Source organism: Bradyrhizobium tropiciagri (assembly GCF_018130545.1).
GTDB lineage: Bacteria > Pseudomonadota > Alphaproteobacteria > Rhizobiales > Xanthobacteraceae > Bradyrhizobium > Bradyrhizobium tropiciagri_A.
Map to the genome: position 1 here is coordinate 55,215 of NZ_JAFCKF010000001.1, position 115,343 is coordinate 170,557.

100 protein-coding genes and 1 pseudogene (2 of these 101 cut by a window edge) are annotated in these 115,343 nt (G+C 65.2%); 40 read left to right on the forward strand and 61 right to left on the reverse strand.

Going from position 1 to position 115,343, the window contains the following annotated elements; all coding sequences use genetic code 11:
- Together putA and JQ616_RS00290 are read left to right on the forward strand one after the other, a co-directional pair.
- On the forward strand, positions 1–2,556 hold the 3' portion of the coding sequence (putA, locus tag JQ616_RS00285) for a bifunctional proline dehydrogenase/L-glutamate gamma-semialdehyde dehydrogenase PutA (protein WP_212011364.1). It extends 456 nt beyond the left edge of the window; 2,556 of the gene's 3,012 nt are visible here — the last part of the coding sequence; its start codon lies off the left edge, out of view; the stop codon is at positions 2,554–2,556.
- Positions 2,557–2,799: 243 nt separating this feature from the next.
- Positions 2,800–4,005 carry a CaiB/BaiF CoA transferase family protein gene (locus JQ616_RS00290; protein ID WP_212011366.1) on the forward strand — a complete coding sequence of 402 codons (1,206 nt, stop codon included), beginning with the start codon at positions 2,800–2,802 and terminating at the stop codon, positions 4,003–4,005.
- A gap of 52 nt (positions 4,006–4,057) precedes the next feature.
- Here the strand turns inward: JQ616_RS00290 and JQ616_RS00295 are convergent, their stop codons facing one another.
- The 3 genes from JQ616_RS00295 to JQ616_RS00305 form a co-directional block, all read right to left on the reverse strand.
- Positions 4,058–4,222 (reverse strand): hypothetical protein, encoded by a 165-nt coding sequence (locus JQ616_RS00295; protein ID WP_212011367.1) that lies wholly within the window; start codon positions 4,220–4,222, stop codon positions 4,058–4,060.
- A 95-nt stretch (positions 4,223–4,317) separates the two neighbouring features.
- Complete coding sequence (locus JQ616_RS00300; RefSeq protein WP_212011368.1) at positions 4,318–5,865, reverse strand: hypothetical protein; 1,548 nt, start codon at positions 5,863–5,865, stop codon at positions 4,318–4,320.
- Positions 5,866–5,956: 91 nt separating this feature from the next.
- Complete coding sequence (locus JQ616_RS00305; protein WP_212011369.1) at positions 5,957–7,039, reverse strand: hypothetical protein; 1,083 nt, start codon at positions 7,037–7,039, stop codon at positions 5,957–5,959.
- A 204-nt stretch (positions 7,040–7,243) separates the two neighbouring features.
- On the opposite strand from JQ616_RS00305, the gene JQ616_RS00310 reads away from it, so the two are divergent.
- From JQ616_RS00310 to JQ616_RS00325, 4 genes are all read left to right on the forward strand, one after another.
- Positions 7,244–7,618 (forward strand): Crp/Fnr family transcriptional regulator, encoded by a 375-nt coding sequence (locus tag JQ616_RS00310; protein ID WP_212011370.1) that lies wholly within the window; start codon positions 7,244–7,246, stop codon positions 7,616–7,618.
- On the forward strand, positions 7,615–8,424 hold the full coding sequence (locus tag JQ616_RS00315; protein WP_212011371.1) for an MBL fold metallo-hydrolase: 810 nt from the start codon (positions 7,615–7,617) through the stop codon (positions 8,422–8,424). The genes JQ616_RS00310 and JQ616_RS00315 overlap by 4 nt, the downstream gene beginning before the upstream one ends.
- Before the next feature lie 125 nt (positions 8,425–8,549).
- Entirely contained in the window at positions 8,550–9,863 is a 1,314-nt protein-coding gene (locus tag JQ616_RS00320) for an MFS transporter (protein WP_249136301.1), read from the forward strand.
- A gap of 156 nt (positions 9,864–10,019) precedes the next feature.
- Positions 10,020–10,634 (forward strand): glutathione S-transferase family protein, encoded by a 615-nt coding sequence (locus tag JQ616_RS00325; protein ID WP_212011372.1) that lies wholly within the window; start codon positions 10,020–10,022, stop codon positions 10,632–10,634.
- 228 nt (positions 10,635–10,862) lie between these two features.
- Here JQ616_RS00325 and JQ616_RS00330 read toward each other — a convergent pair whose 3' ends face one another.
- From JQ616_RS00330 to JQ616_RS00340, 3 genes are read right to left on the reverse strand one after another with little or no spacing between them, the layout of a single operon-like run.
- Positions 10,863–11,360: a TPM domain-containing protein gene (locus JQ616_RS00330; protein ID WP_212011374.1), complete on the reverse strand. Its 498-nt coding sequence runs from the start codon at positions 11,358–11,360 to the stop codon at positions 10,863–10,865.
- A gap of 4 nt (positions 11,361–11,364) precedes the next feature.
- Positions 11,365–12,261: a TPM domain-containing protein gene (locus JQ616_RS00335; protein WP_212011376.1), complete on the reverse strand. Its 897-nt coding sequence runs from the start codon at positions 12,259–12,261 to the stop codon at positions 11,365–11,367.
- 20 nt (positions 12,262–12,281) lie between these two features.
- Positions 12,282–12,902: a LemA family protein gene (locus tag JQ616_RS00340; RefSeq protein ID WP_212011378.1), complete on the reverse strand. Its 621-nt coding sequence runs from the start codon at positions 12,900–12,902 to the stop codon at positions 12,282–12,284.
- A 157-nt stretch (positions 12,903–13,059) separates the two neighbouring features.
- Between JQ616_RS00340 and JQ616_RS00345 the strand changes: the two genes are divergently transcribed.
- The 3 genes from JQ616_RS00345 to JQ616_RS00355 are packed head-to-tail and all read left to right on the forward strand — an operon-like array spanning position 13,060 to position 16,277.
- Positions 13,060–13,914 carry an enoyl-CoA hydratase gene (locus tag JQ616_RS00345; RefSeq protein ID WP_212011380.1) on the forward strand — a complete coding sequence of 285 codons (855 nt, stop codon included), beginning with the start codon at positions 13,060–13,062 and terminating at the stop codon, positions 13,912–13,914.
- Positions 13,915–13,922: 8 nt separating this feature from the next.
- Positions 13,923–15,068, forward strand: a complete 1,146-nt coding sequence (locus JQ616_RS00350; RefSeq protein WP_212011382.1) for an acyl-CoA dehydrogenase family protein — start codon at positions 13,923–13,925, stop codon at positions 15,066–15,068.
- Positions 15,069–15,080: 12 nt separating this feature from the next.
- The gene (locus JQ616_RS00355) at positions 15,081–16,277 is read left to right on the forward strand and encodes an acyl-CoA dehydrogenase family protein (protein WP_212011383.1); all 1,197 of its coding nucleotides are present in this window, start codon (positions 15,081–15,083) and stop codon (positions 16,275–16,277) included.
- Between the two features lie 100 nt (positions 16,278–16,377).
- On the opposite strand, the gene JQ616_RS00360 is transcribed toward JQ616_RS00355, so the two are convergent.
- The 6 genes from JQ616_RS00360 to JQ616_RS00385 all read right to left on the reverse strand — a co-directional run bounded on the left by JQ616_RS00360 (position 16,378) and on the right by JQ616_RS00385 (position 26,850).
- Positions 16,378–18,705 (reverse strand): xanthine dehydrogenase family protein molybdopterin-binding subunit, encoded by a 2,328-nt coding sequence (locus JQ616_RS00360; protein WP_212011384.1) that lies wholly within the window; start codon positions 18,703–18,705, stop codon positions 16,378–16,380.
- A gap of 131 nt (positions 18,706–18,836) precedes the next feature.
- Positions 18,837–19,712, reverse strand: a complete 876-nt coding sequence (locus JQ616_RS00365; RefSeq protein ID WP_212011385.1) for a dihydrodipicolinate synthase family protein — start codon at positions 19,710–19,712, stop codon at positions 18,837–18,839.
- On the reverse strand, positions 19,705–20,661 hold the full coding sequence (locus tag JQ616_RS00370; RefSeq protein WP_212011386.1) for an NAD-dependent epimerase/dehydratase family protein: 957 nt from the start codon (positions 20,659–20,661) through the stop codon (positions 19,705–19,707). Before JQ616_RS00370 ends, JQ616_RS00365 begins: the two co-directional genes overlap by 8 nt.
- Positions 20,662–20,684: 23 nt before the next feature.
- Positions 20,685–22,325, reverse strand: coding sequence for a phosphoglucomutase (alpha-D-glucose-1,6-bisphosphate-dependent) (gene pgm / locus JQ616_RS00375; RefSeq protein ID WP_212011387.1), 1,641 nt, complete (start codon positions 22,323–22,325; stop codon positions 20,685–20,687).
- Between the two features lie 127 nt (positions 22,326–22,452).
- The gene (locus JQ616_RS00380; protein WP_212011388.1) at positions 22,453–24,105 is read right to left on the reverse strand and encodes an acetolactate synthase large subunit; all 1,653 of its coding nucleotides are present in this window, start codon (positions 24,103–24,105) and stop codon (positions 22,453–22,455) included.
- Positions 24,106–24,183: 78 nt separating this feature from the next.
- Complete coding sequence (locus JQ616_RS00385) at positions 24,184–26,850, reverse strand: M1 family metallopeptidase (RefSeq protein ID WP_212011389.1); 2,667 nt, start codon at positions 26,848–26,850, stop codon at positions 24,184–24,186.
- A gap of 248 nt (positions 26,851–27,098) precedes the next feature.
- On the opposite strand from JQ616_RS00385, the gene JQ616_RS00390 reads away from it, so the two are divergent.
- Positions 27,099–28,553, forward strand: a complete 1,455-nt coding sequence (locus tag JQ616_RS00390; protein ID WP_212011390.1) for a GH1 family beta-glucosidase — start codon at positions 27,099–27,101, stop codon at positions 28,551–28,553.
- 1 nt (position 28,554) lies between these two features.
- Here JQ616_RS00390 and JQ616_RS00395 read toward each other — a convergent pair whose 3' ends face one another.
- On the reverse strand, positions 28,555–29,622 hold the full coding sequence (locus tag JQ616_RS00395) for a maleylacetate reductase (RefSeq protein WP_212011391.1): 1,068 nt from the start codon (positions 29,620–29,622) through the stop codon (positions 28,555–28,557).
- Between the two features lie 20 nt (positions 29,623–29,642).
- Complete coding sequence (locus JQ616_RS00400) at positions 29,643–30,623, reverse strand: helix-turn-helix domain-containing protein (protein WP_212011392.1); 981 nt, start codon at positions 30,621–30,623, stop codon at positions 29,643–29,645.
- A gap of 154 nt (positions 30,624–30,777) precedes the next feature.
- Between JQ616_RS00400 and JQ616_RS00405 the strand changes: the two genes are divergently transcribed.
- Positions 30,778–31,503: an alpha/beta hydrolase gene (locus tag JQ616_RS00405; RefSeq protein ID WP_212011393.1), complete on the forward strand. Its 726-nt coding sequence runs from the start codon at positions 30,778–30,780 to the stop codon at positions 31,501–31,503.
- Here JQ616_RS00405 and JQ616_RS00410 read toward each other — a convergent pair.
- Together JQ616_RS00410 and JQ616_RS00415 are read right to left on the reverse strand one after the other, a co-directional pair.
- Positions 31,500–32,993, reverse strand: a complete 1,494-nt coding sequence (locus JQ616_RS00410; protein WP_212011394.1) for a flavin-containing monooxygenase — start codon at positions 32,991–32,993, stop codon at positions 31,500–31,502. The two genes, JQ616_RS00405 and JQ616_RS00410, sit on opposite strands and share 4 nt — an antisense overlap.
- Positions 32,994–33,113: 120 nt before the next feature.
- Entirely contained in the window at positions 33,114–33,563 is a 450-nt protein-coding gene (locus JQ616_RS00415) for a cupin domain-containing protein (RefSeq protein WP_212011396.1), read from the reverse strand.
- A 250-nt stretch (positions 33,564–33,813) separates the two neighbouring features.
- On the opposite strand from JQ616_RS00415, the gene JQ616_RS00420 reads away from it, so the two are divergent.
- From JQ616_RS00420 to JQ616_RS00435, 4 genes are all read left to right on the forward strand, one after another.
- Positions 33,814–34,857, forward strand: a complete 1,044-nt coding sequence (locus JQ616_RS00420) for an AraC family transcriptional regulator (protein ID WP_212011398.1) — start codon at positions 33,814–33,816, stop codon at positions 34,855–34,857.
- 96 nt (positions 34,858–34,953) lie between these two features.
- Positions 34,954–35,820: a S1C family serine protease gene (locus tag JQ616_RS00425; protein WP_212011400.1), complete on the forward strand. Its 867-nt coding sequence runs from the start codon at positions 34,954–34,956 to the stop codon at positions 35,818–35,820.
- Positions 35,817–36,191, forward strand: coding sequence for a response regulator transcription factor (locus JQ616_RS00430; protein ID WP_212011401.1), 375 nt, complete (start codon positions 35,817–35,819; stop codon positions 36,189–36,191). The genes JQ616_RS00425 and JQ616_RS00430 overlap by 4 nt, the downstream gene beginning before the upstream one ends.
- A gap of 339 nt (positions 36,192–36,530) precedes the next feature.
- Positions 36,531–36,743: a hypothetical protein gene (locus tag JQ616_RS00435; RefSeq protein ID WP_212011402.1), complete on the forward strand. Its 213-nt coding sequence runs from the start codon at positions 36,531–36,533 to the stop codon at positions 36,741–36,743.
- A 53-nt stretch (positions 36,744–36,796) separates the two neighbouring features.
- On the opposite strand, the gene JQ616_RS00440 is transcribed toward JQ616_RS00435, so the two are convergent.
- A complete protein-coding gene (locus JQ616_RS00440) occupies positions 36,797–38,158 on the reverse strand; it encodes a metallophosphoesterase family protein (protein WP_212011403.1) in 1,362 nt (453 codons plus the stop codon).
- 175 nt (positions 38,159–38,333) lie between these two features.
- On the opposite strand from JQ616_RS00440, the gene JQ616_RS00445 reads away from it, so the two are divergent.
- From JQ616_RS00445 to JQ616_RS00470, 6 genes are all read left to right on the forward strand, one after another.
- Positions 38,334–39,752: a M20 family metallopeptidase gene (locus JQ616_RS00445; protein ID WP_212011404.1), complete on the forward strand. Its 1,419-nt coding sequence runs from the start codon at positions 38,334–38,336 to the stop codon at positions 39,750–39,752.
- Between the two features lie 357 nt (positions 39,753–40,109).
- Complete coding sequence (locus tag JQ616_RS00450) at positions 40,110–41,900, forward strand: peptide ABC transporter substrate-binding protein (RefSeq protein WP_212011405.1); 1,791 nt, start codon at positions 40,110–40,112, stop codon at positions 41,898–41,900.
- 148 nt (positions 41,901–42,048) lie between these two features.
- Positions 42,049–43,005: an ABC transporter permease gene (locus tag JQ616_RS00455; protein WP_212011406.1), complete on the forward strand. Its 957-nt coding sequence runs from the start codon at positions 42,049–42,051 to the stop codon at positions 43,003–43,005.
- Positions 42,971–43,888, forward strand: a complete 918-nt coding sequence (locus JQ616_RS00460) for an ABC transporter permease (protein ID WP_212011407.1) — start codon at positions 42,971–42,973, stop codon at positions 43,886–43,888. The genes JQ616_RS00455 and JQ616_RS00460 overlap by 35 nt, the downstream gene beginning before the upstream one ends.
- Positions 43,885–44,865 (forward strand): ABC transporter ATP-binding protein, encoded by a 981-nt coding sequence (locus JQ616_RS00465; protein WP_212013060.1) that lies wholly within the window; start codon positions 43,885–43,887, stop codon positions 44,863–44,865. The genes JQ616_RS00460 and JQ616_RS00465 overlap by 4 nt, the downstream gene beginning before the upstream one ends.
- A complete protein-coding gene (locus tag JQ616_RS00470; RefSeq protein WP_212011409.1) occupies positions 44,862–45,830 on the forward strand; it encodes an ABC transporter ATP-binding protein in 969 nt (322 codons plus the stop codon). The genes JQ616_RS00465 and JQ616_RS00470 overlap by 4 nt, the downstream gene beginning before the upstream one ends.
- 173 nt (positions 45,831–46,003) lie before the next feature.
- On the opposite strand, the gene JQ616_RS00475 is transcribed toward JQ616_RS00470, so the two are convergent.
- Entirely contained in the window at positions 46,004–46,987 is a 984-nt protein-coding gene (locus tag JQ616_RS00475; protein ID WP_212011411.1) for a LysR family transcriptional regulator, read from the reverse strand.
- Positions 46,988–47,086: 99 nt separating this feature from the next.
- Between JQ616_RS00475 and bla the strand changes: the two genes are divergently transcribed.
- Complete coding sequence (bla, locus tag JQ616_RS00480; protein WP_249136302.1) at positions 47,087–48,004, forward strand: class A beta-lactamase; 918 nt, start codon at positions 47,087–47,089, stop codon at positions 48,002–48,004.
- 79 nt (positions 48,005–48,083) lie between these two features.
- Entirely contained in the window at positions 48,084–49,055 is a 972-nt protein-coding gene (locus JQ616_RS00485) for an ankyrin repeat domain-containing protein (RefSeq protein ID WP_212011414.1), read from the forward strand.
- A gap of 13 nt (positions 49,056–49,068) precedes the next feature.
- Here the strand turns inward: JQ616_RS00485 and JQ616_RS00490 are convergent, their stop codons facing one another.
- The 8 genes from JQ616_RS00490 to JQ616_RS00525 form a co-directional block, all read right to left on the reverse strand.
- Positions 49,069–49,635 carry a c-type cytochrome gene (locus JQ616_RS00490; RefSeq protein WP_249136303.1) on the reverse strand — a complete coding sequence of 189 codons (567 nt, stop codon included), beginning with the start codon at positions 49,633–49,635 and terminating at the stop codon, positions 49,069–49,071.
- Between the two features lie 87 nt (positions 49,636–49,722).
- The gene (locus JQ616_RS00495; RefSeq protein WP_212011415.1) at positions 49,723–51,432 is read right to left on the reverse strand and encodes a pyrroloquinoline quinone-dependent dehydrogenase; all 1,710 of its coding nucleotides are present in this window, start codon (positions 51,430–51,432) and stop codon (positions 49,723–49,725) included.
- Between the two features lie 417 nt (positions 51,433–51,849).
- Positions 51,850–53,340 carry an ABC transporter substrate-binding protein gene (locus JQ616_RS00500; protein WP_212011416.1) on the reverse strand — a complete coding sequence of 497 codons (1,491 nt, stop codon included), beginning with the start codon at positions 53,338–53,340 and terminating at the stop codon, positions 51,850–51,852.
- A gap of 56 nt (positions 53,341–53,396) precedes the next feature.
- The gene (locus tag JQ616_RS00505) at positions 53,397–54,419 is read right to left on the reverse strand and encodes an ABC transporter ATP-binding protein (protein ID WP_212011417.1); all 1,023 of its coding nucleotides are present in this window, start codon (positions 54,417–54,419) and stop codon (positions 53,397–53,399) included.
- Positions 54,416–55,414, reverse strand: a complete 999-nt coding sequence (locus JQ616_RS00510; protein WP_212011418.1) for an ABC transporter ATP-binding protein — start codon at positions 55,412–55,414, stop codon at positions 54,416–54,418. The genes JQ616_RS00505 and JQ616_RS00510 overlap by 4 nt, the downstream gene beginning before the upstream one ends.
- 2 nt (positions 55,415–55,416) lie before the next feature.
- Complete coding sequence (locus JQ616_RS00515) at positions 55,417–56,313, reverse strand: ABC transporter permease (protein ID WP_212011419.1); 897 nt, start codon at positions 56,311–56,313, stop codon at positions 55,417–55,419.
- Positions 56,310–57,260 carry an ABC transporter permease gene (locus tag JQ616_RS00520; protein ID WP_212011420.1) on the reverse strand — a complete coding sequence of 317 codons (951 nt, stop codon included), beginning with the start codon at positions 57,258–57,260 and terminating at the stop codon, positions 56,310–56,312. The genes JQ616_RS00515 and JQ616_RS00520 overlap by 4 nt, the downstream gene beginning before the upstream one ends.
- A 76-nt stretch (positions 57,261–57,336) precedes the next feature.
- Positions 57,337–58,767 carry an amidase gene (locus JQ616_RS00525; protein ID WP_212011421.1) on the reverse strand — a complete coding sequence of 477 codons (1,431 nt, stop codon included), beginning with the start codon at positions 58,765–58,767 and terminating at the stop codon, positions 57,337–57,339.
- Positions 58,768–58,886: 119 nt separating this feature from the next.
- Between JQ616_RS00525 and JQ616_RS00530 the strand changes: the two genes are divergently transcribed.
- Complete coding sequence (locus JQ616_RS00530; protein WP_212011423.1) at positions 58,887–59,774, forward strand: LysR family transcriptional regulator; 888 nt, start codon at positions 58,887–58,889, stop codon at positions 59,772–59,774.
- A 3-nt stretch (positions 59,775–59,777) separates the two neighbouring features.
- On the opposite strand, the gene JQ616_RS00535 is transcribed toward JQ616_RS00530, so the two are convergent.
- From JQ616_RS00535 to JQ616_RS00575, 9 genes are all read right to left on the reverse strand, one after another.
- On the reverse strand, positions 59,778–60,716 hold the full coding sequence (locus JQ616_RS00535) for a carbohydrate kinase family protein (protein WP_212011424.1): 939 nt from the start codon (positions 60,714–60,716) through the stop codon (positions 59,778–59,780).
- A 9-nt stretch (positions 60,717–60,725) separates the two neighbouring features.
- Positions 60,726–62,378 carry an FGGY-family carbohydrate kinase gene (locus JQ616_RS00540; protein ID WP_212011425.1) on the reverse strand — a complete coding sequence of 551 codons (1,653 nt, stop codon included), beginning with the start codon at positions 62,376–62,378 and terminating at the stop codon, positions 60,726–60,728.
- 117 nt (positions 62,379–62,495) lie between these two features.
- Positions 62,496–63,269, reverse strand: coding sequence for an SDR family NAD(P)-dependent oxidoreductase (locus JQ616_RS00545; RefSeq protein WP_076866630.1), 774 nt, complete (start codon positions 63,267–63,269; stop codon positions 62,496–62,498).
- 100 nt (positions 63,270–63,369) lie between these two features.
- Positions 63,370–64,377, reverse strand: coding sequence for an ABC transporter ATP-binding protein (locus JQ616_RS00550; protein WP_212011426.1), 1,008 nt, complete (start codon positions 64,375–64,377; stop codon positions 63,370–63,372).
- Between the two features lie 15 nt (positions 64,378–64,392).
- The gene (locus JQ616_RS00555; protein WP_212011427.1) at positions 64,393–65,223 is read right to left on the reverse strand and encodes a carbohydrate ABC transporter permease; all 831 of its coding nucleotides are present in this window, start codon (positions 65,221–65,223) and stop codon (positions 64,393–64,395) included.
- Positions 65,224–65,227: 4 nt separating this feature from the next.
- Positions 65,228–66,100 (reverse strand): carbohydrate ABC transporter permease, encoded by an 873-nt coding sequence (locus JQ616_RS00560; protein ID WP_024583852.1) that lies wholly within the window; start codon positions 66,098–66,100, stop codon positions 65,228–65,230.
- 136 nt (positions 66,101–66,236) lie between these two features.
- A complete protein-coding gene (locus tag JQ616_RS00565) occupies positions 66,237–67,550 on the reverse strand; it encodes an ABC transporter substrate-binding protein (protein WP_212011428.1) in 1,314 nt (437 codons plus the stop codon).
- A 443-nt stretch (positions 67,551–67,993) separates the two neighbouring features.
- A complete protein-coding gene (locus JQ616_RS00570) occupies positions 67,994–68,947 on the reverse strand; it encodes a sugar-binding transcriptional regulator (protein WP_212011429.1) in 954 nt (317 codons plus the stop codon).
- A gap of 8 nt (positions 68,948–68,955) precedes the next feature.
- Positions 68,956–69,621, reverse strand: coding sequence for an HAD family hydrolase (locus JQ616_RS00575; protein ID WP_212011430.1), 666 nt, complete (start codon positions 69,619–69,621; stop codon positions 68,956–68,958).
- A 114-nt stretch (positions 69,622–69,735) separates the two neighbouring features.
- Between JQ616_RS00575 and ybaL the strand changes: the two genes are divergently transcribed.
- Together ybaL and JQ616_RS00585 are read left to right on the forward strand one after the other, a co-directional pair.
- Complete coding sequence (gene ybaL / locus JQ616_RS00580) at positions 69,736–71,454, forward strand: YbaL family putative K(+) efflux transporter (RefSeq protein WP_212011432.1); 1,719 nt, start codon at positions 69,736–69,738, stop codon at positions 71,452–71,454.
- A 64-nt stretch (positions 71,455–71,518) separates the two neighbouring features.
- Positions 71,519–71,752 carry a hypothetical protein gene (locus JQ616_RS00585; RefSeq protein ID WP_212011434.1) on the forward strand — a complete coding sequence of 78 codons (234 nt, stop codon included), beginning with the start codon at positions 71,519–71,521 and terminating at the stop codon, positions 71,750–71,752.
- 87 nt (positions 71,753–71,839) lie between these two features.
- Here JQ616_RS00585 and JQ616_RS00590 read toward each other — a convergent pair whose 3' ends face one another.
- The 5 genes from JQ616_RS00590 to JQ616_RS00610 form a co-directional block, all read right to left on the reverse strand.
- Positions 71,840–72,064, reverse strand: coding sequence for a hypothetical protein (locus JQ616_RS00590; RefSeq protein ID WP_016843345.1), 225 nt, complete (start codon positions 72,062–72,064; stop codon positions 71,840–71,842).
- A 72-nt stretch (positions 72,065–72,136) separates the two neighbouring features.
- On the reverse strand, positions 72,137–72,412 hold the full coding sequence (locus JQ616_RS00595; RefSeq protein WP_212011436.1) for a chaperone modulator CbpM: 276 nt from the start codon (positions 72,410–72,412) through the stop codon (positions 72,137–72,139).
- Positions 72,409–73,311 (reverse strand): DnaJ C-terminal domain-containing protein, encoded by a 903-nt coding sequence (locus JQ616_RS00600; protein ID WP_212011438.1) that lies wholly within the window; start codon positions 73,309–73,311, stop codon positions 72,409–72,411. Before JQ616_RS00600 ends, JQ616_RS00595 begins: the two co-directional genes overlap by 4 nt.
- A 124-nt stretch (positions 73,312–73,435) precedes the next feature.
- Positions 73,436–73,618, reverse strand: a complete 183-nt coding sequence (locus JQ616_RS00605; RefSeq protein WP_212011440.1) for a hypothetical protein — start codon at positions 73,616–73,618, stop codon at positions 73,436–73,438.
- An 80-nt stretch (positions 73,619–73,698) separates the two neighbouring features.
- Positions 73,699–75,057: a YXWGXW repeat-containing protein gene (locus tag JQ616_RS00610; RefSeq protein WP_212011442.1), complete on the reverse strand. Its 1,359-nt coding sequence runs from the start codon at positions 75,055–75,057 to the stop codon at positions 73,699–73,701.
- Between the two features lie 566 nt (positions 75,058–75,623).
- On the opposite strand from JQ616_RS00610, the gene clpB reads away from it, so the two are divergent.
- The 5 genes from clpB (at position 75,624) to JQ616_RS00635 (ending at position 80,953) form a co-directional block, all read left to right on the forward strand.
- Entirely contained in the window at positions 75,624–78,236 is a 2,613-nt protein-coding gene (gene clpB / locus JQ616_RS00615; RefSeq protein ID WP_212011445.1) for an ATP-dependent chaperone ClpB, read from the forward strand.
- Between the two features lie 88 nt (positions 78,237–78,324).
- Positions 78,325–78,591, forward strand: a complete 267-nt coding sequence (locus JQ616_RS00620) for a DUF2171 domain-containing protein (protein ID WP_212011447.1) — start codon at positions 78,325–78,327, stop codon at positions 78,589–78,591.
- Positions 78,592–78,711: 120 nt separating this feature from the next.
- Complete coding sequence (locus JQ616_RS00625) at positions 78,712–79,761, forward strand: Dyp-type peroxidase (protein WP_212011449.1); 1,050 nt, start codon at positions 78,712–78,714, stop codon at positions 79,759–79,761.
- A gap of 1 nt (position 79,762) precedes the next feature.
- Positions 79,763–80,578: a family 1 encapsulin nanocompartment shell protein gene (locus tag JQ616_RS00630; protein WP_212011451.1), complete on the forward strand. Its 816-nt coding sequence runs from the start codon at positions 79,763–79,765 to the stop codon at positions 80,576–80,578.
- A 183-nt stretch (positions 80,579–80,761) separates the two neighbouring features.
- Complete coding sequence (locus tag JQ616_RS00635; RefSeq protein ID WP_212011453.1) at positions 80,762–80,953, forward strand: hypothetical protein; 192 nt, start codon at positions 80,762–80,764, stop codon at positions 80,951–80,953.
- Positions 80,954–81,019: 66 nt separating this feature from the next.
- On the opposite strand, the gene JQ616_RS00640 is transcribed toward JQ616_RS00635, so the two are convergent.
- Positions 81,020–82,306: an MFS transporter gene (locus JQ616_RS00640; RefSeq protein ID WP_212011455.1), complete on the reverse strand. Its 1,287-nt coding sequence runs from the start codon at positions 82,304–82,306 to the stop codon at positions 81,020–81,022.
- A 119-nt stretch (positions 82,307–82,425) separates the two neighbouring features.
- Between JQ616_RS00640 and JQ616_RS00645 the strand changes: the two genes are divergently transcribed.
- Positions 82,426–83,634: an amidohydrolase family protein gene (locus tag JQ616_RS00645; RefSeq protein WP_212011457.1), complete on the forward strand. Its 1,209-nt coding sequence runs from the start codon at positions 82,426–82,428 to the stop codon at positions 83,632–83,634.
- Between the two features lie 20 nt (positions 83,635–83,654).
- Here JQ616_RS00645 and JQ616_RS00650 read toward each other — a convergent pair whose 3' ends face one another.
- Positions 83,655–84,467 carry a WecB/TagA/CpsF family glycosyltransferase gene (locus JQ616_RS00650; protein ID WP_212011458.1) on the reverse strand — a complete coding sequence of 271 codons (813 nt, stop codon included), beginning with the start codon at positions 84,465–84,467 and terminating at the stop codon, positions 83,655–83,657.
- 491 nt (positions 84,468–84,958) lie between these two features.
- Between JQ616_RS00650 and JQ616_RS00655 the strand changes: the two genes are divergently transcribed.
- Positions 84,959–86,089 carry a GNAT family N-acetyltransferase gene (locus JQ616_RS00655; protein ID WP_212011459.1) on the forward strand — a complete coding sequence of 377 codons (1,131 nt, stop codon included), beginning with the start codon at positions 84,959–84,961 and terminating at the stop codon, positions 86,087–86,089.
- Between the two features lie 140 nt (positions 86,090–86,229).
- Here the strand turns inward: JQ616_RS00655 and JQ616_RS00660 are convergent, their stop codons facing one another.
- Positions 86,230–87,450 carry an FAD-dependent oxidoreductase gene (locus JQ616_RS00660; protein WP_212011460.1) on the reverse strand — a complete coding sequence of 407 codons (1,221 nt, stop codon included), beginning with the start codon at positions 87,448–87,450 and terminating at the stop codon, positions 86,230–86,232.
- Positions 87,451–87,970: 520 nt separating this feature from the next.
- On the opposite strand from JQ616_RS00660, the gene JQ616_RS00665 reads away from it, so the two are divergent.
- Entirely contained in the window at positions 87,971–89,296 is a 1,326-nt protein-coding gene (locus JQ616_RS00665) for a lipopolysaccharide biosynthesis protein (RefSeq protein WP_249136305.1), read from the forward strand.
- A 16-nt stretch (positions 89,297–89,312) separates the two neighbouring features.
- Here JQ616_RS00665 and JQ616_RS00670 read toward each other — a convergent pair whose 3' ends face one another.
- Positions 89,313–91,418 (reverse strand): GumC family protein, encoded by a 2,106-nt coding sequence (locus JQ616_RS00670; RefSeq protein WP_212011462.1) that lies wholly within the window; start codon positions 91,416–91,418, stop codon positions 89,313–89,315.
- Positions 91,419–91,705: 287 nt separating this feature from the next.
- On the opposite strand from JQ616_RS00670, the gene JQ616_RS00675 reads away from it, so the two are divergent.
- The gene (locus JQ616_RS00675; protein ID WP_433995948.1) at positions 91,706–92,908 is read left to right on the forward strand and encodes a glycosyltransferase family 4 protein; all 1,203 of its coding nucleotides are present in this window, start codon (positions 91,706–91,708) and stop codon (positions 92,906–92,908) included.
- Positions 92,909–92,923: 15 nt separating this feature from the next.
- Positions 92,924–94,480: a glucosamine inositolphosphorylceramide transferase family protein gene (locus JQ616_RS00680; RefSeq protein ID WP_212011465.1), complete on the forward strand. Its 1,557-nt coding sequence runs from the start codon at positions 92,924–92,926 to the stop codon at positions 94,478–94,480.
- Between the two features lie 22 nt (positions 94,481–94,502).
- On the opposite strand, the gene JQ616_RS00685 is transcribed toward JQ616_RS00680, so the two are convergent.
- The 12 genes from JQ616_RS00685 to JQ616_RS00740 form a co-directional block, all read right to left on the reverse strand.
- Positions 94,503–95,705 carry an ABC transporter substrate-binding protein gene (locus JQ616_RS00685; RefSeq protein ID WP_212011467.1) on the reverse strand — a complete coding sequence of 401 codons (1,203 nt, stop codon included), beginning with the start codon at positions 95,703–95,705 and terminating at the stop codon, positions 94,503–94,505.
- Positions 95,706–95,760: 55 nt separating this feature from the next.
- Positions 95,761–96,462, reverse strand: a complete 702-nt coding sequence (locus JQ616_RS00690; RefSeq protein ID WP_212011469.1) for an SDR family NAD(P)-dependent oxidoreductase — start codon at positions 96,460–96,462, stop codon at positions 95,761–95,763.
- A 33-nt stretch (positions 96,463–96,495) separates the two neighbouring features.
- Complete coding sequence (locus tag JQ616_RS00695; protein ID WP_212011471.1) at positions 96,496–97,302, reverse strand: glutathione S-transferase; 807 nt, start codon at positions 97,300–97,302, stop codon at positions 96,496–96,498.
- 25 nt (positions 97,303–97,327) lie between these two features.
- The gene (locus JQ616_RS00700) at positions 97,328–98,488 is read right to left on the reverse strand and encodes an iron-containing alcohol dehydrogenase (protein ID WP_212011472.1); all 1,161 of its coding nucleotides are present in this window, start codon (positions 98,486–98,488) and stop codon (positions 97,328–97,330) included.
- A gap of 40 nt (positions 98,489–98,528) precedes the next feature.
- Positions 98,529–99,302 (reverse strand): enoyl-CoA hydratase-related protein, encoded by a 774-nt coding sequence (locus JQ616_RS00705; protein ID WP_212011473.1) that lies wholly within the window; start codon positions 99,300–99,302, stop codon positions 98,529–98,531.
- 12 nt (positions 99,303–99,314) lie between these two features.
- Positions 99,315–100,325: an NAD(P)H-dependent flavin oxidoreductase gene (locus tag JQ616_RS00710; RefSeq protein WP_212011474.1), complete on the reverse strand. Its 1,011-nt coding sequence runs from the start codon at positions 100,323–100,325 to the stop codon at positions 99,315–99,317.
- A gap of 21 nt (positions 100,326–100,346) precedes the next feature.
- Positions 100,347–101,534, reverse strand: a complete 1,188-nt coding sequence (locus JQ616_RS00715) for an acetyl-CoA C-acyltransferase (RefSeq protein ID WP_212011475.1) — start codon at positions 101,532–101,534, stop codon at positions 100,347–100,349.
- A 16-nt stretch (positions 101,535–101,550) separates the two neighbouring features.
- Complete coding sequence (locus JQ616_RS00720) at positions 101,551–102,681, reverse strand: acyl-CoA dehydrogenase family protein (protein ID WP_212011476.1); 1,131 nt, start codon at positions 102,679–102,681, stop codon at positions 101,551–101,553.
- Positions 102,682–102,757: 76 nt separating this feature from the next.
- Positions 102,758–103,939, reverse strand: coding sequence for an acyl-CoA dehydrogenase family protein (locus JQ616_RS00725; protein ID WP_212011477.1), 1,182 nt, complete (start codon positions 103,937–103,939; stop codon positions 102,758–102,760).
- 12 nt (positions 103,940–103,951) lie between these two features.
- Positions 103,952–104,689: an SDR family oxidoreductase gene (locus JQ616_RS00730; RefSeq protein WP_074124840.1), complete on the reverse strand. Its 738-nt coding sequence runs from the start codon at positions 104,687–104,689 to the stop codon at positions 103,952–103,954.
- A 51-nt stretch (positions 104,690–104,740) separates the two neighbouring features.
- The gene (locus JQ616_RS00735; RefSeq protein ID WP_349629933.1) at positions 104,741–106,246 is read right to left on the reverse strand and encodes a class I adenylate-forming enzyme family protein; all 1,506 of its coding nucleotides are present in this window, start codon (positions 106,244–106,246) and stop codon (positions 104,741–104,743) included.
- A 95-nt stretch (positions 106,247–106,341) separates the two neighbouring features.
- On the reverse strand, positions 106,342–106,980 hold the full coding sequence (locus tag JQ616_RS00740; RefSeq protein ID WP_212011478.1) for a 2-hydroxychromene-2-carboxylate isomerase: 639 nt from the start codon (positions 106,978–106,980) through the stop codon (positions 106,342–106,344).
- A 208-nt stretch (positions 106,981–107,188) separates the two neighbouring features.
- On the opposite strand from JQ616_RS00740, the gene JQ616_RS00745 reads away from it, so the two are divergent.
- Positions 107,189–107,701 carry a winged helix-turn-helix transcriptional regulator gene (locus tag JQ616_RS00745; RefSeq protein ID WP_212011479.1) on the forward strand — a complete coding sequence of 171 codons (513 nt, stop codon included), beginning with the start codon at positions 107,189–107,191 and terminating at the stop codon, positions 107,699–107,701.
- Positions 107,702–107,744: 43 nt separating this feature from the next.
- Here the strand turns inward: JQ616_RS00745 and JQ616_RS00750 are convergent, their stop codons facing one another.
- The gene (locus JQ616_RS00750) at positions 107,745–108,785 is read right to left on the reverse strand and encodes an alpha/beta fold hydrolase (protein ID WP_212011481.1); all 1,041 of its coding nucleotides are present in this window, start codon (positions 108,783–108,785) and stop codon (positions 107,745–107,747) included.
- Between the two features lie 123 nt (positions 108,786–108,908).
- A complete protein-coding gene (locus tag JQ616_RS00755) occupies positions 108,909–111,230 on the reverse strand; it encodes a molybdopterin guanine dinucleotide-containing S/N-oxide reductase (RefSeq protein WP_212011482.1) in 2,322 nt (773 codons plus the stop codon).
- A 376-nt stretch (positions 111,231–111,606) separates the two neighbouring features.
- Between JQ616_RS00755 and JQ616_RS00760 the strand changes: the two genes are divergently transcribed.
- The gene (locus tag JQ616_RS00760; protein WP_349629934.1) at positions 111,607–112,311 is read left to right on the forward strand and encodes a hypothetical protein; all 705 of its coding nucleotides are present in this window, start codon (positions 111,607–111,609) and stop codon (positions 112,309–112,311) included.
- Positions 112,312–112,411: 100 nt separating this feature from the next.
- Positions 112,412–112,870, forward strand: coding sequence for a helix-turn-helix domain-containing protein (locus JQ616_RS39860; protein WP_433995949.1), 459 nt, complete (start codon positions 112,412–112,414; stop codon positions 112,868–112,870).
- On the opposite strand, the pseudogene JQ616_RS00765 reads toward JQ616_RS39860, so the two are convergent.
- From JQ616_RS00765 to JQ616_RS00775, 3 genes and pseudogenes are all read right to left on the reverse strand, one after another.
- Positions 112,822–113,490 (reverse strand): annotated as a pseudogene (locus JQ616_RS00765) (helix-turn-helix transcriptional regulator); the annotation flags it as partial. The gene JQ616_RS39860 and the pseudogene JQ616_RS00765 overlap by 49 nt on opposite strands.
- 44 nt (positions 113,491–113,534) lie before the next feature.
- Positions 113,535–114,467, reverse strand: a complete 933-nt coding sequence (locus JQ616_RS00770; RefSeq protein ID WP_212011486.1) for an NAD(P)-dependent alcohol dehydrogenase — start codon at positions 114,465–114,467, stop codon at positions 113,535–113,537.
- Between the two features lie 20 nt (positions 114,468–114,487).
- The gene (locus tag JQ616_RS00775) at positions 114,488–114,865 is read right to left on the reverse strand and encodes a nuclear transport factor 2 family protein (RefSeq protein WP_212011488.1); all 378 of its coding nucleotides are present in this window, start codon (positions 114,863–114,865) and stop codon (positions 114,488–114,490) included.
- A gap of 172 nt (positions 114,866–115,037) precedes the next feature.
- Here JQ616_RS00775 and fabF point away from each other — a divergent pair, with 172 nt between their 5' ends.
- On the forward strand, positions 115,038–115,343 hold the start of the coding sequence (fabF, locus tag JQ616_RS00780; RefSeq protein ID WP_212011490.1) for a beta-ketoacyl-ACP synthase II. It continues 957 nt past the right edge of the window; 306 of the gene's 1,263 nt are visible here — the first part of the coding sequence; its start codon is at positions 115,038–115,040; the stop codon falls past the right edge of the window.

Here is a 115,343-nt window from a genome sequence, read left to right on the forward strand (position 1 = left end):
CCGGCGGTGCGCGCCGCGACCCGGCAGGCGATGCGGCTGATGGGCAGCCATTTCGTGCTCGGCGAGACCATCGAGGCGGCGCTGTCGCGGGCGCAATCGCACACCGCGCGCGGCTCACGCTATTCATTCGACATGCTCGGCGAAGGCGCGCGCACGGCCGACGACGCCCGCCGCTATTTCGAATCCTACGCCCGCGCGATCGATGCGATCGGCAAGGCGGCCGGCGATCAGGCCCTGCCCGACCGGCCCGGCATCTCGGTGAAACTCTCCGCGCTGCATCCGCGCTTCGAGGCGGTCAGCCACGCGCGGGTGATGAGCGAGCTGGTGCCGCAGCTGATCGATCTGGCACGCCGCGCCAAGGCGTTCGATCTCAATTTCACTGTCGATGCCGAGGAAGCCGACCGGCTGGAGCTGTCGCTTGACGTGATCGCAGCTGCCTTCGCCGACCCGTCGCTTGCCGGCTGGAGCGGCTTTGGCCTTGCGATCCAGGCCTATCAGAAGCGCGCCACTGAGGTGATCGACTACATCGATGCACTGACGCGCGCGCTCGACCGAAGGATGATGGTGCGCCTCGTCAAGGGCGCCTATTGGGACACCGAGATCAAGCGCGCGCAGGAGCGCGGGCTCGATGGCTATCCAGTGTTCACCCGCAAGGCGATGACCGACCTGAACTACATTGCCTGCGCGCGCAAGCTCTTGGAATTGCGGCCGCGGCTGTTTCCGCAATTCGCCACCCACAACGCGCTGACGGTGGCGACCATCCTCGAACTGTCGGATGATCCCGCAAGTTTCGAATTCCAGCGGCTGCACGGCATGGGCGAGGCGCTCTACGCCCAGCTCGGCGAGGACAGGCCTGACATCGCCCACCGCACCTATGCGCCGGTCGGGAGCCACCGCGACCTGCTCGCCTATCTGGTGCGGCGCCTGCTCGAGAACGGCGCCAACTCGTCCTTCGTGGCGCTGGCCGCGGACAATCGCGTGTCAATTGTGGACCTGTTGCGCCGCCCGGCCGAGATCATCGGTAGTGACAACAATGGGGCGCATTCCGGAATTCCGCTGCCGGCCGATCTCTATCGGCCGCAGCGCGAGAATTCGCACGGCATCGAGTTCGGCGAACGGAAGGCGCTGGGCGCGCTGACCTCGGCGATCGCGGCCGAGCGCAAGGCTGCACCCAACACGGTCACCGCGTCGACAACCGAGCAGGCGAATGGGGTGGTCGCGGCGGCACGCGGTGGCTTCAAGGCCTGGAACGCCACGCCGGCCACGCAACGTGCGGCGATCCTGGACAAGGCCGCCGATCTGCTCGAGCAGCGCCGCGCCCATTTCCTGGCCCTGCTGCAGAGCGAGGGCGGCAAGACGCTCGACGATGCGTTGTCGGAGGTACGCGAGGCAATCGACTTCTGCCGCTACTATGCCGCGCTCGGCCAACAGCTGTTCGGCAAGGGCGAGACGATGCCGGGGCCAACCGGCGAGAGCAACGTGCTGGAGCTGCACGGACGCGGCGCCTTCGTGGCGATCTCGCCGTGGAATTTCCCGCTCGCGATCTTCCTCGGCCAGGTGACAGCGGCGCTGATGGCCGGCAATGCGGTGATCGCCAAGCCGGCCGAGCAGACCCCACGCATCGCAGCCGAGGCCATCAACCTGCTGCATCAGGCCGGCGTGCCGCCATCGGCGTTGCATCTGGTCCAGGGCGACGGCGCTGCCGGCGCCGCGCTGGTTGGCCATTCCGCCATCGCAGGCGTTGTCTTCACCGGCTCGACGGAGGTGGCGCGCTCGATCAACCGGACGCTCGCCGCCAAGGATGGCCCGATCGTGCCGCTGATCGCCGAGACCGGCGGCATCAACGCGATGATCGTCGACGCCACCGCGCTGCCCGAACAGGTCGCCGACGATGTCGTGACCTCGGCATTCCGCTCCGCCGGCCAGCGCTGCTCGGCGCTGCGGCTGTTGTTCGTGCAGGACGACGTCGCCGACCGCATGATCGAGATGATCGCCGGCGCCGCACGCGAGCTGAAGATCGGCGATCCCTCCGAGACGTCAACGCATATCGGACCGGTGATCGATACCGAGGCCAAGCAGCGGCTGGATGCACATATCGCGCGGATGAAACAGCAAGCGCGGGTGCATCTCGCCGGCGACGCGCCGGCAGGCAATTTCGTCGCGCCGCACATCTTCGAACTGTCGGCGGCGAGCCAGTTGCGTGAGGAGGTGTTCGGCCCGATCCTGCATGTCGTGCGCTACCGCGCGGAGCGGCTCGGCGACGTGCTGACCGCGATCGAGGCCACCGGCTTTGGATTGACGCTCGGCATCCATTCGCGCATCGACGACACCATCGAGCACGTGATCGACCGCCTCCAGGTCGGCAACATCTATGTCAACCGCAACATGATTGGCGCTGTTGTCGGGGTGCAGCCGTTCGGCGGCAGCGGCCTCTCCGGCACCGGCCCCAAGGCCGGCGGTCCGCATTACCTCACGCGCTTCGCAACCGAGCAGACGATCACGATCAACACCGCGGCTGCGGGCGGCAACGCAGCATTGATGGCGGGGGTGGAGTAAGCCAGGTTTCGTAGGGTGGGCAAAGGCGCGTTCGCGCCGTGCCCACCATCCCATGCAGCGCTCGTGATGGTGGGCACGCTTGCGCTTTGCCCACCCTACGAATTTGCGCCGCATCGCCCCGCAACGGCTTGGGTTGCATCGTGCCCCCGAGATGGGTCAAATGGCGGTCCGATCGGGATCATCGCACACGATAATTCCAGCTACCGGAAAAACACCAACAAGCGCCACGGGAGCGACGGCACGATGGAAAAAGGCATTTTTGACGGGCTCAAGGTCCTGGACTGCGCGAGCTTCATCGCGGCGCCCGCGGCCGCCACCGTGCTGTCCGACTTCGGCGCCGACGTCATCAAGATCGAGCCGCCGGGAGCCGGCGATCCCTATCGCAACCTGCCCAATCTGCCCGGCTATCCCGCCAGCGAGCACAATTTCGCGTGGATGCTCGAGGCCCGCAACAAGAAGAGCCTCGCGCTCGATCTCACCAAGCCCGAGGCACGCGAGGTGCTCTACAAGCTGGTCGCCGAGGCCGACGTGTTCATCACCAACATGCCGCCGCAGGTCCGCGAAAAGCTCGGCATCACCCATGACCATCTCGGCCATCTCAACGACCGGCTGATCTACGCCTCCTTCACCGGCTATGGCGAGAAGGGCGAAGAGGCCAACAAGCCCGGCTTCGACTCCAACGCCTATTGGGCCCGCTCCGGCCTGATGGATCTGGTGCGCGCCGACGAGGACACCACGCCTGCCCGCTCGGTCGCCGGCATGGGTGACCACCCCTGCGCAATGGCGTTCTACGGCGCAATCGTCACCGCGCTGTTCCAGCGCGAGAGGACCGGCAAGGGCTCGCACGTCTCGACCAATCTGATGGCCAACGGCGTCTGGGCCAATGGCGTGCTGGCGCAGGCCAAGCTCGCCGGCGCCAAGTTCAAGAAGCGCAAGCCGCGCGAAGAAGCGCTCAACGCCGTCACCAACCACTACAAGTGCAAAGACGGGCGCTGGCTGATCCTGTCGCTGCTCAATGAAGACCGGCAATGGCCGACCCTGGCGCGCTGCATGGGCCGCGAGGATCTCGTCGCCGACGCCCGCTTCGCCACCAAGGCGGACCGCCATGCGCGCTCGGTCGAACTGATCAAGATCTTCGACGAGGTGTTCGCCAGCAAGGATCTCGCCGAATGGCGCAAGATCCTCGACGGCAATGGCCTGGTGTTCGGCGTCGTCGGCATCCTCGACGACATCCCGAACGACAAGCAAATGATCGAGAACGAGGTGCTGGTGCGTTTCGAGAACGACACCATGCTGACCGTCAACAGCCCGATCTTCATCGACGGCACGAAGAAGGTGCAGCCGCGCAAGCCGCCCGAGGTCGGCGAGCATTCCGACGAGATTCTGCGCCAGGCCGGCTACGACGAAGCCACGATCCAGAAGCTGCGCGCGTCCGGCGCGGTGGCGTAGCTGATCGACCGCCGTCGTGAGTAGCCCGGATGGAGCGAAGCGAAATCCGGGATCAACGTTTCATCCAGGCCCAGACGATGGCCACAAAGATGATGCCGATGATGACTGCGAGCCCGATCGCCCAGCTGCTGACGCGGACGGCACTGCTCGCCTGACGCTCGGCCTCGTTGGCCGCAATCTCGCGGTCGCGCTGCTTGTTGTCCTCGGAAGCACTCATCGGGCCGGTCTCCGGTCAAGAGCTGTCAGGTCCTGGGCAAGCTCGACTGTAGCATCAATTAATGACGCGGGAACGCTTCGGTTCCGGTCGGGAGACTACCGCCCCTTCACGAAGCACATGCCCATGCGCGAGGTTTTCCCGGCAACCTGACAGGCGAGGCCCTCGGCGCAGGTCCAGCCGCGGAAACTGCGATCGGTCTCAGCTGGCTTACTGCCCGGCAGATAGCAATGCGCGCCCCAGCCGTCGCTGTATTCGGTGCCGGCAAGCTCGGCGCCGGCGCGCAGTTGCGGCCGGTTGGAGAAGCCGCGCGAAAAATCCGGCGTCTTGCCGTCGCGGAAACTTGAGAGGATATCGCGACGACGAGGCTGATCGCCGAAGAAATGCGGCGAGGCCGGCACCACGGTGGAGTTCGACGGCTTTGCCGCCATCCAGTCGACGCCGGGAAAATGGAAGCCGCCGATGCCGCGGGTCTGGTGGCAGCCGGCGCAGGTGACGTCGTTGAGACGCCGCTCGAAGCCGGCCAACGACTGGATGTTCTGCAGCTTCGTCCCGTCAGCGGCGGCCTTCTTCAAGGCGCCGACGACGTCATCTCCCGCGAACACCGCAGTGCCGGCGGCCCCCTCGCCCTGCACCATCCCGAACTCAGGCTCCAGCTCGCTGACATCAAAGCCGGTCGGCGTCGGCGCGACCGCAGAGGTCGCGAGGAAGCGATCGGGGATCAGCAAAGTGCCGCGATCGAGCTCGGCAAAATGCCCGGGATCGAGCAGCCACGCCTTGAAGTCGCGCTTCAGCGCCGCGTCGGCCAGAATGCGGTCGCGGTCGATCTGGTTTTCCAGCGGCGCCTCGGTAAAGCGTTTCGCCGCGCCGTCATAGTCGAACACTTTCAGCAGATAGTCGGTGCGGAAGTCGCGCGCCGCGGATTTCGGCGCGTGGGCGATCTGCAGATTGGTCTCGATGCGATCGATATTGCGGGCATCGATCAGTTCGAGCGGACCGTCCCTGCCGAACAGCTTCTCCATCGCAGGCTGAGTGCTCCCGGTTGCCAGCCAGCGCCGTGCGATCTCGCGGCAGGAGAGCGATGCGTCGTTGCCGTCGCCCTTCGCCTTCAGCACCAGGTTCAGCGTCATCGGCAGCCGCTGCGAGACCGCGTTCTCGCCGATCAGCGCCACGTCGGTGCGGGTCAGCCGATAGATCAGCCGGATCTCGCCGCAATCCTTCGGCGCCACATAGGCGCGGTCCATGCGGTTGACGATGCCGGCCAGCACGAAGCGAACATCGGGCGATTCAAGCAGCGCGCGGTCGAACAGCTGAAACGCAAAGCCCTCGCCGACGCCGATGCTCTCGTTCGGCAGGCTTGCCTTGTGCTTTGCGACATAGCGATCGAATTCACGGTCGAGCGCCTCGCGCACCGGCACCAACGCAGACAAGGCGAACAGCTCGCGATTGGACAGCGGCGTATCGGCGGAGCGCTCCGGCGCGAGCATCCGGCCGAGACTGAATTTGCTGTGATCGAGTTCGCGCAGGATCGCGGGATCGATCACCGCCGCGCCGCGCTCGAGCGCGCGATCCTCGGCGGCACGTACCGGCACGGCACCGCAGAGCAGGATGAACATCAGCAGGAGGCATTTCAGCGCGGGGCTCATGCCCCCACTAACACCGCGCGGCAAATCCTATTCAAGAAAAAAGGCGCTTCACATCGCGGTGAAGCGCCTTGTTGTCGTCGTGTTTCGGCGATCAACGCGAAACGATCAGGCCCTTGCTGGTGACGACCACCCAACGGCCGTCCTGCTTGCGGATGGCATCGACGCGGCCGAGACCCGGGACGGGATCGCCGGCATAGACCTCATATATGCCGCCGCGGCCCTCGATCAGCGCGCCGCCATTGCCGACGTCGCGCAGCGCCCAGCCGTCAACCACCGGCAGGCGGCCAATTTCAGGCTTGGGGGCGGCCGGCGCAGCCGCGGCAGTCGCCGGCGGAATCGAACCCGTGACCTCGCGGGCGGGCGTGACAGCGGCCACGGTCGTCTGCGGGGCGCGCAGCTTCTCCACGGTTTCGCTGAGCTTGTTGAGCTTGGCGATCGGCTCGGCCTGGGCCTTCTCGACCTTCTCGATCCGGTCGCTGGCTTTGCTGAACTGGGCCTGGCCGGCCTTGGCGGTCTGCTCGACGTTGGCCTTCAGGGCGGCGAGCTCGGATTCGATCCGGGCGAGCGCGGCGTCGGCCGCTTCCTTGGCAGCAGCGTCCCTGGCAGCCACATCCCTGACGGAGGCAGCGGCGGGGGCGGCGAGATGGCCGAGGCCCGCAGTCGCCAGCGCGCCACCGATGGCGCCGGCCACCGTCGCCAGCGCAATCACCGCGGCCATCGCCCCGAAGCGGCGGGTGCCGGCCGGCTTGCCTGCGGTCTTGGCGGCCTGCTCGGCGCCCGGCCTGGAGGCGCTCGCCTCATCATCCCAGGTCCGGTCACCGGGCGCCATGATCATCAGCTTGCCGGGGAAACGCGGCTCTTCGCGCTTGCCGGTCTCGACCTCAGGCACTTCCATCTTGGTCGGCTCGATCTTGCCGCCAATCCTGGCGTCGATCTTCGCCTCGATCGCGGGATCAAGCCGGGACGGCTCGACCTTCGGGGCTTCAACCTTCGACGCGTCGATCCTGGGCGCATCGATCCTGGGCGCGTCGGCCTTCGGTGAGGTCTCTTCCTGCTCGGGCGCGAGCCGCGGAGCCTCGACACCGGCCACGGCCATCACGGGCTCGCTCTTCGCCGCCGTTTCGGCGCCGGTTTGACCGCTGACCGGCTCGCTCTGCTGCTCACTCACGTTCAAAGTCTCCAGACTGGGTTGAGAATTCGGTAACTTTTATTGCTTGCGAAATGGTTACCCCGCTCCGCCATTACCTAAATTTTAGGGAGTTTTCCGGGCCGGATTTGGGCGATGCGGCGCTGCGGCAATCTGCGTCAGCTCCGTTTGCGCGCGGCGCTTTCCCGATTAACATACCGCCATCTTCCAGCCAGAAGGCAGGGGAGCGCCATGACGATCGAGAAATGCATCAATGAATTTGGTGTCGATGACGTCATTTTTGAGGAAGGCTCGACCGGCCGCGAGCTGTTCGTCGTGCTCGACGGCCAGGTCGACATCGCCAAGATCGATGGCGGAAACAAGACGGTTATCGTCAGCCTCGGCAAGGGCGAGTTCTTCGGCGAGATGGCCGTGATCGACGGCTCGGCGCGCTCGGCGACCGCGATCGCCTCCGCGCCTGCGACGCGGGTGATGCGGATCAACCACGCCCGCTTCGTCTATCTGGTCAGCCAGCAGCCGGCCTTCGCGCTGATGGTGATGGATGCGCTCTCGAAACGCCTGCGTGCCTCCAACGCCGTCACTTACCGAACCGCAGGCGCACCATGAGCGACCGCAAGCCGAGCCCGTTCAAGACGCTGTTCGACGCCGACGTCGCGACACTGATCCAGGCCGCCGACGACGTCTACCAGATCCGCTTCAAGAACCGTGCTGCGAACGCCTATCTGGTGCGCGGCAGCAAGCGAACCATCATGATCGACGTCGGACTGTCGAGCAATTATGCGTCGCTGGTCGCCTGTCTCAACCATCTCGGGGTGACGCCCGAGATGATCGACATGGTGGTGCTGAGCCACGAGCATCTCGATCACATCGGCGCGGCCTATCATTTCCACGGCTCGGCCTATATCGCCGCGCACCGGCTCGCCGCCAACAAGATCATGCTCCGCGACGACTTCTCGATGCTGCGCAAGATGTTCAACGAACCGAACGTGCCGATCGACGTCGACATCTGGCTCGAGGAAGGCAATCTGATCGACCTCGGCAATTTCCGCCTCAACGTGATGTACACGCCGGGACATACCTCGGCCTGCATCTCGCTGTTCGACCAGGACAAGGGCCTGTTGTTCGCCGCCGACACGCTGATGCCCGGCGGCGTGATGGGCGGCGTGTTCGGCTCCGGCTCGATCGCCGACTACATCCAGTCGCTGGAGCGGATCAAGGGGCTCGATTCGAAGATCCTGCTGTCGGGCCATGGCCGGCTCTCCGACACGCCGCAGGACGACGTGAGGATCGCGCTGCAACGCTCGCATGCTTTGCTCGAGGACACCGCGCAGCTGTTCGATGCACTCGATGCGCGCTCCAATTTCGAGCCGATCATGCAATCGGTGCGCGACCTCAACAAGCTCGACGATTGAGCCTCGGCCCCAATCGAAGCCGCCCGTTGTGACTTGCCATGGCTTTGCACTAGGATCGGCTCGCAACGATAAGAATTATGGACGCGGCGATGCAAGCCGTTGCCGACAGCGGGGAGACGAAGCGAATGCAGGCTGACACGATGGCGCAGATGCGCCGCCGGGTGGTGATCTCCTCCACGATCGGCAATGCGCTGGAATGGTTCGACTTCACGGTTTTCGGCCTGTTCGCCGGCATCCTGAGCAAGCTGTTCTTTCCCGCGGACAATCCGCATTCCTCGCTGCTGCTGACCTTCGCGACATTCGGGATCGCCTTTGCAGCCCGGCCGCTGGGCGGCCTGGTGTTCGGGCTCTATTCCGACAAGCACGGCCGCAAGAAGGCGCTGGTCGTGATGATATCGCTGATGGCTGCCGGCACCGGCCTGCTCGGCCTCCTGCCGACCTATGGCGCGATCGGAATCGCGGCGCCGCTGTTGCTGCTGCTGGCACGGCTGATCCAGGGCTTTTCCGCCGGTGGCGAGTTCGGCAGCGCCAGCGCGATGCTGATCGAGTTCGCGCCGCCTGGCCGGCGCGGCTTCTACGGTTCGTTCCAGATGGTGTCGCAATCGCTGGCGTTCGGCCTCGGTGCCGCGATGGCGATCGGCCTCAATCTCGGCCTGTCGGCGGACGCCTTCGCGAGCTGGGGTTGGCGCGTGCCGTTCATCCTCGGCATTTTGATCGGGCCGACCGGATGGTACCTGCGCCAAAGGTGCGACGAGTCGCCCGAATTCAAGGCGTATCTCGCCGAGAAGGCCGCGACGGCGCAGCCGGGCAGGCAAACCACGCTCGGCCAGTTGTTCTCCGAACATCCGCGCGAGTTGATTGCCTCGTTCTGCCTGATCGCGGCCGGTACGGCGATCAACTATGTCAATGCGATCTTTCTGCCGACCTATGCTGTCGCCGAGCTGAAGCTGCCGATCCTGAATGCGCAGCTCGGCCTGCTCGTCGTCAGTCTCGTCAATGCGGCGGTTGCGGTGGCCTGCGGCGCCCTCTCCGACCGGATCGGTCGCCGCGCGGTCCTGGTTCCGGCGCTGATCATCTACAGCTTGCTGTTCTATGTGATCTTGCAGCGGCTCGTCGCCGCGCCGACCACGGCGAACCTCTGGCAATTGCAGATCGTCGCGGTTCTGCTCGGTGTCCTGGCCGGACCGATGCCGGCCTTCATGACCGAGATATTTCCCGTCGGCGTGCGCTCGACCGGAGCATCGCTGATGTACAATCTCGCCGTGATGCTGTTCGGCGGGCTGGCACCGTTCATCAACACCTGGCTGGTCCAGGTCACGGGCGACAAGGCTGCTCCGGTCTACTATATCCTCTTCGCCGCAGCGGTGGGCCTCGTGGGTCTGTCGGTCTATCGCGGGCGACCGTCCGTGCCGGGAATAGCAACTCAACCGGCGCAATGATCTCCGTCGGCAGGAGACCCATGCGGTCGGCGCGCAATCGGTACGACGACTGAAGCCCAGGCTTGCGCGACCGTGCATGCAACCCTGCATTTGACAAATCCGTGTGCGGCCTGTTCAACAACGGCAACAACACTGAAACAACAGGGAGCGAGGACCATGAAGCTTTACGACTCGATCGGACCCAATCCGCGTATCGTGCGCATGTTCATGGCCGAGAAGGGCATCGAGATCCCCAAGCAAACCGTCGACCTGCGCAAAGGCGAAAACCGCGAGACGGAACATCTGAAGCGCAACCCGCACGGCCAGATGCCGGCGCTCGAGCTCGACTGCGGCAACTACCTCTCCGAGATCACCGCGATCTGCGAATATCTCGAGGAGAAGCACCCCTCGCCCGCGATGATCGGCGCCACGCCGGAGGAACGCGCGGAATGCCGGATGTGGACGCGCCGCGTCGACCTCAACATCGCCGAACCGCTCGCCAATGGCTACCGCTTCGGCGAGGCACTGAAGTTCTTCGAGAAGCGCATTCCGGTGGCGCCGGAGGCCTCGCCGGGATTGAAGATGATCGCCGCCAACCGCATCAAATGGCTCAACGACCAGATGGCCGACGGCCGCGACTACATCTGCGGCCAGCGTTTCACCCTCGCCGACATGCTGCTGTATTGCTGGATCGATTTCGGCAACCAGGTCGGCCAGCCGCTGGACCAGTCGAACGCCAACATCGTCGCCTGGTTCAACCGTGTGGCCGAGCGGCCGTCGGTGAAGGCGTAGGTCAAGCCTCACCCCTCCCTGGGGGCAGGCCTATCGCATATAGCCTGCCTCCGCAGGGGCGCCCTGCCAAAACATCGAAAACAACCCCATGCAAAGTAGCCGGCGGCGTGTCGGCATTCGTCACGGGCTGCTTGACATGTCGGGCAACTCAGCCGCATAATTCTATTATTCGGAAATTATGCAGGCGTGGTCGGCTCAAGAGACCTTCAGCCCATCCGCTATCGCGCCCTAAATCACGACCGGCTTGTCGGGCAGCTCGTTCGGGTCACCCTCTGCGTGCGGGAAATACTCCGCCAGCTCCCGCGACACCGCAGCGATGCCGTTGATCACGCCCTGCTCGAACCGACCGGCCCGGAAATCCGTTTCCATCGCGCGGCAGATCGCTTCCCAGCCGGCTCGGCCAACCCTGGCGTCGATGCCTCGGTCGGCGACAATCTCGACGTCACGGTCGGCGAGCAACAGATAGATCAGCACGCCATTGTTGTGATGGGTGTCCCAGATCCGCAAATGCGAGAACACGTCGAGCGCCCGCTCGCGCGCCGGCTGGTTGCGGAACAGCGGCACGCCGTCGAGCGCGCCCTCGACGACGAAACGGATCTGACCGGAATGCGTTGCCTCGCCGGCCTTGATCGCCTGCTCGATGGCATCGAGCACGCGTGGCGGAAACTCGCGCCGCACGCGCCAGCGATGTTCGAGCAGATGCTTGCCGATGCGCTTGATGCTCATGTGCCTACCAGCTCCCCGAGGCGCCGCCGCCGCCGAAGCTGCCGCCCCCGCCGCTGAAGCCGCCGCCATCGCTCGAGCTCGAGCCGCTGCTCCAGCCCCCGCCGCCGGACCAGCCCCCGGAATAACCGCCGCCGCGCCGGTACGGCCCCGAGCCGGCCGCGGGACCGCCGAAATTCAATCCGCCGAAGATCAGCGCCGCAACACCGGCGAACAGCCCGACCACCAGCGCGGTGGCGAGCGAGCCCGCCAACATCCAGGTGAAGGCGCCGACAATGCCGCCGGTCGCCGCCGAGCCCAACAGCCGTCCCAGCAGGCCGCGCAAGAAGCCCGCCACGATGATGACGCCAAAGATCACGACCGGATTGGCGAAATCGACCAGGTTCGGCGCCTGCCAATGCTCGGGCTCCGGCGCCGGCAATTGCTCGCCATTGATCAGCCGGATCATCCGGTCGACGCCCGCTGAAATGCCGCCGGCGAAATCGCCGGCCTTGAACTTCGGCGTGATGTCCTCGTCGATGATGCGGTGGGTGATAACGTCGCTCAGCACGCCTTCGAGGCCGTAGCCGACCTCGATGCGCAAATGCCGGTCGTTCTTGGCGACCACCAGCAGCGCGCCGTCGTCGACCTTCTTGCGTCCGATCTTCCAGGCCTCGGCGACGCGGATCGAGAACTGCTCGATCGTCTCCTCGCCCGTGGTCGGCACGATCAGGACCGCGATCTGGCTGCCCTTGCGGGTCTCCAGATCCTTCAGCCTGTCGGTCAGCGATGCAACGTCACCCGACGACAGCGTCCCGGTCTGATCGACGACGCGGCCGGTGAGCTGAGGCACCGCGACCTCGGCCCACGCCGGGCAGATGAAGCCCAGCAGGAAGGCGAGCAGGATGACGCGTGCGGCGGTCATCGCGATCGGCGCAGCCGTCGTTACTTCGACGGCGCGGGGGATGGCGACGGGGCCGGATTGAAATCGACCTTCGGCGCGGTCGAGATCTCCTTCTCATTGTCGACCGTGAAGTTGGGCTTCTCCTTGTAGCCGAACACCATCGCCGTCAGATTGTTCGGGAAGGTGCGGATGCCGACGTTATAGTCCTGCACCGACTTGATGTAGCGGTTGCGCGCCACCGTGATGCGGTTCTCGGTGCCTTCGAGCTGGGCCATCAGGTCGCGGAACAGCGCATCCGATTTCAGCTGCGGATAATTTTCGGTGACGACCAGGAGCCGCGACAGCGCGCTGGTCAATTCACCCTGCGCCTGCGTGAACTTCTGGAATGCTGCGGGATCGTTGAGCACCTCGGGCGTCGCCTGGATGCTGCCGACCTTGGCACGCGCATTGGTGACGCCGAGCAGCACGTCCTTCTCCTGCTGCGCAAAACCCTTCACCGAGTTGACCAGATTCGGCACCAGATCGGCGCGCCGCTGGTACTGGTTCACCACCTCCGACCAGCTCGACTTGACCGTCTCGTCATTGGTCTGGATCGCGTTGTAGCCGCAGTTGGTCAGGCTCAAGGTCGCCAGCGCTGCCAGCACGGTCCAAAGCTTACGCATGAAGATGGTCCTCCCAGTGGAATCTGTATCAGGTTAACAGATTTTCGCCCGATAATCCCGCACGGCGGATTTCGCGCGCGCTTTTGCAGGCGTTGGCCCTTGCCACTCCCTCCCCGCGCCGTTCATCATGGCGAAAAAATCGATCCTGGGAGGATCCATGGTGTCTGAACAATTCGAGACGATTGTTGTCGAGCGGCCCGAACCGGCGATCGCGCGGATCGTGATGAACCGCCCCGAGGCCCGCAACGCTCAGAACCTGCAAATGACCTACGACCTCAACACCGCCTTCGACCAGGCGGTGCAGGACGACGCGATCAAGGTCATCATCCTCGCCGGCAACGGCCCGCATTTCTCGGCCGGCCACGATCTCAGGCCAGGGGCCAAGAACCAGGCCGGCGTCGATTTCCCGCCAGTCGGAAATTGGGGTGGCTTCAACGAGCCCAATGCCCATGGCCGCTTCGCGCGCGAGCAGGAGATCTATCTGCAGATCACGCGGCGCTGGCGCAATCTCGCCAAGCCGACGATCGCCGAGGTGCACGGCAAGTGCATCGCGGGCGGGCTGATGCTGGCCTGGGCCTGCGACCTGATCGTCGCGAGCAGTGATGCCGAGTTCTGCGATCCCGTGGTGACGATGGGTGTCTGCGGCGTCGAATGGTTCGTGCATCCCTGGGAGCTCGGCGCACGCAAGGCCAAGGAGATGCTGTTCACCGCCGACGTCTGGAGCGCCGACGAGGCGCATCGCCTCGGCATGGTCAATCATGTGGTGCCGCGCGGTGATCTCTCCTCGTTCACCCTGGCGCTGGCACGACGGATCGCGGCAAAACCCGCCTTCGCGCTGAAGCTGTCCAAGGAAGCAGTGAACCGCTCGGTCGATATCATGGGCCAGCCGGCCGCGATCGATCAGGCCTTCGCGCTGCATCAGCTCTGCCATGCCCACAATCTTCAGGAATTCGGAATGGTGGTGGACCCGGCCGGTCTGCATCCCTCCGTCAAGAAAACCGCCAACGTGTAGAAAGCCAGATGGACCTCACCCTCAGCGACGAGCAGCGCCTGCTGCGCGAAAGTGCCGACCGCTTCGTGGCGGAGACGTTCACATCGGATCATCGCAAGAAGACGGCGAACGATCCGCTGGGCTATTCGTCCGCGATCTGGAAACAATTCGCCGAGCTCGGTTGGCTGGCGTTGCCGATCAGCGAAGCCCATGGCGGGCTCGGCGGTGGCGCGATCGAGGTCGGGCTGTTGATGGAGGCGTTCGGCCGCGGCCTGGTGTCGGAGCCGTTCCTCTCCACGGTCGTGATCGGCGCCGCGCTGGTCGCCGAATGCGGCACCGAAGCGCAGCAGCAGGCGATCCTGCCGAAGGTGGCCGAAGGCGCGCTCACGCTCGCTTTCGCGCATTCGGAGCGCGCCGCCCGCTTCGACTTGGCACATGTCGACACGACCGCCACGAAGACCGCCGACGGCTGGCGGCTGAGCGGCAGCAAGATCGCGGTGCTCGACGGCGCAGCCGCCAACCAGATCATCGTCTCCGCCCGCATCGCCAACGCCAATGGCGCCTCAGGCAAGCTTGCCCTGTTCCTGGTGCCGGCGGGAACGTCTGGCCTCACGCTGCGCGACTACGCGCGACTCGGTGGTGGACGCGGCTGCAATCTCGATCTCAGGAATGTGCAATTGCCCGCTGACGCTTTGCTCGGCGACGGCCAGGATGCGCTGCCGGCGATCGAAACCGTGGTCGACCGCGCGATGGCCGCGCTCGGCGCCGAGGCGGTCGGCATCATGCAGACGCTGCTCGACACCACGCTCGAATACACCAAGATTCGAAAACAGTTCGGCAGGCCGCTGTCGGCCAACCAGGTGATCCGCCATCGCCTCGCCGACGTCGCGATGCAGGTCGACGAGGCGCGCTCGATGGCGCTGCGCGCCGCGCTGATGGCCAATGCCGAGCCTGTCGCCCGCGGACGTGCCGCCTCCGGCGCCAAGGCGAAGATCGGCAAGTGCGCGCGCTTTGTCGCCGAGCAGGCGGTGCAGCTGCATGGCGCCATGGGCGTCACCGAGGAGCTCGATATCGGCGCCTATTTCAAGCGGCTGCTCACCTTCGACACGCTGTTCGGCGGCAGCGCCCATCATTATCGCCGCCACGCCGCGCTAAGCGGCCGCGTCCACGCCTAACGGAGAGCGCACATGGATCTCACCTTCAGTGCCGCGGAGCGCGCTTTCGAACAGGAAGTCCGCGACTACATCGCCTCCAGCCTGACGCCGGAGATGAAGCGCGCCACCGCGCTGACGCCGTCGGTGTTCTCCGACCCCGATATCGGCATGGCCTGGCAGCGCGCGCTCCACAAGAAGGGTTGGGGCGCGCCGGGCTGGCCGGTGGAGCATGGCGGGCCGGACTGGACGCCGGCACAGCGCTGGATCTTCGAGGCCGAATGCGCCCGCGCCGGCGTGCCCAACGTCAACGTGATGGGCGTGAAGATGGTCGGTCCCGTCATCATCGGCTTCGGCTCGCCGGAGCAGCAGAACTTTTATCTACCGCGAATCCTCTCGGGTGAAGACTATTGGTGCCAGGGCTATTCCGAGCCGGGTTCGGGCTCCGATCTGTCGTCGCTGAAAACCCGCGCGGTGCGCGACGGTGACGACTACATCATCAACGGCACCAAGATCTGGACCACGCATGCGCATCACGCCAACCGCATGTTCGCGCTGGTGCGCACCAGCGACGGCGCGCGGCAGCAGGACGGCATCAGTTTTATTCTCATCGACATGAAGACGCCCGGCATCACGACGAGGCCAATTCTGACGATCGGCGGCGACCACGAGGTCAATCAGGTGTTCTTCGACGATGTCCGCGTGCCCGTCGCCAACCGCGTCGGCGAGGAAGGCAAGGGCTGGACCTACGGCAAATATCTGCTCGAATTCGAGCGCGGCTCCGGCATCGCATCGGCCAAGCTGCGCGAGGCGCTGAAGACGATCGCCGATCTCGCGGAGTCCGATGTCACCGGCCGCGCCATCGACGACCCCGATATCGCGATCCGGATGTCGGAAGCCGAGGTCGACATCGATGCGCTCGAGATGACCGAACTGCGGGTGCTGTCGGCGCTACAGACCGGGCAGAATCCCGGCGCGGTGTCGTCGTTGATCAAGCTCCGCGTCAGCGAGATCCGCCAGGCGGTGACGCGGCTCGGCGTCGACGTGATCGGGCAGGACGGCCTTGCCGTCGAGGCGGCGCGGCCGTTCTACCGGCTCAACCACGAGCCGGCGATCCCGGAAGAACTGTTGCCGGTGGTGCCGGAGTATCTCAACGGGCGGGCGTACACGATCTTCGGCGGATCGTCGGAGATCCAGCGCGACATCATCGCGAAGATGGTGTTGGGGTTGTAGAAACCGTCGTTCCGGGGCGATGCGTAAGCATCGAACCCGGAACCTCGAGGTTGCGGCGCGAGGTTCCGGGTTCGCGCTCACGCGCGCCCCGGAATGACGGCTATGCAGCCGTCACCTTCGCGTCCTGGATCGCCTGCCAGATCTTAACCGGCGTCAGCGGCGTGTTGAGCCGGGTGATGCCGACCTCGCTCAGCGCGTCCATCACGCCGTTGGTGATGCAGGGCGGGCCGCCGATTGCACCGGACTCGCCGCAGCCCTTGGCGCCGAGCGGATTGGTCTTGCAGGGCGCGGAAGGATCGAGCGTCACTGACATCGGCGGAACGTCCGAGGCGCGCGGAATGCAATAGTCCTGATAGCTCGCGGTCAGCAGCTGGCCTTCCTCGCTGTAGGCCACGCCCTCATACAGGGCCTGGCCGATGCCCTGGACGACGCCGCCATGCACCTGTCCCGTCACCAGCATCGGATTGACCGCGACGCCGACGTCGTCGACCGTGGTGTAACGCACCACGCGCGTCACGCCGGTCTCGGGATCGATCTCGACCTCGCAGATATGGGTGCCGTTAGGCCAGCTCGGCCCGTCAACATTGCCCTCGCTCTCGACCGAGAGCTTGGCGCCGGTTTCCTTGGCCGCGATCTCGAACAGACTGATGCGCTTGTCGGTGCCGACCACGGTGAGGAAGCCGTCGCGATATTCGATATCCTCTGCTGAGGCTTCCAGCAGATTGGAGGCCTTGTCGCGCGCCTTGTTGATCATGTCGTTGCTGGAGACCGCAACCGCGGTGCCGCCGACGAACAGCGAGCGCGAGCCGACGCTGCCGAAGCCGGTGGCAAGATCGGTATCGCCCTGGATGACGTCGATCTTGTCCATCGCGATGCCGAGCGTATCTGAAATCATCTGAGTGTAGGTGGTGGCGAGGCCCTGCCCCATCGCCATGGTGCCGGAATGCAGGATGACGCGGCCTTCGGCGGTCGCATGCAGCGAGACGTTCTCAGTGTGGGCACGGCCGCCGGTCCACTCGATGTAGCTGGTCAGGCCGCGGCCGTAGAGCAGGCCCTTCTTCTTCGCCGCCTTCTTGCGCGCGGCAAAGCCGTTCCAGTCGGCGAGGTCAGACGCGCGCTCCAGCATGTGCGCGAAGGCGCCGGAATCGTACACCTGCCCGACCGCGTTGGTGTAGGGCAGTTGCGCCGGCTTGATGTAGTTGACCTTGCGGATGGTGCGCGGGTCCATGCCGATCTGGCGCGCCGCGGCATCGAACAGCCGCTCGACGATGAACACCGCCTCCGGCCTGCCGGCGCCGCGATAGGCACCGACCGGCGCGGTGTGGGTCATCACCGACTTCACCTCGAAATGCACCAGCGGCAGGTCGTAGACGCCGGTCTGCACGAACGGGCCGAGCACCAGCGGAATGATGTTGGCGGTGCCGGACGAATAAGCACCGGTGCCGCCGATCGAGCGCACGCGATAGGCCAGCACGCGGCCCTTGGCGTCGAGCGCGAATTCGCCGGTCGAAGTCAGGTCGCGGCCATGCGTGCCGCCGACGAACTCGTCGGTGCGGTCGCCACGCCAGCGGATCTTCTCGTTCAGCTTGGTCGCGGCATAGGCGACGATGCCGTCTTCCGGATAGAGGCTGGTCTTCTGGCCGAAGCCGCCGCCGATATCGCCGACCAGCACGCGCACGCTGTCCTTCGGCCGCTTCAGGATCGATTCCGCGAGCAGATCGCGGGTCGAGCCCGGGGTCTGCGACTGCACGTGGAGGATCAGCCGGCCGGTCTTCTTCTCGATCTCAGCAATCGTCGAGCGCGGCTCCATCGCCGACGGCACCAGGCGCTGGCTGATGAGATCGAGCGACACCTTGTGCGCGGCACTGGCGAAGGCTTCCTCGACCTTGACGGCGTCGCCATAGCTCATCGCGGCCACGATGTTGTCGGGCGCCTCCGGCCAGACCGCCGGCGCGCCGGGCTTGATGGCCTCGACCGGATCGACCACCGAGGGCAGCACCTCGTAATCGATCTCGATCGCCTCGGCCGCGGTCTGCGCCAGCACGCGCGAGGTCGCGACCACGGCCGCGACACCCTCGCCGGCGTAACGCACCACCTCATGCGCGAGCAGGCGCCGCGGCGGCACCGTCATCGGCGAACCGTCCGGCCGCTTGAAGATCGCCAGCGTCGGCAGCGTGCCGATATCGTCCTTGACGAGGTCCGCGCCGGTATAGACCGCCTTGACACCCGGCATCGCAAGCGCCGCCCTGGCGTCGATCGACTTGATATTGGCGTGGGCATGCGGCGAGCGCAGCACGTGCAGCCAGAGCGCGCCGTCCTGCGGCTTGTCGTCGATGAAATGCCCCTTCCCGGTGACCAGCCGCTGGTCTTCCAGACGCTTGACTGGCTGGCCCGCACCGAAACGCATATTGCCGGGAAGAATGTTCATCAGAAGAGTCCTTGAGTTCAGAAATTTCGGCGGGTTTTAACGGATTTTCGGCGCGAGACAACACGCGCGGGAAAGACGACGTAATGCGCTTTATGCATCACGCAAGCTGCGGGGCAAGGCGCAGGCCGGTTTCAGGCAAGATCGCGCAACGCGGCTTCGACCACCTTGCGCTGCTCGGCGGTCAGCGGCGCCTGCGGCGGCACGGGGTCGCCGACATCGTAGCCCTGGCTCGCGAGCCCGGCCTTGATGCAGGCCGCGAGGTTGAAGCGGGCGAACGCCTCGTTGATACGCCAGAGCTTGCGCTGCAGGACCATCGCCTCGTCCCAGCGGGCACGGCGGCAGAGATTGTAGAGCTCGACGCTCTGGCGCGGGATGATGCAGGCCGGGCCGGCCATCCAGCCATGGCCGCCGATCAGCATGACCGCGGCCGGGATATGGGCGGACGCCGAGAACACTTTCAGGCTGTCGCCGCAGCGGTTCATGATCGACAGCAACCGGCCGGTGTTGGTCGAGGCGTCCTTGATGTAGCCGATGCGCGGATGCTGGGCGAGCCGCGCGATGACGTCGAGCGTCAGATCGGAGCGCTGGAAATTCGGGTTGGTGTAGATCACCACGGGAATGTCGACCGCATCGGCAATGGCCCGGAAATAGGATTCCACCTGGGCATCACTGAGCGGAAAATACGCCTCCAGGATCGCGAGAATGCCGGCGGCACCCCGCTTCTGATAGGCCTTGGCCTGCGCCACCGCGTCGGCCGTCGAGGTCGAGGCGACGCCGGCCACCACGGGGACGCGACCCTGCGCGGCCTCGATCGTGGTCGCCACCACCTGCATGCGCTGCGCATTGTTGAGATAGGCGAATTCGCCGGTCGAGCCGAGTGGCGTCAGGCCGTGGACGCCGGCCTTGATCAGATCATCGCAGAGCCGGCCCAGCACCTCGGTGCGGACATGGCCGGCGGGATCGACCGGGGACACCAGATACGGAAAGACGCCGTGAAAATCAGCCATTTGCAAGCCTCGCTGACGGCGAGACATAATCGGGATCGTGCGCAAAGGGAAGCGGTTCGCCGCGGCGGAGCGCGCCGAGCACCGCGGCAAAGTCGGTTACCGCGCGGAAACCGAGCAGGCGTTCGGCCTTGCCGGCATCGTAGACCCGGCCGATCGAGCCCGGCAGCTGCCAGCCGCGCCGCGCGAACAGCGCCGGCGCATCGGGGAAATTGCGTCCGATGAGGCCTGCCGCATCCGCCTTCAGCTCAGCGACATCGTTGCGCGCAAACGGCGTCGGCGCGCTGATCACAAAGACCTCGAAACCGCGGATATTCTCCAGCGCCACGATATGGGCCTCGGCGGCATCCTCCACCGTGAGCCGGCGATACAGCAACTCGGTCGCCTTCAGGTTCTCGCCGTGAATGTCGACGATCGTGTCGTCGTCCTCGGGGAAGAAGCGGCTGGTGCGCAGCACTGCGCAGTTCAGGCCATGCTCGCGGCTGTAGAGCCGGCACAGCCCCTCGGCCGCGAGTTTCGTAACGCCATAGATGTTGCGCGGCTCGAGCGGCCCTGTCGTCTCGTCGAGCCAAACCGCCGCATGGCCTTCCTCGTCGCGGATCGCCTGCGAGATCATCAGCGAGGTGGTCGACGTGAAGACGAACTGCTTGTGGCCGGCGGCAGCGGCGGCCTGCAGCAGGTTGAGCGTGCCTGATACGTTGACGTCGACAAAGGCCTGGGGCGCGAACCGCGCGATGTCGGGCTTGTGCAGCGCGCCGCCGTGGATCACGGCCTCGATGCCGTGATCGCCGAACACGCGATCGACCACCGATCGATCGGCCACCGAGCCGACCACATCGGTCGCCTCGCCCGGGACGACGTCGAGGCCGGTCACGTGATGGCCGGCCCGTCGGAGCCGCGGCGCAAGGAAACGGCCGAGCCAGCCGGACGAGCCGGTCAACAATACGCGCATGATTTCCGCCCGGCCCCGCGCCTTCAGAACACCTTGGCGATCGCGGCCTGCGCGTCGCCCTGGATCTGCTTCAGATGATCCGGCCCGCGGAAGCTTTCGGCGTAGATCTTGTAGACATCCTCGGTGCCTGAGGGACGCGCGGCAAACCAGCCGGCCTCGCTCTCGACCTTGATGCCGCCGAACGGCTGATCGTTGCCCGGCGCTTTGGTCCTGACCGCGCGCACGGCATCGCCGGCGAGTTGGGTCATGTTGAGCTGCTCGGGACCAAGCGCTTTCAAAGCGTTCTTCTGCTTCGGCGTCGCCGCGACGTCGATGCGCTCGTAATAGGGCACGCCGAGCTCGGCGGTCAGCTCCTTGAACAGCTCGCTGGGATCGCGGCCGGTCTTGGCGATGATCTCCGCCGCCAGCAGGCCGAGGATGATGCCGTCCTTGTCCGTGGTCCAGGCTGAACCATCGCGCTTGAGGAACGAGGCGCCGGCGCTTTCCTCGCCGGCAAAGCCGAAGCCGCCGCCGCCGAGCCCGTCGACGAACCATTTGAAGCCGACCGGCGTCTCGACCAGTCTGCGGTTAAGCTTCTTCGCCACGCGATCGATGATCGAGCTCGACACGATGGTCTTGCCGATCGCGGCATCCCCGCTCCATTGCGGCCGATGCGCGAACAGATAGGCGATCGCGGTGGCGAGGAAGTGGTTCGGGTTCATCAGCCCGTTCGAACGGGTGACAATGCCGTGGCGGTCGGCGTCGGTATCGTTGGCGAAGGCGACGTCGAAGCGGTCGCGCATCCCGATCAGGCTCGCCATCGCGTAGGGCGACGAGCAGTCCATCCGGATCTTGCCGTCCCAATCCGCGGTCATGAAGCGGAAGGTGGGATCGACCGCAGTGTTGACGACTGACGCGTTGATGCCGTAGCGCGCGATGATCGGCTGCCAGTAATGCACCGCCGCGCCGCCGAGCGGATCGATCCCGATCCTGACGCCGGCGGATTTGATCAGCGCGAGATCGACGGTGTTGCCGAGATCGGCGACGTAAGGCGTGATGTAGTCGTGCAGATGCGTGGTCGCGGCCTTGCGCGCGCGGTCATATGGTATCCGCGCCACGCCCTTGAGGCCGGCCTCGATGTAGCGGTTGGCGTTCTTCTCGACCACGGCGGTGACGTCGGTGTCGGCCGGGCCGCCATGCGGCGGATTGTATTTATAGCCGCCGTCCTCCGGCGGATTGTGTGACGGCGTGATGACGACACCATCGGCAAGGCCGGTGCTGCGGCCCTTGTTGTAGCTCAGAATCGCATGCGAGATCACGGGCGTCGGGGTGTAGCCGGCCTGCGCGTCGATCATGATCTCGACGCCGTTCGCCGCGAACACCTCGACTGCGCTGGCCAGCGCCGGCTCGGCCAGCGCATGGGTATCGATGCCGATGAACAGCGGGCCGGTGAGACCCTTCTCGCGCCGGTGATCGCAGATCGCCTGCGTGGTGGCGAGGATGTGGTCCTCGTTGAATGAATTCTTCAGCGACGAGCCGCGATGACCCGAGGTGCCGAACGCAACCCGCTGGGTGGGATCACTCGGGTCGGGCTTACCGGCAAAATAGGCCGTGACAAGCCGCGGCACATTGGCGAGTGCTGAGGGATCGATGGGTTTGCCGGCGGCGGGATTTGGTGCAGTCACGTGACCTCTCAGATCTGGTATCACCGACCATCAGCACAACGAGTGATGTCATGGCGTGCTACCATGGCGGCTTACGTTCAATCAAGCCGAGCGCTTTTCGTTCCGTACCGTCAGCGGCAATCCGCCACTATTCGACGTCGATCTGCTGCACCTTCTCGCGCAGCTCGTCGACCAGCACCCGCTTGTTCTCGGTATAATCGATCGGCACCACGACGAGATGCACGCCGCCGCCGGAGAACGCCCGCTCGAGCGTCGGAACGATCGCTTCCGTGCTCTCGATCCGCGAACCCTTGGCGCCGTAGCTTTCGGCGTATTTGACGAAATCCGGATTGCCGAAAGTCAGGCCGAAATCCGGGAAGTTGTCGACCGCCTGCTTCCAGCGGATCATGCCGTAGGCGGAATCCTCCAGGATCAGGATCACCAGATTGAGCTTGAGGCGGACCGCGGTCTCGAGCTCCTGCGAATTCATCATGAAGCCGCCATCGCCGCAGACCGCGAGCACGCGGGTCTTCGGATACAGCATCGCCGCCATCATCGCCGACGGCAGACCGGCGCCCATGGTCGCGAGCGCATTGTCGAGCAGCAGCGAGTTCGCGAGCAGCGTGCGGTAGTTGCGCGCGAACCAGATCTTGTACATGCCGTTGTCGAGCGCGACGATGCCGTCCTCGGGGATGACTTGCCGCACATCATGCACGATGCGCTGCGGCGTCGGCGGCCAGCGGCCCTCGGTGGCGCGATCGGTGATCTTGGCCAGGATGCTCTCGCGCAGGCTGAGCAGTGCGCTGGCACGTGGCAGCTTGCCCTCGACCCGATCAGCGAGCAGTTCGAGGCTCGGCCCGACATCGCCGATTACCTCAACTTGCGGGAAATAGACCTGCTCGACATTCGCCGGCATGTAGCTGACATGGATCACCTGCGGACCCTTCGGACCCATGATGAAGGGCGGCTTCTCGATCGTGTCGTGGCCAATCGCGATGATCAGGTCGGCGCGGTCGATCGCCTCATGCACATAGTCGCGCTCGCTCAGCGCGGCGGTCCCCATGTACTGATTGGTGCCGCCCGACACCGTGCCCTTGCCCATCTGCGTGGTGAAGAACGGGATCTTGGTCCGGCGCACGAAATCGCCGATCCCGGCGGTCGAGCGCGGGCGCGAGGCTGCCGCGCCGAGCATGATCAGCGGACGCTGCGCCTTCAGGATCAGGTCGGCGGCACGGTCGAGCGCCGCCGCATGCGCGATCGGAATCTCGATCGGATGCGGATGCACCAGCTCGACCGGTGCGGTCTCGTCGCCGGCGATGTCCTCCGGCAGTTCGAGCAGCACCGGTCCCGGCCGTTCCTGGGTTGCAATCCGGAAGGCGTCGCGGACCAGCGTCGGGATGGTGGCGCCGCTGACGATTTGCAGCGACAACTTGGTCAGCGGACGGAAAGTGTTGACGATGTCGACGATCTGGAACTTGGCCTGCCGACTGCTCAGGATGCCCTTCTGGCCGGTGAGCATCACCATGGGCATCGCGCCGAGCAGCGCATAGGCGGCGCCAGTGGTCAAATTGAGTGCGCCGGGACCGAGCGTCGTGATGCACACGCCGGGCTTTCCGGTCAGCCGGCCATAGGTTGCCGCCATGAAGGCCGCGGCCTGCTCGTGGCGGGTCACGATCAGCTTGATCGAGGATTTGCGCAGGCTCTCGACGACGTCGAGATTCTCCTCGCCGGGGACGCCGAACACCCGCTCCACGCCCTCATTCTCGAGCGCCGCGACCAGCAAATCGGAACCTTTGACCATGTCAGCCTCACTTCGTTGATTGCATGCCGCGCACGGAGCATAGCCGCATCGCGCGCCGCCGGAAACTCCCTCGCGAGCTCACGGCTTATGCGCCCTGATCCAGGCGTCAGCGGCGGGCAGCACGCGCGTGGAGAGATCGGCCGAGATGGCGATCGCCTGCACGGCGCGCGCCACCATCACGCGCCCGCCGCTGGTCGATTGCGACGGGGCAAACGCGGCCAGTTCCGCCGCGTGGGCCTCATCGGTAAAATTGGTCATGAAGTTCGGCACGAACTGATCGCGGAAGTTCGGCCCCTGCCTTGCCAGCAATGTATCGAAATTGGCGCGGACGAAGTCCCAGGCGAGCTGCGGCTGTTCGCCCGAAGATGCGACCGCGTTGATCATCCCGGTCACGATCGTGTCGGGCAATTCGCTGGTTAGCGTCAAGGCCAGCGTCGCACGCGCCAGTTCGGGATCGCGAGCACTGGCCGCAGCGAAATAGTAGCGCAGCCGCTCATTGGTCGCCGCGCTCTTGCGCGCGAGCGCCAGCAGCTGATCATAGGTTTTGCGATCGGCGGTAACGCCAACGACATGGGTGACGGCGTCGCGCAGCGTGGTCGGCAGCGAATTGGGATCATCGACGAATGTCGCAAAGCGCCGCTTCGCCTCCGCCACAATGTCTGCGTCACCGAGATCGCCAAGCGTCGAAATCAGGCTTGCACGCAGCAGCGCAGTGTCGTCGTCAGCGGGACCGGGCCCTTCCCATCCGATCCGATCGAACACCGGGCGCAGCTTGGCGCGGGCATAGGCCTGGATCACCGGCCGCTCGGCGCGGTCGCGCGACAGGCGGTTGAGCGTGGCAAATGTCGAGATCACCTGGTCCCACACCGCGCGATGGTCACCGGCATCGAGCGCGTCGAGCAGCGCCAGATAGGATGGCGGCTCGGCGCGGCCGGCCTGCACCAGCGCCCAGCTGTCGGTGACGACATTGAGCCGGTCAATAACCTCCATTTGCGGGAAGGCATTCAGCAGTGCCGCACGGTTCTTCAGGCCGTATTCGACCCTGTAATAGCCGACGTCGCCGAGATTGACCTTGATCGCGTCGCCGCATGCGCCCGCCGGGATATCGGCGCTGCCCTTCAGCAACATCTCGTCGAACGGCTTGCCATGCGCCGGCCCGACCGCGACCGGAATCTGCCAGCTGTGCGCCGGCAGCGACGGATCGTTGGCGGGCGCGATCACGAAGCGGTCCTGCCGCAATGTCAGGCGCTGTGCTGTGCCATCGCAAGCCGTCTCGGCCAGGATCAGCGGCACACCATCCTGCTCGGTGAAGGAGGCGGCGATGCCGGTGATCGGCTTGCCGCCCGCGCTCTCGAGCGCCTGCCAGAGATCGGCCGTGGTGGAATTGCTGTAGGCATGTGCGGCCATGTATTTGCGGATGCCGTCGCGGAACGGCTGTTCGCCGAGATAGGTCTCGAGCATCCGGATCAGCGCCTGACCCTTGTTGTAGGTGATGGCGTCGAACGCCGTGACAGCCTCGCTGTGATCGGCAATCGGCTGCTGGACCGGATGCGAGGTGCGGCGTGCATCGAGCGCCATGGCAAACTGCTTGGCGCCGTAGCCGTTCAGCCAGTTCTGCCATTGCGGATAGAACTGCTCCGAGGCCTTGGTTGCCATCCAGCTGGCAAAGCCCTCGTTGAGCCAGAGATTGTCCCACCACGCCATGGTGACGAGATCGCCGAACCACATATGCGCCATCTCGTGCGCGATGATGGCAAAGATTCCGCGCTTGGCGGTCTCGGCGTTGGTCGCGGGATCGAACAGCAGCCGGCTCTCGAAGAAGGTGATGCCGCCCCAGTTCTCCATCGCACCGCCGAACCCGCCGGGAACGGCGATCAGGTCGAGCTTCGGCAGCGGATATTTCACGCCGAAATAGTCGTTGTAATAGCCGAGCAGCTTCACCGCGCTGTCGAGCGCGAAGCGGCCCTGCCCGCTCTTGCCCTCCGTCGTCACCACGCCGACGGTGACGCCGCCGGCATCGGCCGTGATCCGTTCGAGTTCGCCGACCGTGAGCACAAACAGATAGCTCGACATCTTCGGCGTCGGCGCGAACGCAACCTTCTTGAGATCGCCACCGACCGGCTGCTCGCTCGTGACGGGCATATTGCCGACCGCGAGCAGATTGCGCGGGATCACGACGGTCAGCGCAAAACTCGCCTTGAATGACGGCTCGTCCCAGCACGGAAAGATCCGCCTTGCATCGGCCGGCTCCAGCTTGCTGGAGATCAGCCGCTTGATTCCGCCCGCGGTCGGATAATCGACCGAGAACAGGCCAGTGCCGAATTTGTTGATCTGCGCCGTGAAGGCGATGCGGAGCTTGTGCCGGCCGACCGCAAGCGGCTTGCCGAAGGTCAGCGTCGCGGTCTGCGCGGCGGCGTCGGTCACGACCTCCGCGCGCTGGGCGCCGTCGTCGATCGTGGCTTCGGTGAAGGTCGTATTGATCGCATTCAGCGTCACCTGCGCGGTGGCTTCGCGCACCTCGATGTCGATGGTCTCGACACCTGGCAAAGCGAGGCTGGTGAGATCGGGCGTCAGCTCGATCGCGTAACTCAGCGGGATGACCGTCTTCGGCAGCTTCCCGGGCGTGCTGTCGAACGAAAATGTCTGCTCGGCCTGCGCCGCGGCGGCCGTCATCAGCAGCAATGCGATTGCCGTGGCAAGACGACGCAGCAGCGTGGGTTGGACACGGGTTGCAGGCTTGTTCATCGCGCGCGGCTCACGGGGATCGCAGGGATTTTCGGATGTCATTGCGGAAGGGCCTAGCAGACAATCTAGTAGAGAAAATGTCGCCACAAAACTGCCAACTCCGCCGACATCTGACATCGCAGCTGCTTGCATCGATGGACACGCACGCACCACACTGCTGCCGCCGGCCCTTGTTGCTCGACGGCGCGGTGCAAGGCTAACCTGTGGGCTGGCATTCCAGCCGCAACGACCGGCGACGGGAGATAGCAATGTTCGGAAAATTCTCGCGCCGGCAATTTGCGGGCCTTGCAGGGCTCTCGGCGCTCGGCCTGTCGGCCCCTGCCGAGGCAGCGAACCGGGCCCCGCGGCCGGATGGCGCGAACTTTCCCGCGGGATTCGTCTGGGGCACCGCGACCTCGTCCTACCAGGTCGAGGGCGCGGTCAATGAGGACGGCCGGGGGCCATCGATCTGGGACACCTTCACCCATACATCGGGCAAGATCGAGGACGGCTCGACCGGCGACCGCGCCAACGACCATTATCACCGCTACAAGGAGGATGTCCGGCTCATCAAGGAGCTCGGCACCAAGGCGTATCGGTTTTCCATTGCCTGGTCGCGGGTGTTTCCCGACGGCACCGGCACGCCGAATCCAAAGGGCCTCGACTTCTACAACCGCCTGGTCGACGAGCTGCTGGCGAACGGCATCGAGCCCTACGCCACGCTCTATCACTGGGACCTGCCTCAGGCATTGCAGGACCGGGTCGGCGGCTGGCGCTCGCGCGACACGTCGAAGGCGTTCGGCGACTATGCGGGTTATGTGGCACAGCGATTGACCGACCGGGTCAAGAACATCTTCACCCTCAACGAGGTCGGGCGTTTCCTGCCCTTCGGCTATGCGCTCGGCGTTGACGCGCCGGGGCTGAAACTGCCGCCCGCCGAGGTGAACCAGGCGCGCCACCACGTCGCGCTGGCGCATGGGCTTGCGGTGCAGGCGATCCGCGCCAAGGGCCGCGCCGGCACGCGGGTCGGCCCGGCGGAGAACATCACTGCCTGCGTTCCTGCCGTCAACACGCCGGAGAACATCCGCGCCACCGAGATCGCAACGCGCGAGCTTAATGCCGGCTTCCTCGGTGTCCTCCTCGAAGGCAAGTACACCGAAGCTTTCCTGCAATATGCCGGCGCCGACGCGCCCAAATTCACCGCCGAGGAGCTGAAGATCATCGCGCAGCCCAACGATTTCGTCGGGCTGAACATCTACGCGCCGCACTGCTATGTCCTTGCCACCGACAGCGCCCCCGGCTGGAAGCCGCTGCCGATGCCGGCCTCGTTCCCGCACATGAATTCGGATTGGCTGCGGATCGCGCCGGAGACGATCTACTGGGCGCCGCGGATCGCGGCCAAGCTCTGGAACATCAAGAGCATCTATATCAGCGAGAACGGCACCTCCGGCGAGGACAAGGTGCAGCCGGACGGGCAGATCTACGATCTCGACCGCATCATGTTCCTGCGCAATTACCTCGCGCAGGTGCAGCGGGCGACCGCCGACGGTGTCCCGATCCACGGCTATTTCCTGTGGAGCCTGATGGACAATTTCGAATGGATCTTCGGTTACGAGAAGCGTTTTGGTCTCTACCGCGTCGACTTCGAGACCCAGACCCGCGTGCCGAAATTGAGCGCCGCATTCTACCGCGACGTGATCGCACGTAACGCGGTTGGGGTATGATCTATCCGGCCTGCGGCCGCGCTCCGGACCACGCTCGCCGCAGCAGGTCGCTGACGCCGCGCTCTTCGATCGGCCGCGGATTCCAGTAGGGATTTTTAGTGGCGAGCGCAGCCGCCTTTGCGATGCCGTCCTCGGGCATGCCGATCTCGGCGAGCGAGCGCGGCGCACCGAGCTTGGCCGACAGATCGAACAGGCCATCGGCCGCGTCAGATGCGCCGAGCGCCCGTGCGGCGCGGCCGATGGCCTCGCGCGCGGCCGGCGTGTTGTAGGCGATGGTGTGCGGCAGCAGCACCGCATGGGTTTCGGCATGCGGCAGGTCGAACAGCGCGCCGACGGTGTGGCAGAGCTTGTGATGCAGCGCCATGCCGACGGTGCCGAGGCAGACCGCGCACAGCCATGCGCCGTAGAGCGCGCCGGAGCGCGCGTCGAGATCGCCCGGCCGCGCGATGACGTCCGGCAACGATGAGGCGAGCTTCGCGATCGCCTCCTCCGCCATCAGCGAGGTGATCGGATTGCCGTCGCGCGCATACAGCGCCTCGGCCGCGTGCGCGATCGCGTTGAGGCCGGATATCGCAGAGAACTTTGCCGGCATCGAGAGCGTCAGGTTGGCGTCGTAGATCACAGCCTCCGGCAAGATCTTCGGCGACGACTGCGTGGTCTTGACGCCGTCGACGGTCTCGCCGAGCACCGGCGTCATCTCGGAGCCGGCATAGCTGGTCGGCACGATCAGCTGCGGCAGATCGGTACGCAGCGCGATCGCCTTGCTCAATCCAGTCGCGGCGCCCGCGCCGATCGCGACCACGCCGTCGGGCTTCAGCTCGCCGACCACCTGCATCGCGCGTTCAGTCACCGCAACCGGCGTGTGCACGACAGCGCCATCGAACACGCCGGCCATGCGGCCGGCGGTCAAGGCTGCGAGATCGCCGAGCTCGGCCTGCTGTCGCCGGCTCGCCAGCACCAGCGCGCGGGTGATGCCGAGCCGACCGAGCTCATCCGCCAATTGCGCGACGGTGCCAGTCCCGAACACGACCCGCATCGGGCTGACTTGATAGGTGAAGGACTGCGCCATGGGCATTTCCGAAACGTTGATCAGCCGCGGCGCCAATCGCGCGGCGTGCAGCCGAAGCGATGCCGGAAGCGTCGGGTGAAGTGCGACAGATCGGAGAAGCCCCAGTCGAACGCGACGTCGCCGATCGCACGTCCGGTGCTCGCGGGATCCTTCAGATCGCGCGCGGCACCATCAAGCCGACGGTCCATCAGATAGCTGGCGAACGTCGCGCCGGCGCGCTCGAATAATTTGTGGACGTAGCGCTCGCTGATGCCGATCGCGGCGGCGATGGCGGCAACACTGAGCCCGGGCTCGCGCAGCCTGCGGTCCACGGCGCGGCGCAGCGCCAGCCAGGTCGCGTCCGCAAGACCAGCGCTTTCGGCTGCGCCTTCGCGACCGCTCCGCGACAGGCTGAGCGCGACCAGATCGAGCAGCACGCCGAACAGCCGGGCATTGTCCGCATCAGACGCCCGGGGCGCCGAGGTGTTCAGCACCTGCGCCGTCTCGGCGATCAGATGGCCGACGAGGGGATCATCGGACACCCGTGCCGGAGCGACGTCGGGCGCCGTGGGCAGCCGCGCATCCAGCGCCTCCGCCGGCACCCAGAACGAAGCGACCTGGAGCGCGGGGCCGCGGTCGTGCAGCAGCGAGAAGCGCTGTCCGCTGTCGAAGATTCCAACCTGCCCCGGCGACAGGCTGATCTCGCGCCCGGCCTGCTGGATGCGGCAGCGGCCGGCAAGCTTGAGATTGAGGTAGTAGCAGCGCCGGCTGGACGCGGCGATGTCTGCGGTCGAGCGCCGCACGACGTGCTCCGGGAAGCTGACCCTGTTGACCGCACCGTCGCCGAGGCCAACGGTCTCGACCCGGGCGAGGAAGCCCGACGTCGCCGGCGGCTCCGGCGTCAGGTTCATGAAGGCCTGGCAGATCGCCTCACGATAATAGGCGAACTGCTCGCCCGGCCTGGTGTCCGCGGTATTCCAGCTCAGCTTGCGCGAGCGATCCGCGGCGGCGATTTGCTGCATCAGTTCACTCCGAGTCCAGTCCGGTTCGGTTACAGCCAAGCGCGTTCCCGGGGTCCGGGTCAATATCCATCAGGAAGCGCTTGAAACTTGAGCGTATCCCGGGCCGTCCGAACCCGGGCGATCGATCCGACCAAAGCAGACAGGGAGGTACAACATGTCGACCTATGTTCTCGTCCATGGCGCCTGGCATACCGGCGCCGAATTCGAACCGGTTGCGGCTGCGATCCGCAAGGCCGGCCATGTCGTCCACACCCCGACCATCCGGGGTAACCGGCCCGGCGACAGGAAGGACTCCGGCCTTGCCGAGGCGATCCAGTCGATCGTGGATTATCTTAGCGAGCACGATCTGAAGGACGTCGTGCTGGTCGGCCACAGCTATGGCGGCATGGTCATCACAGGCGTTGCGGACGCCGCGGCCAACCGCATCCGCCGCCTCGTTTACTGGAACGCGTTCGTGCCGAACAATGGCGAGTGCCTCAACGACATGGTGCCGCCGCACTATCGCGGCCTGTTCGACGCGATCCATGCCGAGCGCGGCGACGGCTCGGTGGTCCTGCCGTTCCCGATCTGGCGCGAGGCCTTCATCAATGATGCCGACCTCGAGACGGCGCAGCGCGCCTATGACGTACTCAATCCGCACCCGCTGAAGACATTCGAGGACAAGATCGTGCTGCGGACCAATCCAGCCGAGATGCAGATTGCGAAGTCCTACGTCAACTGCACGGAGGACACCGCGATGCCGCACAGCCTGCCCTGGCATCCGCGGCTGTCGGAGAAGCTCGGGCTGTTCCGCCTGGTCCAGGTGCCGGGCAGCCACGAGCTGTGCTTCTCAAACCCGGAACGCTTAGCAAAGGCTTTTCTCGACGCCGGCCGCGATTAGGCGACCGCCCTGTACACGGGCGCGGTCGCCAGGAAGCGCGCATAGGCGTCCGCGTCCGGCGGCGTGAACTTTTCGACGAGCGGGTTGCGGCGCGACGCCTTGGTGCCGATGTCCGCCAGCAGCTCGTCGAAATGCTTGAAGTGGTAGGGCGCGACGCACAGCCCGCCATAGACGCCCGCCGCCGGTCGCTCGACCCGCCTGAAGTTCAGCATCATCGCGATGTTGTCGTTCATCTCGGCCGCGCTCGGCTGCCGCGCAAGCTGGCCGTCGGCATAGCGCACCAGCCAGTTCGCAGCGAGATCCGCGCACAGCACGGTGCAGAAGCTCGAATTGAAGCCGACAAAGCCCATGTCCGGCAGATCGGGATTGGCGATCAGCCGGTAGAGCCGGTACTGCCCGTCGGGCTCGACCAGCTTCTTCTGATACTCCGCGGGCAGGAACGGCACCCCGAGCTTGTAGCCGATCGCGAGCACCGCGACGTCGGCCGCAACGCGCTGGCCGCCTCGCATCACGATGGTCTTGCCGTCATAGTGATCGAAAGTGCCGAGCACGGCCTTGATCCGGCCGTCGGCGACCATCGGATAGAAGCCGGGGGTCGCGATCGGCACCGAGCAATTGACGCCGTCCTCGATCCGCTCCTTCGGCACCATGCCGCATTGCTTCAGCTTGAGCTGCATCTTCAGCATGCTCTCGAGCCCGCGCCAGTTCGCCCACACGAACGGCTTTGCGACGGCGTGCGCAAGGCGCGCCATCGGCCCGATGCCCCAACTCGCGAACATCTGCTCCTGGGCGCGGATGTAGAGGATGCGCTTGAAGTTGACGAGGCCGCCGATGAAATAGGGAATCCGCCACACCGGCTCGCGAAACACGATGGTGACTTCGCTGGCCCCGGAATTGACCGCGTTCACCGCGATATCGGTCGCCGATTTGGAGCCGCCGAGCACCACGACCTTGCGGCCCTTGGCAAGACCAGGATCGCCATATTGCGACGAGTGCAGGATCTGGCCACCCTGCGCCTTGAAGCCGTCCTCGCCGGCCAGCGGCAGCGACTGCGGTTCGTTGAATTGCCCGGTGCAGACCGCGACGAAGTCGAAATCCTCATGACCGGTGGCGCCATCGGTCGAGCGCAGCGCGAGCGTCCAGCCCGGTCTGCCATCGGCACGACGCTGCATGCCTTCCACTTGGGTGTTGAACCGCATTACGCCCTCGAGCCCATGGCTGCGGGCATAGTCGCGCAAGTAAGCATGAACCTGCGGACCCTTCGGCCATTCCGGATAGGATTCCGGCATCGCCTTGTCGGTGTAGCGATAGAGCTCCTTCGGGCTCTGGGTCTGGACATCAGGATAGGACCGCGCCGGCTCCCAGACCCCGCCGAGATCGCCGCTGCGCTCGATGATCGTCACCCGGTGACCGCGACCGGTAAAGGCCTTGCCCGCGGCGAGCCCTGAAATGCCGGCGCCGATGACGCACACATGCTTCTGCTTGACCATGAAACGTCTCCGCGATGAATGAACCGATCCGATTTCCCTGAGGCGCACGCGTCCCCGTCATCGCCGGAGCCAGCTCCGGCGATTGCCGTCTCGCATGCGCTGTGTCTGTTAGTCGCCGGCCTAGTCGTTGGCGTCCGGCGGCAGAAAATCCACCTCGTGCTCGGCGGAGATCCGCACCACCTCGGCAGGGTCCGTCAAATTGTGCAGCTTCTCGAACAGCGCCTCGAGCTTCGCCATCGGCGACACCCAGAACAGCGCCCGTGCCGGCTTGTCCGACTTGTTGAAATAGCCATGCGGAATGCCACGCGGCATGCGCACCAGGTCACCGGCCTTGGCCTGCACCCAGACGCCGTCGAGCTTGAGGTCGAGCACGCCTTCCTGGACCAGGATGAACTCGTCCTGGGTCGGATGGATGTGCACCGGCACGAACTGGCCGGGATCGCTGTTGGTCTCGAACGCGAAGGTCGAGTCGGTGACCGCCTTCGGGTAATAGACTTGGCCGAGGATATTCCAAGTCTTGCCGCCGTAGCCGGTGCCGGTGCGGGTAATGCCTTTCTCGAGCGTGCCCATGTCAGCCTCTCCAGTGTTGATGCGTATTGCGGACACGGAGCCTGTCGCCAGCCGCTGGGGCTGTCTAGCCGCTAAACGAATCCGCAGTCGGCACGTTCATGCTGCAATGCGGGAGCGTTTTCTGCCCAAGGCGGCCGCATCCGTCTGCGCGCCGATCAGGCAGTTTGCGCGACAAAACAGCGTTCCCCTTTGCCGGCGAATGGATTAGGCTGGCCGATATTTTAGACCTCAAACAACTCGGACGGCCGGCGTGACTGCTGTTGGCAACGAGGTTTCGGCAAGGACAAATCCTGCAAGGACAAATCCTGCGCGGGCGAGGCTGAAGGATTTCGCGCGCGTCGCAACCGCACGCGTCGACGACGCGGCTGAAGCGATCGGCCGCATCTTCTGTCCGCACGACCTGACGCCGGTCGATCATTCGGATCGCGATTTCTCCGCGCACCACAATTGCGCTGACTTCGACGGCTTCTCCGTCAACTATGTCGCCTATGGCGGATCGGTCGCGATCAATCCCGGTTGTCTCGACCGCTTCTTCCTGTTGCAGATGCCGCTGTCCGGCTCGGCCTCGGTGCGGACCGCCGCGCGCGAGCTCACCACCGGGCCGCAACACTGCGCGTCGTTGTTATCGCCGACGATTCCAACCGAGATGACCTGGCGCGATGACTGCGCCCAGCTCATCATTCTGCTCGACCGCAAGCTGGTCGAGCATCGCGCCGCGGCGCTTGGCGGCGTGGCGGTGCGGCCGGTCGAGTTCGATCCGGCCGTCGCGCTGAACGGGCCGCTCGGGCAAACGTTCTCGGCCAGGATCGAACATCTCGTGACGACGGCCGAGCAGCTCGGGCCGCACCGCACGCTGTCCGCGGTGGCAGCGGCGGACTGGCGCGAGACGCTTCTCAACACCTTGCTCAACGAGCAGCGGCACAGCCTGAGCGCAACGATCGATGTGTTCAACGGCCGCACCGAGGCCCAGCCGGCGGCGCTGAAGCGCGTACGCGCCTATCTGGAGAGCCGCGCGACCGAACCGCTGGATCTCGCCGAGCTTGCCGAGATCGCAGGCACCGGCGTCCGCGCGCTGCAACTCGGTTTCCGCCGCCACTTCGGCACCACCGTCTCCGAGATGTTGCTCGACATCCGCCTCGCCCATCTCAACGCCCGCCTCAAGACGGCGCGACCGGGCGAACGCATCGTCGATATCGCCTTCGACCTCGGCTTCACCCATCTGAGCCGGATGGCAAGCGCCTACCGTGCCAAGTTCGGCGAGAGCCCGAAGGCGACCCTGCACCGGCTGAGCTGAGCGGCAGTTCCGATCGGCACGTCCGGCCCTGCCCATCCGGCCAGTTTCGCGACCGGCCGCCAGATCCCAGATTGAGGGAAGCCAACGGAGTTTCCCATGACCGAACCGAATATCCTTTCCTCGCTGTCATCAGCCCTTGCGGAGACCATCGCGCGCACTGCGCCTGCGATCGTCGCCGTGCATTCGCATCGCGCCCGCGCCTCCGGCTTTGTCTGGAAGTCAGGCCTGATCGTAACCGCCGACGAAGCGCTCGCCGACGAGGGCGAGATCGAAATCCAGTTCGCCGACGGAAGCCGCAAGGCAGCGACCGTCGCCGGACGCGACCACACCACCGACGTCGCCTTGTTGCGCGCCGATGGCGATGTCGCGCCGGTCAAGCTGTCAACCGACATCCCGCCGCTGGGATCGCTCGCGGTGATCGTCGCGGCCGACCGCGGCGCGGCGAGCGCGCGGCTCGGCATGGTCGCGTTGTCGGGGCCTGGCTGGCGCAGCCTGCGCGGTGGCGAGATCGACGCGCGGATCGAGCTCGACGTCGGGCTGCGGCACAGCCAGCAGGGCGGGCTGGCGCTGAATGCAGCGGGTGAGCCGTTCGGCATGGCCGTGCTCGGCCCGCGCCGCGTACTGACGATTCCATCCGCCACCATCGAGCGGGTCGCGGCCCAGCTCGAAAAGAGCGGCCGTATCGCGCGCGGATATCTCGGCGTCGGGCTGCAGCCGGTCCGTCTCGACGACGGTCTCGGCGCGATGGTGATGAATGTCGACAAGGCCGGCCCGTCGGCTGCCGCCGGCATCCGCCAGGGCGACGTGATCGTTGCCGTCAACGGCGAGAAACTGTCGGGCGTGCGGGCGCTGTCGCGCGGCCTCGGGCCGCAGAGTGTCGGCAGTGTCGTCGAGCTGACGGTGCATCGCGGCGGCGAACCGTTGAACGTCAAGGTCACGGTCGGTGAGAGGCCTGAAACGTGAGTGATGAGCCTGCCTCCGATATCGTGATTGCGCTCGAGATCGACGATCCCGTGCTGGCCGACCGGCTGGCGACCCTGCTCGGCAGCGTCGCCGGCCTGCGGCTTGCCGCGCCGGGCGAGCGGGCGACCGCTGCGATCGTCGCGCGCAACCGCGAGGCAGCCAGTAACAGCGACTTCGAGCTGACGCCGCGCGAGCTCGACGTGCTGGCGCTGCTGGCCGAAGGCGCATCCAACAAGATGATCGCGCAGCGGCTCGGGATTTCCGTCCACACCGCCAAGTTTCACGTCGGCTCTCTGCTCGACAAGCTCGACGCCACCGGCCGCACCGACGCTGTCGCGCATGCGGCGCGGCGCGGGGTGATCAATTTGTGAGAGGTGGACGCCGTTGACGGTGCACGGAGGTCTCTCCACCCGTCGTCCCTGCGAAAGCAGGGACCCATAACCACCGCCTTGTGTAGCGGAATTCGCTGGGGCCACAGCGTCGCACAACAACTGCACCCCGTGGTTATGGCTCCCGGGTCAAGCCCGGGACGACAGTGAGTGTGTGGCACCATGTGTGAGCACAGCTCGCATTCCCGCGACATGATCTGCGCGAGCTTTGCGATAATTCCGCCATGCGAACCAGGCTTAGACCAAATGCGTAAGTAGTCGACCGGATATTGACGCGTTGCCGATCTGGTTATGCAAGCTCAGCTCACAAAAAGAAACGGCATGAAGAAGCTGATCTATCGTCACCGGGACATTGACTACACGCTCACCAACACCGAACCCGAGCTCTGGAGTTGGTCGTTCGAGATCGACGGCAAGGCCAGGCAAGGGGTCACGCGCGCGCGGCTCGACCTGCTGGCGCAGCGCCGGGTCTGCACGCTGATCGATCGCGAATTGAAGCGCGCGGGACGGACCAAGCCGAAAGCGCCTGATTGAAGCGCACACTGAGGCGCAGCGCAGTTCGCCGACGGAGCAGGTGCTGCCTTCGTTCAAGACAACGCGATGACCGCCGTCGCGACATCCAGCCGTGGTCCGGCATATCGCTTGTGATCAGGCCCGCCCTCGCCGTAGCCGACGCGCCAGTCGCGCGGCCATGAGAATCGCTCGAGCCCGGTCGCCGAGATCGCCATGCACGACGTCCAGCGCACCTCGCCCCTGTGCCGCCACAGCACGCCGCCCGGACCCATGTCCGGATAGAGGGCGACATCGAGGTCGAAATCGCCGTCGGCGCCGAGATCGGGACCGACCCAATAATGCGGACTGCGCCCCTGCTCGCGCCCGAGGATCAACGTGAGCGTCTGGTTTGGTCCGCGCAAGCCGAGCCACAGCGGCGCAATCATGTCCGGCACGGGCGTGCAGAGCAACGTTTGCGGGGCGGCGACGGCGGCGGCGGTGCGGCCCGACAATTTCAGGGCAACGACCGTCCCGCGCGCCGGCATCCCCGATAGCGGTGCAACGCTGGTGCCGCGCGGCAGCGGCGACCACGCGGCGTTGTCGAGGGATGGCTGCGGCCACACGAGCTGCTCGCGCACGACACAATCGGTATCGAGCACCTGATAGCGCAGGCCGTGCTGATCGAGCGCCGCCTGCACGCAATGTAGATACTCGACGCCTTCGGGCATCCGGTGCGCGGTGCCCGCGCCTGCGGTGCAGATCTGCAGCACGCCGCGATGGACCTGAACGTCGAAGGCGAGGATGTGGCTGCACAGATAGGCGGTGACGTCGGCACGCACCAGGATATCCCAGAACCGTGCGCCGTATTCGTGGCCGATCTCGCGCTGATAGCTGCCGCTGAAGCCGTTGATCGGGTAGACGGGATGATGGCCGAGCACGAGCTTGTGCCTCGCGTCCTTGTGCTGTTCGAGCACCGCTTGCAGCCAGTCGGTCTCGACATGCCCCTCGCCGCCGAGGCCGCTCCACAGTGTGTGCACGAACACCATCACGAGATCGTCGCGGCGCACCCAGTAGGACAGCCCCTCCTGTCCGGGCGGGCCGTTGCGCGGCAGCTTCAGCACGTCGCGAAACACCGCCTCGCTCGTCTCGTCATAGGTGGTGTGGTTGCCGGTCGTGTGCCACAGCGGCGTCGCACGCCGATCGAGCCAGCTCATCTCGACCTCGAACCAATGCCGCCATTGCGCGCGCAACGCGTCGACGTCAGTGGTGAGGCCGATGATCTCGTCGCCGGGGAACAGAATGAATTCGGGCGCCGGATGCAGCCGGCGCACCACATCGTTCACCGACGCGAAGGTGCGCTCATGCGGCGCGCCGGGAACGCCCGAACAGGCGTCGGCATAGATCACGAACCGGTGGCCCGGATTCGCCGGCAGCAGGGACGGGATTCGATCACGCATGGCCGGATCGTATGGTGAAGGGGCGCTTCATGCGATGACCATGCCACAATCGCGAGCAAACCACACCAAGACGTGACGCTGCGGAAAAGCTGGTCTGCCAGGAGGTGCTAGGCGAGGTCGCACCAAACTGCTAGCGTTTCGCGCTTCAGATTGCCTTACTCGAGGATCGGAGCAAATGGACAACCGTAGTGATGTTTGGCGCGGCGTCGACACCATCAAGCCGCGTTTCATCGAATTGAGCGACCGGGTCTGGGCGATGCCCGAGGTCTGCTACACCGAGGCACGCTCCTCCGCCGAACATCTGGCCGAACTGCGCCATCAGGGATTCCGCATCACCGAGAACGTCGCCGACATTCCGACGGCCGTGATGGGGGAATGGGGCGAAGGCGGACCGGTGATCGCGTTCCTCGGCGAATATGACGCCCTGCCCGGGCTCAGCCAGGAGGCCGGCATCGCCGAACATCGTCCGGTCGAGAGCGGCGGCCACGGTCATGGCTGCGGCCATAATCTGCTCGGCTCCTCCGCGCTGCTGGCCGCAACCGCGGTGAAGGACTGGCTCGCCGCCAACAAGGTGCCGGGCCGGGTGCGCTATTACGGCTGTCCCGCCGAGGAAGGCGGCGCGGCCAAGGCCTTCATGGTGCGCTGTGGCGCGTTCGAGGATGCCGACATCGCGATCACCTGGCATCCGCACAGCTTCTGGGAGGTGGCGGTGACGCCGTCGCTCGCCAACACCCGCGCCGATTTCATCTTCACCGGGCGGACCTCGCATGCCGCGGCCTCGCCGCATCTCGGCCGCAGCGCGCTCGATGCGGTGGAATTGATGAATGTCGGCGTCAACTACATGCGCGAGCACATGCCGAGCGATGCGCGGGTGCATTACGCGCTGCTCGACACCGGCGGGATTGCGCCGAACGTGGTGCAGGCCCATGCCCGCGTCCGCTATTCGATCCGCGCCCGCGACCTGCCCGGCATGAACGAGCTGGTCGAGCGCGTGCACAAGATCGCACAGGGCGCGGCGCTGATGACCGAGACCAAGGTCGAGATGAAGATCATCTCGGCGGTCTCCAACATCCTGCCCAACACGCCGCTGGAACAGACGCTGCACCGGATCATGGAAGACCTCGGCCCACCGCATTTCGACGATGCCGACAAGGATTTCGCCGGCAAGATCCGCGCGACCCTGACCGACAAGGACATCGCCTCGGTGTATTATGCGATCGGCATGGAGCCGACCGAGCGGCCGCTGGCCGATTTCCTGGTGCCGATGGATGCGAAGCGCAACCCGCTGATCGGCTCGACCGATGTCGGCGACGTCAGCTGGGTGGTGCCGACCGTGCAGGTCCACGCACCGACGGTTGCGATCGGCACGCCGTTCCACACCTGGCAGGTTGTGGCGCAGGGCAAGACCCCGGCCGCGCACAAGGCGATGGTGCAGGCCGCCAAGGCAATGGCCGGATTAGGCGTCAAGGCGCTGCTCGAGCCCGAGCTGATCGCGGCCGCCAAGGCTGACCTCAAGAAGCGGACCACAAGAACGCCCTATGTCAGCCCGCTGCCGGCGAATGTTGCACCGCCGTTGGATATGTCGGTCGCCTGAGGGCTGCGTCTCAAGGGCCGGGCCAGCGCATCGGAGCGAGGCCCGGCTGGAGCCTCATTTTCCGATTGGATCGGAACGAGACGCTCTTTTTTGTTTGCGTGGCAAAAAAGCATCTCAGAACAAAGGATAACGAACAAATTTTCCGCAGTGCGAGGCGCGCATAGGCGCGCTTTGGCGCCGATCTGCTGAACCGGTGTGCGGCTCGGCGCGGTTCTGCACAAGCGATAGCCAAAAGACCTAGGCGCTGTGACGCTGGAGCCGTTGACCTTCGCGGTCATTCGGTGTGCGATCTGCCGCCAGAACGGCGGCCGGTTCCAAGGCCCGCCGCAATCACACGTGAGCCGGACCGAGGGGACTATGTTCGACAACAATCTGCGAGGCATGATCGACGACGTGAAGGACGGGCGGATGGATCGCCGCGCCTTCGTCAAGCGAATGATTGCGGTCGGCCTCACCGCGCCGATGGCAAACCAGATTTTGGCGATCGGCGGCGTCGCGATGGCGCAGAGCCCCAATCCCTACAAGCCGACCAAGCGCGGCGGCGGCGGCCCGCTGAAGCTGCTGTGGTGGCAGGGCCCGACCCTGCTCAATCCGCATTTCGCCACCGGAACCAAGGACCAGGACGGTTCGCGGCTGTTCTACGAGCCGCTCGCAAGCTGGGACGTCGACGGCCATCTCAATCCGATCCTCGCTGCGGAGATCCCCTCGATCCAGAACGGCGGGCTCTCCGCCGATGCCAAGTCGGTGGTCTGGAAACTCAAGCCCGGCGTCAAATGGCATGACGGCAAGCCCTTCACCGCCGACGACGTGGTGTTCAACTGGGAATACGCCACCGACCCAGCGACGGCAGCCGTATCGAGCGGCACCTATTCCGGCATGACCGTCGAGAAGGTCGACGACCTCACGGTCCGCATCAAGTTCAAGGATCCGACGCCGTTCTGGGCCAACGCGTTCGTCGGCGCCTATGGCTGTATCATCCCGAAACATCTGTTCGCCGAGTACAAGGGCAGCAAGTCGCGTGAGGCGCCCAACAACCTCAAGCCGGTCGGCACCAGCCCCTACAAGTTCGTCGAGTTCAAGCCGGGCGACCTGATCCGCGGTGAGATCAATCAAGACTACCACATGCCGAACCGGCCCTATTTCGACACGATCGAGATGAAGGGCGGCGGCGATGCCGTGTCGGCGGCACGCGCCGTGATCCAGACCGGAGAATATGATTTCGCCTGGAACATCCAGGTCGAGGACGAGGTGTTGCTGCGGCTGGAAAAGGGCGGCAAGGGCAAGACGCTCTATGCCGTCGGCGGCGACATCGAATTCATCGCCATCAATTTCACCGATCCGAATACCGAGGTCGACGGCGAACGTTCGTCGATCAAGACCAAGCACCCGATCCTGTCGGATCCGAAAGTACGTCAGGCGCTGGCGCTGCTGGTCGACCGCGAGTCCGTCAAGAAGGCGATCTACGGCCGCGCCGGCCGCACCACCGCCAACTATCTCAACGGCCCCGAGGAATTCGTCTCCAAGAACACCAAATGGGAGTTCTCGGTCGAGAAGGCGAGCGCGCTGCTCGATCAGGCCGGCTGGAAGCCGGGCTCCGACGGCATCCGCGAGAAGGACGGCAAGAAGCTGAAGCTCTTGTACCAGACCTCGATCAACGGCCCGCGCCAGAAGACCCAGGCGATCGTCAAGCAGGCCTTCCAGAAGGCCGGCATCGACGTCGAGCTGAAATCGGTGGTGGCCTCGGTGTTCTTCTCGTCAGACGTCGCCAACCCCGACACCTATTCCAAGTTCTACGCCGACATCGAGATGTTCCAGATCCCGATGACGCAACCCGATCCGGCCCTGCACATGCGCCGCTATCATTCGCGCAACGTCGCCACCAAGGAGAACAAGTGGCAGGGCAGCAACTTCCCGCGCTGGGTCAACAAGGATTTCGACGCCGCGGTCGATGCCGCCGACACCGAGACCGATCCGATCAAGCGGGCCGATCTCTACATCAAGTGCAACGATCTGATGTGGCAGGACACGGTCGTGATCCCCGTGATGCATCGCCTCGCGGTGGAAGCCTGCTCCAATACGGTGCGGCCCGCGCTCTCCGGCTGGGCCAACCAAACCGACAATCTGCAAGACTGGTATCGTGAAACCTGAGACGTGGGAGCACGCGACGCGGCCGGTTTGCCGGAGCGTCGCGCATTCCCTTCTTGTTTGCGCATGATCGTGCCGGACCACGGGCTTCGCCATTTCACTGACGCAGCCCATCCCGTGCACCATTGTGCTCCAGGCGGATTGTTCATCCATGAGTCAATACATCCTGCGTCGCCTGATGATCGCGATTCCGAGCCTGCTCGGAATCTCGCTCGTCCTGTTCGTCGTGCTGGCGCTCGCGCCGGGCGATCCGTTCAGCGAGCTCGCGACCAATCCCAACGTGCCGCCCGAAGTGCAGGCGGCGCTGCGCGCCAAGTTCGGCCTCGATGACCCGATCTATCTCCGCTATTTGCACTGGCTCGTAGCGATGGCGCAGGGCGATTGGGGCTTCTCCTTTGTCAGCCGGGTCGATGTCGACACGCTGATCCTGCAGCGGCTGCCGACCACGCTTTACGTCGTCGGCTCGTCGCAGCTGCTGGCGCTGCTGATCGCGATCCCGGTCGGCGTCTTTGCCGCCACCCGGCCCTATTCGATCTTCGACCAGCTCGCCAATACCTTCGCCTTCATCGGCTTCTCGCTGCCGACCTTCTTCACCGGCATCCTGTTCATCCTGGTGTTCTCGGTGAAGCTGGACTGGCTGCCCTTCGTCTACACCGAGGTGCCCGGCAGCGGCATCAAATGGGCGCTCGAGATGATCCGGCAGGCCATCATGCCGGTGATGGTGCTCGGCCTGTTCCAGGCGGCATCGATGACCCGCTTCGTGCGCTCGGCGATGCTCGACGTGATCCGGCTCGACTATGTCACCACCGCCCGCGCCAAGGGACTGGGGCAGGCCAAGGTGATCGTCAAGCATGTGATGCGCAATGCGATGATCCCGGTGGTCACGCTGATCGCACTGCAAATACCCGCCGTATTCGGCGGCGCCATCGTCACCGAGCAGATCTTCCGGATTCCCGGCATCGGCTCACTGCTGATTTCCTCCATCCTCGCCAACGATACGCCGGTCGTGATGGCCGTGACCTTCGTCTTCGCGTGTCTCGTGGTGCTGTTCAACCTGATCGCAGATGTCCTCTATGGCTGGCTTGACCCTCGCATCTCCTTCCGCTGAGCGGCGCGGCTATTCGCCCCTGCGCGAAACCTGGCGGCGATACCGCCGGCACAAGCCGGCCGTGGTCAGCGCCGTGCTGCTGCTGCTGCTGATCGCGGCGGTCGTGATCGGCCCGTTCGTCTGGCGCGTCTCGATCAGCGATATCGACGTGCTGGCGGGCATGCAGGGGCCGTCGCTGGCGCATCCGTTCGGCACCGACGATCTCGGCCAGGACCTGCTCGCCCGTATGATCTATGGCGGCCGCATCTCACTTGCGGTCGGCCTCGCCGCGATGCTGGTCTCGGTGTTCGTCGGCACGTTGATCGGTGCGCTCGCCGGCATGTCGCGCGGCGCGCTCGGCTATGCGCTGATGTGGCTGACCGACCTGTTCCTGTCGTTGCCGCAGCTGCCGCTGCTCTTGATGCTGATCTATCTGTTCCGCGACGGGCTGAAGGCCGTGTTCGGCCCCGAAGGCGGCATCTTCATCCTGATCGTGCTGGTGATCGGCGGTCTGCGCTGGATGCCGGTGGCGCGGCTGGTGCGCGCCCAGTTCCTGTCGCTGCGCGAGAAGGAATTCGTCGAGGCGGCGCGCGCGCTCGGCGCGAGCCCGGTGCGCCAGGTGATCCGCCACATCCTGCCCAATGCACTGGGCCCGGTGATCATCGCCGGCACGATCGACGTTGCCGCCGCGATCATCGCCGAATCGACACTCTCGTTCCTCGGCCTCGGCTTCCCGCCGGATACGCCGACCTGGGGCCGCATCCTCTATGACGCCAAGGACTTCCTCGACATCGGCCCGCATTGGGCGCTGTTTCCGGGCGGCGCGATCTTCATCGCGGTGGTCGCCATCAACTTCATCGGCGACGGGCTGCGTGACGCGCTCGACGCCCGCAAGGTGATCTGATGGCGCTGCTCGACATCAAGGGCCTGAAGACCCATTTCTCCACCGACGACGGCATCCTGCAGGCGGTCGACGGCGTCGATATCAGCATCGACCGCGGCGAGACGCTGTGCGTGGTCGGCGAATCCGGCTGCGGCAAGACCGTCACCGCGATGTCGATCCTGAAGCTGATCGCAATGCCGCCAGGCAAGATCGTCGCAGGCGAGATCATGTTCGAGGGCCGCGACCTGGTGCCGCTGACCAGCCATCAGCTCGACGACATCAGGGCCAAGGAGATCGGCTTCATCTTCCAGGAGCCGATGACCTCGCTCAACCCGGTGCTGACCATCGGCGAGCAGATCTCCGAGAGCCTGCGCCGCCACGAGGCGATGACCAAGAAGCAGGCGCTCGAACGCACCATCGAGATGCTGAAGCTGGTGCAGATCCCCAATGCCGCGGGCCGCGTGCATCATTATCCGCACCAGTTCTCCGGCGGCATGCGCCAGCGCGTGATGATCGCGATGGCGCTGGCCTGCCGGCCCAAGCTCGTGATCGCGGACGAGCCGACCACCGCACTCGACGTCACCATCCAGGCGCAGATCCTCGACCTCTTGCAGGACATGAAGGAACGCTTCGGCATGGCGGTGATGCTGATCACGCACGCGATGGGCGTGGTCGCCGAGACCGCGCAGCGCGTCGTCGTGATGTATGCCGGCAAGGTGGTGGAAGAGGCGCCGGTCGACGAATTGTTCGGCAACCCGGGCCATCCCTACACCCAGGGCCTGATCCGCTCGATCCCGCGCATCGATCTCGACGCCGCGCACAAGACGAGGCTGGAGGCGATCGGCGGCTCGGTGCCGATCCTGATCAACCCGCCGCCCGGCTGCCGGTTTGCGCCCCGCTGCAAGCACGCCATGAGCGTCTGCACCGAACGGGAGCCGCGGCTGCGCGAGATCGCGCCCGGCCATCGCATCGCCTGCCACCTCGGAGACGCGTCATGAGCGAACCGCTGCTGCGCGTGTCCAATCTGAAGAAGCACTTTCCGGTGCTGGGCGGCCTGCTGTCGCGCGAGGTCGGCCAGGTCTATGCGGTCGACGGCGTGTCGTTCTCGGTCAATCGCGGCGAGACGCTGGGACTGGTCGGCGAATCCGGCTGCGGCAAGTCGACCACCGGCCGCTGCGTGCTGCGGCTGATCGAGCCGACCTCGGGCGACGTCGTGTTCGACGGCCGGAGCGTAACGGGTCTCGGCGGCGGCGATCTGCGCGCCATGCGGCGCAACATGCAGCTGGTGTTCCAGGACCCGTTCGCCTCGCTCAACCCGCGCATGACGGTCGGCGCGATCCTCGGCGAGCCCTTCATCATCCATAATCTCGTGAGCTCGGCCAGCGAACGCGAGGACCGCGTCGCAAGCCTGCTGGTCAAGGTCGGGCTCAAGGCCGAGCACATGCGGCGCTACCCGCATGAATTCTCCGGCGGCCAGCGCCAGCGGATCGCGATCGCCCGCGCGCTGACGCTGGAGCCGAAGCTGATCGTGTGCGACGAGCCGGTCTCGGCGCTCGACGTCTCGATCCAGGCCCAGGTGATCAACCTGCTGGAGGACCTGCAGGCGGAATTGAACCTCACCTATCTGTTCGTCGCCCACGATCTCTCTGTCGTCGAGCACATCTCCGACCGCGTCGCGGTGATGTATCTCGGCCGCATCGTCGAACTCGCCAAGGCCAGCGATCTCTACCGCAACCCGCAGCATCCCTACACCAAGGCGCTGCTCTCGGCAGTGCCGGTGGCCGATCCCAAGGCGAAGCGCGACCGCATCCGCCTGAAAGGCGACGTGCCGAGCCCGATGAACCCGCCGCAAGGCTGCCACTTCCACACCAGATGCCCGATCGCCGAAGAGCGCTGCCGCCAATCCGCGCCGGAGCTGCGGGAAGGCAGCAACGGGCATTCGGTGGCATGCCATCTGGCGTAGGTGTGCCCCTGCGACGATCGAGTTGTCGGCGTGCCGCACCACTCCCTCACCGTCACCCTGAGGAGCGCGTAGCGCGTCTCGAAGGGTCGACGGTCACCAGCCGGGCCGTGCATCCTTCGAGACGCCGCTTCGCGGCTCTTCAGGATGACGGTGTGGAGAGCGTTGCCCGAAGACTAGCGCTTCCGCTTCTTCACAGATTTCGTCTTGGCTTTCGTCTTGGCCTTCGGTTTGGCCTTGGTCTTTGCCTTCGGCCGTGAAGCGGGTGCATCACCCTCCTCCGCCTCGCTCGCCTCCGCCCGCAATGTATCCAGCAGCCAATCACGAAACGCGCGCATGCCGGGCGTCACCTCCCGCGACTTCAGCCAGGTCAGCCAGTACGAACCCGCCGGGACCTCGGCCGCGAACGGCCGCTTGAGCCGGCCGGACACGAGCTCATTGTTGAACATCGCGATCGGCACCAGCCCGACGCCGACGCCGCGTGCGGCGGCCTCGGCCATCGCCACCGAACTGTCGAAGATCGGCCCCTGGATCTTCGGACACGGCGCGCCGGCCACCGCGAACCACAGCGGCCATTCTTCGGCGCGATAGGAACGCAGCAGGAATTCCTGCGCGAGGTCGGACGGCTTGCGCAGCCGGCCCGCTACATCGGGGCAACACACCGGCGACAGCGGCGCGGACAGCAGATGGATCGCCTCGGTGCCGTGCCAGGAGCCGTCGCCGAAGCGCAGCGCGAGGTCGAGCCCGTCGCCGGCGATGTCGACGCGGTTGTTGTTGGTGAGCAGGCGCAAGTCGATATAGGGATGCGCGCGCTTGAAGCGATCGACCCGTTGCAGCAGCCATCCGGTCGCGAACGTCGTGACGCAGCCGACGGTGACGACCTCGCGCGTGCCCTTGGCTTCGATGCGGTCGATCGCGGCCCCGATCCGGTCGAGCGCGTCCGACAGCACCGGCAGCAGCGCCAGCCCCTCGTCGGTCAGCACCAGTCCGCGCGGCAGCCGGCGGAACAGGCTCGCGCCGAGTGTGTCCTCGAGCTGCTTGACCTGATGGCTGATCGCGGTCTGGGTCACGCGCAGCTCCATCCCCGCTCGGGTGAAGCTGAGCAGCCGCGCGGAGGCCTCAAAGGCGCGCAACGCGTTCAGCGGGAGATGTCGGCGCATGGCATCATGACCAAGTTTTTCTCATGCCTCGCTGTATAAATGATAGTTTGTGCGCCGTCACGCCGCCCGGCAGGTTCGCGCCGCCAACGGAGACGGGACATGCTGACGAGACGGACATTTGGATTGCGTGCACTGGGCCTTGCAGCATCGTGCACCCTGCCACGGCCGAGCGCCGCGGCGGGACAGAGCGCTGCGGCAGGTGCAAGCGAGGCGGCGCGACGGCTGCAGCAGGAATTTGCGCGCATCGAGCTGGCGACCACCGGCCGGCTCGGCGTCGCCGCGCTCGACATGGAGACGGGATTGCGCGCGAGCCACCGTGGCGACGAGCGGTTCCCGATGTGCAGCACCTTCAAGGCGATGCTGTCAGCTGCCGTGCTGCACCGGGTCGACCACGGTGAATCCAGCCTCGACCAACGCGTGCAGATCGAGGCCAAGGATATCTTGGCCTACGCGCCCGTGGCCAAGCAACACGTCGGATCGAGCATGACGCTGTCCGAGCTCTGCGAGGCCGCCATCACCCTCAGCGACAATACCGCCGCCAATTTGCTGCTGCGCGAGATCGGCGGACCGGCCGGCTTCACCAGCTTCTTCCGCAGCATCGGCGACAATGTCAGTCGGCTGGATCGCTGGGAGGTGGAGTTGAACGAAGCCGTGCCCGGCGATCCGCGCGACACGACGAGCCCGGTCGCGATGCTGAAGGATCTGCAGCGCGTGGTGCTCGGCGATGCCCTGCAGCCCACGTCGCGCCAGAAGCTGATCGACTGGATGCTCGCCAACAAGACCGGCGACACGCGGCTGCGCGCCGGCGTGCCGCGCGATTGGCGGGTCGGCGACAAGACCGGCACCGGCGAGCGCGGCACCTATAACGATATCGGCGTGTTCTGGCCGCCCGGCCGCAAGCCGATCGTGGTGACGGTCTATCTGACCGGCGCGAGCGCACCGGTGGCCAAATGCGACGAGGTGATCGCCAATGTCGCGCGCGCCGTCGCCAATGCGAGCACCGGGCAGAGCGGCTAGAGCGGCATGACTACGCCGCGCAGCGCAAATTCGCTGCGCGGCTTGATATCGCTGCGCGGCTTGGCAGCAACGCAGGATCATGCGACGCTCGATCCGAATGGCGATGCGCTCGGCAGGCCATCCGGAGGAGCACGTCTTGGTTCGCCGCATCGCCCTCGCCGCGCTGCTTGTCGCAGGCCACGTCCACAGCAGCCTTGCCGCGGCCGACCCGGCACGGTGCCGCGAACTGATCCGCAAATACGAGACCGACAAGGCCCAGCTCAGCGCAATCGAGATATCGCTGACCTTGTTCGCGGCCGCCAACGCCGACTGCATCAACCTGGCCACCGATCTGCTCGACCACGGCGCCTCGGTCGATGCGCGGGATCGGCTCGGCGCAAGGCCGTTGAGCCACGCCGCCCGTTCCGGCCATCTGGATATGGTCGACCTGCTGCTGGCGCGCGGCGCGCCGGTCGACGCCCGCAACCTCGCGGGATCGACCGCGCTGTATCTTGCCGCCGAGCGCGGCCAAGTCACGATCGTGCAGCGGCTGATCGATCGCGGCGCCGACGTCAATCTCACCGGACGGAGCGGCGCCTCCCCGGTCGCGGCCGCCGCCTATGCCGGCCGGGACATGGTGGTGCGCATGTTGCTGGCGCACGGTGCCGACGGCCGCAAGGCCGACGACACCGGCAAGCCGCCGATCGTGTATGCCGCCGCCGGCGGTCAGCTCGGCATCGTCAAGCAGCTGCTCGCGCGCGATATCGACATCAACGCGCGCTACTCCAACGATCTGACGCTGCTGATGTGGGCCGCCGGACCGGACGAGGCCGTGCCGGAAGCGCAGGCGCTCGAGGTCGTCGCATATCTGCTGGACACCGGCGCCAAGGTCGACGATCGCGACGCGCGCGGCCGCACGGCGCTGATGATCGCCGCCGAGGGCAACCATCCCGCGATCGCGAAAGCGCTACTGGCCCACGGCGCCGATGCGGCGCTGGCCGACAAGGCCGGCAAGCACGCCGCCGACCTCACCATCCTGTCGGCGCTGCGTGAAGAGCTGACGCCGCGCTGAGACGGCGCGCCGCTCATAGCCCCGCCAGATACTCCACCAGCGCGGCGAGATCGTCGGGCGACGTCGCCAGCATCAGATCGGACATGCCGGGATTGTTGCCGCGCGCGCGGTTGCGGAAATCGGCGATGGTCTTGGCGAGGTAATCCCGTCCCATCCCGGCTAGCCGCGGCACCGTGCCGTCGCCCTGGAAGCGATCGAGATGGCAGGCCGGGCAGCCGACCGAGGCGCTGGCACTCACCGCCTTCGCCGCGACGTCCTTTGGCGCGCGCGGCTGGCCGAGGTCAGGCCACGGCTTCTGCGAGAAATACTCTGCGATCGCCAGCATGTCGTCGCGCTCGAACTGCGTCGCGATCGGCTGCATGATGTCGCTCTTGCGATCGCCGCGCTTGAAGTCGCGGAGCTGGATATAGAGATAGCCGGCCTGCTGGCCCCAGATCGTCGGAATGGTCTTGTCGACCGGCTTGCCGTCGGCACCATGACAGCCGGCGCAAACCGCAACCTTGTCCTCGATCGTCTCGGCGCGCGTCGCGGTCACCATCAGCAGCAGCGCGGCGCCGCAAATCATCCATTTACGGAACATTGGCTCATCCAAACAAAGCAGAGGCGGGACCGAACCGGCCCCGCCTCGTCGTCAGTGGTTACACGCGATTATGCATCCCGCCTTGGCTCAGTCGAGCGTGAAGGCGATGATGTTGTTGCCACGCTTGTAGTCGAGCTGGGTGTTACCGCCCGCGCCGACCACGACATATTGCTTGCCGCCGATCATGTAGCTCGACGGCGGCGCGTTGACGCCGGCGCCGGCGCGGAAGCTCCACAACTCCTTGCCGTTCGACGAATTATACGCCGCGAACTTGCCGTTGCCTTCGCCGGTGAACACCAGACCGCCGGCCGTGGCGAGGATGCCGCCGATCATCGGCTCGGGCGTCTTGACCTGCCACTTGATCTTGCCGGTGTTGTAGTTCACCGCCGTGATGTTGCCCGATTGCTTCTCGCTCGGGATCACCTTGAAGGCGCCGCCCAGCCACAGCTTGCCGTTCGGATAGGCCGAGCTTTCGACGTGGTAGGTCATCGGCTGGTGCAGGTTGATGGCGTAGGCCAGCTCCTGTCCCGGATCGGTCGCGATCGGCGACCACTCGACGCCGCCATTGGCGCCCGGCAGCATGCGCGCGCCTTCCTTGGTCGGCAGCACCCACATGTTCTCCTGCGGCACCATCGCCTCGGAGAAGCGGATCAGGCTGCAGTCCTTGCGATCGTGCACATAAATGTGCCCGGTCTTGCCGGCATGGATGACGCCGGGAATGGTCTTGCCATCCTTGTCCTTGACGTTGACCAGCACCGTCGGGCTGACCGCGTCGAGGTCCCACACGTCGTGGGCGATGTACTGGAAGTGGCAGACATACTTGCCGGTGTCGAGATCGAGCGAGACCAGCGAGTTGGTGTAGAGGTTGTCGCCGGGCCGGTTCGAGCCGTCGAGGTCGGGCGACGGATTGCCGACCACGAAGTAGATCCGGTTGGTCGCGAGATCGACCGACGGGTTCTGCCAGACGCCGCCGCCGAGCTTGGCATAGGGATCGCCGATCTTGGCGAGCACGTCCTTCTCGGCCTGGATATTGCGATGCATGTCGCGGCCGGTGGCGTCCTTGGTGGCCCAGACGCCGACCGAGTTCTCCGGAATGGTGTTGAAATTCCAGAGCTGCTTGCCGGTCTTGGCGTCATAGGCGCGCACGAAGCCGCGGATGCCGTATTCGCCGCCATTGGTGCCGATCAGCACCTTGTCCTTGACCACGGTCGGCGCCATCGTCTCGCTGTAGCCGAGTTCGGGATCGGCGATGTTGGTGGTCCACACCACTTCGCCGGTCTTGGCATTCAGCGCCATCAGCTTGGAATCCAGCGTCGCCAGATAGACGCGGTCGCCGAGCACCTGAACGCCGCGATTGTTCGGACCGCAGCAATAGACGGTGATCGGGCCCATCTTGTGGGCGTAGTGCCAGAGCTGCTGGCCGGTCTTGGCGTCGAGCGCATAGACATGGCTGAACGACGTCGTGACATACATCACACCGTCGACGACGATCGGGGATGTCTCGAGCGACTCCTTGACGTCGGTCTGGAAGATCCAGGCGACGTGCAAATTCTTCACGTTGTCGCGGCCGATCTGCTTGCCCGGATAGAACCGGGTCTGCGCGTAATTGCCGTTGGTGAGCAGGAAGTCCTTGGCGTTCTTGTCGGCGGCGTTAAGCTGCTCCTGGGTCACCGGAGAAACAGTGGCGTTCCCGAGGACCGACTGCTTCTCCTGCTTGACTTCCTGAGCGACGGCAGCGCCCGACAACAGGCCAACGCCGAGCGCGGCGGCAAATGCCGCAAGCCCTTTCACATACATGTCTTCCCCCGTTATTTCTTGGTTGCGATGTCAGGGATGGGTTTTGCTACTTCCCCTTCGAGGCCTGGCCGCCGGAGCGAGCGCGCAACCGTCGCGTGGCCTGGTTGCGCTGCAATAGATGATCAAAAAAAAGACGACGACAGGTATCGATGGATGGGTTCCATGTTAGCGCCGTCTTTCACAAAGACAACCGATGCGCTGAATGCGAAGCCGGAACTGCCTGCGCTCGCGCGCCCAAATGCAGCAAACGCGGGCTGACATCAATCCAAGCGATATCGGGAGCTTCCGCCGCTTTCACGCATCGCGGAAGACATTCGCCTTCGCAGGCGCAGCAAGCAAAATGAGACTAAGCGTCAAGCGACGGCATCGCGCGTGGAGCAGCGCCGGCAGAGGCCATCAACCTCCGCCGGCGACCGCCTATTCCCAGGACCAGGTCGAGAAGTCGTTCTCGAATTGCGGGACTTCCTTCCACACGCCCTTCAGCTTCTTGCTGGCGATCGTGATCCATTGCGGCTGAAACAGGAAGCCGGCAACCGCGTCGGTCGCCAGCATCCGCTGCGCATCGCCGAGCAGTTTCGCTCGCCCAGACTCGTCGGGCGTCGCCATGATCTGCTGGTACAGCGCGTTGAATGCCTCGGACTTGTAGCCGAGATAGTAGTCGGGCTCGGTCAGCTTGACGAGATCGAACGGCTCGACATGAGAGACGATGGTGAGGTCGTAATTGTGCGGGCCGGTGAACACCTGCGACAGCCACTGCGCCCATTCCACGTTCTCGATCTTGGCAATGATGCCGACCTTGGCGAGTTGCGCTGCGAGGATCTCGCCGCCCTGCCGCGCGTAAGCCGGCGGCGGCAGCTTCAGGCTGAGCTCGAGCGGCGTCTTGACGCCGGCCTCCGCCAGCAGCTTCTTGGCGAGCTCCGGATCATAGGGATTGATGCCGGTGGTATCGACATAACCGAGCGAGCCCGGCGTGTAGAAGCTGCCGATCGGCGTGCCGAAGCCGTCGACCGCACCGTCGATCATCGCCTTGCGGTCGATCGCAGCCAGGATAGCGCGGCGAACGCGGACGTCGTCGAGCGGCTTCTTGCGCTCGTTGATGCCGACGATGGTCTTGGCCTTGGAACCGCCGATCAGGACGCTGAAGCGCGGATCGGCCTTGAACTGCGCGAGGCTGCGCGCCGCACCGACCCGCGGAAAGGCATCGACATCACCCGACAGCAGCGCCGCGACTTGCGCCGCGGGATCGCCGATGAAGCGGATCGTCACCTTGGCAAGCTTGATCGCAGCGGCGTTGCGATACTCCGGCCATTTCACCAGCGTCATCGACGATCCCTTGGCCCAGCTGCCGAGCGTGTAGGGCCCGGTGCCGACCGGCTGCGTCACATCGGTCGGCGCGCTCTTCGGCTCGACGATCGAGCCCGACGCCTGACCCAGCAGGAACGGCAGGTTCGGCTCGGAATATTTGAGTGCAATGACGATGGTGTCCGCATCGGGCGTCGTCACCGACGTGAAGGCCTGGTACAGGCTCCGGTCCTTGTTGGTCGAGGCCGGCGCCGCGGCGCGCTCGTAGCTGAACTTCACGGCGGCGGAATCGAACGGCTCGCCATTGTGGAATTTGACGCCCTTGCGCAGCTTGAAAGTATATGTCTTGAGATCAGGCGAGGCCTGCCAGCTCTCGGCGAGCAGCGGCGACACCGAGCCGTCCTCGTTGATCTTGGTCAGCGTCTCATAGATGTTGTAGAGCGTGACTTCGGCGATCGCCGCGGCTGCTGCGTTGGTCGGATCGAGCCCCGGCGGCTCCAGCGTCATGCCCATTACGACGCTGTCTTTCTTGCCCTGCGCGAGGCTCGGCAGCGGCGCTGCGGTGAGCATGGCGACCGCCGCGATGACGCACAATTTCCTCAACATTGCTCTGCTCCCCGGACGTGTTCTTTGCTCAATCTAGGCCGACCCCGCACAAAAGACTAACCGGCCTCCGCGACCACCGGCGGCAGCGCCATCACGGCTTCGGCGTGGTGGCAGGCCGCCAGATGGGCATCTCCCATGGTGCGTAGCGCAGGCGCGGTCTCGCGACAATGCTGGTCGGCCAGCGGACAACGCAGTGCGTAAGGGCATCCGGCCGCGGCCGACGCCTGCGAACCGATCGCCTGCGCCCCGCGGCGGCGCCTGATGCCACCGGGGCGCGCCCGCGGAACCGCATCGAGCAGCGCGCGCGTATAGGGATGAGCAGCGTGCGCGAACAGATCGGCCGGCCGCCCCTGCTCGACGATCCTCCCGAGATACATCACCGCGATCTCGTCGCAGAGCAGATCGACCACCGCAAGGTCATGGCTGATCAGGATGTAGCTCAGGCCGAATTCGTCCTGCAGGTCCTGCATCAAGTTGAGCACCTGCGCCTGCACCGAGACGTCAAGCGCGGAAACCGGCTCGTCGGCGACGATCAGCTTCGGCTGGGTGATCAGCGCCCGCGCGATCGCGATACGCTGACGCTGGCCGCCGGAGAACTCGTGCGGGAACTTGTCCATGTCGGCGTCGCGCAGCCCGACCTGCCGCAATACCTTGGCGACGCGCTCGCGCAGGCTGTTGCGATCGATCCCTCCAACCGCAGTCAATGGTTCGGCGACGATGCGCGCGATGGTCTGCCGCGGATCGAGCGAGCCGTAGGGATCCTGGAACACCATCTGGAAATCGCGGCGGGCACGGCGCAGTTCATCGGGCGGCATCTGGTTGAGGTCGCGGCCCATCAATTTGACCTGCCCCGATGACGGCCGCTCCAACGCCATCACCAGCCGCGCAAAGGTCGATTTGCCCGAGCCGGACTCGCCGACCACGCCGAGGCTCTTGCCCGGCATCACCCGCGCCGTGACGCCGTTGAGCGCATGCACCTGCGCCGCCGGCTTGAACAGGCTTTCACGCGGCAGCGTGTAGCGTTGCTCGAGGTCCGTCACCTCGAGCAGCGGCACGGCGGATGCGGTTGATGCCGTCATGCGCCGACGTCCCCGGCGGCCATCGAGACGTCGGTCCGGATGCAGCGCACGCCATGGCTGGCGCCGACATCGACCACGGCCGGCAGCGCCACCCGGCAACGTTGCTCCACGATCGCGCAGCGATCGGCGAAGCTGCAGCCTGCGGGAAGATCGGCCAGCTCCGGCACAGTGCCCGCAATGGTCTTGAGCCGCGTCCCCTTGCGCGCACCGAGCCGCGGGCGGGCGCGGAACAGGCCCTGCGTATAGGGATGGCCCATCCGCGTGAACACGGCATTGGTTTCGCCGCTTTCGACGACGGTGCCGCCATACATCACCATCATGCGCGCGACATTCTCGGCGATCACGCCGAGATCGTGCGAGATCAGGATCATCGCCATGCCGCGCTCCTCGACCAGGCCGGCGATCAGATCGAGGATCTGGCCCTGGATCGTGACGTCAAGCGCCGTGGTCGGCTCGTCGGCGATCAGGACGTCGGGTTGGCAGGCCAGCGCCATCGCGATGGTGATGCGCTGGCGTTGGCCGCCGGAAAACTGGTGCGGATAGGCATCGATGCGCTTGGCCGCATCGGGCAGTCCGACGCGATCGAGCAAGGCGATGGCCTCTTGCCGCGCCTCAGCCGCCGAGACGCCTGTATGGCGCAGCAAGGGCTCGGCGACCTGATGCCCGATCGTGTGCATCGGATTGAGCGCGGTCATCGGCTCCTGGAAGATCATGCTGATGCGGTTGCCGCGCAGCTTGCAATAGGCCTTATCCGGCAATTCGACGAGCTCCGTGTCATCGAGCCGGATGCTGCCGCTGATCACGGCGCTCTCCGGCAACAGCCCCATCAGGGCCAGCGCCGTGACCGACTTGCCGCAACCGGATTCGCCGACCAGCCCGAGCGTCTCGCCGCGGCGAAGCGCAAAGCTGACGCCGCGCACCGCTTGCGCCGGGCCGCGGCTGGTGTTGAGCCGGACGCCCAGGTCTTTCACCTCGATCAGCGGCGCGCCACTCATGCTCAACGCTCCCGCGCCAGACGGGGATCGAGCAGATCGCGCAAGCCGTCGCCGAGCAGATTGAGCCCGAGCACCGCGATCGCGATCGCAGCGCCGGGATAGACCGCGAGCATCGGCGACTGGAACAGCAGGGTTTGCGCGTCGTTGAGCATGCGGCCCCAGGACGGCTGCGGCGGCTGGGTGCCGAGCCCAAGATAGGACAGCGCGGCTTCGGCGAGGATCGCGAGCGCAAACTGGATCGTCGCCTGCACGATCAGGATCGACAGGATGTTCGGCAGCACATGCTCGATGGTGATGCGGAATGAACCCTTGCCGGCCGCACGCGCGGCCAACACGAATTCGCGGGCCCAGATCGCATTGGCCGAGCCGCGGGTAACGCGAACGAAGGTCGGGATCTGGAAGATGCCGATCGCGGTGGTCGAGGTCAGCATGCCCGGCCCTGCGACGGCGGCCAGCATGATCGCCGACAGCACCGCGGGGAACGCGAAGGTGAAGTCGCTCAGCCGCATGATGAGCTCCTCGATCCAGCCCTTGCGGGCTGCTGCGATCAGGCCGAGGCAGACACCGAAGGTGAGGCCGATGCCGACTGCGATGACCCCGACCATGATGGTGGAGCGCGCGCCGACCAGGAGCAGCGAGACGATGTCACGGCCGAGCACGTCGGTGCCGAGCCAGTGCGCCGCCGACGGCGGATGCAGTTTTGACGCGACATCGATGTCGTAAGCCGACCACGGCGTCCAGACCAGCGACAGCAGCGCGGCGCCGAGCACCAGCAGGCTGAGCCCGGCACCGAGCACGAAGCTGCGGTGGCGCAGCGCACGGCGCCAGAAGCCGGTCGCAGGCCTCGCGCCGGGCGCGATGGCTGCCGCTGCGGCGGACGCGGTCAGCGGCGCGCTCACAGGTTCGCCACCTTGATGCGCGGATCGATGAAGGCATAGAGCACATCGACCACGAAATTGACGATCACGACCATGGCCGCCAGCAGCATCACGCAGTTGCGCACCACAATCAGGTCGCGGTTAGCGATCGACTGGAAGATCAACCGGCCGAGGCCCGGAAGATAGAACACGTTCTCGATCACGATGGTGCCGGCCAGCAGATTGGCGAATTGCAGGCCCATGACTGTCATCACCGGGATAATGGCATTGCGCAGCACGTGGCGCCACAGCACCTCGCGCTTGCCGAGCCCTTTTGCGCGCGCGGTGCGCACAAAGTCCTCGCGCAGCACCTCCAGCACCGCCGAGCGGGTGACGCGGGCAAGGATCGCGGCCTGCACCACGGCGAGCGAAATCGCCGGCAGCAGCAGCGAGCGGATCCCGGGCCAGATGCCGTCATCCCAGCCGGCGAAGCCGCCGGCCGACAACAATTGCAGCTTCACCGAGAACAGCAGGATCAAAAGAATCGCGAACCAGAAATTCGGCAGCGCGATGCCGATCTGGGTCAGCGACATCACGCCGACATCGCCGAGCTTGTTGTGGTTGGCGGCGGTGTAAATACCGGCGGCCAGCGCCAGCGTCACCGTGATCAGCATCGACATGATCGCAAGCGGTATGGTCAGCACCAGCCGCTCCGCGATCAGGCCGGACACCGGCGTGCCGTAGACATAGCTGTTGCCGAGATCGCCGACCGCCATGCCCTTGATCCAGAGCAAATAGCGAACCGCAAGCGGCTGATCGAGCCCGAGCTTGACGGTGAGCGCGTGCACCGCATCGGGAGAGGCGTCGGCGCCCATCAGCATCTGGGCCGCATTGCCGGGCAGCGCGTCGAGCACCAGGAAAATGATCAGCGACGCCGCGAACAGCGTCGCCACCAGGGTCAGGATCCGCCGCAGGAAGAATACGCTCATGCCCGCCCGAGGTGTGAGGACCAGGCCGCAGGTTTCAACATGTTCGCGCGCGAATGCAAGCCCTTCGCCGCGCCGTTCATGACGCGACGACCGGCCAGCGCCCGAGCAGACCGCTCGCCTGTTCGAACAGCGCCGCGACGCGCAGGAGTTCCGCGTCGGCCCGGAAGCGGCCGACCAAATGCAGGCCGATCGGCAGGCCATCGCGGCCGAAGCCCGCTGGCATGCTGACCGCGGGATGCCCGGTCATGTTGAACAGCATGGTCCATGGAAACCAGTGCGGCCGCACGCTGTCAAAGCTCTGCCCATCGATGTCGATGCTGCCGAACAGATCCTGGTCGATCGGCAGCGCCGTGCGGGTGAGGGTCGGCATCGCAAGCCAGTCGCCTCGCGCGAGCAGTGACTGCACGCGGCGGAACAGAGCGGTGCGGTCGAACATTGCCTGCTGGTAGTCGATGCCGCTCACCTTCGCGGCAAGCGCGAGCTGCTTCAGGAAGGTCGGGCTGAGATCGTCGGGATGCTCGGCCGCGAGCTTCTCGAACCGGGTGCGCCAGACCGTGTGATTGATGGCGCGCCAGATCGGCTCGATGTCGAAGCCGTCACCGGAAAACTCCTCGAGTTCGGCGCCGAGGCCGGCCAACCGATCGAGGCTCGCCTTGAATGCAGCGGCGACATCCGCGGTGACCGGCCGGCCCGGAGGCGACAAGCAGAACAGCACCCGCCTGCCCTTGAGGTCGCCGCGCGGCGCCGCAAGGTCGAGATAGTCAGGCACCGGCACACCGATCGACCAGGGATCGGACGGATCCTCGCCGGCCATCGCCTGCATCATCAGCGCGGTGTCGGCGACTGTGCGCGTGGTCGGCGTGACATAGGTCTGGTTGCCGAAGGCGTCCTGCACCTGACTGTGCGGGATCACGCCGTTGCTCTGCTTGATGCCGACCACGCCGTTGCAGGCAGCGGGAATCCGGGTCGAGCCGCCGCCATCGGTCGCAACTGCCAGCGGCGCGATGCCGCTCGCGACCGCGACTGCCGCACCGCCGCTCGAGCCGCCGCTGGAGCGCTCCGCGCTCCACGCATTGCGGGTGCGGCCGAACAGCGGCGAGTCGGTCAGGCACTTGCTGCCGAACTCCGGCGTCGTGGTCTTGCCGATCAGGATGCCGCCCTGCGCATGGAGCCGAGCCACGGCCACGGCATCATGGTCCGGCACATTGTGCTGATACGGCACCGCGCCGAACGTCGTGCGCACGCCCCTGGTGCTGACGATGTCCTTCACAGTGAAGGGGATTCCGTGCAGCAGACCGAGCGGCTCGCCGGCCATCACCTTTCGCTCCGCGGCCCTCGCCTGCGCCATCGCTTCGTCGCCGCACAGCGTAATGAAGCAGTTCAATTCGGGCTGCAACCGCTCGGCACGGCCAAGCACCGCAGCCGTGACCTCAACGGGAGATATTTCCTTGGCACCGATGCGCGCGCGCAACTCGGTCGCCGGCAGAAGACAGGGATCTCCACTCATTCCGAGGCAACTCTCCTGAAGCCGCTCCGCACGACCGCGTTGACAGCCAGAATGCCTCCCATGTTAACTCGGCGTCCAATACGAATTTGAAGACCAACCCATACGTTTTCGGTATGCCTATGGATTTGCGTCGGCTTCGCTACTTCGTCGCCGTGGCTGAGGAGCGCAGCGTCGGCAAGGCCGCCGAGCGGCTGCGGATGGCGCAGCCGCCGCTGTCGGTGCAGATCCGCAAGCTCGAGGCGGAGCTCGGCACGGCGCTGTTCCGCCGCGGCACGCGCGGCATGGATCTGACGGAGGCCGGCCTCGCGCTGCTGTCGCGGGCGAGCGAAGCGCTAGCGCTGGCCGAGGAAGGCATCGAGGCCGCCCGCGCGATCGCCTCGGGGCAGCGCGGCCGGCTCGCGGTCGGCTACATGTTCGTGCTGGCGAGCGCGCTGTTGCCGCGCCTGGTACCGGAACTGCGGCGGTCGCTGCCCGGTGTCGATCTCGATTTCGTCGAGCTTTCCGCTTCGACCCGCGAAACGCTGCTGCTCGACCGCGCCGTCAGCGTCGCGCTGTGCATGCCGGCGATCCATCACCCGGAGATCCAGGTGGCCCAGATCGGCACGCAGCCGCTGATGCTGGCGATGCCGGCGCGCTCGCCGCTCGCGCGCCTCGCTGCGGTGCCGGTCGGCAGATTGCAAGGACGCCCGCTCATCGCCCTGCCGCGGCCGGAGGAAGAGCCCACCTCATCGGCGGTGTCGGCGATGCTGCGGCGGCATCAGGTCGTGATGCCGATCGTCAGCCGGGTGGAGACGGTGCACTCGGCGCTCAGCCTCGTGCTCGCCGGCGAAGGGCTTTCGATCCTGCCGGCCTGTGCGAAGCTCGGCGCGCCGCCCGGCATCGCGTTCCGGCCCTTCGTCGACATCACTGATGCGATCGAGATCGCGGCCTGCTGGCGGCGCGATTCCTCCAGCCCCTTGATCCGAAACTTCCTCAAGAGCGCCGAAAAGGTCGTTGCGCGGCTGTGACGACTACCACGTGCCTGCAGGCAACTCCCGGCTGCGCGGCGGATCGGCGCCGGCGCGCGTGCAGGTGAATGCCGCGCATTTGCATGCGAATGACAGTGCGCGGGTGAGCTCGGCCGCGGGGATGTCGGCGAGCCGCTGCCGCGCGATCCGGTCCAGCCGATGCAATGCCGCAAGCAGTGCGGCCTGAAAACTGTCGCCGGCGCCGATCGTATCCACGACGGTGACCACTGGTGCCTTGACCTCGCTCGGTCCGGCCTTCCGATGCCAGGCCAAGGCGCCCTCGTTGCCGCGCGTGATGACGACGAGCGACACGCCGCGCGACAGTAGCTCCTCGGCCTGTGGGGCATAGGCTTCGTCGCCGAAGAGATACGCGAAGTCGACGTCGGACATCTTCACAATGTCCGCCTTGCCGCCGAACGCCAGCATGCGCGCGCGATAGGCGTCCTTGTCTTTAACCAAATTCGGCCGGCAGTTCGGATCGAGCGCAATCGTCACATTGGAACGCGCGTCGTCGATGAAGGCCAGGGTCTCGGCCGCGCCCTTGTCATGGACCAGCGTGGTCGAGCCGGTGTGAAGGCAGCTGACGCCATCGAGCGCGACCGCTTCGCGCCGGTAGGTCCAGTTCCGCGAGGCGGTGTCGGCGTCATAGAAGGCGTATTGTGTCTCGGTTCCTGTCACGCGCGCAAAGGCGAGCGTGGCCTGGCGGTTGCTGCGCGTCGCACGACTGAGATCGACGCCTGACGCCGTGGCATGATCGGCGATCATCTTGCCGAACGTGTCGGTGGAGATGCCGCCGACAAAACCGGTGGGAACATCGAGCCGCGCGCTGCCGATCGCAATGTTGAGGCAGGAGCCGCCAACCGCCGGCGTCATGGCCTCGCGTCCGTCCGCGGTCCGCGACGGCAGGAAATCGATCAGCGCATCTCCGCAGCTCAGCAGCATGCAAACACCTTAACCCAGCGCCTCGCCGGGCGACTGCTTCATCGCCTCGCGGCTGTCGCGATCAAGCTGCCGCAGCATCTTGTGCACACCGCGCTTCCGGCGGTGGAAATCGGCAAGCTCGGGCTTGGTCGGTTCGCTCAACCGCCCGAGCGCCGACATGCCGGCCATCGCGGCATTGATCGAGTTGTGCGCGCCGCTGGCGACTGCACCCAGCATCGCGGCGCCCAGCAACACGGGTTCCTGGGTTTGCGGCAACGCCACCGTGTAGCCTGTCGTGTCGGCCATGATCTGGCGCACCAGGGGGCTGCGGCTGGCGCCGCCGCCGATCACGATGGTCTTGCCGTCGACACCATGGGCCTGCAGCGCCTCAATGACGTCGGCGAGGCCATAGGCCAGCCCGCACAGGCCGGCGATGAACAGTCGCTCCAGCGCCGACACGTCGGTGTCGAGATCGAGCCCCGCGATCACGGCGCGCGAGCCGGGATCGGCATAGGGCGACCGGTTGCCGAGGAATTCCGGCAGGACGTGAACGTTGCGCGCGAGCAGCGCGGCCGCGCCGGCATTGCCGCTGCGCGCCAGGATGCGCTTCTCGAGGTATTCGATGACGTCGACGCCGTCGTTCTTCGCGGCGAGCGAAACCTCGGCATGCGCCGGATGCGATCTGAGCAGGTGATCGATCGCAGCGCCCGCGGCGGACTGCCCGCCCTCGTTCAGCCAGAAGCCCGGCACCATGCCTTCGAAATACGGGCCCCAGACGCCGGGCACGAAGCAGGGCTCGACGGTGGTCGCCATGATGCAGGCCGACGTTCCCATGATGTAGGCAAGCCGCTGGCAGACATCGACCTCGGCACCCGAGCCATCGCGCCCGCCGATCGCGCCGACGCCGCCGGCATGGGCATCGATCAAGGAGGCACCGACCGCGGTTCCCGGCATCAGACCGAGATCGCGCGCGGCATCCTCCGACAGCCCGCGGCCGAGCGGCGAGCCGGGCGGCACGATCTCGTTGCCGATGCGGGCAAAGCGATCGGCGGCGAGCGCCTCGAGCCCGACCCGCTTGAGAAAGGACTCGCTCCAGCCACCCTCGCCCGCGACATAGGTCCATTTGCATGTGACGGTGCAGGTCGAACGCGCCAGCGAGCCGGAAGCGCGAAACGAAAGATAGTCGGCGAGATCGAAGAAGTGCCCGGCGGCCTCGAAGGTCGCCGGCAGATGCCGCTTCAGCCAGAGGATCTTCGGGATCTCCATCTCCGGCGAAATGGCGCCGCCGACATAGCGCAGCACCCGATCGCCGGTCGCATTGACGAATTCGGTCTCGTCCATCGCGCGGTGATCCATCCAGACCACGACATTGCGCGCGGGGTCGCCGGAAGGGCTAACCGTCAGCGGCCGGCCTGCCCGGTCGAGCACGACCAGCGAGCAGGTCGCGTCAAAGCCGATGCCCTTGACGTGTTCGGCGGCAACGGCCGCCTCCCGCATCGCATTGCGCACGGATGCGACGCAAGCCGCCCAGATGTCATCGGAGGATTGCTCGACGATATCGCCGGGCTCGTGCCAGACCCGGATCGGATGCCGGGCCGCCCCCAGCAGCTTTCCGGCTTCGTCGAACACGCCCGCGCGGGCGCTGGTGCTCCCGACGTCCACCCCGATATAGGCTTGCCGCATTTTCGCTCCGTCAGAACGCGACGACGTGTCTTCGAAACGTCATCGCGCCCTTACTTTCTCTGTCAGCATCATCCGGAAAACCGGTCCCACTTTTCCGGATCATGCTTCGGCGCGAGCCTACCAGCAAGTGTAACCGCCATCGACCAGAACGATGCTTCCGGTCATCAGGCTCGCCGCCTCGGAGGCCAGGAACAGGACCACGGAGGCGATCTCGTCGACCTGCCCCATTCGGGCCATCGGAGTTCCACCGATCCAGGCGTCGTACATTCTGGGGCTGTTCTTCACGAAGGCGTTCAGCGGCGTCTCGATATAGGTCGGCGCCACGGCGTTGACGCGGACCCCGCGCGCGCCCCATTCGGCGGCGAGCGATTTGGTGAGATGGTGCACCGCGGCCTTGGAGGCGTTGTAGAAACACTGTTCCTGCGGCTTGTTGACGATGAAGCCGGACATCGAGCCGACATTGACGATGGTGCCGGATTTGGCCTTCAGCATGTGATTGCCGAAGGCGCGGCAGCACCAGAAGGTGCCGTTCAGGTTCACGTCGATGACGTTGAGCCAGTGCTCGTCGGTCACGGTCTCGGCCGGCGTCTCGCTACGCGCGATGCCGGCATTGTTGACCAGGATGTCGACCTTGCCGTATTTGCGGACCAACTCGTCGGCGACCGCAGAGACGCGGCCGGAATCCGTCACGTCCATCAGCGCGATATCGGCGTCAAAACCCTTGGCCTTCAGCGCGGCCTGCGCGTCGTTGGCAACCTTGGCGTCGCGGTCACCGATGATGACCTTGGCGCCGGCTTCGGCCAGCGCCTCGGCACAGGCGAGCCCGATGCCCTGCCCGGCGCCGGTGATGATGGCGGTCTTGCCGCCGAGCCTGAATTTCTCGAGATACATTTTCTTCTTCCTTTGCCTAGAGCCCGCATGTCGCGGGCGTGCCGCCCCGGCCAGAGCGAGATCGACTACGGAGATCGTCCGTGCTTCTTTTGAGCATGCTCTAAGCGCGGATCGATTTTCCGCTGTCGTCGAAACGATGGATGCGCGCCGGATCCGGGATCAGCGACACCTTGTCGCCCGGATGCAGGTCGAGTTCGCCGATGTAGCGCGCGGTCAGCATGCCCTGCGGCCCGGCATCGACGTAGAGGAAGGTGTCGCTGCCGAGATGCTCGGCAACCGAGACCGTGCCGTGCCAGCCCCCCTGCCCGTCGCGCTCGACCTTCAGATGCTCCGGCCGCACGCCAATGGTGGTCGCGCCCTGCTGTTTAGCCAGGTCACCGGTAACGAAGTTCATCTTCGGCGAGCCGATGAAGCCGGCGACGAACAGATTTGCGGGCTTCTCGTAGAGTTCGAGCGGCGAGCCATATTGCTCGATCTTGCCGCCGTTCAGCACCACGATCTTGTCGGCCATGGTCATGGCCTCGACCTGGTCGTGGGTGACGTAGATCGCCGTGGTGCCGAGCTGCTTCTGCAATCGCGTCACCTCGAGCCGCATCTGCACCCGCAGCGCGGCATCGAGGTTCGACAGCGGCTCATCGAACAGGAACGCCTTCGGCTCGCGCACGATGGCGCGCCCGATCGCGACGCGCTGGCGCTGGCCGCCGGAGAGTTCGCGCGGCTTGCGCTCGAGATAGGGCGTGAGGTTGAGCGTCGCCGCGGCGGCCTCGACCTTGCGGTTGATCTCGTCCTTGGCGATCCCGGCCATCTTCAGGCCGAAGGCGATGTTGCCGCGCACGCTCATATGCGGATAGAGCGCATAGGACTGGAACACCATCGACAACCCGCGCTTGGCCGGCGGCACGTCGACCACGTTGCGGCCGTCGATCAGGATGGCGCCGCCGGTGACGTCTTCCAGTCCCGCGATCAGCCGCAGCAGCGTGGTCTTGCCGCAACCGGACGGACCGACGAACACGACGAAGGAGCCGTCGGCGATCTCGAGGTCGGCGCCCTTGATGATGTGGACCGGCCCGAACGATTTTTGCACACCCTGCAGCGTAATCTGACCCATGGAAAAGCCTTTCTGCTACTTGACCGCGCCGAAGGTCAGGCCGCGGACGAGTTGCCGCTGACTGAACCAGCCGAGCACGAGAATGGGCGCGATCGCGAGCGTCGACGCCGCCGACAATTTCGCCCAGAACAATCCTTCCGGACTCGAATAGGATGCGATGAACACGGTGAGCGGCGCGGCCTCGAGCGTCGACAAATTGAGGGTCCAGAACGCCTCGTTCCACGCCAGGATGAGGTTGAGCAGCAATGTCGAGGCGAGCCCCGGCACCGCCATCGGCGTCAGCACATAGATCAGCTCGCGCCCGATCGTGGCGCCGTCCATCCGCGCCGCCTCGAGGATGTCCTTCGGGATCTCCTTGAAATAGGTGAACAGCATCCAGACCACGATCGGCAGATTGCCGAGGCACAAGATGAAGATCAGCCCAGTGCGGGTGTCGAGCAGGCCGACGGAGCGGAAGATCAGGTAGATCGGCACCAGCACGCCGACCGGCGGCATCATCTTGGTGGAGAGCATCCAGAGCAGCACGTCCTTGGTGCGCTTGGTCGGTGAGAACGCCATCGACCACGCCGCCGGGATTGCGATCAGCATCGCGATCAGGGTCGAGCCGCCGGCAATGATGATCGAGTTGAGCGCGTGGTGGAAGTAATCGCTGCGCTCCTGCACCGTGACGTAGTTCTCCGTGGTCCAGTGGAAGAACAGGAAGGACGGCGGGATCGCGAAGGCCTCAAGCTCGGTCTTGAAGCTCGCCAGCACCATCCAGAGGATCGGGAAGAAGATCAGGAAGCCGACCAGCCAGGCGGCTGCCGTCGAGATCACCTTGTGCCGTGTCGTGACCATCCGCGCCATGACGTTACGCCTCCAGATTCCGGCCGACGATACGAACGAGGAAGAATGCGACGATGTTGGCGAGCACCACCGCGACCAAGCCGCCCGCCGAGGCGCTGCCGACGTCGTACTGGATCAGCGCCTGCGAATAGATCAGGAAGGCGATGTTCGTGGTCTGCAGGCCGGGGCCGCCGCCTGTGGTCACGAAAATCTCCGCGAACACCGTGAGCAGGAAGATGGTCTCGATCAGGATCACCACGGTGATCGGGCGCGCCAGGTGCGGCAGCGTAATGTAGATGAATGTCGAGATCGCGCTCGCGCCATCCATCTCGGCCGCCTCCTTCTGCTCCTCGTCGAGCGATTGCAGCGCGGTCAAAAGGATCAGGGTCGCGAACGGCAACCACTGCCAGGAGATGATCAAGATCACCGAAAACAGCGGCGCGTCGTTGAACCAGTCGATCGCCGGCAGGCCGAACAGATGCGCGATCCAGGCGAACAGCCCGGAGACCGGATGCATCAACAGGTTCTTCCAGACCAGCGCGCTGACCGTCGGCATCACGAAGAACGGCGCGATCACCATCAGGCGGACGATCGAGAGCCCGACCACCTGCTGGTCGAGCAGCAGCGCCAGCGGCACGCCGAGGATGATCGTGATCGCGAGCACCGAACCGACCAGCACCAGCGTATTCTGCAGCGAGGCGAGGAAGGCCGGATCGGTCAGGAAATAGCGGAAATTCTCCAGCCCGACGAAGGATTCGGAGCCGGGGTCGAGCAAATTATAATGCAGGGTCGCGAAGTAGATCGTGAGCGCCAGCGGCACGATCATCCAGATGAACAGCAGCGCCACCGCGGGCGTGAGCAGTGTGCGTGCGAGCAGTTGGGTCTGCTGGGTCGCCATCCCCGCCTCCTTCTTCAAGCAAAGGAGCGACCATCCCGCTGCGGGACAGGATGGTCGCGAGTGAGCCAGCTCGGGAGGTCTAAGCTGGTCGGGCGGCCAGGGCGTTCGAGACGCCTTGGCGATCGGATCGCGTCGATTACTTGATGTAGCCCGCGCGCTTCATCTCGCGCTCGGTCGCAGACTGCGCGGCCGACAGCGCAGCATCGACCGTGGTCGAGCCGGACAGCGCGGCCGAGAATTGCTGGCCGACCTGGGTGCCGATGCCCTGGAATTCAGGGATCGCCGCATATTGCACGCCGACATACGGCACCGGCTTCACGGTCGGGTGGCTCGGATCAGCCGCATCGATTGAGGCCAAAGTCATCTTGGCGAACGGCGCCGCCTTCAGATACTCGGGATTCTGATACAGCGAGGTCCGCGTTCCCGGAGGCACGTTGGACCAGCCGTCCTTCGCAGCGACCAGCTTGGTGTAATCCTTGCTGGTCGCCCAGGCGATGAACTTCTCGGCCGCATCGACCTTCTTCGAACCGGCAGGGATCGCCAGACTCCACGCCCACAGCCAGTTGGCGTTCTTGCCGAGACCGGTGTTCGGCGCCAGCGCGAAGCCGACCTTGCCAGCGACCGTGGACTGCGCCGGGTTGGTCACGAACGACGCCGCCACCGTGGCATCGATCCACATCGCGCACTTGCCGGCGTTGAACAAAGCGAGGTTCTCGTTGAAGCCGTTCGAGGAGGCGCCGGGAGGGCCGGCCTGCTTCATCAGGTCGACATAGGTCGTGAGCGTCTTCTTCCATTCCGGCGAGTTGAACTGCGGCTCCCACTTCTCGTCGAACCAGCGCGCGCCGAACGAATTGGACATCGCGGTCAGGAACGCCATGTTCTCGCCCCAGCCGGCCTTGCCACGCAGGCAGATGCCATAGACGCCGGCCGACTTGTCGGTGAGCTTCTTGGCGGCATCGACCACGAAGTCCCAGGTCGGGCTCTCCGGCATCTTCAGGCCGGCCTTGTCGAACAGGTCGGTGCGATACATCACCATCGAGCTCTCGCCGTAGAACGGCGCGGCATAGAGCTTGCCGTCGACCGAGACCGCATCCCTGATCTTCGGCAGGAGGTCATTGACGTCGTAGTCGGCGCCGAGCTTGTCGAGCGGCACCAACCAGTTCTTCTTGGCCCAGATCGGCACCTCATAGGTGCCGATGGTGAGCACGTCGAACTGGCCGCCCTTGGTGGCGATGTCGGTCGTGACGCGCTGGCGCAGCACGTTCTCCTCGAGCGTCACCCATTTCACGGTGATGTCGGGATTCTTCGCGGTGAATTCGCTGGTGAGCCCCTGCATGCGGATCATGTCGCCGTTGTTGACGGTCGCAACCGTCAGCGTGGTCTGGGCGATCGAGGGGGCAGAGATCAAAAGAGCAGCCGCGCCCGCAACGGCGCAAAGGACGTTTTTCAAGGTGACCTCCCTTATGTCACGTTGAGCATATGCCCACGTGTTGGGCGTATGTTCATACTGTCGTTAAAATTTGTCAAGCGCGCGGGTGCGCCGTCCGGCGCGATCGCGGGTTCCACTGCACGCTGGAATGGAGTTTTTGCGGGAGCGAAGAGAGCGTTGAGCGCCGAGAGGCTAGCGCTAATTGCGCCCGCAACGGGACTGCGCTCCCTCGCCCCGTTCTTACGGGGAGAGGGCTGGGGTGAGGGGCTCTCTCCGCGCACACGGTGACAATCGAATATGCGGAGACTCCCCCCTCACCCGGAACGCATCTGACGATGCGTCATAGCCGAAGCTCTGCTTCGGCGTTTTCAGTACGGCCGCCGAAGGCGGCCTATGCCTCTCCCCGCAAGCGGGGCGAGGCGAAGCGCGGTGCGTGGTTCGCTTCGAATAGACTGATGCAGCGCCTAGCGGTCGAGCACGGCGCGCGCGGTGGCCTCATCGGTGATGAGGCCGTTGATCACCCGGCCCGCCAGTGCGGCCTTGATCGAGGGCACCTTCGCGATGCCGACGGCGGCCGCGATCGTGGTCGAGACCGCGGGGATCTGCGGCGGAATGCTGGTCAGCCGCTTGTTGGTGCCGCCCTTGATCAGGCGGCCCTTGGCGTCATAGGCCCAGCCGGTGACCTCGCCGATCGCGCCGAGCCGCATCATCTCCAGCAGTTCCTCGCGGGTGACGAAGCCATCGACATGAACCTGGGCCTTCTGGTCCATCTGGCCGATGCCGATCAGGCGCAGATCGGCCTTGGCGGCGACCGCCCTCACCCGCGCGATCGGGTCGATCCGGACCATGCGGTTGCGCTCGTCCTCGCTCGACATCAGGAACGGCAGCGGCATCGGGTAATGCCGCGCGCCGGTGCGGTCGGCCAGCCGCCCCACCGTGTCGTAAAAGCTCGCCGAACCGTCGGCGGAGATATTGCCGACCAGCGAGACGATCTGGTGATCCGGCCGCTCGATCGGCGAGACCCGCTCGACCGCGGCGCGCACTGCGCGGCCGGTGCCGAGCGCCACGATCACGGGCGTCTCCGAGCGCAGCGTCGTCTCCAGCAGATTGGCGCTGCGCTCTGCAATTCCCGCATTCGACAGCGGCGCCGCCGGGTCGGTCGGCACGACGTCGCAATGCACCAGATCGAACCGCGCCTTCAGCCGCGAGGCCAGCTCCATACAGGCTGCGATGGGGTGCTCGAGCCGGAACGTGATCAGCCGCTCGGCCAGGCACAGCGACACCAGGCGCTGCGCCGAGGCCCGCGACACCTGCAGCATCTTTGCAATCTCATCCTGGGTGTGGCCGGCGATGAAATACAGCCAGCCGGCGCGCGCCGCATCGTCGAGACGAGACTTTTCGTTGTCGGGCGCAGCCATCGTCCGTGTCAGCCTTTGATCCAGAAATCCGTCATCGCGGCAAAGATTCGATCCGCCCCGACCTGCCGCAGCAGAGCATTGCCGTCCGCCAACCGATAGTGGGTGCCGCCGACGAATCCCCATACTTTCATGCCCGCGGCCTTCGCCGCCGTCACCCCACTGACGCTGTCCTCGATCACGAGCGTGCGGCGCGGCTCGGCGCCCATCGCGCCGGCCGCATGCAGGAACAGATCCGGCGCCGGCTTGCCGTGCCTGACCATCTGCGCGGTGTAGAGCCGCGGCCCGAAGCTTGCGGCAAGACCGGTCAGCTCCAGCGAGAATTTCACTCGCGCGAGGTCGCTGGACGAGGCGACACAATACGGCAGCCGCAGTTGCGCGAGCACCGCCGCGATGCCGGCGATCGGCTTGAGCTGGGAGCGAAACGTCTCTCGGACCTGCGCCGCCAGATCGGGCACGAAATTCGCCGGCAACGGCTGCCCGACACCCCGGCAATAGTCGAGCAGGGCCGCGGTGCTGCGGCCGAGGAAGAGTTCAAGCGCCCGCTCGGTCGTCATCGCGATGCCGGCCCGGACCATCGCCTCGGCAAGACAACGGCAGCTCAATTCCTCGCTGTCGACGAGCACGCCGTCGCAGTCGAAGATGACCAGATCGGTGTCCGGAAGCCGCGGATCCATCCCGACATGAGATCATATGCCCACGTCATGAGCAATAGATCAGAGTTCCGTGGTGCGATGCCGCGCCTCAAATGGTCGCGGTGCACCGCCGAGGATGCTGTGCGACAAGGCGAAATGCCGCATGACACACCTCTGATCGCGACCGTCGTCGCGGGCCTCGGACTAGCTTTCGTCTTCGGAACCATCGCGCAGCGTTTTCGGGTTCCGCCACTGGTCGGCTATCTGCTCGCGGGCGTCGCCGTTGGCCCCTTCACGCCAGGCTTCGTCGCCGACCAGGCGCTGGCCACCGAGCTCGCGGAACTCGGTATCATCCTGCTGATGTTCGGCGTCGGCCTGCATTTCTCGCTGAACGATCTGCTGTCGGTGCGCAAGATCGCGGTGCCCGGCGCGGTCGCGCAGATCGCGGTCGCGACGCTGATGGGCCTCGGCCTCGCCTTGCTGATGGGCTGGACCGTCGGCGCGGGCCTTGTGTTCGGACTGGCCTTGTCGGTCGCAAGTACCGTCGTGCTGTTGCGCGCGCTGCAGGAGCGCCGGCTGATGGACACCGAGCGCGGCAAGATCGCGGTCGGCTGGCTGATCGTCGAGGACCTCGCGATGGTGCTGGCGCTGGTGCTGTTCCCGGCGGTGGCGAGCTTCCAGGGCGGCGATGGCGCCGCGATCGTTTCCGACCCGCTTGCCACCCGCTTCGGCCTCGGCCTGACCGGCGTGCTGGCGCTGACGCTGGTCAAGATCGCATTGTTCATCGCGCTGATGCTGGTGGTCGGACGGCGGCTGATCCCGTGGGTGCTGCACTACATCGCGCATACCGGCTCGCGCGAGCTGTTCCGGCTGACCGTACTCGCGATCGCGCTCTGCATCGCGTTCGGCGCGACCAAGCTGTTCGGGGTTTCGCTGGCGCTCGGCGCCTTCTTCGCCGGCATGATGCTGCGGGAATCGCCGCTCAGCCAGCGCGCCGCCCAGGAGACCCTGCCGCTGCGCGATGCCTTCGCGGTGCTGTTCTTCGTCTCGGTCGGCATGCTGTTCGATCCGCTCAGCGTGGTGCGCGAGCCCTGGCCGTTCGTAGCGACCTTGTTCGTCATCGTGGTCGGCAAGTCGCTCGCCGCGCTCTTGATCGTCGTGCTGTTCCGTCACCCGATGGCGACCGCCCTGATGATCTCGGCGAGCCTCGCCCAGATCGGCGAATTCTCCTTCATCCTCGCCGAGCTCGGCGTCGCGCTCAACCTGCTGCCGAAGGCCGGGCGCGACCTGATTCTGGCCGGCGCGATCTTCTCGATCATGCTCAACCCGCTGGTGTTCGCGGTGGTCGACTGGCTGACCTCGCGGCTGGAAAAGCCAGAGACCACCTCGCCGACTGCCGCAACCGCCGAGCCGATCCCGGTCACCGACTTGCAGGATCACACCATCCTGGTCGGCTACGGCCGGGTCGGCAGCATCGTCGGCGACGCCCTGCATCAGCGCAACGCGCCGTTCCTCGCGGTCGAGGCGTCCGACGACATGGTCGCAAAGCTCAAGCAGCGCGGCATCGAAGCCCTGATGGGCAACGCGGTACGCGCCAGCGTGCTACGCGCGACCAATCCGGCCGGTGCGCGATCACTGGTCGTCGCGATTCCCGAAGCGTTCGAGGCCGGACAGATCGTCGAGCAGGCGCGCGCCGCAAATCCCGCGATCCAGATCATCGCGCGTGCGCATTCCGACGCCGAAGTCGATCACCTGAAGGGGCTCGGGGCCGACATCGTCATCATGGGCGAACGCGAGATCGCCCGAGGCATGATCGAGGAGCTCGACCGGGCAGTGCAACACAGGTCGGCCGCCAGGGAAGACTCGGCGGCCTAGGGTCACGGCACCACCGCCCAAGAGATGCGCCCGTGCCGCGCGCGGGATCGATGGAGATCAGGACATGGCATTCAAGAGCCCGCACGTTTCGCTGGTGTCGTTCTCGATTGAGATCAGTGCGGATGGCACCACCAATGTGATGCAGATCGAGACCGACTTGCACCTGAACACCCGCCATCCGAGCTACGATGCCGCTGCCGTGGAGCGGCTGGTGCGCGATGCACAGGCCTATCTCGCCGGCAATGCCGACCAGATCACGCAAATCCGGCTGGTCTCCACCCGCGGCGGCCAGACCTGAGAGACTCTTTGTTTGAGCATGATCTCCGCGCAAACGCTTCGCGTTTGTCGCGGGCGAAAACCGGCTTCCACTGTTCCGGATCATGCTCTAGCCGCCGAGGAATGCCGGTGCCAGATCTTCCTGCACGATGATGTTGGCGGCTTCCGTCGTCAGCTCGCTGCCGACGAGATCGAGATTCTTTGCAGCCTCGAACAGCATCGAGCGGACGTCATCGGGCGTCAACACGCCCTTGGCGATCAGCTTGCGCACCAGAGCCTGCAGGATGAGAACGTCGATCTCGCCATGGGCCAGCGGCGTCGGCTTGTCCGTCATGATGGTCTCCCAAAGCTGATCCCAAGACTGATACCAAGATTGATACCAAGGCTGGGTTGGTCGCGAGCGAGGCTAGCGCGATGGTGACGCAATATCCTTGTGCAACTCTTCGAACGCGCGGCGCAGCCCGTGCAACTGATCGACCAGATGCAGGATGACGTCGATCCCCTCGTCGTTGACGCCGAAATCGCCCTTCAGATCCTGGATCAGATGCGCGCGCGCCACGTCGGTGGCGGAGAAGCTGATCTCCTGTGTGGTCTCGTCCGGAACCAGCCATTGCTGCTCGATCCAGAACTCCAGGGTCTGCACCTCGAGACCCGCATCGATGAGGAATTGCTGCTTGTTCATGATGCACCGTCCTCGCGCGGATTGAACGCCTTGCGATCCCAATTCGCCACAAATGCCTCGAGCGCCGGATCGGGGCCCTTGGGCAGGACCACCTTGAGCTTGACGAACTCATCGCCGTGTCCGCCGCCGACCTTGGGTGCGCCCTTGCCGCGTAACCGCATCGTGGTGCCGGTGTTGGAGCCTTTCGGCACCGTCATGGTCACGGCGCCGGTCGGCGTTGGAACGTTGACCTTGCCGCCGAGCACGGCCTCGGACAGCGAGATCGGCAATTCGAGCGAGATGTCGTCACCGTCGCGGGTGAAGCGCGGATCGGGGCGCACCTCGACCTCGATCAGCGCATCGCCCGAACCGCCCTTGCCGCTGCCCGGCATGCCCTTGCCGCGCAGGCGAATGATTTGTCCGTCGACGAGGCCCGGCGGGATCGTGACGTCGAGCGTGCCGCCATCGGGCAGCGTCAGGCGCTTGCTCGCGCCGGCGATCGATTCCGCGAAGTCGATCGCAAGGCTGTAATGCAGGTCGCGGCCGCGCCGGTTGGCACGCGCCTGCTCGCTGCGCCGGAGCAGTTCTGCGAACGCGTCGTCCTGGTCCATATAGTCGGCATAGCCGGAACTGTCGGCATAGGGATGCCCCTCACCCGCGGCGGCGAAATCCCGGTAGTAGCGGTGCTGCGGCCGCTCGGCGCCGCTCTCGTCGATCTCGCCGGCGTCGAAGCGCTTGCGCTTGTCGGCATCCGAGAGCAGATCGTTCGCAGCGGCGACTTCCTTGAATTTCTCTTCGGCCGCCTTGTCACCCGGATTGAGATCCGGATGCAGTTTCTTCGCCAGCTTGCGATAGGCCTTCTGGATATCGGCCGCAGATGCCGCAGGCGCAACGCCAAGAACCTCGTACGGATTTCTCACAACCTGCTCCGCAACACCGTGAGTGCACCTGCAATCATGAGGGCGCAAAAGCAGGCGATTTGCAAGTGTGCTGGCGCGCCGCCCGGCAATGGGCGGCGCAGCATGCGCTCACGTCACGGGCGGATCAGGACGTGTGTCCGGGGTCCAGATATTTGGGGATGTTCTTTTCCTGCTGCGGCGTCATCCTGGCGGGATCCGGTTTGCCCGGCACGCCCCTCGGACCGAGCAGGGCTCGCTGCATGTCGTCCTCGCTGAGGCGAGGCTTTCCATCGTCAAGCTGTCCGTCGCCACCGTGACTCTGTGCCATGACCGACCTCCAGTGATGATCGCTTGCGCAGAGAAGATACCGCGCTCCGCCGGAACGAGCCAGCGGAGCGCGATCCGACCTTAATGCTCCGGCCGCTTCTCCTCTTCGGGATGACCAGCGGCGTGCGGCGGCGCCTGGACGTGCGGGGCGGCCTGAACGTGCGGCTCCGGCCGTGCCGCCGGTTGCGGATGCGGCTCAGGACGCGCCGCCGTTTCCGGTCGCGGCTCCGGCCTTGCGGCAGGCTCCGGCCGAGGCTCGGGCCTCGCGACCTGCGCCGGTCGCTCGACCGGCTTCGCAGCAGGTTCAGGCCGCGCCGCTTCCGTTGCAGGCCGCGGCTCGACCTTCGGCTCGGCGGCAGGTGCTGCGCGCTTCTCCTCGACTGCGGGCCTGTTCTCCTGCGCGGCAGGATGCGCCGCCGGGACTTCCTTGCCGGGGACCGGGAGCGCATGGGACTCAGCCGGTGCAGGCCGCGGCTCGACCTTGGTCTCGGGCGCAGGCGCTGCGCGCTTCTCCTCGACCGCTGGTTTGTTCTCCTGAGCTTGCGGGTGCACCGCAGGAGTCTCTTTGCCCGGGACCGGGAGCGCGTGGGAACCAGCCGGCGCAGCCGCAGTCGCGGGCGCAGCCGGGGTCCCCGGCCGCGCCGGCTCCGTGGCCGCCGGCTTTGCGGCGGTGGCAGGCACCGCCTCGCCGGCCGGCCGCGCGCGGACCACGCCTGGTCCCTTCAACTCGCCGGGACGCGCGGTTGCGCCGACAGCCGGCACGCCGTTGTTGGCACGCTTGAACAGGCTCGGATCCTGGCTCGCGGTCTCGACCTGCTTGCGTTGCAACGGTGTCGGCGCGAAATGCTGTTCGTTGGCGACCGCGCGCTCGGCAGGAGTGGGCCGCACCTCGATGCCACCACGGCCGCCATTGTAGCTGACGTTGTTGATGGTGGTCTGATTGATCGTGACGTTCTTCTCATAAACGTTGTTGATCTGCGCGCCCTGCAGATTGTTCACGGTGCGATTGTAGAAGAAATTGCCGTGATCCCAGCGGCCGCCTTCGTAGCCCGAGCCACCGTAGCCGAAGCCGTAATTGATGCCGCCATAGAAGCCGACGCGATCACCCCAATAGCCCTGATGGAAAATGAAGCCGCCGCCGAACGCGCCCCAGTAACCGGGCGTCCACAGCAGACCGACCCGCGGCGGCTGCACCCAGGTGCCCGGCACCCAGTAATAATCGCCGCGATCCTCGTCCCACGACCAGTTGCCAGGCGACCACATGTAGCCGGGACCAGGCACCGGCGGCTGATCGTAGGTCGGCAACGGCGGCGGCGCGGTCTCGACGGCTGAGACCGGCGCGCATGCCGCATCCTGCGCGATGGCTGGTACGGCAGTCACTGAGAACAGCGCCGCAGCAATCGCTGCACACGACGCGGTCGAAAGAAGACGAGTGGTCATTGGGAGCCTCTTCGATGAGCACGTTCAACGTGAGATCCGGAACAAAAGTTCCGTGCATCGGCAATGCACCGACACACTTCATCGCTAGCCCCTTCACCTTACACCAGCCTGAAACACGTCGATGCAACCGGATACGCAATTACACAGCCATTCATCGACAGTTCAGAGTGTGTGGTGACGTAGTATTGCGCGATTCAATGGAACATCGCGCGACACGCGCCCACATCATCGATCACGCTACGCTCAATGTGGCGTCGTCATTTTCCGAAACCGCGAATATGGCGTTTTTGCTTTCATACGATTGTCGTGATCCAGACTCGTCGAACTGCACGCCTCGGCGAGCACCGAACCGCCATCGGCGTGATGCGGCGCGCCGGGTTTGACGGCGCGTCCGTAGCAGTACCTCCGGCCGAGTGCCAGAGACGAACGCCTGCCGGCGCAAGAGCTTAGCTGCAGCATTCCGGCGGCCGCGCGGGACGATTGACACCCCCCGGAAACGACCACACGATGCGATTGCGGTGGCATGACGAGATCTCGATGAGCCCGCGTTGCCTTGAGGTGCCACGATGAACATTGAAAAATATACCGACCGCGTGCGCGGCTTCATTCAGTCGGCGCAATCGCTCGCGATGCGCGAGGGGCACCAGCAATTCTCGACGCTCCATATCCTGAAAGTGCTGCTCGATGACCCCGAAGGTCTCGCAGCCGGCCTGATCGACCGCGCCGGCGGCAACTCGCGCGCGATCCTCAAGTCGACCGAAGAGGCGTTGGCGAAGGTGCCTAAGGTGAGCGGCGGCGGCTCCGGACAAATCTACCTGGCGCCCGAGACCGCGCGCGCCTTCGCCGCGGCGGAACAGGCCGCCGACAAGGCCGGCGACAGTTTCGTCTCGGTCGAACGCCTGCTGCAGGCGCTTGCAGCCGACAAGGACAGCGAGGCCGGCAAGCTGCTCGCCAAGGGCGGCGTCAATCCGCAGAACCTGAATGCGGCGATCAACGCGCTGCGCAAGGGCCGCACCGCCGACAGCGCGTCGGCCGAGAATGCCTATGACGCGCTGAAGAAGTACGCCCGCGACCTCACCCAGGCCGCGCGCGACGGCAAGCTCGATCCGGTGATCGGCCGCGACGAGGAGATCCGCCGCACCATCCAGGTGCTGTCACGCCGCACCAAGAACAATCCCGTGCTGATCGGCGAGCCCGGCGTCGGCAAGACCGCGATCGTCGAAGGCCTGGCGCTGCGCATCGTCAATGGCGATGTGCCGGAGAGCCTGCAGGACAAGGCGCTGCTGGCGCTCGATCTCGGCGCACTGATTGCCGGCGCAAAGTATCGCGGCGAGTTCGAGGAACGGCTCAAGGCCGTGCTGCAAGAGGTGACCTCGGCGGAAGGCGGCATCATCCTGTTCATCGACGAGATGCACACCCTGATCGGCGCCGGCAAGGGCGACGGTGCGATGGACGCGTCGAACCTGCTGAAGCCCGCGCTGGCGCGCGGCGAGCTGCACTGCATCGGCGCCACCACGCTCGACGAGTACCGCAAGCATGTCGAAAAGGACCCGGCGTTGGCCCGCCGTTTCCAGCCGGTATTCGTCTCTGAGCCGACGGTCGAGGACACCATCTCGATCCTGCGCGGGCTGAAGGACAAATACGAGCAGCACCACGGCGTCCGCATCGCGGATTCGGCGCTGGTCGCCGCCACGACGCTGTCGAACCGCTACATCACCGACCGCTTCCTGCCCGACAAGGCGATCGACCTGATGGACGAGGCGGCGGCGCGGCTGAAGATGCAGGTCGATTCCAAGCCCGAAGAACTCGATTCGCTTGATCGAGAGATCATCCGGCTCAAGATCGAGCAGGAGGCGCTGAAGAAGGAAACTGATCTCGGCTCCAGGAGCCGGCTGCAGACGCTCGAGAAGGATCTGGTCGATCTGGAGAAGAAGTCGGCGGACATGACGTCGAAATGGCGCTCCGAGAAGAGCAAGCTCTCCGATGCGCAGAAGATGAAGGGCGAGCTGGAGCAGCTGCGCACCGAGCTCGCCAATGCGCAGCGACGCGGTGAATTCCAGAAGGCCGGCGAGCTGGCCTATGGCCGCATCCCGGAGCTGGAGAAGAAGCTCGCCGCGGTCGAGGCCAGCGAGACCTCGTCCGCCAGCGAAACCGTGACCGCCGACAATATCGCGCAGGTGGTCTCGCGTTGGACCGGCGTCCCGGTCGACAAGATGCTCGAGGGCGAAAAGGACAAGCTCCTGAAAATGGAGGATGCGCTCGCAAAGCGCGTGGTCGGCCAGGCGGAAGCCGTGCGCGCGGTATCGACCGCAGTGCGCCGCGCCCGCGCCGGATTGCAGGATCCGAACCGGCCGATCGGCTCGTTCATGTTCCTGGGGCCGACCGGCGTCGGCAAGACCGAGCTGGCGAAGGCGCTCGCCGAATATCTGTTCGACGACGAGACCGCGATGATCCGCCTCGACATGTCCGAATACATGGAGAAGCACTCAGTCTCGCGGCTGATCGGCGCGCCGCCCGGCTATGTCGGCTATGACGAGGGCGGCGCGTTGACCGAAGCGGTGCGGCGGCGCCCCTACCAGGTGGTGCTGTTCGACGAGATCGAGAAGGCACACCCTGATGTCTTCAACGTGCTGCTGCAGGTGCTCGACGATGGCCGTCTCACCGACGGACAGGGCCGCACCGTCGATTTCCGCAACACGCTGATCATCATGACCTCGAACATCGGCGCCGAATATCTCGTCAACCAGCCGGAGGGCCAGAGCACCAGCGCGGTGCGCGAGCAGGTGATGAACATGGTGCGGGCGCATTTCCGCCCCGAGTTCCTCAACCGCATCGACGAGATCATCCTGTTCCACCGGCTGCAGAAGAGCGACATGGGCCGCATTGTCGAGATCCAGTTCTCGCGGCTGCGCAAGCTGCTCGAAGATCGCAAGATCGATCTCGAACTCGACCCGAAGGCGCGCGACTGGCTCGCGGAGAAAGGCTGGGATCCGGCCTATGGCGCCCGTCCGTTGAAGCGGGTGATCCAGCGCAGCGTGCAGGATCCGCTCGCCGAAATGATCCTCGCCGGCGAGGTCCGCGACGGCTCACAGGTGAAACTCTCCGCAACCAAGGCCGGCCTCACCTTCAACGGCAAGAAGCCGGAGAATGCGGCGGCGGATGAATTCGAGCCGGTGTGAGACAGGCCGGAATGACCAACGACGCGGTGTCATCGCCGCGTCGTGTGGGCGCATCATATGCAAGCTGACCTTAGACAGGGAGAGCGCCATGACGCAGAACATCAAGGACAACATGGAGGTCATCGGCGCCGATGGCGTGCATGTCGGCACCGTCGATCGCGTCGAAGGCAACCGCATCAAGCTCAAGAAAAGCGAGAGCGACGGCTTCCACAAGGGCCATCACCACTATATCGAGCTCGGCTTCGTCGCCGGCGTCGAAGGCTCCAGGGTACGGCTCTCGGCCAATGCCTCGATTGCAGTGACTCTCGAGGAGGAGAAGTCCGGCAAGCCGGTTGGTCCGTCCGCGGAAGCCTAGCAATCCGGGCCCTTGTAAAGGCTCCGGTGACATGCTCCTCTCCCCTGTATCTGGACGTCGATCCGGCGTCCGGCCAGCTTTTCGTCGCCGTGACGTACCGTTTTAGTTGAGGAGATCTGCGTGCCATCAGCCGTTCCGCAACCGGTCGCTGCGAAGCTGACGCGCGCGGCCATCTTCCTTGCGGTCACGATCAAGCCCGATCCGGAATATGATGCGGTGGTGCGGTCGCTCTGCGCCGACGTGGCTGCGCTGGTGCGCGCCGTGGGCTTCCGCGATCTCGAAGGCCGGCTGTCCTGCGTGATGGGGATCGGCTCGGATGCATGGGACCGGCTGTTCGGCGCGCCGAAGCCACAAGGCCTGCATCCGTTCCGCGAGATCAACGGCGTCCATCATGCGGTCGCGACGCCCGGCGACCTGCTGTTCCACATCCGCGCCGTGCCGATGGATTTGTGCTTCGAACTCGCGACCCAGATCATGTCGCGGCTCGGCGATGCGGTTGCCACCTCGGACGAGGTGCACGGCTTCAAATATTTCGACGAGCGCGACCTGCTCGGCTTCGTCGACGGCACCGAGAATCCGCAGGACCAGGCGGCGACTGAGGCCACCATCATCGGCGACGAGGACGCCGCGTTCGCCGGCGGCAGCTATGTGATCGTACAAAAATACCTCCACGACCTGAAGAAGTGGAACGAATTGCCGGTCGAGATGCAGGAGAAGATCATCGGCCGCGCCAAGCTGTCCGACATCGAGCTCGACGATACGGTGAAGCCGAGCTATGCGCACAACGCCCTGACGACGATCGTCGAGAACGGCGAGGAGCTCGACATCGTCCGCGACAACATGCCGTTCGGCAACGTCAGCGAGGGCGAGTTCGGCACCTATTTCATCGGCTATGCGAAATCCCCGCACCGGATCGAGCAGATGCTGGAGAACATGTTCGTCGGCCGGCCGCCGGGCAATTACGATCGCCTGCTCGACTTCAGCCGCGCCGTGACCGGCACGCTGTTCTTCGTTCCGTCGGCGACCTTTCTGGAGGATGCCGCGAACGCAGCACCAGCGGCCTCGCCGGCTGAGCCATCGCTGGATGGCGCCGCGGCCGACGCACCTGCACCAACACGACCGCCGGCCGATGGCTCGCTTGGTATCGGCTCGCTGAAAGGAGACGCTTGACATGAATAATCTTCATCGGGGTTTGGCCCCTATCTCGGACGCGGCATGGGCCCAGATCGAAGAGGAAGCCTCACGCACGTTGAAGCGTCATCTGGCGGCGCGCCGTGTCGTCGACGTCGATGGCCCGAAGGGAACGGAGTTCTCCGCCGTCGGCACCGGTCACCTGAAGAAAATTCCGACGCCCGGCAACGGCGTCGAGGCGACACAGCGCGAGGTCCGCGCGCTGGTCGAGTTGCGCGTGCCCTTCGAGCTGTCGCGCCAGGCGATCGACGATGTCGAGCGCGGCTCCAATGATTCCGACTGGGATCCGCTGAAGGACGCCGCGCGCAAGATCGCCTTCGCCGAGGACCGCGCGGTGTTCGATGGCTACACCGCCGCCGGCATTCAGGGCATCCGTCAGGGCACCAGCAACCCGGTGCTGACGCTGCCTTCGAGCGTCAAGAATTACCCCAATGTGGTCGCACAGGCCGCCAGCCAGTTACGGCTCGCCGGCGTCAACGGCCCCTACACGCTGCTGCTCGGGACCGAGCCCTATACCGCGATCGGCGGCGCGACCGACGACGGCTACCCTGTGCTGCAGCACATCCAGCGGCTGGTCGACGGCAAGATCATCTGGGCGCCCGCGATCGAGGGCGGCGTGCTGCTGACCACCCGCGGCGGCGATTTCCAGCTCTCGATCGGCCAGGACCTGTCGATCGGCTATCTCAGCCACTCCGCGACATCGATCCAGTTGTATTTCCAGGAGACCATGACCTTCCTGATGCTGACGAGCGAGGCATCGGTGGTGCTTGCGCCGGAGGCGAAGAAATCCGCCTAGAGCATGATCCGGAAAAGTGCGAAGCGGTTTTCCGGAAAGATCATGCTCAAACAAAGAGCTAAAGCGCGATAACGATTTAACCCAATCTCGTCGCGCTTTAGTTTTTCCGGCGTTGCTTCATCCGGGAAGTCTCCGGCCGCGGCCGGGACTTCCGTCAAACGTGAAACGGAGAGGAGGCGCGCAATGGACTACGATCTCTACATCAACCCGAAGAAGGCGTCGGTCGGTCTTTACGTCCGCAAGGGCGCCGGCCTGCCCGATCTTGGCGATGCCAAGGACTGGGTGTTCGACGGAAGCTTCGGGCAGGCCAATCTGCCGCCGCAGCTCGTGAAGGAGATCGAGGCCAACGGCCACGCCTTCCGCGACATGGATTAAACGCCCGGCGTTTTGTCTTGACGCGTTTCTTCACGCGAACCGGTATCCACTTCGCTCGAAAACGCTCTACTTCTCTCCTGTCTTCACCGGGGCGGTCTCGGGCATCAGGCTCATCGCCACGATGCCGACCGCTGCCGCGAGCAGCAGATACCAGGACGGCGCCAGCGGATCGCCCGTGACGTGCAGCAGCCAGGTCACCACGAGCTGCGCGGTGCCGCCGAACGTGGCGATGGCGACCGCATAGATCGTGGCGAACACGCCACCGCGGATGTTTTGCGGCAACGCTTCGGTGAAGGCCGCATAGAAGGCCGTGAACGGCAGCGAGCCGATGAACGACAGAATGCCGAAGCCGAACAGCAGCGACCACGCGCCGGGGTCGCGCACGATCCACAGGAACGCGGGATAGGTCAGCACCAGCACGACGAGCTGCGGCCAGATCATGATCGGCTTGCGTCCAAGCCGATCGGCCAGCCAGCCGCCGAGCACGGCGCCGATGATCTGCAACCCGTTGCTGACCAGCGAGACGGTGAACGCCAGCGACGGCGACACATGCAGCGTGTTCTTGGCGTAGGTCGTCATGTATTGCGTCACATAGGTCGAGATCGTACCGCTGGCCAGGATCATCACCGCCAGCACGATCACGCGCAGATGCCGGCGCGCCAGTGTGACATGGCTTGATCTCTCGACGTCCGCGGCGGCGTGCTCGGCCTGGGGAACCGTTTCCGGCAGCGTGCGGCGCATCCAGATGCCAAACGGCAGGCAGACCGCGCCGAGCAGGAAAGCGACGCGCCATCCGTAAGCCTGCAGCATGTCGGGCGCCATCGTGCCGCTCAGGATGACACCGACCAGCGCGCCGACCGTGGCCGCGATCTCCTGGCTTGCCGGCTGCCAGGCCACCACCAGGCCGCGATTCCTGGGGGCAGCGATCTCGACGAGATAGGCCGTGGTCGGGCCGACTTCGCCGCCGAGCGCGAAGCCCTGCACCATCCGCGCCAGGATCACGACAACAGGCGCCACGATGCCGATCGCGGCATAGGACGGCGTCAGCGCGATGGTCAGGATCGCGCCGCCCATCAGCGCGAAACTCAACAGCATTGCCGGCCGCCGGCCGACCCGGTCGGAGAAGATGCCGAGCACGATGCCGCCGATCGGCCGCGTCAGGAAGCCGGCGCCGAAGGTCGCCAACGACAGCATCAGGCTGCCGTATTCGCTCTGCGCTGGAAAAAAGGTGCGCCCGATCTCGGTCGCAAAGAAGCTGTAGGTGATGAAGTCGTAGAACTCCAGCATATTGCCGATGGTCGCGGCAAAGGCTGCGCGCTTGACGTCGAATTCCTTGCTCGCAATTTCCGACAACGCTCTCGGTTCCTTGTCTGGCCGTTCGGAGCGAGTATTATTCCTCTGCTCATGTTAGGCAAGGTATGGCGCCACCGCGCGATCTGCATGTGACACAATCAACGGGAGGAGCAGATCCGATGCCAGCTGACAAACTCTTCATCAACGCCAGGCTCGGTGACGGCACACGCCGCGATATGCTGGTTCGCGACGGCCGCATCGCCGCGATCGAAGCGACTGCCACGCGGCCGGCCGGGGTCGAGATCATCGATCTCGGCAATGCGCTGGTCGTGCCCGGCTTCGTCGAGGGCCACATCCATCTCGACACCAGCTTCTACGGCGACACTTGGCGGCCGCACCGCCCCTGCACCAATGGATTCGACGTTCACGAACGGGTCGCGTTCCAGGCAGAGAACCTCGCCGCCGCCGCCCCGATGGACGTGCGGGCGCGGAACCAGCTCGATCTCTGCATCGGGCACGGCACGACGCAGATGCGCAGCCACGTCATGGTCGACGGCTCAGTCGGCCTGAAACCGCTCGAGACCATCCTGAGGGTGCGCGACGAATACAGCCATCTGATCGACATCCAGCTCGTGGCCTTTCCGCAGAGCGGCATCCTCAATAGCCCCGGCACGCCGCAACTGCTCGACGAGGCCATCAAGCTCGGCGCCAACGCCGTCGGCGGCCTCGATCCCGCGAGCTTCGATCGCGATGTCGAAGGGCATCTCGACGTCGTGTTCGGCGTCGCGCAGAAGCACGGCGTCGATGTCGACATCCATCTCCACGATGGCGGCATGCTCGGCGCCTTCGAGGTCGAGCAGATCGCGGCGCGGACGCGCGCGCTCGGCATGGCGGGCCGCGTCGCGGTCAGCCATGCCTACGGGCTCGGCGATATCCCTGCCGATGCGCTGAAGAAGACCGCCGACAGCCTGGCGCGCTCGGGCGTCGCGATCATGACGAATGCGCCAGGTGCGCGGCCGTTCCCACCGGTCGCCACGCTCAGGAAGGCCGGCGTCACGGTGTTCAGCGGCAACGACAACATCCGCGACTCCTGGTGGCCCTATGGCGATGGCGACATGCTCGGCCGCGCGATGATGATCGGATACCGCTCGGGTTTCTACACCGACGAGGAGCTCGCGATCGCGTTCGACATGGTCACCGCGGCCGGCGCCAAGGCGCTGCGGCTTGACGGCTACGGCCTGCATGTCGGCGCGAAGGCCGATTTCGTCACCTTGAACGCCGCGCATATCCAGGAGGCCGTAGTGGCGCGGCCCTCCGGACGCTCCGTCTACAAGAGCGGGGTGCTGGTGGCGCGCGACAATCGCGTCGTAAAGAACGCCGGCGCCTGAGGCCGCCGTCGTCGCGGACTTCAGTCTTTGGGTGACGACGATCGGGTCCGGTGAAACAGCAGATAGAGGGCGTGCGGGTTGGTGGTCAGATAGCGCCAGAACAACCGGCGCGGCTCGAGCCAAAGCCGCCAGGCCCATTCGAGGCCGACGACCTGCATCCATCTCGGCGCGCGCGGCCGCGAGCCGGACAGGAAGTTGAACAATCCGCCGGAGGTCTTGATGACGCCGACATTGCCAAGCCGCGGCATGAATTCGTCGACGAAGGCTTGCTCATAGGGCACGCCGAGCGCGACCCAGAGGAAATCCGGCGCCAGGGCGTTGATCTCGTCGACCTTGTCCCGCAGCGCGTCGCCGCGCAGATAGCCGTGCGAATGACCGACGATCTTGAGCGTCGGATATGCGCGGCGGACATTGGCGATCGCCGCCTTGTTCTCGGCCTCGTTGGCCCCGAACAGATAGAAGGTCAGCCCGAGTGTCTCCGCCCTGCATGCGACGTCATGGAACAGATCCGTGGTCGCGACGCGCTCGGGAAGCGGCATCGACGAGCGCAGCCTCGACACCATGACGAGCGGTTGCCCGTCGGCATTGATGAGATCGGCGGCGCGGAACAGCCGATCGGTCATCGGCTCGGTCGAGCAGCGCGACAGCACCTCGCCATTGGCGGAGGTCAGATACAGCGGACGGTTGACGCGCCGGTTTGGATGCACCGCCTCGACCATGAAGTCGGCGGTCTGCTCGCGATCGAGCACGGCGAGCCGCAGCCCGCCGATGGTTTCCCTGGGAACGCCGGCGGTGGCAGCCCTACCGACCGGGTTGATACGACGCTCCGGCATGCCAGTTGCGCCGTTAAGCAACTGTGACACGGGCTCGCCACCCGACGTGTTGCAAATCTGGACAGGCGGAACAGCCATGTCTGAATCGAGACGCTGGGCCCCGTCGTGATCGGCGCGCGCAGACGGAATCGCGTCGGAAATGCGGGCGTTTTGGCTATGACTCAACATTTCAGCAAGGGCTCCACTTCTTATATGCCCTTGATTGCAATATCCGGTCCAGACCGCGCGATGCCCGATCGCTACCTTGACTGGCCCAGGCTGCAAAGAGATCGTTAACCATGCTGGTCGCAGGCGGCACGACCTCCCCGGACCAATGGCAAGTATGGCGATCGTTTCGGCCGCGCTGACGTTCGACCAGCAACACTGTGCAAAGGTCGATGCGCGGCATTAATACAATTTGTATTCTACCGGTGCGCGCCGTCATCAGCCTTTGCTATAAGAGTATCGCGCCGGCTCGATCGGTTGTTTGAAAACTCTTTTTTTGGTCTCACATGAATAAGAATGATGGCGCGTTCGATGTCAGCATCGACGACGCATTCAACTTCTTATCCGAGGAATACACGGAATTGTTTGAAAGGTCGGACGCGGCCGCCTTTCAGCATCCGCTGTGGCTCGACAACCTCTATCGCAAGCTTGCGCCCGCCGCGGGAGCGAAGCCGCTGGTCGTCGTTGTTCGTCATCGCGCGAACCAAGCGCTTGCTGTGGTGCTGCCGATGCTGCGCGTACGGCGCGGCCCGATGCGCACGATCGAATTTGCCGATCTTCGGGTATCCGACTATTTGTCGCCGGTGTGCAGCGTCGCGACATTTGCCGACCTGCTGCAAGACCAGGGTGCCTGCGAGAAGCTTCGACAATTGCTGCGCCCGTTCGACCTGTTGCGCGTACCGAAGTTGCTCGATGCCAGGATGCCGATCGAAAATCTGCTCGGAGCGCCTCACCGTAGCCTGATGGATACCAACGCCTACGCGACGGTCCTTGTTGCGCCATTCGAGCAATGGCAGATCAACGCGTTGGGCAAGTCCTATCAGAAGGAGCTGGCCAAGAAATGGCGCCAGATCCACAAGAAGGGTACGCTCACTTTCGCATGCTGCCAGGACGACGCTTCCGTCGCCGAGGCCATGGAGACGATGAAGAAGTTTCGCGGTCCGCGGTTTCACGAACAGGGTGACGGCGACCTGCTGCAGCGTCCGGAATATTTCGATTTCTACTCGAGCGTGGCGCTTCGCGGCATGGGCTCGTTTACCCGGCTCTATGCCATGAAGATGGACGGCAACGTCATCGCCACCGCGCTCGGGCTCGTTCATCGCGGCAGCGTCCTCGTCGTCATGACCGCATTCGACGTCGCGGGCTACAAGAGCCAGTCGATCGGCGCGCTGACGTTCGAGAGCGTCGCCAAGGATTGCATCGCGCGCGGCGACCGGGTGCTGGATTTCACCATCGGCGACGAGCCCTACAAGATGCAGTTCGGTGGTCAGCCCACGCCGATGTCAGGCGTGACGCAGGCCGGCAGCGCGGCCGGCTCGCTCGCCTTGTTTGCGCTGAAGCAGGCGCCCTGGATCAAGCAGGCCGCCAAGCGGGTGACCGACCTCAGGCCGATCCGCACCTCGACTGGCACGCGGTAAGGCCGCCTAAAGCGCGACGAGGTCGGGCTCAATCGGGATCGCGCCTTAGATTTTTGTGTTCAAGCATGAACTTTCGGAAGGCCGCTTTGCGCTAGCGCGGCCCTCCGGGTCCGGATCATGCTCGAGAAATGCGCTACCGCCTACCGGAGCGCGCTGCGGACGCGCATCACCCATCCCGGATGAATCCGATCCACCTGATGCGTGATCATGCGGCGCAGGAAGTGCAGCTTGCGCTGCATGGTCCAGCGCACATCGGTCTTGGAAGTCAAGGCCTCCCGGTAACGCGCCAATTCCAGCGAGTGGCGGTCAGCGGCGAGCTTGTCGTGATCGGCATAGAATTGCGCAATCTTCTCCGCGCCCATGCCCTCGGTCTGTAGCCAGCGCGGCACATAGTCGGTGCAAAGACGCTCGACATCCACCAGCAGACGGCTCACGCCGGTGCCGGCTGCCGGACAGTTGGTCTGAAACGCATCGCCGATCAGCACGACACCCGGCTGCAGATGGCCTTCGGTCACCGACAGGTCCATGACCCAGTTCTGCACCTGGCCGACGATCTCGAAATCACCGAGATAACGCTCCAGGCCCGGCATTAGACGGAACAGCGTCCGCCTGGTGTCGCGGCGCAGCTCGCGCATGATCGGATCGGTCGGATCGCGGAACATGAACAGGTTCGCCCGCATGCCACCCGACATCGGGAACAGGCTGAGATAGTCGACGCCGTCAGCCGCCTGCTTGCCGTAGCAGGTCAGGGCGTCGAAGCCGAACGAGGCGTTATCCGGCCGCGCGATCGTGAAGCCGAACGTCACCGAGTGGCGCGCGGCGATCACTTGCCGGCGCATTCCGAGATTGTAACCGAGTGCGTTCGTCATGCCGGTCGCCAGGATGACCAGGCGCGAGACGACGCGCTTGCCCGAGGCCAGCGTCAGTTGCTGGCGATCCTCGCTGCAGCCGACATTAGTGACCTGGTCGAGCAGGAAGGTCGACGTATCAGGCGTCAGGCCACGGGCCATGTTGACGAGGTCAGCATAGGACACGCCGTAGGACCGGCCGACACCGATATCGACCAGTCGGCCGCCGCGGATGTTGAGCACCCGGTCATACGACGAAGCGACGGCCTCGACATCGTCGAGGAAGCCGAGGCGGCGGAAGATATCGATCTGCCGTCCCGCGACCTTCTCGACACGGAATTCATCCGGCGGGATCGAGCGCTTGTCGATCAGGACCACTCGGTACCCGGCTCGGGCGAGCACGGCGCGCGCGAGCGATCCTGCCAAACCGGCACCAACAATGGCAACGTCCGCTTCGATAACCTCGGCCTCGCAGGCCGGAATCGGCTTAATGGTACTTTCATCGGCAATCATGTTTGTCCGCTCCGACGGCTAATTGGCCACGGAACTGCAATTTCCTTGCCTGCCTCTCTGGCTTGCAGACCTAATGCCGCGAGTTCCATCGTTGAGGTTAACGAGAACATGCGAACCGCGATTGGCGTGCCCTCGGCACATCGCTTGCACCGAAAGCGGTCATCAAACCGAGCTTTTGGAGCCGCCGCGAGGGACAAACGCGGCGATTGCCAGACCGTGGAGCTTCGACGGATGCCTTTGACGCGCAAACCTGGCCCTCGACCGGACCGATCCATGCCACCGAGTGGTACGACCGGGAGAACCCGATCTGCGCCGTTTGGAGACAAGGCGGACGGCGACGTTTCAGAATGGAGCAGTGCGGCGATTTGGCCCGCGTTCACGACTGCGTGGAGTCCGGAAGCCATTCGGAAGGAACGGAATTTTAGCAAGAGAACCTTAACACTCCAGACCTCACCGATTGCTACGGTCAACAGCCTGACTGGATATTGAGACGTCTGTGGTGATTGCCTCTGTTCTTCAAATGCTACGGCGCGATGTCACGCGCGGCGTTGCCGGAACCATCCTGCTCAAGGTTGGTAGCGGCGGGCTGGCATTCGCCCTGTTCTCGCTCGCCGCGCGGGCGATGACGCCCGACGCGTTTGGTGACTTCGCGACCTTGCTGTCCATCGCCCAGATCGCGGCGGTCGTGGGCCTGGTCGGCCAGGAGCTGCTGCTGGTTCGTTTCCTCAACGAGTACGAGGTGCGCGGCCAGCCCGAATTCATCAAGGGCGTGCTGCTGTCGAGCCTGAAGAACTCCGCGATCGGGATGCTGATCTCGATTGCAGCGATCGCGGCGGTGGCGAGCATTCGCGGCGAGTGGTGGCTCTTGATCCTCTCGGTCTCGGCCTTCACCGCCGTCAATGCCGGGTTGATGCTCGGCAGCCAGATCGCACGATCGCTGGTCAGCATCCTGATGGGCGAAGGCAATCGCGAGTTCTTCTGGCGGGTTGCCGTTGTCTTGGTCCTGATCGCCGTGCTGTTCGGCCACCGCCAGCTCACCCCCACCGAACTGTTCACCGCGATGACGGTCGCGATGGCCCTCGGGCTGGCCGTGCAGATCGTCTCGATCATGCGCGTGCTGCCGAACCTGCGCTCGGTCACTGCGCGCTTCGAGAGCTCACGCTGGAACCGGAGCGCATTCCGCTTCTGGCTGGCGTCCATCCTTGAAGCGGCAAACCAGTATTTCGACGTCATCCTGGTGTACTGGATGATGGATCCGGCGACCGCAGGCGTCTACTTCGCGGCCTCGCGTCTGGCCAATATCTTCGCCATGCTCTCGGCTGCGCTCTACACGTTCGGCGCGCGCCGGCTGCCGTCGCTGTATTTCAGCAAGAACCACCGCGAGCTCGAACATACGCTGAAGCTGATGGCCGAGGTGACCGGGCTCTGCGTGCTCAGCGGGCTCGTCATCGTCTGGATCGGCGCCCCCTATTTGCTTGGCCTGTTCGGACCGCATTTCGCCGCACAGCAGTGGGTGCTGATCGTGCTCGCGATCGGAACCGCCTTCCAGGCCGCAGGCGGGCCGTCGGCCGCGGTGCTGCAGCTGACCGGGCACGAACGCGATTATGTTCCGGTCGTCGCCGCCAACGTGGCGTTGCGGCTGATCGGATTTGTCGTGCTGATCCCCTGGCTCGGCGTGCTCGGCGCGGCGATCTCGGCGACAGTCTCCCTGGTGCTCGCCACCATCGCCCTCAATGTGCTGTGCCGACGCCGGACCGGTGTCGACCCGTCGATCCTGGTGCTGTCGCATCTGTCGTCGTCAAAGGGTAGCGGCTATGCGATGCGCGCGGCCGACGGCAACGACTAGACCGGGCTGAACGGCGTCAGCTCGCCAATCCCAGAGCCTTGCCCTGCGATCCGCGAACGCCGGCATCGGTTGCCGCCACGCGATTGACGACAAGCGCCGTCGGGACGGCCCCAAACCGGGATAGATCGGCGCGCGCCTTGCCAATCGCAGCAGAGCCGGCGGCCCCCTCGCGAACCACCAGGATGACCAGATCGGCATGGGCGGCCAGCGCCACCGCGGCCGGCTGCATCGCGAGCGCCGACGCGTCGACGATGATCAGGCCGAAATCGGCACGGATATCGTCCGGCGGATAGGGCGGCGCCTTGCTGCTGGCACCGAGCAGTTCGACGACGGACGGCAGATCGGATTTGATGATCCCCGAACCCTGCGGCGGCGCGGCCTCGACACGCCTGGCTTCCATCTCGATCAGGACGCTGAGCATCCCATTCTTGACGGCCGATCGATTGAGCGACCGTGCAACGGTGCTGCCGCCTGCACCGGCCTCGACCGACAGCAGCAGCGCCACCTTGCCATGCTCCCCCGGAAGCTGCTCGATGTTCTCGATCAGCAACTGGAGATGCTCGCTGAGATCGGGCTCGGCGGTCGTCGCGATTGGGGTCTGCCAGACGCTCCTGACCGCATCCGGCGGGACCATATCGGGAATGCGCGCCAGCACCGGCAATCCCGGCGGCAACGCGGGTTGCGGCGCAGGTTGCAGCGCGGGCGCCTCGGCACGACGCAGCGTCGGAACGGTCCTGGTCGGGAGTTGCGGCAGATTAACGCCGGGAACGGCAACGATCGCAGTCGACGTCAGCAGCGAGACGATTGCAAGCGCGGCGAGCAACAGCGGCATTGGCGGAAGCGTCGAACGCACCGGCGGCGTCGCTGGCGACGCGACCTTGGTCTGCGAGGCCTGCAGCAGCCGCTGCTCGTCGGTCGTCTTGTAGCGCGACAGGAACTGCTCGTAGATATTCTTGTTGGCGTCGGCGTCGCGCTGCAATTCCTGCAGCTTCACGAGCGCCTGTCCGTCGACCAGGATCTGCTGTTCGGCCGCTTTCAGCTGATCTTCGACGGCCTTCTGCTGGTCGCGCTGCGCCTCGTATTCCGACTTCGCGGTGTCGATGTTCTTCTTGCGCTCGATCTCGATCTGCCGGTTGAGGTCGCTGAGCTGACTGAGCGCCATTACGAGGTCGGGATGACGATCGCCGAGCACCCCGCGCTTCTGCGCAATCTGGTCGTTGAGTGTGGAGCGCTGGGCGCGCAGCGCACTCAACAGGTCCTGCTTGACCGGTCCGTCGACATTGGCCTTAAGGTCGCGCTGCAATTGCTCATAGCGCGTCTTGGCCTCTTCGGTGCGGGCCCGCGCCGCGGCGACCTGCTGCGTCAGATCGGTGACGCGCAGTTGCTGCGTGGTGGATTCCTTGCCGGCATTGACGATGCGGTGCTCGAGCTTGAATTTGGCGACGGCATCTTCCGACGACCGCAGCCGGTCGTTCAGCGTCTTGAGCCGGCTCTTCAGCCAGTCGGCGGCCTCGTCGGTTGCCACGGTGCGGGTGCCGCGCTGGCTGGCGACGAACGCCTCGGCTATCGCATTGGCGTAATACGCCGCGCGCTGCGCATTGTTGGACGTGAATTTGATGGCGATAACATAGGTTAATCCGCGCCGGGAAATGTCGAGCCGGCTGCGAAACCGGTCGAGCAGGCGCGTGGGATCGGTCCTACCGCCGGAGATATCATTGTCCTCGGCGACCTTGAGCTGGTCGATCAGCGGCCCGAGAAATCCATCGGATTTGGCGATCTCGACGGCGCTCTGCAGCGCCGCGGCATCTTGCCCGATCCCCGGCAGCACATCCTGATCGGTGGTGACGCGCTGTTCGCGCGGGTCGACCACGACGAGCGCGGTCGCGGCGTAGCGTGCCGGAATCAACATCAGCACGATGATACCGACCGCGAAGATCACCGCGGCGAGCATCAGGATGCGTTGACCTTTCTCGCGGAAAAAGGCCAGCACACCGGGCAGGCTTAGCACGCCCTTGGTGGTTTCCGCGGAAGATTGGCCGGTCGGCACGCCGGACGTTTCCCACGACGCTGCGGGTCCCGTGGCTTCGGAACGTCTCGGGCCGACGCGGCTACCGAACTTCATGGGTTCTGACTCGAATTCAACTGACAGCACCGCTCAGTGCGGCCCCAACGTAAATATCTATGGTTAATCGCCGGTTACCCTCTCTTTGCGTTGCCGTAACCAATTAGTTAACGAGCCGGCTGTACCCTATCTGTGAGATAATGGCTCTCGATTGCCGACACATGTCTGATTGCTAAATGAGCAGTAACCTCACCACGCGCTACTCGGTGCACGAGCACGCTTTGCGTGATAAGCACGCGCGCAAAAATGAGGGAGACGATTCCACTCCCTCGACGGGTGAGGAATCCGTGCTCCATTACGCGGCAAGTCCAGAACTGAGCACAGAATTGCTCGAGCCATCGACCGCATCACGCGATCGATCCGACGAGAGCAAGCCGAAGCTGCGCGTTGTCCTGGTGCAGACCCAGGCCGAGAACGCCGGCGCGCAGGAGATCTCGCGGCTGCTCGGTGCCGGGCTCACTGCACGCGGCTATCACGTCACCAACCTGTTCTTCTTCCGCAAGTCGGATTCCTTCGACGAGCCGCCCAACACCTTCTATTGCGCGCAGACCCGTCCGGGAAACCCGGTGGCGCTGCTGCGCATGCTGTGGACGCTCGCCGGTCATCTCAGGCGCATCAGGCCCGATGTCGTCCTGACCTTCCAGCATTTCGGCAATGTGATCGGCGGCGGAGTGTCGCGCCTGGTCAGCCGCGCGCCCGTGATCGCCAACCAGGTCTCCTCGGCGCTGTCGATGAGCATGCCGGTGCGCGCCGCCGACATCATCATGGGCTCGACCGGCTTCTTCCAGTGCATCACGCTGAACTCGCGCGACATGGAGCGGGAATATGCCCGCTATCCCGCGCCCTACCGCTCGCGCATGAAGCACGTCCCGCATGGCTTCGACGACAAGTCGCACAGCCTGCCAAAGGACGCCGCACGCCAACAATTCAAGCTGCCGCCGGATCGCACCCTGCTCGGCTGCGCCGCGCGGCTGCACCCGCACAAGCGGCTCGATGCAGCCATTCGCCTGCTGGCTGCCGACCCGTCCTGGCACCTTGCCCTGGCGGGCCAGGGCGCGGATGAGGAGCGGCTGCGAGCCTTGGCGGACGAGCTGAAGGTCACGGACCGGCTCCACTTCATCGGCGAGATCCCGCCGCGCCAGATGGCCGATTTTCTGGCCTGCCTCGACGTCTTCGTCTTTCCCTCGCAGGCCGAGACTTTCGGTCTTGCGGCAGTGGAAGCCGCGAGCGCCGGCATTCCCTGCGTCGTCAACGATCTTCCCGTGCTGCGCGAGGTGCTGTCGTACCAGGGACAACCTGCCGCGGCGTTCGTTGACGCCGCGAACGATGCCGAGTTTGCGGCCGCCGTGTCGAAAGTCCTGACGGACCGTTTGTTGAGCGAGCAGCTGCGGCAAAGCGCCGTGGGCCTCAAGTCGCGCTATTCGTTGGATGCCATGATAGAGGAATACGTCCGCATTCTCGGCAATGCCGTGGGGGCTGACGCGCACTAGGAAGTTGGGCTGGCCATGATTATCGAGTTTCGCTGCGATCGTGAGCAGGCGCGGCTCTGGATGTGCCGTGAGTCACTGCACATCAACGATCAGGATATTCCCGTTCAGATCGCCTGGATCACGACGCCGGGCCCCCGCCCTGCGGGCCTCGACGCACTGTTCGAGCTGGAGCGCATCGTTCTGCGCAAGGGCAAGGCCGGCGGCGCCGACAGGCTGAAGACGATCCCTGAGCGGCCCCGCGCAGGCAATCCCGACGTGGTGGTCGATTTCACCGCGGCCGCGCGCGATCCGAATTGCTCCGCCAGGCTCTACCTCCGTCCGCGATTCAACGGGCGTGCGGGAGAGAATTCCGCACTCACAGCCATTCTCGCCGGCGATCTGCCGGTGATTGAAATCGTCAATGAGTGCGACGGCACGGTAATGGACCGCGGCCATCCCTCCGCGGAAATCGCAGCCGGCTTGAGCGGCGGGCTGGAAACCGTGATGACCCGCACGCTGTCGATGCTGCCGCCGATTCTGTCAGGCGCGCCGCGGCTGGTGCCGCAACTGGCCAGTCCGGCGAGCGGCGACGCAGCCCCAAATCCCGCCCCCTTCGTCGTGCGCGGCGTGGCGACCTCGATCGCGAAGGAAATCTATCGCCTCTGCTGCTACGCGCCGCATTGGCATATCGGCTGGCGCTTCGCCGAGAACGCGGATGTCTGGCGCACCGGCGATCTGTCGGGACCTACCTGGAACGTGCTCAGCGATCCCGGCAACCGGTTCTATGCCGATCCTTTCCCGGTGAAATGGCAGGGCCGGACCTTCGTCTTCTTCGAGGATCTCGATCACCGGACCGGCAAGGGCATCATCTCCGCGATCGAATTCGACGGCAGCGGGCCGGTCGGCGCCGTGCTGCCCGTGCTGGAGGAGCCCTGGCACCTGTCCTACCCGTTCCTGATCGAGAGCGACGGCGAGCTCTGGATGATCCCGGAGAGCACCGCGCATCGCGACGTTCCGCTCTACAAATGCATCCGCTTTCCGGACAAATGGGAGCGGCACTCCACGTTGCTGTCCGGACTCGAGCTCGCCGACGTGACGATCACGCAGCACAACGGACTGCACTACATGTTCGGCGCCTGGCGCGACGGCACCGGCGGATATTCCGACACGCTGGCGATCTACTACGCCGAGCAGCTGTTCGGGCCATGGCGGCCGCACGCGACTAATCCGGTGCTGATGGATCGCGCGACCACGCGGCCGGCGGGTAATTTCGTAACTATCGATGGCAAGCTATGGCGGCCGGTGCAGGATTGCAGCACCGGATATGGCGCAGCGCTCGGCCTTGCGGAAGTGCTCGAACTGTCGCCGACCACGTACAAGCAGGCCGTTCGACACCTGCTGAAGCCCGGACCATTGTGGACCGGACGCAAGCTGCACACGCTCAACCGCTGCGGCCAGCTCGAGGTGATCGACGGCTCGCGGGTTCAGCCGAAGACCGCTGCGATCCTGGCAGACCTGCGGTCGGACGACCGCCCGCCGCAATCGGACTGGCACAGCGCACTGGCGAAGCCGATCGCGCGACGGCCTTTCTAGCACGCTGCACTGCCCACTTCGCTCAGTTCGTCTCGGCGCTGAGCACGCCGCCGAACTGCTCCCATGAGCTTCCCGTCCAGCGCTGCAGCTGCAGCTGCGTGTACGCCATGCTGTTGTCGGGACCGGTGTTGACGGTGATGCCCGGCATCAGGGTCGGCAGCACCAGCCCCTTGATGTTGCGCGCCTGCTTGACGATGTTCTCGCGTGACAGATCGTCGCCGCACTGCTTCAGCACCTGCTCCAGGATCTGGCCTTGCTGGGTGCCGAACAGATAGTTGCTGTCGCCGATATCGGACCCTGGGAGATATTTCTCGAAATGGGCGCGGTACCATTTGATGCCGGGATCGTCGGCCCATTTCTTGTCATTCGGATCCTTCGCGATGGTCGCCACCACGACGCCCACCGCCTTGTCTGCGCCGGCCGGCACGATGGTCGAGGAGACCGAGCTCGACACATAGTTGACGATGGTGAGCGGGGTCCAACCGATCTCGTTCGCCTTCTTGATCGCCTGGGCCGCGAATTTCGGCGTGCCCGCGATCAGGAACGCCTGGGCGCCCGATGCTTTCAGCGTGACCACGCGGGATTCGATGGTAGGCTCGGTGACCTCATAGGGAGACGTCACCACCTTCTTGTCGAAATCGGCCTTCAGCACCTCCTTGAACGCAGTGACGAAATCACGGCCGAGATCGTCGTTCTGATAGAGGATCGCGATCTTCGCATCGGGCGCCGTCCGAGTGATATACCTTGCGTAGATCTTGCCTTCGGTGTTGTAGCTCGGCAATCCGGTGGTGGTCAGCGGAAACTCCGTGAAGTTGGCGAATTTGGTCGCGCCGCTGACCACGAACAGATGCGGCACCTTCTTCGCGGTGACGTATTTGATGGTCGCGCCGATCCCGGGCGTGCCAAGCGGGCTGAACAGGAACGCTACCTCGTCGCTCTCGATCAGCTTGCGGGTCTGCTCCACCGCCTTGGGCGGCGTATAGGCATCGTCATAGGTGATGAGGTTGATCTTGCGGCCGTTGATGCCGCCGCGATCATTGATGGAATGGACATAGGCGATCAGGCCCCTGCCGGTGTTGCTGAGCGGGGATGCTGGACCACTGAACGGGAACGTCGCCCCGATCTTGATTTCCGACTCCGAAACCCCCGGCGTTTCGGCACGAACCGGAGCAGCAGCGAAAGCCGCGAGCGCCGCAATGGACACGATAAATCTCTTCAACACCATCGAACTCCCCCTGAACGCTTATGAATTGAATTTGCTGATGCGATCGGCGCGCCGCCTACCAGGCTTCGCCGAACGGCCTGATCTCGACGTTGAACGACCACGCACTGCGATCCTGATGTGCGATGTGCCAGACCTCGTCCGCGATCGCCCGCGGCTTGATGAAGAAGTCGTCCGGCCGCTCCGGCCAGCGCTTCCGGGTCCATTCCAGATCGATCACCGCATCGATCACGAGATAGGCGACGTGGACACCCTGCGGTCCCAAATCGCGCGCCATCGCTTCGGCGAGAATGCGCTGCGCCGCCTTGGTCGGCGCGAACCCGGCGAAGCCGGCCTTGCCGCGTAATGCCGAGGTGTTGCCGGTGGCAACGATGGCGCCCTTGCCGGCGCTGATCATCGCTGGCGAAAACCGCCGCGCCAGGTACAACAGACCCATCGTGTTGACCTGAAAGTTGCGATTGAGAATTTCCGGATCGATCTCGCGGAACGTGCCGAACGCGCCGCCGACGGCATTGTGGATCACGACGCCGGGGCTGCCGAGATCACGCTCGACGGCCGATGCCACCGTCTCGATCTGCGCGGGATCGGACACGTCGCAGCGATAGGCCTTGGCGTCCGGCAGTTGCTGCGCGAGCGCAGCGAGACGCTCCTCGTTCCTGGCAAGCAGCGCAACGCGATAGCCGCCCTCAGCGAACCTTCTGGCGAGCGCCGATCCGGTGCCGGGGCCGACGCCGGATATCAGACAGACAGGTGCAGTCATGCGATCAACCCTCCGCGTTGCGGCCGGCGCCTTTCAGGCGGCCGCCTTCGACAGCAGCTTCTCAACGTATGGCTTGAGATCCGGCGCAAAATGCGCGTGCTCGATCAGCCGCGCAAAGTGAGCGAACATCAGCGGATACGCGCCCCTTACGCCCGGATGCAGGATTTTCTCCAATCCCTGCTTCTGCAGTTGCTCGGTCCGCGCATGCTCATTCATGAACAGTGCAAGCTCGGCGGCAAAGCAGATGTCGGCAATCGAGATGCCGTCACCGACCAGCGTCTCTCGCCGTGGCGACAGTGCCTGCTCGATTCCGGAAGCATAAATCGCGAACGCGTCTTTCGCGCGGGCATGAATGGCCGCATCGACCGTGCCGCCCGACAGCGCCAGCAGATAGATCTGCGAATCCCGTGCAAACACCAGGCTGACGTCGAGAAAGCTGTCGATCCTCGAGGCAGCATAGGCGTCGCGCCCGTACAGTTGGAACCTAGCTTCACCGAGCCGCGCCACCGCCCGCATGATGCTGTTGGATTCGAAGATCCCAACTTTGCCGTCGGCCCCGAACGCGGCCGGCACATTGCCGAACGGCTGTGCCGCCATGAACGCGTCGGTCTTGAACAGCTGCGCGCCGGTCAACCCGACCCGGCCGGTCCGCGCCAGCGAGGCGAGCTCGGCGCGCTCCTGCTCCGCCAGCGGATGGGCATCATAGTCCCACAACCAGTCGCGCAATTCCTTGCCCGAGGCGCCCCTGACCTCGACGTCGACGCCGCAGAACCGCGCCGCGATGGTCGCCTTCCACACGCGCGGGTTCGGCAGATAGGAGAAGATGCGCAAGGCGGCCATGGTGGCTGCTCCGAGTGCTGTTGGGTCAGGCCGCCAGCTTCAGGATCTTGACGACGTCGCCGGGCTCGCGGATCGGCTGCGGGTTGGCGCGGGTGAAGATCGACAGCATCGCGTTCTTACCGATCAGCTCGAAGCGATCCTCGCCGACGCCGACATCGGCGAGCCGCCGCGGCAGGCCGAGCTCCGCGACGAACCCGGCGAACGCCTCGCCGGCATCGCGCCCGGGCGCGCCGAGCGCAGCGGCAATCGACTGCTGGGCGGCTTCGGTCGCGGGACGGTTGTAGCGCAGCACGCTCGGCATCATGACAGCCGTGCAGAAGTAATGCGGCACGTCGCAGGTGCCGCCGAGCACATGGCCGATGGCGTGGCTGGCACCCATCGGCACCCGCGACTGCAAGCCGAACGCCGACAGCCAGGAGCCCAACTGGCAGCTCAACCGCGCCGCCTCGTCGCCGGGATTGGCCTTGGTACGGAGCAGGCCGTCGTGCAGATAGCGCAGCCCCTGCTGGCACACCGCATCGACCAGCACATTGGGCCGGCTGGAGCAGATCGCCTCGATGCCGTGGTCCATCGCACGCGTGCCGGAGCCGAGCCAGAGCTTCTCCGGTGTATATTTCGTGATCGCGGGATCGAGGATGATGCTGCGCGGCATCATCATCGGATGGTTGAAGATCTGCTTCAGCTTGCGGCTGGTGTCGGTGACCAACGCGCCGGAATTGTATTCGCCACCCGACAACGTGCTCGGGATCGCGATCATCCGGACCTTCGGGTTGCGGAACGCCCCGAAGCGGCGGTCCGGCGTGGTCTCGAAGCCGTCGAGCCCAGCCGGCTCGAAGATCTGATGCTCCATGCACATCAGCACGATCTTTGCCGCATCGACCACCGAGCCGCCGCCGATCGCGACGACGAGGTCGGCCTTGGCTTCCGTCGCCTCTCGCGCGATCTGCGTTACCGCGTCCCGGGTCGTGTGCTGCGGCACGCCGTCGAAAGTCGCGGCATGGCGATCGCCGAGACCTTTACGGATCTTCTCGATCTCGTCGGTCGTGGTGTTCAGCGTCCGGCTGGCGATCAGATAGACGCGTTTCGCGCCCAGCCGCTCGGCCTCCTCGCGCAGCGCTTCGGCTGCCGGCTTGCCGTAGATCACGGTTTCCATGGTGGGGTATTGATGGCTGCCGGTGACGCGCATGCTTTCGCTCCCTCGATGTATCCGTGAATGGCGCTGCTGGTCAGGCCGACAGCTTGGTGAAGTCGGGCTGACGCCGTTCGGCGAAGGCGGCGAAGGCCTCACGCGCCTCGGGTGTCGTCAGCCGTTCCTTGAACAGCACACCTTCCGCGGCGATCTGCGCCGCGATCCGCTGGTGTTCGCGCATCAGTTTCTTGGTCATGCTGAGCGAACCGGCCGGCCGCTTGGTCAGCGCCACCGCCGCATCATGCGCCTTCTTGCGCAGATCAGCCTGCGGCACCACGGCATTGGCAAGGCCCGATGCCAGCGCGCCCTGTGCATCCATCGGCTCGCCAAGCGCGAACATCGCATAGGCGCGCGCGTGCCCGATCCTCAGGGGTAGCAGCCAGCTCGACGCCGCCTCCGGCACCAGCGCCAGGTTGACGAACGGCGTGATCAGCCGGGCGTTCTCGGCGAGATAGACCAGGTCACAATGCAGCAGCATGGTGGTGCCGACGCCGACCGCATTGCCCTGCACGGCGGCGACCAGCGGCTTGCTGACCTTGCTGATGGTCTCGATGAAACGATGCGCCGGGCTGTCGACCGCACTTTCGCCGCGCGCCTGGCTGGCGAAATCGGCGAGGTCGTTGCCCGCGGTAAAGCTGTCGCCGTCGCCCTGGAACAAGATCACCCGGACGGACGCATCCGCCTCGGCCCGCTCCAACGCATTCGACATCGCGTCATACATGGCGCCTGTCAGCGCATTCTTCTTCTCGGGCCGCCGCAAAGTCAGCGTCATGACGCCGGCGGCGATTTCCACTGTCACATGCTCGGTCATGGCGATCTCCCGTCAGGCGACCGCGCGGGCCGGCTTGGTCTCGAACTTGCCGTCGAGGAAGCCGGTCAGCCGCTGCCGGATGATCGCCTCGGCCTCGGCCATGATGCGGTCGATCAGCTCCTTGACCGTCGGGATGTCGTGGATCAGGCCGACCACCATGCCGCAACTCCAGGCGCCGGCATCCATCTCGCCGTCGATCATCACCTTCGGGTAGACGCCGGCGACCTGCTCGTGGATGTCCTCGATCTTCAGCTTGGCGCCCTTCTCGCGCTCGATCTCGAGCAGTTCGTCGACGCCCTTGTTCTTCAGCACCCGCTCGGTGTTGCGCAGCGCGCGCATCACCAGCCGCGTGTCGAGCTCGTCGGCGTCGAGCAGCGCCTGCTTCACGTTGGGATGAACCGGCGCCTCCTTGGTCGCGATGAAGCGCGTGCCCATGTTCATGCCGGCGGCGCCCATCGACAGCGCGGCGACGAGGCTGCGCGCATCCGCCATGCCGCCTGAGGCGACGAACGGGATCTTCAACTCATCCGCCGCGCGCGGCAGCAGGATCATGTTCGGGATGTCATCCTCACCGGGATGGCCGCCGCATTCGAAACCGTCGACGCTGACCGCATCGCAGCCGATCTTCTCGGCCTTCAGCGAATGCCGCACCGAGGTGCATTTGTGGATCACCTTGATGCCGGCCGCCTTCAGCGCCGGCATGTACTGCTCCGGGCTGCGGCCTGCGGTCTCCACCGCCTTGACGCCGCCCTCGCGGATCGCGGCGATGTATTCGGGATAGGGCGGCGCGGTGAAGCTCGGCAGGAAGGTCAGGTTCACGCCGATCGGCTTGTCGGTCATGTCGCGGCAGCGCGCGATCTCCTTGGCCAGCAGCTCCGGCGTCCGCTGGGTCAGGCCGGTGATGATGCCGAGACCGCCGGCGTTGGACACCGCAGCCGCCATCTCGGCGAAGCCGACATAATGCATGCCGCCCTGGATGATCGGATGCTGGATGCCGAACAGTTCAGTGATTGCTGTCTTCACAAGTATCTCCCGCGTTTCCGATCAGTGGATGATTTCGAACAGGCCGGCGGCACCCATGCCACCGCCGATGCACATGGTCACCACGCCGTATTTCGCCTTGCGCCGCCGGCCCTCGATCAGCAGGTGGCCGGTGAGCCGCGCGCCGGTCATGCCGTAGGGATGACCGATCGCGATCGAACCGCCATTGACGTTGAGCTTCTCTGGATCGATGCCCAGCTTGTCGCGGCAATAGATCACCTGCACCGCATAGGCCTCGTTGAGCTCCCAGAGATCGATGTCGTCGATCCTGAGATTATGCCGCTTCAAGAGCCGCGGGATCGCGGCGACCGGGCCGACGCCCATCTCGTCCGGCTCGACGCCGGCGGCGACGAAACCGCGGAAGATTCCGAGCGGCTTCAGGCCCTTCTGTGCGGCGATCTTGTCGCTCATGATCACGCAGGCCGAGGCGCCGTCCGAGAGCTGGCTGGCATTGCCGGCGCTGATGGTCTTGCCCTCGAACACCGGCTTGATCTTGGCAAGCCCATCAGCCGTGGTGTCCGGCCGCGGGCCTTCATCCTTGGCCAGCGTCACTTGCTGATAGCTGACCTCCTTGGTGTCCTTGTTGACCACGGCCATCTTTGTCGTGATCGGCACGATCTCGTCGTTGAAGCGTCCCCCCTGCAGCGCGGCGCCGACCCGGCGCTGGCATTCGAGGCTGTATTCGTCCTGCTTGTCGCGACCGATCCCGTACCGCTCGGCGACGACCTCGGCGGTCTCCAGCATCGACATGTACATCTCGGGCTTCATCGCCATCAGCTCGTCGTCGACGGCGTGGAACCGGTTCATGTGCTCGTTCTGCACCAGGCTGATCGACTCGATGCCGCCGCCGATCGCGATCTCGACGCCGTCAAGCATCACCGAGCGTGCGGCGACCGCGATCGCCTGCAGGCCGGAGGCGCATTGCCGGTCGATGGTGGTGCCGGCGACCGTAACGGGTAGTCCGGCACGGATCGCGCCCTTGCGCGCGACGTTCATCACCATAGTGCCCTGCTGCATGGCGCAGCCCATCACCACGTCCTCGACCTCGCCGGGCGCAATGCCGGCGCGCTTCACGGCTTCGGCCATCACATGGCCGGCCAGAGTCGGGCCGTCGGTGTTGTTCAGCGCGCCGCGATAGGCCTTGCCGACGCCGGTGCGCGCGGTGGAAACGATGACTGCATCCTGTGACATGTCTTGTCTCTCTGGCTTAGGCGGCCGCGTCGAGCTGCGCATAGCGCAGCACGTGATAGGCGGGATCGCCGAACTGGATGTTGATGGAGGAAATCCGCTTGAAGTAGTGGCCGACGTTGAGCTCGTCGGTCATGCCCATGCCGCCATGCAGCTGCACCGCCTGGTCGGCGACGAACTTGCCGGCATAGCCGATCTTCGATTTGGCGCCCGACGCCAGCCGGGAGACGCCGGCCTCATCATCGTTGAGGCTGAGGCTAAGATGCTGCATCAGGGAGAGTGTTTCCTGATGCGCGATGAACATGTCGACCATCCGGTGCTGCAGCACCTGGAAGCTGCCGATCGTGACGCCGAACTGCTTACGCGTCTTGGAATACTCCAGCGTCGCGGCGTTCAGCTCACCGATCGCCCCGACCGCCTCGGCACAGAGCGCGCCGATCGCCCGGTTGCGGCAGGCTTCCAGCGCGGCGACGCCCTCGCCTTCCCTGCCGAGCAATTCCCCGCGTACGCCGCGCAGGCTGACTTCGGCCGCCCTCCGGCCGTCGACGGTCTTGAAACTCTGCAGATCGAGATTGGCAGCGCGGCGATCGACCACGAACAGGCTGACGCCGCCGCGATCATGCCGATGGCCCGAAGTGCGGGCGGAAACGATCAGATAATCCGACCAGGGCGCGGCCACCACTGCGGTCTTCTCGCCGGTGAGCACATAGCCGTCGCCGTCCCGGCGCGCGGTGGTGGCGACCGTTGCGAGATCGAACCGCGAGCCCTTCTCGGTCCAGGCCAGCGCCCAGAGCTTTGTCCCTGCGATGATGTCGGTGATGTATGACTGCTTCTGTGCGTCGGAGCCCACCTGCTCGATCAGGCCGCCGGCAACGACGACGGTCTCGACGAACGGCTCGACCACCAGATGACGGCCGAACTCCTGCATGATGATCATGGTCGACAGCGGCCCGCCGCCGAGCCCGCCTGCGGCTTCCGAGAACGGCGCAGCGAGCAGGCCAAGCTCGGCGAATTCAGCCCATTGCTTGCGGCCCAAACCGTCCTCGCTCGCGACGATCTTGCGGCGGGCTTCGAAATCATACTGGTCGCGCAGCAGCCGCTGGACGCTGGACCGCAACAATTCCTGCTCTTCTGTGAACTGGATATCCATCCGATCCTCGTTGCCGCTAGTTGTTGTTGAGCATGATCTTTTCGGAAAACCGCTTCACACTTTTCCGGATCGTGCTCTAGAGACCGAGCACCGCCTTGGCGATGATGTTGCGCTGGATCTCGTTCGATCCGCCGTAGATCGAGAGCTTGCGCGAATTGAGATATTTCTCCGACGCCGTGTGGCCGTAATCCGGACCCGGCATGAAGCGATTGGCGCTGACCGGATGCTCGCGGATTGCAAGCCCGTAATTGCCGATCGCCCGATGCGTCAGCTCGGTGATGTTCTGGAAGATCTCGGTGCCGCGGATCTTGAACAGCGAGGCCGCAGGTCCGGGGTCGATCCCGCGGGCCATCTGGGCGACGACCCGCAACTCGGTCGCCTCCAGCGCCAGCACGTCGAGCTCGACGCGGGTGATGTCCCGGATGAATTCGAGATGCGCCGGATCGTCTTCCGGGATCTCCGCCTTCACGATCTTCTTCAGCCGGTTGAGATAGCGCGTCGAGCGGCCGATGCCGGCCATGCTGGTGCGCTCATTGCCGAGCAGGAATTTGGCGTAAGTCCACCCCTTGTTCTCCTCGCCGATCAGATTATCGGCGGGGACGCGGACATTCTCGAGGAAGACATCGTTGACCTCGTGCGAGCCATCGATGGTGATGATCGGGCGGACGGTGACACCCGGCGACTTCATGTCGATCAACAGGAACGAGATGCCGGACTGCGGCTTCGCCGTGGGATCGGTGCGGACCAGACAGAATATCCAGTCGGCATGCTGCGCCAGCGTGGTCCAGGTCTTGTGGCCGTTGACGATGTAATGGTCGCCGTCACGCACCGCCTTGGTGCGAACGGTGGCGAGGTCGGAGCCGGAGCCCGGCTCCGAATAGCCCTGGCACCACCAGTCCTCGCCGGACAGGATGCGCGGCAAGAACTTGTTTTTCTGCGCATCATTGCCGAACGTGTAGATGACCGGGCCGACCATGGTGACGCTGAACGCCAGCGGCGGCATCGTGCCGGCGCGCGTCGTCTCCTGCTCGAAGATGAAGCGGCGGGTGATCGACCAGCCGGGCCCGCCATATTCCTTCGGCCAGAGCGGCGCGATCCAGCCCTTGTTGTGCAGGATGCGATGCCACAGCAACATCTGCTCCTTGGAGAGGTCGGTCTCCGGGTTGGCGACGCGCATCTCCGCCGGATAATTGTCCTTGATGAAGGCGCGAACCTCGTCGCGAAACGCCGCATCGTCAGGGGATAGCGCGAGCTCCATCTGCCGTGCTCCCTACCACTTCTCGCCGAACGGCCGGATTTCCAGCTCGAAGGTCCAGGCGCTCTTCGGCTGCTGATAGAGCTGCCAGTAGGACGCCGCGACCGAAGCCGGCGGCATCAGCAGATCGGGATTGTCGAGCGCGTTCGGGCCGAGCGCCTCGATGCGGCGTTGCCTCACCCATTCGGTGTCGACGCCGGAATCGATGATCAGATGCGCGACATGAATGTTCTTCGGACCGAGCTCGCGCGCCATCGCCTGCGCCACGGCGCGCAGGCCGAACTTGGCGCTGGCAAAGGCGGCATAGCCACTGCCGCCGCGCAACGATGCGGTCGCTCCGGTGAAGAAGATGTTGCCCTCACCGCGCGCCGTCATCAGCCGCGCCGCCTCGCGTCCCGCCAGGAAGCCGGAGTAGCAGGCCATTTCCCAGACCTTGCGGAACACGCGCTCGGTGGTCTCAAGGATCGGGAAATTGACGTTGGCGCCGATATTGAAGATGCAGACCTCGAGCGGGGCATGCTTATCGGCGTCGTTGAGGAAAGCGGTGATCTCCTCCTCCTTGCGCGCGTCGAGCGAGCGCGCATGGATCTCGCCGCCCGCGGCCTCGATCTCCTTGACCAGCGGCGCGAGCTTGTCGCCGTTGCGGCGGCCGGCGAAGATCGTAAAGCCTTCGGCGGCGAACTTCTTGGCGATCTCGCCGCCGATGAAATCACCGGCACCAATGACCGCAACCGTCTTGTTTCTCTTCTGCATGGTGTTCTCCGGTCGTGTTCGAGTGAATGATGTTGCGGCGACGGCTCAGCCTCAGCTGCGCAGCGACTCCGCCAGCTTGTGCTTCAAGAGCTTGCCCGTCGATGTCGCGGGCAGCGCGTCCATCAGGATAATCTCCGATGGGCGCTTGTACGAGGTCAGTTGCGGAGCAACATGGGCCATCAGATCCGCTGTAGTGACCTTCGACCCCTTGATCAGCTGTACGAAGGCGACGACTTCCTCGTTGCCCTCGACCGACCGGCCGACCACGGCGCACTGCACCACGGCGTCATGCGTGCTCAGCACCGCCTCGATCTCAGCCGGATAGACGTTGAACCCGGAGCGGATGATCATCTCCTTGGTCCGCCCGACGATATAGAGTGCGTCATTCTCGAAACGGGCCAGATCGCCGGTATTGAACCAGCCGTCGGGATCGATCGCCTTGGCGGTGAGATCCGGCGCACGGTAATAGCCACGCATCACGTTCGGGCCACGGACGTGCAGCTCGCCGACTTCGCCCGGTGCAACCGGCTTGAGGTCGCGACCGACCAGCTTTGCCTCGAGGCCCGGCATCACGGCGCCGACCGCGTGGTCGGCGCGCGGGTTGTCGGGACGAACGCCGGAGATGCCCGGTGAGCATTCGGTGATGCCGTAGCCGTTGAGCAGCGGCAGGCCGAGCTCCTGCTCGACGCGGGATTTGAGTTCGAGATCGAGCGGCGCGCCGGCCACCGAGATCACCCGCAACCGGCCGCGATCGAGCCTCTGCAGGCCGGCATTGCGGCGATACTCGAGCAGACGTTGATAGGTGGCGGGCACGCCGTTCAGGATCGTGATGCCCTCTTCAGTCATCGCCTTGACCAGCGCCGCCGGATCATACTTGGCGACGAGACGCACGGTGGCGCCGACCATCAGGGTCATCGTCAGCAGCGAGATGCCGACGATATGCGAGATCGGCAGCACGCAATACTGCACGTCATCGGCCGCCATCTTGCGGAAGGCCGCGGTGCCGCGGGCGCTGAACAACAGATTGCGATGGGTCAGCATCACGCCCTTGGGCGCGCCAGTAGTGCCAGACGTGTAGATCAGAACCGCGACCTGGTTTGCGCCGTCAGGTTCGACCGGCTCGGCCACGGTTGCGAGGTTCAGGCCGGTGACTGCGATGCCGCGGAGCGGGCCGACGTCCTGGACGGCCGCCTCGTAGCGCGCGGCGTGCGTGGCCGCCTCCTGCGACACGTCAGCGGTCAGCAGCACACGGCGGGCGCCGCTGTGATCCCTGATCTGGTCCAGCTCGCGGGCCGACAGCCGCGGATTGACCACGATCGACCAGACATCGAGCCGGCTCGCCGCCAGCAGCAGGCAGGCCAGCGGGATCGAGTTCTCGCTCACGATCATCATGCGGTCGCCGGCACGGATTCCGAGCGCCTGCAAGGCCCCGGCGACGCGATCGACCGCCTGATCGAGCTCCCGGTAGGTCAGCTGCATCTTGTCGTCGATCAGCGCCGGATGATTTGGTGTCGCCACGACGTGGTGATTGATCACCTCATGGATGCGGTTCGGCAAGCCTTCTACACTTCCTTCCGTCACTTGCGTCATCGCCTGCACTGAAACCTCCCTGTCGCAGCCCTTTGGGCTTGTTGTGTTGAGGAATTTTCCGCTCAGGCGGTCTTGCGCTGCCCTGCCGCCAGCTGCGCGACGATCTCATCCTCGACCTCGCGCACCTTGTCCTTGCCGAAGAAGATCTCGTTGCCGACAAAGAAAGTCGGCGATCCGAACGAGCCGCGGGCGACCGCGTCGCTGGTGTTGTCGATCAGCTTCTTCTTGACGTCATCCTGCTGGGCGCGGGCGATGAGAAGATCGATGTCGAGGCCCGAGGACAGGAAGGCGTCGCGGAAGACCTGCGGGTCGTCCATCTTCTTCGGCTCGACCCACATGTGGTGATAGGCCGCGCGGAAATACGGCTCGAACGCGCCCTCGAACTGCGCGGCCACCGCGCCGCGCATCAGCGCCAGCGTGTTCACCGGAAAGAACGGGTTCATGGTGAACTTCGTGACGTTGTGGCGACGCAGGAAGCGCTCGGTCTCGATCGCGTTGTATTCGGGTTTGTTCTTGATGCCGCGCAACGACTCGCCGGGCGACATGTTTCCGGTCGCCTTGTAGACGCCGCCGAGCAGCACGGGGATGTAGTCGAACTTCACACCGGTGCGCTTCTCGATCGCGGGCAGTGCGAGCTCGGCGAGATAGGCGTTCGGACTTCCGAAATCGAAGTGGAATTCGACCTTGAGCGGAGCAACCATGGAACGCCCTTCCCTTCGATTGACATCGGCCGTCTGCCCGGCCGGGTTGATCGTGGTCGAGACCATAAGTTCTATTTTAGAACTGTCAATATGATATTTGTCATCCAATAGCCGCTTGGTAGCTAACTTGGCGGCATCCTATTGAAACAATGTAAGTTCTGTTTTAGAATTTGATTTGCGGCATCGTCGCAGACCGCAGGAGACGCTGATGAAATGGGATGCCCTCGAGGAGGAGCCGTGCTCACTGGCTCGCACCGTCGCCGTGATTGGGGATCGCTGGAGCCTGTTGATCCTGCGCGAATGCTTCCTGCGCATCCGCAGGTTCGATGACTTCCAGGCGTCGCTCGGCATCACGCGGCATCTACTCGCCGACCGGCTGAAGAAGCTGGTGCGCTTCGGCGTGCTGCGCAAGATTCCCTATCAGGAGGCACCTAAGCGCTACGAATACATCCTGACGCAGAAGGGGCTCGACCTCTATCCGATCATCATGTCGATCGTGCACTGGGGCAACATCCACATGGTCGACGCGCGCGGACGGCCGTTGCTGCACGAACACAAGAGCTGCGGGAAGATGTTCGACCCCGTGATGGTCTGCTCGGAATGCGGCGAGCCGCTGAGCGCCAAGCACGTCCACGTGCATCCGGGCCCCGGCGCCCGGCGATCGTCGCCGGTACACGCCAGCGCGCGGGAGCGCACCAAGCGCGCCGCTGAGCAAGGCTAGATTTTGCAGAATCGGCGGGCGCGAACAGCCGGCCGGCCACCGCCTACTTGACCAGCATCGCGCCGGTTTCGGGATGCTGCAACCAGCCGAGCAGCGCGTCGTGGAAACGCGCCGGCGCCTGAATCTGCGGCGAATGGCCGAGGTCGGGGAATTCGATCAGCTGGATATGCGGAATCCGCTTGGCGGCCGCCTTGCCGAGCACCGGATAGTTGCCGAGCGTCTTGCGGATCTCCGGCGGCGCGGTGTCCTTGCCGATCGCGGTGGTGTCCTTGTCGCCGACGAACAGCAGCGTCGGCGGCTTGATCTGCTCGAACTCGTAGAACACCGGCTGGGTCGCGATCATGTCATAGAGCCGCGCCGAGCTCGATGCCACGGCGGCGCGACCCTCGCCGCGATACATGCCGGCCAGCATCTGCACCCAAATCTCGTAGGACGGATCCCAGGTGTCGGCATAGTAGGTCGCGCGCTCATAGGCGCGGATGCTGTCGGCGGTGACGCGGGTCTCGCGCTGCATCCAGCCGTCGAGGCTGAGCCATGGCACGCCCTTGGCCTTCCAGTCTTCCAGCCCGATCGGATCGACCAGCACCAGGCGGTCGGTTGCCTCCGGATACATCAGCGCATAGCGCATCGCGAGCATGCCGCCGGTGGAGTGACCGACCATGATCGCATGGTCGATCCCGAGCGAGGCGAGCAATGCGCGGCTGTTGCCGGCGAGCTGCTGGAAGGTGAACTGATAGCGTTCCGGCTTGGAGGATTTGCAGAAGCCGATCTGGTCCATCGCGATCACGCGATAGCCGGCGCCGCTGAGCGCCTTGATGGTGCCGTCCCAGGTCGCGGCGCAGAAATTCTTGCCGTGCAGCAGCACCGCGGTCTGGCCGTTCGGCGTCGCCGGCTTGACGTCGAGATAGGCCATGTCGAGCTCCTGCCCCTGCGAGCTGAAGCGATAATGCTCGACCGGATAGGGATACTCAAAACCCTGCAACTCCGGTCCATAAGCCGGCTCAGTGGCCGATTGCGCCCATGCGTTGGACGAACCGAGCGCGACGGTCGCGGCGACGGCAAGAAACAGGGCTTTCAGGTGCATCTCAACGGGTCCGAACATTCAGAGGACGATCTCGTGATGCCGTAGCCGAACGTGTCGGCGCCATCCAGCGCCAACAGATGATTTGTTCGTGATCGGCCGTGAATCTGCGACGGATACGTGAAACTACGCCGGATCGAACGCCCGGATCGGCGGCAAATTGCCGTTGAAACGCTCCACCTGAACGGTCGTCAACTGCCCGGTGCAGCCCTGCGCGAAGGATGACGTGCCGATGTCGCGTGTCAGCACGTTCGGATTGCCGTGCACGCAGAGCGACGCTTCTTCGTCGGGATCCATCGGGTCGTACCAGGCGCCGGTCGGCAGCTGCACCACGCCGGGCGCGATGCCGTCGGTGACATGCACCGCGGCGAGGCAGGCGCCGCGCGCGTTGAAGATGCGGATGATGTCGCCGTCGGCGATGCCGCGCGCCGCAGCATCGCGCGGATTCATCCGCGCGACCTCGCGGCCGCGATGCTTGGCGTCGAGCGAGTGGCCGCCGAAATCGAGCTGGCTGTGCAGGCGCGTCACCGGCTGGTTGGCGACCAGGAAGCACGGCGCGCCCGGCGTCGGCGTGTCTGATTTCTCGAGCCAGACCGGATGGCCGGGACAATCGGCATCGCCATGGTCAGCGATCTTCTGCGAGAAGATCTCGATCCGCCCGCTCGGGGTCGGCAATGGCCGCGCGACCGGGTCCTCGCGGAATCGCCGCAGCGAGCCGCCATCGTCGAGATGTTGCGGCACCACCAGGCTGCCGCGTTCCCAGAATTCCTCGAAGTGAGGGGCCTCGAGCCCGCGCGCGGCGAGCGCCTTGCGGGTCGGTTCATAGAGACGTTCCAGCCACTCGCGCGACGTGCGCCCTTCGGTGAAGGGCTCGCGGGCCCCGAGCCGCTCGGCGAGATCGGCGAAGATGTCGTAGTCGTCGCGCGCGAGGCCGAACGGCTCGGCGATCCGGTGCATCGCGACCATCAAGGGATCGTTGGTGGAATAGCCGATGTCCTCGCGCTCCAATGTCATCGTCGCGGGCAGCACGATATCGGCGTGGCGGGCGGTGGCGGTCCAGGCGAGTTCGTGCACCACGAGCGTATCGAGCCGCGCAAACGCCTTGCGCAGGCGGTTGAGATCCTGGTGATGGTGGAACGGATTGCCGCCGGCCCAATAGACCAGGCGGATATCCGGATAGGTCCGGGTCTCGCCATTGTAGCGATAGGTGGTGCCGGGATTGAGCAGCATGTCGGCGATGCGCGCCACCGGAATGAAATCGGCGATGCCGTTGCGGCCCTGCCCCAGCGTCGGTCCGGGCACGTCGTTGACGCGGCGGCCGTAATAGCCGATCGCGCCGAGCGAATAGGCGTAGCCGCCGCCGGGCAGGCCGATCTGGCCGAGTGCGGCCGCCAGCACCATGCCCATCCACACCGGCTGCTCGCCATGCTCGGCGCGTTGTAGCGAATGCGAGACGGTGATCAGCGCACGCCGCCCGACGAGCCGCCGCGCCAGCGCCCTGATGGTGTCGGCAGCGATGCCGCAGATCGCCGCGGCCCATTCGGCGCTCTTCGGCTGGCCATCGACCTCACCGGTGAGATAGCGCAGGAACACCGGCCAGCCCTCGGTGTAGCGATCGAGGAAGGCCTGATCGTGCAGGCCCTCGCTGACCAGAGTGTGGACGATGCCGAGCATCAGCGCGGTGTCGGTGCCGGGTGTCGCCGTCAGCCATTCGGCGCCGGCCTCGACGGGCAGATCGTCACGCAGCGGGCTGACCAGCACGAACTGGCAGCCGCGCCGCTGCGCCGCTTCCATCGCGCCGCGCTCGACATGCTTGCTGATCGAGCCGCCGGCCACCATCGAGTTCTTCAGCGCCATGCCGCCGAATGCCAGCACGATGTCGGTCTCTGCTGCGATCTGCTCCCAGGTGACGTTGCGCTTGGTGATGTCCTCATAGCCGGCAAGGATCTGCGGCAGCAGCACCGAGGACGCGCCCGAGGAATAGGTGTTCACCGAGCGCACATAACCGCCCATCGCGACGTTGAGGAAGCGATGCACCTGGCTCTGCGCGTGGTGGAAGCGGCCCGCGCTCGACCAGCCATAGGAGCCGCCGAACACCGCGCCGGGGCCGATCGTGTCGCGGATCCGCGCCAATTCGCCGCCGAGCAGATCGAGCGCCTTCTCCCAACTGACCGAGACGAATTCGTCACGTCCGCGGCGGTCGTCGGGCCCGGGGCCGCGCTCGAGCCAGCCGCGGCGGATCGCCGGCTGGGCGATGCGGGCCTGGTGGCGCAGCGCGCCGGGGAAATTGTTGATGATGCCGTTCGGATCGGGATCGCCGGCATAGGGCCGGACCTCGAGGCCCGCCTGGCCGAGACGCGCGGAAAACACTCCCCAATGCGAGGTGTGCGGCTTGAAACCATCGGACAGATCGAGGCCGGGATCGGGGTAGCCAATGGTCTCAGACATTCAGCGGCGTCCTTCGAAAGCGGGCGTCGAGCCCGGTCACAAACAGGTCGCCAGTATAACGATCCGCGCCGCGATGTCTTTGGATTCAAGGTTGGGATTCAGGGTTGCTGAAAACGCAGGCCCCCCCGCGCGACCACGCACATCGCACCGCGCCTGCCAAATGTCGCGGAACAACCCCATGCACAGTAGCGGCGGCGGCCGCCGGTGCTCGAATATCGACTTGACACGTCGGGCAACTCAGCGGCACACTTCCACTATTCCGAAATTGCGCAAACGCGTCAGTCCCGCTCCGGCGGGCGCGCCGGCTTTGCGGCCGAAACCACTCACTTAACCATTGATCATGCACCGGCGCGCCACGGCGAACGATCGCCGGCGCGTGGCCGCGCGCCTGCCAGGAGAACTCGACATGACCACCGCTCCCGACCTCACGCCGGCACCGGCGATCACCGCATCCGGCCCGGCCACAGCCGCCGCAGCGCCGCGCATCAAATTCTCGCCGCGCGGCTTCTGCATCGATCATCCCGATCCGGAAGCCGGCGCGGAGCTGATGATGACCGCACTCGGCGCCCCCGACCGCGAGGCGATGGACGGCATCCTCCGGCAATTGGTCAAGGCCAGCGTGAGCGGCGGACGCGCCGACCGGGTCAACCTCGCTTTCATGATCTCGATGGTGCGCAGCATCGGCCCGCGGGATTCCGTCGAGGCCATGCTGGTGGCGCAGATGGTGTCGGTTCATGTGATGGCGATGCGCTGCGCCCATCACCTCGCCCATGCCAGGGATCTGGCCCAGCACGACAGCGCCGCGCGCGCTTTGGGCCGGCTCGCCCACACCTTCCCCGCCCAGATCGAGGCGCTGAACCGCTACCGCAGCCGCGGCGAGCCGGCGATCACCGTGCAGAACGTGAAGGTGGAGGGCGGCGGCAAGGCCATCGTCGGCAACGTCACCCAGCATGCGCGGGTGACGGTGAATAAGCGCCGCGCATTCGTTGGGGTGGTCATTGACCCTAACAAGAAAAAGGACAAGGCCGATCGCGCCAAACTTGTGCAAGCCGCGAAATTGATCGGTGAGTTGAAAGCTTGAATCGGGAGCGTGTCGCATGGTGAAAAAGTCGGTCGATCCTCGGATGATCGAGGTTGAAGAGAATCTGCTGATCGATTTTCAGTTCCTCATCCAAGAAATGATGAGCGAGCAGAATGTGACGCGCAGTGAACTCGCGGATCGAGCTGGGTTCTCGAAGGCGAGGGTCACCCAGATTCTCAGCAATGAAGCCAACCCTACGCTCAAGAGCATGGCACGTCTTTTCTTTGCTCTTGGAGAGCAGCCTTGCGTGAGTCGAAAGCGCCTTGAATCCGCGAAGGCGATGGCCAGTCACACGAAGGATAGGCCGCAAGAGTGGCAGTGGGGACAGACGCTCGCTGACGCGCACACCCACAACGAAGGTACGATTCGAACGCTTAAAAAGGAGCTCGCCAGGGACATTGGAGTATCTAACGATAACCATGCCCCCGTTCTTTTTCTTCCGTCTGAGATGGCCCTCGTCCCCGAACCTGAAGCTGCGTACGGTGGACCGCCCACCCCATTCTGCCCGTCAACTTGCGCCCGCCATTGCTTGACGAGATCGCGCCTGCGGCCGGGATAGCGCTGCTTCAAGGGCTTGATGCGCGCGATCCGGTCTGCGCGGAAGGTGCGGAAATCCTTTCGCAGCTCACACCAGCCCGCGATGATGCGGCGGGTCTCGAAGAAGCCGAGCATGATCGGCCAGATGACGCGCTCGGTCTCGGCGCCCTTCGGGTCGCGATAGACGATACGGAGCTTGTGCTGCTCTCGCATCGCCTGGCGGAGCATCTGAAGATCCACGGACGCGGTTTTGGGCGCGCGGCGGCTGACGTGAAAGCTCTTGTCGTCCAGCCTGTGACGCAGCTCGGCTGGAAGCACCGCGCCGATCTTCGAGAGCGCGTTGTGCGCGGCGAATGCCAATCCTTCGTCGGTCTGCCGTTGCACCCATTGCACGCCAAGGGCAACCGCCTGAATCTCCTCTTCGGAGAACATCAGCGGAGGCAGCAGAAAGCCGGGACGCAGGACGTATCCGACGCCCGGCTCTCCTTCGATTTCGGCGCCCAGCGCCTGCAAGGCGGCGATGTCGCGGTAGACCGTTCGCAACGAGACACCGGCCTCACGCGCAAGGTCCGTCCCCGACACCGGCCGTGCATGCCGCCGGAGCATCTGCATGAGGTCGAACAGCCGCTCGCTTTTGGACATGGACGCAGCCTAGCACGTTCATGACAGGAATTGGCAGCAGCCTGTCAGCCGATCGCGACGAGACCTTTGCCGCCGATCTTGCGGCCTCCTTCGAGGGCCGTCAGCAGCGTGATCGCCTGGCCGAGCGGCACGGTCTCGGCAATCGGCAGCCTCAGCTTCCCCTCTGCGGCCGCATCGGCAATGCGATCGAGAATGTCCGCGCGCGGCGTACACACGACAGGCTTCAATCGCCGGTTCAAGACCGAGCGGAGGAACTTGATCGGAGTCGGGTTGATGTCAGCGAAGACGCCGTTGCTGCCGGCGAGGCGCAGGCCGACCGCCGTCGGCATGATCGCCGCGGTGTCATAGACCACGTCGAACCGGTCAGGGAGCGTCGACAGATCGGTCTTGCGATAGTCGAAGACCTTCTGCACACCGAGATCCCGCGCCGTCTGCATGGCGTCGGCGCCGCAACTCCCTGCAACGATGGCGCCGAGCATCCGCGCAATCTGCACCGCGGCCGCGCCGACCGCGCCGGTACAGCCATTGATGAACACCGACTGGCCGCGCTTGAGGTCCGCCTTGTCCACGAGACCATTCCAGGCCGTGACGCCTGGGGTCCCGAGGCAAGCCGCGTCCGCGAAGGATATGGAGTCGGGCTTCTTCGCGAGACAACTCTCGCTGGTGACGACCGCTTCGCCGAGCGCGCCGCTCTGCTTGAGCCGCGCGAGACCGAAGACGGCATCGCCCGGTTTGAAGCGGGTCACCCCGGCACCAACCGAGATCACGATCCCGGAGAAGTCGCTGCCGATGGCGCGCGGAAACACCTTGCCGGTGATCATCTTCAGATCACCGTTGCGCACTTTCCAGTCGATCGGATTGATCGCGGCGAAGCTGACCTTCACCGCGACCTCGCCGCTGCCCGGGGGCTGCGGCGCGACGTCCTCGAGCTTCATGGTCTCGGGGCCGCCATAGGCGTGGTATTGAATGCGTCTCACGATGCGCTCCAGCGACGAGATTACTGAGGCTGGACCGTCGCCGCATAGGCGGCGAACGGGGTCGCGTCGTAGATCACGCGCGTGGAAGCGATCTTGCCGCTCTCGACCGTGAGGTGCTCGGCAACGATGGCATGCGCGACGGGATGTGTATCCGCGTCATAAACGATCACGGCCTCCGCATCGTCGCCGAAGGCGGCGAGCAGCGTCAGCTTCCTGATCATGCGCGAAAACCCGTCGTGAAAGCCGCGAAACGCCGCGCTCCCGTTGAGCTCGCCGCGCGGTGAGTTGCAGACGATGTCGGCTGCGGAGATCGAGACGATCTTGTCGACATCCCCGCCGGCCATTGCATCGAAGTAGCTGCGGGCGACGGCCAGCGCCTTGCCGTTACGTTCAGTCATCACATGTTCCTTTCGTTGAGGTGATGGACTGAGGCTAGCGCATGCCACTGACAGATTTTGTCAGCATGATAATGGGGACGCGAAATCGCTTTTGCGCCGCAATTGCCATTAGATTACGCTTATCATATATAAGCGAACCGGCCTCGCCGGGTAAGAGCGCGACAGGAGCACCATGCGTCGAATCGTAGTGACGGGCCTGGGGACGGTGTCTCCGCTGGGCTGTGGCACCGAACTGGTCTGGTCGCGGCTGCTATCTGGGCAGTCGGGGCTTCGCGCCTTGCCGGAATGGGCGATGAGCCTTCCGGCGCACGTCGCAGGTCAGGTGCCTGACAAGGCCGGGGATGCCGAGGGCGGGTTCGATCCTGATCTGGCGGCGCCGCGCAAGGACCAGAAGAAGATGGACCGGTTCATCCTGTTCGCGCTGCTGGCCGCAGCGGAAGCCGTGACGCAGGCCGGCTGGATGCCGGCCGAGGCGCGG

Bases quoted from the DNA above. Each gene is read 5' to 3' on its own strand.
- JQ616_RS00410 (WP_212011394.1), bottom strand. From the start codon at position 32,993: ATGGTCAAGCAGAAGCATGTGTGCGTCATCGGCGCCGGCATTTCAGGG.
- JQ616_RS00445 (WP_212011404.1), top strand. From the start codon at position 38,334: ATGGACAACCGTAGTGATGTTTGGCGCGGCGTCGACACCATCAAGCCG.
- JQ616_RS00300 (WP_212011368.1), bottom strand. From the start codon at position 5,865: ATGAGCCCCGCGCTGAAATGCCTCCTGCTGATGTTCATCCTGCTCTGC.
- JQ616_RS00720 (WP_212011476.1), bottom strand. From the start codon at position 102,681: ATGGATATCCAGTTCACAGAAGAGCAGGAATTGTTGCGGTCCAGCGTC.
- JQ616_RS00535 (WP_212011424.1), bottom strand. From the start codon at position 60,716: ATGCTGCTGAGCTGCGGAGATGCGCTGATCGATTTCCTGCCGTCGCGG.
- JQ616_RS00320 (WP_249136301.1), top strand. From the start codon at position 8,550: ATGCAGGCTGACACGATGGCGCAGATGCGCCGCCGGGTGGTGATCTCC.
- JQ616_RS00525 (WP_212011421.1), bottom strand. From the start codon at position 58,767: ATGAGTGGAGATCCCTGTCTTCTGCCGGCGACCGAGTTGCGCGCGCGC.
- JQ616_RS00555 (WP_212011427.1), bottom strand. From the start codon at position 65,223: ATGGCGCGGATGGTCACGACACGGCACAAGGTGATCTCGACGGCAGCC.
- JQ616_RS00495 (WP_212011415.1), bottom strand. From the start codon at position 51,432: ATGTATGTGAAAGGGCTTGCGGCATTTGCCGCCGCGCTCGGCGTTGGC.
- JQ616_RS00425 (WP_212011400.1), top strand. From the start codon at position 34,954: ATGACCGAACCGAATATCCTTTCCTCGCTGTCATCAGCCCTTGCGGAG.
- JQ616_RS00290 (WP_212011366.1), top strand. From the start codon at position 2,800: ATGGAAAAAGGCATTTTTGACGGGCTCAAGGTCCTGGACTGCGCGAGC.
- JQ616_RS00335 (WP_212011376.1), bottom strand. From the start codon at position 12,261: ATGACCGCCGCACGCGTCATCCTGCTCGCCTTCCTGCTGGGCTTCATC.
- JQ616_RS00510 (WP_212011418.1), bottom strand. From the start codon at position 55,414: ATGAGTGGCGCGCCGCTGATCGAGGTGAAAGACCTGGGCGTCCGGCTC.
- JQ616_RS00455 (WP_212011406.1), top strand. From the start codon at position 42,049: ATGAGTCAATACATCCTGCGTCGCCTGATGATCGCGATTCCGAGCCTG.
- JQ616_RS00715 (WP_212011475.1), bottom strand. From the start codon at position 101,534: ATGTCACAGGATGCAGTCATCGTTTCCACCGCGCGCACCGGCGTCGGC.
- bla (WP_249136302.1), top strand. From the start codon at position 47,087: ATGCTGACGAGACGGACATTTGGATTGCGTGCACTGGGCCTTGCAGCA.
- ybaL (WP_212011432.1), top strand. From the start codon at position 69,736: ATGCCGCATGACACACCTCTGATCGCGACCGTCGTCGCGGGCCTCGGA.
- JQ616_RS00620 (WP_212011447.1), top strand. From the start codon at position 78,325: ATGACGCAGAACATCAAGGACAACATGGAGGTCATCGGCGCCGATGGC.
- JQ616_RS00390 (WP_212011390.1), top strand. From the start codon at position 27,099: ATGTTCGGAAAATTCTCGCGCCGGCAATTTGCGGGCCTTGCAGGGCTC.
- JQ616_RS00310 (WP_212011370.1), top strand. From the start codon at position 7,244: ATGACGATCGAGAAATGCATCAATGAATTTGGTGTCGATGACGTCATT.
- JQ616_RS00295 (WP_212011367.1), bottom strand. From the start codon at position 4,222: ATGAGTGCTTCCGAGGACAACAAGCAGCGCGACCGCGAGATTGCGGCC.
- JQ616_RS00395 (WP_212011391.1), bottom strand. From the start codon at position 29,622: ATGGCGCAGTCCTTCACCTATCAAGTCAGCCCGATGCGGGTCGTGTTC.
- JQ616_RS00450 (WP_212011405.1), top strand. From the start codon at position 40,110: ATGTTCGACAACAATCTGCGAGGCATGATCGACGACGTGAAGGACGGG.
- JQ616_RS00655 (WP_212011459.1), top strand. From the start codon at position 84,959: ATGAATAAGAATGATGGCGCGTTCGATGTCAGCATCGACGACGCATTC.
- JQ616_RS00590 (WP_016843345.1), bottom strand. From the start codon at position 72,064: ATGACGGACAAGCCGACGCCGCTGGCCCATGGCGAGATCGACGTTCTC.
- JQ616_RS00605 (WP_212011440.1), bottom strand. From the start codon at position 73,618: ATGGCACAGAGTCACGGTGGCGACGGACAGCTTGACGATGGAAAGCCT.
- JQ616_RS00330 (WP_212011374.1), bottom strand. From the start codon at position 11,360: ATGAGCATCAAGCGCATCGGCAAGCATCTGCTCGAACATCGCTGGCGC.
- JQ616_RS00355 (WP_212011383.1), top strand. From the start codon at position 15,081: ATGGATCTCACCTTCAGTGCCGCGGAGCGCGCTTTCGAACAGGAAGTC.
- JQ616_RS00475 (WP_212011411.1), bottom strand. From the start codon at position 46,987: ATGCGCCGACATCTCCCGCTGAACGCGTTGCGCGCCTTTGAGGCCTCC.
- JQ616_RS00365 (WP_212011385.1), bottom strand. From the start codon at position 19,712: ATGGCTGATTTTCACGGCGTCTTTCCGTATCTGGTGTCCCCGGTCGAT.
- JQ616_RS00325 (WP_212011372.1), top strand. From the start codon at position 10,020: ATGAAGCTTTACGACTCGATCGGACCCAATCCGCGTATCGTGCGCATG.
- JQ616_RS00630 (WP_212011451.1), top strand. From the start codon at position 79,763: ATGAATAATCTTCATCGGGGTTTGGCCCCTATCTCGGACGCGGCATGG.
- JQ616_RS00550 (WP_212011426.1), bottom strand. From the start codon at position 64,377: ATGGGTCAGATTACGCTGCAGGGTGTGCAAAAATCGTTCGGGCCGGTC.
- JQ616_RS00635 (WP_212011453.1), top strand. From the start codon at position 80,762: ATGGACTACGATCTCTACATCAACCCGAAGAAGGCGTCGGTCGGTCTT.
- JQ616_RS00520 (WP_212011420.1), bottom strand. From the start codon at position 57,260: ATGAGCGTATTCTTCCTGCGGCGGATCCTGACCCTGGTGGCGACGCTG.
- JQ616_RS00610 (WP_212011442.1), bottom strand. From the start codon at position 75,057: ATGACCACTCGTCTTCTTTCGACCGCGTCGTGTGCAGCGATTGCTGCG.
- JQ616_RS00440 (WP_212011403.1), bottom strand. From the start codon at position 38,158: ATGCGTGATCGAATCCCGTCCCTGCTGCCGGCGAATCCGGGCCACCGG.
- JQ616_RS00775 (WP_212011488.1), bottom strand. From the start codon at position 114,865: ATGACTGAACGTAACGGCAAGGCGCTGGCCGTCGCCCGCAGCTACTTC.
- JQ616_RS00680 (WP_212011465.1), top strand. From the start codon at position 92,924: ATGATTATCGAGTTTCGCTGCGATCGTGAGCAGGCGCGGCTCTGGATG.
- JQ616_RS00650 (WP_212011458.1), bottom strand. From the start codon at position 84,467: ATGCCGGAGCGTCGTATCAACCCGGTCGGTAGGGCTGCCACCGCCGGC.
- JQ616_RS00485 (WP_212011414.1), top strand. From the start codon at position 48,084: ATGCGACGCTCGATCCGAATGGCGATGCGCTCGGCAGGCCATCCGGAG.
- JQ616_RS00690 (WP_212011469.1), bottom strand. From the start codon at position 96,462: ATGACTGCACCTGTCTGTCTGATATCCGGCGTCGGCCCCGGCACCGGA.
- JQ616_RS00385 (WP_212011389.1), bottom strand. From the start codon at position 26,850: ATGAACAAGCCTGCAACCCGTGTCCAACCCACGCTGCTGCGTCGTCTT.
- JQ616_RS00740 (WP_212011478.1), bottom strand. From the start codon at position 106,980: ATGGTTGCTCCGCTCAAGGTCGAATTCCACTTCGATTTCGGAAGTCCG.
- JQ616_RS00700 (WP_212011472.1), bottom strand. From the start codon at position 98,488: ATGCGCGTCACCGGCAGCCATCAATACCCCACCATGGAAACCGTGATC.
- JQ616_RS00470 (WP_212011409.1), top strand. From the start codon at position 44,862: ATGAGCGAACCGCTGCTGCGCGTGTCCAATCTGAAGAAGCACTTTCCG.
- JQ616_RS00750 (WP_212011481.1), bottom strand. From the start codon at position 108,785: ATGCACCTGAAAGCCCTGTTTCTTGCCGTCGCCGCGACCGTCGCGCTC.
- JQ616_RS00695 (WP_212011471.1), bottom strand. From the start codon at position 97,302: ATGGCCGCCTTGCGCATCTTCTCCTATCTGCCGAACCCGCGCGTGTGG.
- JQ616_RS00405 (WP_212011393.1), top strand. From the start codon at position 30,778: ATGTCGACCTATGTTCTCGTCCATGGCGCCTGGCATACCGGCGCCGAA.
- JQ616_RS00730 (WP_074124840.1), bottom strand. From the start codon at position 104,689: ATGCAGAAGAGAAACAAGACGGTTGCGGTCATTGGTGCCGGTGATTTC.
- JQ616_RS00575 (WP_212011430.1), bottom strand. From the start codon at position 69,621: ATGGATCCGCGGCTTCCGGACACCGATCTGGTCATCTTCGACTGCGAC.
- JQ616_RS00360 (WP_212011384.1), bottom strand. From the start codon at position 18,705: ATGAACATTCTTCCCGGCAATATGCGTTTCGGTGCGGGCCAGCCAGTC.
- JQ616_RS00560 (WP_024583852.1), bottom strand. From the start codon at position 66,100: ATGGCGACCCAGCAGACCCAACTGCTCGCACGCACACTGCTCACGCCC.
- JQ616_RS00665 (WP_249136305.1), top strand. From the start codon at position 87,971: ATGCTACGGCGCGATGTCACGCGCGGCGTTGCCGGAACCATCCTGCTC.
- JQ616_RS39860 (WP_433995949.1), top strand. From the start codon at position 112,412: ATGAGCGAGCAGAATGTGACGCGCAGTGAACTCGCGGATCGAGCTGGG.
- JQ616_RS00645 (WP_212011457.1), top strand. From the start codon at position 82,426: ATGCCAGCTGACAAACTCTTCATCAACGCCAGGCTCGGTGACGGCACA.
- JQ616_RS00315 (WP_212011371.1), top strand. From the start codon at position 7,615: ATGAGCGACCGCAAGCCGAGCCCGTTCAAGACGCTGTTCGACGCCGAC.
- JQ616_RS00670 (WP_212011462.1), bottom strand. From the start codon at position 91,418: ATGAAGTTCGGTAGCCGCGTCGGCCCGAGACGTTCCGAAGCCACGGGA.
- JQ616_RS00570 (WP_212011429.1), bottom strand. From the start codon at position 68,947: ATGGCTGCGCCCGACAACGAAAAGTCTCGTCTCGACGATGCGGCGCGC.
- clpB (WP_212011445.1), top strand. From the start codon at position 75,624: ATGAACATTGAAAAATATACCGACCGCGTGCGCGGCTTCATTCAGTCG.
- JQ616_RS00540 (WP_212011425.1), bottom strand. From the start codon at position 62,378: ATGCGGCAAGCCTATATCGGGGTGGACGTCGGGAGCACCAGCGCCCGC.
- JQ616_RS00380 (WP_212011388.1), bottom strand. From the start codon at position 24,105: ATGGTCAAAGGTTCCGATTTGCTGGTCGCGGCGCTCGAGAATGAGGGC.
- JQ616_RS00755 (WP_212011482.1), bottom strand. From the start codon at position 111,230: ATGTCTGAGACCATTGGCTACCCCGATCCCGGCCTCGATCTGTCCGAT.
- JQ616_RS00725 (WP_212011477.1), bottom strand. From the start codon at position 103,939: ATGGAGCTCGCGCTATCCCCTGACGATGCGGCGTTTCGCGACGAGGTT.
- JQ616_RS00530 (WP_212011423.1), top strand. From the start codon at position 58,887: ATGGATTTGCGTCGGCTTCGCTACTTCGTCGCCGTGGCTGAGGAGCGC.
- JQ616_RS00545 (WP_076866630.1), bottom strand. From the start codon at position 63,269: ATGTATCTCGAGAAATTCAGGCTCGGCGGCAAGACCGCCATCATCACC.
- JQ616_RS00505 (WP_212011417.1), bottom strand. From the start codon at position 54,419: ATGACGGCATCAACCGCATCCGCCGTGCCGCTGCTCGAGGTGACGGAC.
- JQ616_RS00490 (WP_249136303.1), bottom strand. From the start codon at position 49,635: ATGTTCCGTAAATGGATGATTTGCGGCGCCGCGCTGCTGCTGATGGTG.
- JQ616_RS00400 (WP_212011392.1), bottom strand. From the start codon at position 30,623: ATGCAGCAAATCGCCGCCGCGGATCGCTCGCGCAAGCTGAGCTGGAAT.
- JQ616_RS00660 (WP_212011460.1), bottom strand. From the start codon at position 87,450: ATGATTGCCGATGAAAGTACCATTAAGCCGATTCCGGCCTGCGAGGCC.
- JQ616_RS00370 (WP_212011386.1), bottom strand. From the start codon at position 20,661: ATGCGCGTATTGTTGACCGGCTCGTCCGGCTGGCTCGGCCGTTTCCTT.
- JQ616_RS00745 (WP_212011479.1), top strand. From the start codon at position 107,189: ATGAAATGGGATGCCCTCGAGGAGGAGCCGTGCTCACTGGCTCGCACC.
- JQ616_RS00705 (WP_212011473.1), bottom strand. From the start codon at position 99,302: ATGACCGAGCATGTGACAGTGGAAATCGCCGCCGGCGTCATGACGCTG.
- JQ616_RS00345 (WP_212011380.1), top strand. From the start codon at position 13,060: ATGGTGTCTGAACAATTCGAGACGATTGTTGTCGAGCGGCCCGAACCG.
- JQ616_RS00460 (WP_212011407.1), top strand. From the start codon at position 42,971: ATGGCTGGCTTGACCCTCGCATCTCCTTCCGCTGAGCGGCGCGGCTAT.
- JQ616_RS00415 (WP_212011396.1), bottom strand. From the start codon at position 33,563: ATGGGCACGCTCGAGAAAGGCATTACCCGCACCGGCACCGGCTACGGC.
- JQ616_RS00340 (WP_212011378.1), bottom strand. From the start codon at position 12,902: ATGCGTAAGCTTTGGACCGTGCTGGCAGCGCTGGCGACCTTGAGCCTG.
- JQ616_RS00585 (WP_212011434.1), top strand. From the start codon at position 71,519: ATGGCATTCAAGAGCCCGCACGTTTCGCTGGTGTCGTTCTCGATTGAG.
- JQ616_RS00435 (WP_212011402.1), top strand. From the start codon at position 36,531: ATGAAGAAGCTGATCTATCGTCACCGGGACATTGACTACACGCTCACC.
- JQ616_RS00685 (WP_212011467.1), bottom strand. From the start codon at position 95,705: ATGGTGTTGAAGAGATTTATCGTGTCCATTGCGGCGCTCGCGGCTTTC.
- JQ616_RS00595 (WP_212011436.1), bottom strand. From the start codon at position 72,412: ATGAACAAGCAGCAATTCCTCATCGATGCGGGTCTCGAGGTGCAGACC.
- JQ616_RS00350 (WP_212011382.1), top strand. From the start codon at position 13,923: ATGGACCTCACCCTCAGCGACGAGCAGCGCCTGCTGCGCGAAAGTGCC.
- JQ616_RS00500 (WP_212011416.1), bottom strand. From the start codon at position 53,340: ATGTTGAGGAAATTGTGCGTCATCGCGGCGGTCGCCATGCTCACCGCA.